At 57.9% G+C, this 112,339-nt stretch carries 107 protein-coding genes and 2 tRNA genes (2 of these 109 cut by a window edge); 56 read left to right on the top strand and 53 right to left on the bottom strand.

The features are described 5' to 3' along the window. The 10 genes from F8B91_RS14995 to F8B91_RS14950 form a co-directional block, all read left to right on the top strand. Positions 1 to 538: the 3' portion of a metalloprotease gene (locus F8B91_RS14995; RefSeq protein WP_196504652.1), read on the top strand. 665 nt of this gene lie to the left of the window's left edge; only the last 538 of its 1,203 coding nucleotides appear in the window; its start codon lies beyond the left edge, outside the window; its stop codon occupies positions 536 to 538. Next, positions 535 to 1,569: a cell division protein ZapE gene (gene zapE / locus F8B91_RS14990; RefSeq protein ID WP_246715277.1), complete on the top strand. Its 1,035-nt coding sequence runs from the start codon at positions 535 to 537 to the stop codon at positions 1,567 to 1,569. Before F8B91_RS14995 ends, zapE begins: the two co-directional genes overlap by 4 nt. A 90-nt stretch (positions 1,570 to 1,659) precedes the next feature. Further along, positions 1,660 to 2,622, top strand: coding sequence for a malate dehydrogenase (gene mdh / locus F8B91_RS14985; RefSeq protein ID WP_196504651.1), 963 nt, complete (start codon positions 1,660 to 1,662; stop codon positions 2,620 to 2,622). A gap of 65 nt (positions 2,623 to 2,687) precedes the next feature. Further along, positions 2,688 to 3,857, top strand: coding sequence for an ADP-forming succinate--CoA ligase subunit beta (gene sucC / locus F8B91_RS14980; RefSeq protein WP_196504650.1), 1,170 nt, complete (start codon positions 2,688 to 2,690; stop codon positions 3,855 to 3,857). Beyond that, a complete protein-coding gene (locus tag F8B91_RS14975; RefSeq protein WP_196504649.1) occupies positions 3,857 to 4,267 on the top strand; it encodes an Ivy family c-type lysozyme inhibitor in 411 nt (136 codons plus the stop codon). Before sucC ends, F8B91_RS14975 begins: the two co-directional genes overlap by 1 nt. A 34-nt stretch (positions 4,268 to 4,301) precedes the next feature. Beyond that, positions 4,302 to 5,183 (top strand): succinate--CoA ligase subunit alpha, encoded by an 882-nt coding sequence (gene sucD, locus F8B91_RS14970; RefSeq protein ID WP_196504648.1) that lies wholly within the window; start codon positions 4,302 to 4,304, stop codon positions 5,181 to 5,183. 175 nt (positions 5,184 to 5,358) lie between these two features. Beyond that, the gene (locus F8B91_RS14965) at positions 5,359 to 8,346 is read left to right on the top strand and encodes a 2-oxoglutarate dehydrogenase E1 component (protein ID WP_196504647.1); all 2,988 of its coding nucleotides are present in this window, start codon (positions 5,359 to 5,361) and stop codon (positions 8,344 to 8,346) included. 30 nt (positions 8,347 to 8,376) lie between these two features. Further along, positions 8,377 to 9,588: a 2-oxoglutarate dehydrogenase complex dihydrolipoyllysine-residue succinyltransferase gene (odhB, locus tag F8B91_RS14960; RefSeq protein WP_196504646.1), complete on the top strand. Its 1,212-nt coding sequence runs from the start codon at positions 8,377 to 8,379 to the stop codon at positions 9,586 to 9,588. Then, on the top strand, positions 9,588 to 10,973 hold the full coding sequence (lpdA, locus tag F8B91_RS14955; RefSeq protein ID WP_196504998.1) for a dihydrolipoyl dehydrogenase: 1,386 nt from the start codon (positions 9,588 to 9,590) through the stop codon (positions 10,971 to 10,973). Before odhB ends, lpdA begins: the two co-directional genes overlap by 1 nt. A 71-nt stretch (positions 10,974 to 11,044) precedes the next feature. Continuing rightward, positions 11,045 to 11,437 (top strand): response regulator, encoded by a 393-nt coding sequence (locus F8B91_RS14950; RefSeq protein WP_196504645.1) that lies wholly within the window; start codon positions 11,045 to 11,047, stop codon positions 11,435 to 11,437. Here the strand turns inward: F8B91_RS14950 and F8B91_RS14945 are convergent. From F8B91_RS14945 to pabB, 6 genes are read right to left on the bottom strand one after another with little or no spacing between them, the layout of a single operon-like run. Then, a complete protein-coding gene (locus tag F8B91_RS14945; RefSeq protein WP_432432043.1) occupies positions 11,413 to 12,765 on the bottom strand; it encodes an NAD(P)/FAD-dependent oxidoreductase in 1,353 nt (450 codons plus the stop codon). The two genes, F8B91_RS14950 and F8B91_RS14945, sit on opposite strands and share 25 nt — an antisense overlap. 18 nt (positions 12,766 to 12,783) lie before the next feature. After that, positions 12,784 to 13,719 carry a tyrosine recombinase XerC gene (locus F8B91_RS14940; RefSeq protein ID WP_196504644.1) on the bottom strand — a complete coding sequence of 312 codons (936 nt, stop codon included), beginning with the start codon at positions 13,717 to 13,719 and terminating at the stop codon, positions 12,784 to 12,786. Positions 13,720 to 13,756: 37 nt separating this feature from the next. After that, on the bottom strand, positions 13,757 to 14,410 hold the full coding sequence (gene fsa / locus F8B91_RS14935; RefSeq protein WP_196504643.1) for a fructose-6-phosphate aldolase: 654 nt from the start codon (positions 14,408 to 14,410) through the stop codon (positions 13,757 to 13,759). Next, positions 14,407 to 15,213 (bottom strand): aminotransferase class IV, encoded by an 807-nt coding sequence (locus F8B91_RS14930; RefSeq protein ID WP_196504642.1) that lies wholly within the window; start codon positions 15,211 to 15,213, stop codon positions 14,407 to 14,409. Before F8B91_RS14930 ends, fsa begins: the two co-directional genes overlap by 4 nt. Beyond that, positions 15,210 to 15,770, bottom strand: a complete 561-nt coding sequence (locus F8B91_RS14925; protein ID WP_196504641.1) for an anthranilate synthase component II — start codon at positions 15,768 to 15,770, stop codon at positions 15,210 to 15,212. Before F8B91_RS14925 ends, F8B91_RS14930 begins: the two co-directional genes overlap by 4 nt. Further along, positions 15,767 to 17,065: an aminodeoxychorismate synthase component I gene (gene pabB / locus F8B91_RS14920; RefSeq protein ID WP_196504640.1), complete on the bottom strand. Its 1,299-nt coding sequence runs from the start codon at positions 17,063 to 17,065 to the stop codon at positions 15,767 to 15,769. The genes F8B91_RS14925 and pabB overlap by 4 nt, the downstream gene beginning before the upstream one ends. Positions 17,066 to 17,117: 52 nt before the next feature. Between pabB and F8B91_RS14915 the strand changes: the two genes are divergently transcribed. Together F8B91_RS14915 and F8B91_RS14910 are read left to right on the top strand one after the other, a co-directional pair. Beyond that, entirely contained in the window at positions 17,118 to 19,286 is a 2,169-nt protein-coding gene (locus F8B91_RS14915) for a primosomal protein N' (RefSeq protein WP_196504639.1), read from the top strand. A gap of 12 nt (positions 19,287 to 19,298) precedes the next feature. Next, entirely contained in the window at positions 19,299 to 19,625 is a 327-nt protein-coding gene (locus F8B91_RS14910; protein ID WP_196504638.1) for a hypothetical protein, read from the top strand. Here F8B91_RS14910 and F8B91_RS14905 read toward each other — a convergent pair. The 5 genes from F8B91_RS14905 to F8B91_RS14885 form a co-directional block, all read right to left on the bottom strand. After that, complete coding sequence (locus tag F8B91_RS14905; protein ID WP_196504637.1) at positions 19,622 to 20,554, bottom strand: aldose epimerase family protein; 933 nt, start codon at positions 20,552 to 20,554, stop codon at positions 19,622 to 19,624. The genes F8B91_RS14910 and F8B91_RS14905 overlap by 4 nt on opposite strands. Before the next feature lie 62 nt (positions 20,555 to 20,616). After that, a complete protein-coding gene (locus F8B91_RS14900) occupies positions 20,617 to 22,431 on the bottom strand; it encodes an IlvD/Edd family dehydratase (RefSeq protein ID WP_196504636.1) in 1,815 nt (604 codons plus the stop codon). A gap of 114 nt (positions 22,432 to 22,545) precedes the next feature. Next, positions 22,546 to 23,475, bottom strand: a complete 930-nt coding sequence (locus tag F8B91_RS14895) for an alpha/beta fold hydrolase (RefSeq protein WP_196504635.1) — start codon at positions 23,473 to 23,475, stop codon at positions 22,546 to 22,548. Between the two features lie 79 nt (positions 23,476 to 23,554). After that, positions 23,555 to 24,265, bottom strand: coding sequence for a hypothetical protein (locus F8B91_RS14890; protein WP_196504634.1), 711 nt, complete (start codon positions 24,263 to 24,265; stop codon positions 23,555 to 23,557). A 98-nt stretch (positions 24,266 to 24,363) separates the two neighbouring features. Next, positions 24,364 to 24,780 (bottom strand): hypothetical protein, encoded by a 417-nt coding sequence (locus F8B91_RS14885; RefSeq protein ID WP_196504633.1) that lies wholly within the window; start codon positions 24,778 to 24,780, stop codon positions 24,364 to 24,366. A gap of 217 nt (positions 24,781 to 24,997) precedes the next feature. On the opposite strand from F8B91_RS14885, the gene F8B91_RS14880 reads away from it, so the two are divergent. Next, positions 24,998 to 25,450, top strand: coding sequence for an Hsp20 family protein (locus tag F8B91_RS14880; RefSeq protein ID WP_196504632.1), 453 nt, complete (start codon positions 24,998 to 25,000; stop codon positions 25,448 to 25,450). Between the two features lie 19 nt (positions 25,451 to 25,469). On the opposite strand, the gene F8B91_RS14875 is transcribed toward F8B91_RS14880, so the two are convergent. From F8B91_RS14875 to F8B91_RS14855, 5 genes are read right to left on the bottom strand one after another with little or no spacing between them, the layout of a single operon-like run. After that, positions 25,470 to 26,642 (bottom strand): MFS transporter, encoded by a 1,173-nt coding sequence (locus F8B91_RS14875; protein WP_196504631.1) that lies wholly within the window; start codon positions 26,640 to 26,642, stop codon positions 25,470 to 25,472. Positions 26,643 to 26,655: 13 nt separating this feature from the next. After that, the gene (locus F8B91_RS14870) at positions 26,656 to 27,399 is read right to left on the bottom strand and encodes an SDR family oxidoreductase (protein WP_246715275.1); all 744 of its coding nucleotides are present in this window, start codon (positions 27,397 to 27,399) and stop codon (positions 26,656 to 26,658) included. A 1-nt stretch (position 27,400) separates the two neighbouring features. Next, positions 27,401 to 28,027 (bottom strand): 2-dehydro-3-deoxy-6-phosphogalactonate aldolase, encoded by a 627-nt coding sequence (locus F8B91_RS14865; RefSeq protein ID WP_196504629.1) that lies wholly within the window; start codon positions 28,025 to 28,027, stop codon positions 27,401 to 27,403. Beyond that, entirely contained in the window at positions 28,027 to 28,917 is an 891-nt protein-coding gene (locus tag F8B91_RS14860; protein ID WP_196504628.1) for a 2-dehydro-3-deoxygalactonokinase, read from the bottom strand. The genes F8B91_RS14865 and F8B91_RS14860 overlap by 1 nt, the downstream gene beginning before the upstream one ends. Then, positions 28,914 to 29,822, bottom strand: a complete 909-nt coding sequence (locus F8B91_RS14855; protein ID WP_196504627.1) for an SMP-30/gluconolactonase/LRE family protein — start codon at positions 29,820 to 29,822, stop codon at positions 28,914 to 28,916. Before F8B91_RS14855 ends, F8B91_RS14860 begins: the two co-directional genes overlap by 4 nt. Positions 29,823 to 29,941: 119 nt before the next feature. Between F8B91_RS14855 and F8B91_RS14850 the strand changes: the two genes are divergently transcribed. Then, positions 29,942 to 30,442 (top strand): TIGR00645 family protein, encoded by a 501-nt coding sequence (locus F8B91_RS14850; protein ID WP_196504626.1) that lies wholly within the window; start codon positions 29,942 to 29,944, stop codon positions 30,440 to 30,442. Here F8B91_RS14850 and F8B91_RS14845 read toward each other — a convergent pair whose 3' ends face one another. Further along, entirely contained in the window at positions 30,443 to 31,381 is a 939-nt protein-coding gene (locus tag F8B91_RS14845; RefSeq protein ID WP_196504625.1) for an MBL fold metallo-hydrolase, read from the bottom strand. Between the two features lie 9 nt (positions 31,382 to 31,390). Beyond that, positions 31,391 to 32,485, bottom strand: a complete 1,095-nt coding sequence (locus tag F8B91_RS14840; protein WP_196504624.1) for a calcium:proton antiporter — start codon at positions 32,483 to 32,485, stop codon at positions 31,391 to 31,393. A 174-nt stretch (positions 32,486 to 32,659) separates the two neighbouring features. Between F8B91_RS14840 and F8B91_RS14835 the strand changes: the two genes are divergently transcribed. After that, positions 32,660 to 33,616, top strand: a complete 957-nt coding sequence (locus F8B91_RS14835) for a hypothetical protein (protein WP_196504623.1) — start codon at positions 32,660 to 32,662, stop codon at positions 33,614 to 33,616. On the opposite strand, the gene F8B91_RS14830 is transcribed toward F8B91_RS14835, so the two are convergent. Both F8B91_RS14830 and F8B91_RS14825 read right to left on the bottom strand, forming a co-directional pair. Then, positions 33,581 to 34,963 (bottom strand): glutamine synthetase family protein, encoded by a 1,383-nt coding sequence (locus tag F8B91_RS14830; protein WP_196504622.1) that lies wholly within the window; start codon positions 34,961 to 34,963, stop codon positions 33,581 to 33,583. The genes F8B91_RS14835 and F8B91_RS14830 overlap by 36 nt on opposite strands. Before the next feature lie 19 nt (positions 34,964 to 34,982). Next, on the bottom strand, positions 34,983 to 36,338 hold the full coding sequence (locus F8B91_RS14825; protein WP_246715274.1) for an aspartate aminotransferase family protein: 1,356 nt from the start codon (positions 36,336 to 36,338) through the stop codon (positions 34,983 to 34,985). A gap of 116 nt (positions 36,339 to 36,454) precedes the next feature. Here F8B91_RS14825 and F8B91_RS14820 point away from each other — a divergent pair, with 116 nt between their 5' ends. Then, entirely contained in the window at positions 36,455 to 37,300 is an 846-nt protein-coding gene (locus F8B91_RS14820) for a D-amino-acid transaminase (protein WP_196504621.1), read from the top strand. Here the strand turns inward: F8B91_RS14820 and F8B91_RS14815 are convergent. Further along, positions 37,297 to 38,031, bottom strand: a complete 735-nt coding sequence (locus F8B91_RS14815) for a lysozyme inhibitor LprI family protein (protein WP_196504620.1) — start codon at positions 38,029 to 38,031, stop codon at positions 37,297 to 37,299. The two genes, F8B91_RS14820 and F8B91_RS14815, sit on opposite strands and share 4 nt — an antisense overlap. A 115-nt stretch (positions 38,032 to 38,146) precedes the next feature. On the opposite strand from F8B91_RS14815, the gene F8B91_RS14810 reads away from it, so the two are divergent. The 3 genes from F8B91_RS14810 to F8B91_RS14800 are packed head-to-tail and all read left to right on the top strand — an operon-like array spanning position 38,147 to position 43,594. Next, positions 38,147 to 38,848, top strand: coding sequence for an ImuA family protein (locus F8B91_RS14810; RefSeq protein WP_196504619.1), 702 nt, complete (start codon positions 38,147 to 38,149; stop codon positions 38,846 to 38,848). After that, a complete protein-coding gene (locus tag F8B91_RS14805) occupies positions 38,769 to 40,292 on the top strand; it encodes a Y-family DNA polymerase (RefSeq protein WP_196504618.1) in 1,524 nt (507 codons plus the stop codon). The genes F8B91_RS14810 and F8B91_RS14805 overlap by 80 nt, the downstream gene beginning before the upstream one ends. Beyond that, the gene (locus F8B91_RS14800) at positions 40,289 to 43,594 is read left to right on the top strand and encodes an error-prone DNA polymerase (RefSeq protein WP_196504617.1); all 3,306 of its coding nucleotides are present in this window, start codon (positions 40,289 to 40,291) and stop codon (positions 43,592 to 43,594) included. Before F8B91_RS14805 ends, F8B91_RS14800 begins: the two co-directional genes overlap by 4 nt. A gap of 2 nt (positions 43,595 to 43,596) precedes the next feature. Here F8B91_RS14800 and F8B91_RS14795 read toward each other — a convergent pair whose 3' ends face one another. The 4 genes from F8B91_RS14795 to F8B91_RS14780 all read right to left on the bottom strand — a co-directional run bounded on the left by F8B91_RS14795 (position 43,597) and on the right by F8B91_RS14780 (position 48,716). Next, complete coding sequence (locus F8B91_RS14795) at positions 43,597 to 44,769, bottom strand: MFS transporter (RefSeq protein WP_196504616.1); 1,173 nt, start codon at positions 44,767 to 44,769, stop codon at positions 43,597 to 43,599. Positions 44,770 to 44,898: 129 nt separating this feature from the next. Next, positions 44,899 to 46,227, bottom strand: a complete 1,329-nt coding sequence (locus F8B91_RS14790) for an HlyD family type I secretion periplasmic adaptor subunit (protein WP_196504615.1) — start codon at positions 46,225 to 46,227, stop codon at positions 44,899 to 44,901. After that, positions 46,224 to 47,993 (bottom strand): type I secretion system permease/ATPase, encoded by a 1,770-nt coding sequence (locus F8B91_RS14785; protein WP_196504614.1) that lies wholly within the window; start codon positions 47,991 to 47,993, stop codon positions 46,224 to 46,226. Before F8B91_RS14785 ends, F8B91_RS14790 begins: the two co-directional genes overlap by 4 nt. A 132-nt stretch (positions 47,994 to 48,125) precedes the next feature. Next, positions 48,126 to 48,716 carry an NAD(P)H-dependent oxidoreductase gene (locus F8B91_RS14780; protein ID WP_196504613.1) on the bottom strand — a complete coding sequence of 197 codons (591 nt, stop codon included), beginning with the start codon at positions 48,714 to 48,716 and terminating at the stop codon, positions 48,126 to 48,128. A 223-nt stretch (positions 48,717 to 48,939) separates the two neighbouring features. Between F8B91_RS14780 and F8B91_RS14775 the strand changes: the two genes are divergently transcribed. The 3 genes from F8B91_RS14775 (at position 48,940) to F8B91_RS14765 (ending at position 51,326) form a co-directional block, all read left to right on the top strand. Further along, positions 48,940 to 50,007 carry a glycosyltransferase family 2 protein gene (locus F8B91_RS14775; protein ID WP_196504612.1) on the top strand — a complete coding sequence of 356 codons (1,068 nt, stop codon included), beginning with the start codon at positions 48,940 to 48,942 and terminating at the stop codon, positions 50,005 to 50,007. Between the two features lie 219 nt (positions 50,008 to 50,226). Beyond that, on the top strand, positions 50,227 to 50,958 hold the full coding sequence (locus F8B91_RS14770) for a class I SAM-dependent methyltransferase (protein WP_196504611.1): 732 nt from the start codon (positions 50,227 to 50,229) through the stop codon (positions 50,956 to 50,958). A gap of 56 nt (positions 50,959 to 51,014) precedes the next feature. Beyond that, positions 51,015 to 51,326 (top strand): EamA family transporter, encoded by a 312-nt coding sequence (locus F8B91_RS14765; RefSeq protein WP_196504610.1) that lies wholly within the window; start codon positions 51,015 to 51,017, stop codon positions 51,324 to 51,326. Between the two features lie 104 nt (positions 51,327 to 51,430). Here the strand turns inward: F8B91_RS14765 and F8B91_RS14760 are convergent, their stop codons facing one another. The 3 genes from F8B91_RS14760 to F8B91_RS14750 all read right to left on the bottom strand — a co-directional run bounded on the left by F8B91_RS14760 (position 51,431) and on the right by F8B91_RS14750 (position 54,744). Further along, positions 51,431 to 53,587, bottom strand: coding sequence for a glycosyltransferase (locus F8B91_RS14760; protein WP_196504609.1), 2,157 nt, complete (start codon positions 53,585 to 53,587; stop codon positions 51,431 to 51,433). A gap of 297 nt (positions 53,588 to 53,884) precedes the next feature. Further along, positions 53,885 to 54,256 carry a hypothetical protein gene (locus F8B91_RS14755; RefSeq protein ID WP_432432046.1) on the bottom strand — a complete coding sequence of 124 codons (372 nt, stop codon included), beginning with the start codon at positions 54,254 to 54,256 and terminating at the stop codon, positions 53,885 to 53,887. 182 nt (positions 54,257 to 54,438) lie between these two features. After that, positions 54,439 to 54,744 carry a hypothetical protein gene (locus F8B91_RS14750; RefSeq protein ID WP_196504607.1) on the bottom strand — a complete coding sequence of 102 codons (306 nt, stop codon included), beginning with the start codon at positions 54,742 to 54,744 and terminating at the stop codon, positions 54,439 to 54,441. A 115-nt stretch (positions 54,745 to 54,859) separates the two neighbouring features. Between F8B91_RS14750 and F8B91_RS14745 the strand changes: the two genes are divergently transcribed. Then, on the top strand, positions 54,860 to 55,564 hold the full coding sequence (locus F8B91_RS14745; RefSeq protein WP_196504606.1) for a hypothetical protein: 705 nt from the start codon (positions 54,860 to 54,862) through the stop codon (positions 55,562 to 55,564). 7 nt (positions 55,565 to 55,571) lie between these two features. Here F8B91_RS14745 and F8B91_RS14740 read toward each other — a convergent pair whose 3' ends face one another. Together F8B91_RS14740 and F8B91_RS14735 are read right to left on the bottom strand one after the other, a co-directional pair. Beyond that, on the bottom strand, positions 55,572 to 57,902 hold the full coding sequence (locus tag F8B91_RS14740) for a putative bifunctional diguanylate cyclase/phosphodiesterase (RefSeq protein ID WP_196504605.1): 2,331 nt from the start codon (positions 57,900 to 57,902) through the stop codon (positions 55,572 to 55,574). After that, positions 57,899 to 58,792: a crotonase/enoyl-CoA hydratase family protein gene (locus tag F8B91_RS14735; RefSeq protein WP_196504604.1), complete on the bottom strand. Its 894-nt coding sequence runs from the start codon at positions 58,790 to 58,792 to the stop codon at positions 57,899 to 57,901. Before F8B91_RS14735 ends, F8B91_RS14740 begins: the two co-directional genes overlap by 4 nt. A gap of 323 nt (positions 58,793 to 59,115) precedes the next feature. Between F8B91_RS14735 and F8B91_RS14730 the strand changes: the two genes are divergently transcribed. Then, positions 59,116 to 59,190: transfer RNA gene (locus tag F8B91_RS14730), tRNA-Gly, on the top strand. Between the two features lie 10 nt (positions 59,191 to 59,200). On the opposite strand, the gene F8B91_RS14725 is transcribed toward F8B91_RS14730, so the two are convergent. Beyond that, positions 59,201 to 60,328: a serine hydrolase domain-containing protein gene (locus tag F8B91_RS14725; RefSeq protein WP_196504603.1), complete on the bottom strand. Its 1,128-nt coding sequence runs from the start codon at positions 60,326 to 60,328 to the stop codon at positions 59,201 to 59,203. A 62-nt stretch (positions 60,329 to 60,390) separates the two neighbouring features. Here F8B91_RS14725 and F8B91_RS14720 point away from each other — a divergent pair, with 62 nt between their 5' ends. The 3 genes from F8B91_RS14720 (at position 60,391) to F8B91_RS14710 (ending at position 63,442) form a co-directional block, all read left to right on the top strand. Then, complete coding sequence (locus F8B91_RS14720) at positions 60,391 to 61,788, top strand: phosphomannomutase (RefSeq protein ID WP_196504602.1); 1,398 nt, start codon at positions 60,391 to 60,393, stop codon at positions 61,786 to 61,788. Positions 61,789 to 61,827: 39 nt separating this feature from the next. Then, positions 61,828 to 63,042 (top strand): NAD(P)/FAD-dependent oxidoreductase, encoded by a 1,215-nt coding sequence (locus F8B91_RS14715; RefSeq protein WP_196504601.1) that lies wholly within the window; start codon positions 61,828 to 61,830, stop codon positions 63,040 to 63,042. Positions 63,043 to 63,365: 323 nt separating this feature from the next. After that, positions 63,366 to 63,442, top strand: a tRNA-Met gene (locus F8B91_RS14710). A gap of 59 nt (positions 63,443 to 63,501) precedes the next feature. On the opposite strand, the gene F8B91_RS14705 is transcribed toward F8B91_RS14710, so the two are convergent. Then, positions 63,502 to 64,170, bottom strand: a complete 669-nt coding sequence (locus F8B91_RS14705) for a DUF6946 family protein (protein ID WP_196504600.1) — start codon at positions 64,168 to 64,170, stop codon at positions 63,502 to 63,504. 139 nt (positions 64,171 to 64,309) lie between these two features. Between F8B91_RS14705 and F8B91_RS14700 the strand changes: the two genes are divergently transcribed. The 7 genes from F8B91_RS14700 to F8B91_RS14670 all read left to right on the top strand — a co-directional run bounded on the left by F8B91_RS14700 (position 64,310) and on the right by F8B91_RS14670 (position 71,361). Next, entirely contained in the window at positions 64,310 to 64,522 is a 213-nt protein-coding gene (locus F8B91_RS14700; RefSeq protein WP_196504599.1) for a CsbD family protein, read from the top strand. Between the two features lie 109 nt (positions 64,523 to 64,631). Beyond that, positions 64,632 to 65,741 carry a 3-isopropylmalate dehydrogenase gene (leuB, locus tag F8B91_RS14695; protein ID WP_196504598.1) on the top strand — a complete coding sequence of 370 codons (1,110 nt, stop codon included), beginning with the start codon at positions 64,632 to 64,634 and terminating at the stop codon, positions 65,739 to 65,741. A gap of 361 nt (positions 65,742 to 66,102) precedes the next feature. Continuing rightward, entirely contained in the window at positions 66,103 to 67,263 is a 1,161-nt protein-coding gene (locus F8B91_RS14690) for an extracellular solute-binding protein (RefSeq protein WP_196504597.1), read from the top strand. Positions 67,264 to 67,383: 120 nt separating this feature from the next. Next, the gene (locus F8B91_RS14685) at positions 67,384 to 68,487 is read left to right on the top strand and encodes an ABC transporter ATP-binding protein (protein ID WP_196504596.1); all 1,104 of its coding nucleotides are present in this window, start codon (positions 67,384 to 67,386) and stop codon (positions 68,485 to 68,487) included. Positions 68,488 to 68,490: 3 nt separating this feature from the next. Then, on the top strand, positions 68,491 to 69,435 hold the full coding sequence (locus tag F8B91_RS14680; RefSeq protein WP_196504595.1) for an ABC transporter permease: 945 nt from the start codon (positions 68,491 to 68,493) through the stop codon (positions 69,433 to 69,435). Positions 69,436 to 69,448: 13 nt separating this feature from the next. Further along, positions 69,449 to 70,261: an ABC transporter permease gene (locus F8B91_RS14675; protein ID WP_196504594.1), complete on the top strand. Its 813-nt coding sequence runs from the start codon at positions 69,449 to 69,451 to the stop codon at positions 70,259 to 70,261. Beyond that, positions 70,258 to 71,361, top strand: coding sequence for a mandelate racemase/muconate lactonizing enzyme family protein (locus F8B91_RS14670; RefSeq protein ID WP_196504593.1), 1,104 nt, complete (start codon positions 70,258 to 70,260; stop codon positions 71,359 to 71,361). The genes F8B91_RS14675 and F8B91_RS14670 overlap by 4 nt, the downstream gene beginning before the upstream one ends. Here F8B91_RS14670 and argE read toward each other — a convergent pair whose 3' ends face one another. The 3 genes from argE to F8B91_RS14655 form a co-directional block, all read right to left on the bottom strand. Beyond that, positions 71,362 to 72,513, bottom strand: coding sequence for an acetylornithine deacetylase (gene argE / locus F8B91_RS14665; protein ID WP_196504592.1), 1,152 nt, complete (start codon positions 72,511 to 72,513; stop codon positions 71,362 to 71,364). Further along, positions 72,513 to 72,905 (bottom strand): Co2+/Mg2+ efflux protein ApaG, encoded by a 393-nt coding sequence (apaG, locus tag F8B91_RS14660; protein WP_196504591.1) that lies wholly within the window; start codon positions 72,903 to 72,905, stop codon positions 72,513 to 72,515. Before apaG ends, argE begins: the two co-directional genes overlap by 1 nt. A gap of 91 nt (positions 72,906 to 72,996) precedes the next feature. Then, positions 72,997 to 74,592: an ABC transporter substrate-binding protein gene (locus F8B91_RS14655; protein ID WP_196504590.1), complete on the bottom strand. Its 1,596-nt coding sequence runs from the start codon at positions 74,590 to 74,592 to the stop codon at positions 72,997 to 72,999. 264 nt (positions 74,593 to 74,856) lie between these two features. Between F8B91_RS14655 and F8B91_RS14650 the strand changes: the two genes are divergently transcribed. Beyond that, a complete protein-coding gene (locus F8B91_RS14650; protein ID WP_196504589.1) occupies positions 74,857 to 76,044 on the top strand; it encodes an SAM-dependent methyltransferase in 1,188 nt (395 codons plus the stop codon). 3 nt (positions 76,045 to 76,047) lie between these two features. Here the strand turns inward: F8B91_RS14650 and betA are convergent, their stop codons facing one another. Continuing rightward, on the bottom strand, positions 76,048 to 77,718 hold the full coding sequence (gene betA, locus F8B91_RS14645; protein ID WP_196504588.1) for a choline dehydrogenase: 1,671 nt from the start codon (positions 77,716 to 77,718) through the stop codon (positions 76,048 to 76,050). Positions 77,719 to 77,864: 146 nt separating this feature from the next. Between betA and F8B91_RS14640 the strand changes: the two genes are divergently transcribed. The 9 genes from F8B91_RS14640 to F8B91_RS14600 all read left to right on the top strand — a co-directional run bounded on the left by F8B91_RS14640 (position 77,865) and on the right by F8B91_RS14600 (position 87,101). After that, on the top strand, positions 77,865 to 78,626 hold the full coding sequence (locus F8B91_RS14640; protein ID WP_196504587.1) for an N-formylglutamate amidohydrolase: 762 nt from the start codon (positions 77,865 to 77,867) through the stop codon (positions 78,624 to 78,626). Continuing rightward, entirely contained in the window at positions 78,623 to 79,999 is a 1,377-nt protein-coding gene (locus tag F8B91_RS14635) for a glutamine synthetase family protein (protein WP_196504586.1), read from the top strand. The genes F8B91_RS14640 and F8B91_RS14635 overlap by 4 nt, the downstream gene beginning before the upstream one ends. Positions 80,000 to 80,001: 2 nt before the next feature. After that, positions 80,002 to 81,393: an aldehyde dehydrogenase family protein gene (locus F8B91_RS14630; RefSeq protein ID WP_196504585.1), complete on the top strand. Its 1,392-nt coding sequence runs from the start codon at positions 80,002 to 80,004 to the stop codon at positions 81,391 to 81,393. A 10-nt stretch (positions 81,394 to 81,403) separates the two neighbouring features. Beyond that, positions 81,404 to 82,564: an iron-containing alcohol dehydrogenase gene (locus F8B91_RS14625; protein ID WP_196504584.1), complete on the top strand. Its 1,161-nt coding sequence runs from the start codon at positions 81,404 to 81,406 to the stop codon at positions 82,562 to 82,564. A 231-nt stretch (positions 82,565 to 82,795) separates the two neighbouring features. Beyond that, complete coding sequence (locus F8B91_RS14620; RefSeq protein WP_196504583.1) at positions 82,796 to 83,560, top strand: formyl transferase; 765 nt, start codon at positions 82,796 to 82,798, stop codon at positions 83,558 to 83,560. Positions 83,561 to 83,612: 52 nt separating this feature from the next. After that, positions 83,613 to 84,362: an LOG family protein gene (locus tag F8B91_RS14615; protein ID WP_196504582.1), complete on the top strand. Its 750-nt coding sequence runs from the start codon at positions 83,613 to 83,615 to the stop codon at positions 84,360 to 84,362. Between the two features lie 10 nt (positions 84,363 to 84,372). Further along, entirely contained in the window at positions 84,373 to 86,037 is a 1,665-nt protein-coding gene (locus F8B91_RS14610; protein ID WP_196504581.1) for an MBL fold metallo-hydrolase, read from the top strand. Continuing rightward, the gene (locus F8B91_RS14605) at positions 86,037 to 86,774 is read left to right on the top strand and encodes a VOC family protein (protein ID WP_196504580.1); all 738 of its coding nucleotides are present in this window, start codon (positions 86,037 to 86,039) and stop codon (positions 86,772 to 86,774) included. The genes F8B91_RS14610 and F8B91_RS14605 overlap by 1 nt, the downstream gene beginning before the upstream one ends. 24 nt (positions 86,775 to 86,798) lie before the next feature. Then, positions 86,799 to 87,101 (top strand): YciI family protein, encoded by a 303-nt coding sequence (locus tag F8B91_RS14600; RefSeq protein WP_196504579.1) that lies wholly within the window; start codon positions 86,799 to 86,801, stop codon positions 87,099 to 87,101. Here F8B91_RS14600 and F8B91_RS14595 read toward each other — a convergent pair. After that, on the bottom strand, positions 87,098 to 87,592 hold the full coding sequence (locus tag F8B91_RS14595; protein WP_196504578.1) for an RNA pyrophosphohydrolase: 495 nt from the start codon (positions 87,590 to 87,592) through the stop codon (positions 87,098 to 87,100). The two genes, F8B91_RS14600 and F8B91_RS14595, sit on opposite strands and share 4 nt — an antisense overlap. Further along, on the bottom strand, positions 87,592 to 88,776 hold the full coding sequence (locus F8B91_RS14590) for a divergent polysaccharide deacetylase family protein (RefSeq protein ID WP_196504577.1): 1,185 nt from the start codon (positions 88,774 to 88,776) through the stop codon (positions 87,592 to 87,594). Before F8B91_RS14590 ends, F8B91_RS14595 begins: the two co-directional genes overlap by 1 nt. Before the next feature lie 132 nt (positions 88,777 to 88,908). Here F8B91_RS14590 and F8B91_RS14585 point away from each other — a divergent pair, with 132 nt between their 5' ends. The 3 genes from F8B91_RS14585 (at position 88,909) to F8B91_RS14575 (ending at position 90,910) form a co-directional block, all read left to right on the top strand. Further along, entirely contained in the window at positions 88,909 to 89,652 is a 744-nt protein-coding gene (locus F8B91_RS14585) for an SDR family oxidoreductase (protein ID WP_196504576.1), read from the top strand. A 114-nt stretch (positions 89,653 to 89,766) separates the two neighbouring features. Next, positions 89,767 to 90,210, top strand: coding sequence for a hypothetical protein (locus F8B91_RS14580; protein ID WP_196504575.1), 444 nt, complete (start codon positions 89,767 to 89,769; stop codon positions 90,208 to 90,210). Positions 90,211 to 90,292: 82 nt separating this feature from the next. After that, complete coding sequence (locus F8B91_RS14575) at positions 90,293 to 90,910, top strand: ParB-like protein (protein WP_196504574.1); 618 nt, start codon at positions 90,293 to 90,295, stop codon at positions 90,908 to 90,910. Here the strand turns inward: F8B91_RS14575 and F8B91_RS14570 are convergent. Next, positions 90,889 to 91,824, bottom strand: coding sequence for a phosphotransferase enzyme family protein (locus F8B91_RS14570; RefSeq protein WP_246715272.1), 936 nt, complete (start codon positions 91,822 to 91,824; stop codon positions 90,889 to 90,891). The two genes, F8B91_RS14575 and F8B91_RS14570, sit on opposite strands and share 22 nt — an antisense overlap. Then, complete coding sequence (locus F8B91_RS14565) at positions 91,814 to 92,653, bottom strand: SAM-dependent methyltransferase (RefSeq protein WP_196504572.1); 840 nt, start codon at positions 92,651 to 92,653, stop codon at positions 91,814 to 91,816. Before F8B91_RS14565 ends, F8B91_RS14570 begins: the two co-directional genes overlap by 11 nt. Here F8B91_RS14565 and F8B91_RS14560 point away from each other — a divergent pair. From F8B91_RS14560 to F8B91_RS14545, 4 genes are read left to right on the top strand one after another with little or no spacing between them, the layout of a single operon-like run. Continuing rightward, positions 92,652 to 93,452 carry a ComF family protein gene (locus tag F8B91_RS14560; protein ID WP_196504571.1) on the top strand — a complete coding sequence of 267 codons (801 nt, stop codon included), beginning with the start codon at positions 92,652 to 92,654 and terminating at the stop codon, positions 93,450 to 93,452. The two genes, F8B91_RS14565 and F8B91_RS14560, sit on opposite strands and share 2 nt — an antisense overlap. Positions 93,453 to 93,464: 12 nt before the next feature. Next, entirely contained in the window at positions 93,465 to 93,725 is a 261-nt protein-coding gene (gene grxC / locus F8B91_RS14555; protein ID WP_196504570.1) for a glutaredoxin 3, read from the top strand. Continuing rightward, the gene (locus tag F8B91_RS14550; protein WP_196504569.1) at positions 93,722 to 94,564 is read left to right on the top strand and encodes a carbon-nitrogen hydrolase family protein; all 843 of its coding nucleotides are present in this window, start codon (positions 93,722 to 93,724) and stop codon (positions 94,562 to 94,564) included. Before grxC ends, F8B91_RS14550 begins: the two co-directional genes overlap by 4 nt. A gap of 5 nt (positions 94,565 to 94,569) precedes the next feature. Next, entirely contained in the window at positions 94,570 to 95,010 is a 441-nt protein-coding gene (locus F8B91_RS14545; RefSeq protein ID WP_196504568.1) for a DUF1178 family protein, read from the top strand. A gap of 32 nt (positions 95,011 to 95,042) precedes the next feature. Here the strand turns inward: F8B91_RS14545 and ubiG are convergent, their stop codons facing one another. Next, a complete protein-coding gene (ubiG, locus tag F8B91_RS14540) occupies positions 95,043 to 95,789 on the bottom strand; it encodes a bifunctional 2-polyprenyl-6-hydroxyphenol methylase/3-demethylubiquinol 3-O-methyltransferase UbiG (RefSeq protein WP_196504567.1) in 747 nt (248 codons plus the stop codon). 134 nt (positions 95,790 to 95,923) lie between these two features. On the opposite strand from ubiG, the gene F8B91_RS14535 reads away from it, so the two are divergent. The 3 genes from F8B91_RS14535 (at position 95,924) to F8B91_RS14525 (ending at position 100,743) form a co-directional block, all read left to right on the top strand. Then, positions 95,924 to 97,177, top strand: coding sequence for an aspartate kinase (locus tag F8B91_RS14535; RefSeq protein WP_196504566.1), 1,254 nt, complete (start codon positions 95,924 to 95,926; stop codon positions 97,175 to 97,177). A gap of 69 nt (positions 97,178 to 97,246) precedes the next feature. Further along, positions 97,247 to 99,511, top strand: a complete 2,265-nt coding sequence (ptsP, locus tag F8B91_RS14530) for a phosphoenolpyruvate--protein phosphotransferase (RefSeq protein ID WP_196504565.1) — start codon at positions 97,247 to 97,249, stop codon at positions 99,509 to 99,511. A gap of 104 nt (positions 99,512 to 99,615) precedes the next feature. Beyond that, on the top strand, positions 99,616 to 100,743 hold the full coding sequence (locus F8B91_RS14525) for a helix-turn-helix domain-containing protein (RefSeq protein WP_196504564.1): 1,128 nt from the start codon (positions 99,616 to 99,618) through the stop codon (positions 100,741 to 100,743). 136 nt (positions 100,744 to 100,879) lie between these two features. On the opposite strand, the gene F8B91_RS14520 is transcribed toward F8B91_RS14525, so the two are convergent. The 8 genes from F8B91_RS14520 to obgE all read right to left on the bottom strand — a co-directional run bounded on the left by F8B91_RS14520 (position 100,880) and on the right by obgE (position 108,808). After that, on the bottom strand, positions 100,880 to 102,223 hold the full coding sequence (locus tag F8B91_RS14520; RefSeq protein WP_196504563.1) for a S41 family peptidase: 1,344 nt from the start codon (positions 102,221 to 102,223) through the stop codon (positions 100,880 to 100,882). Next, positions 102,220 to 103,449, bottom strand: coding sequence for a murein hydrolase activator EnvC family protein (locus F8B91_RS14515; protein ID WP_196504562.1), 1,230 nt, complete (start codon positions 103,447 to 103,449; stop codon positions 102,220 to 102,222). Before F8B91_RS14515 ends, F8B91_RS14520 begins: the two co-directional genes overlap by 4 nt. A gap of 84 nt (positions 103,450 to 103,533) precedes the next feature. Continuing rightward, positions 103,534 to 104,013 carry a 23S rRNA (pseudouridine(1915)-N(3))-methyltransferase RlmH gene (gene rlmH / locus F8B91_RS14510; RefSeq protein ID WP_196504561.1) on the bottom strand — a complete coding sequence of 160 codons (480 nt, stop codon included), beginning with the start codon at positions 104,011 to 104,013 and terminating at the stop codon, positions 103,534 to 103,536. Positions 104,014 to 104,018: 5 nt separating this feature from the next. Beyond that, the gene (gene rsfS / locus F8B91_RS17095) at positions 104,019 to 104,738 is read right to left on the bottom strand and encodes a ribosome silencing factor (RefSeq protein WP_348641803.1); all 720 of its coding nucleotides are present in this window, start codon (positions 104,736 to 104,738) and stop codon (positions 104,019 to 104,021) included. Between the two features lie 47 nt (positions 104,739 to 104,785). Further along, positions 104,786 to 105,403: a nicotinate-nucleotide adenylyltransferase gene (locus F8B91_RS14500; RefSeq protein WP_196504560.1), complete on the bottom strand. Its 618-nt coding sequence runs from the start codon at positions 105,401 to 105,403 to the stop codon at positions 104,786 to 104,788. Next, a complete protein-coding gene (locus tag F8B91_RS17145) occupies positions 105,403 to 106,659 on the bottom strand; it encodes a glutamate-5-semialdehyde dehydrogenase (protein ID WP_196504559.1) in 1,257 nt (418 codons plus the stop codon). The genes F8B91_RS14500 and F8B91_RS17145 overlap by 1 nt, the downstream gene beginning before the upstream one ends. Further along, positions 106,656 to 107,765 carry a glutamate 5-kinase gene (gene proB, locus F8B91_RS17140; protein ID WP_432432042.1) on the bottom strand — a complete coding sequence of 370 codons (1,110 nt, stop codon included), beginning with the start codon at positions 107,763 to 107,765 and terminating at the stop codon, positions 106,656 to 106,658. The genes F8B91_RS17145 and proB overlap by 4 nt, the downstream gene beginning before the upstream one ends. Then, complete coding sequence (gene obgE / locus F8B91_RS14485; protein ID WP_196504557.1) at positions 107,762 to 108,808, bottom strand: GTPase ObgE; 1,047 nt, start codon at positions 108,806 to 108,808, stop codon at positions 107,762 to 107,764. The genes proB and obgE overlap by 4 nt, the downstream gene beginning before the upstream one ends. Positions 108,809 to 109,132: 324 nt before the next feature. Here obgE and F8B91_RS14480 point away from each other — a divergent pair, with 324 nt between their 5' ends. Beyond that, positions 109,133 to 109,627 carry a lytic transglycosylase domain-containing protein gene (locus F8B91_RS14480; RefSeq protein WP_196504556.1) on the top strand — a complete coding sequence of 165 codons (495 nt, stop codon included), beginning with the start codon at positions 109,133 to 109,135 and terminating at the stop codon, positions 109,625 to 109,627. Positions 109,628 to 109,661: 34 nt separating this feature from the next. Here the strand turns inward: F8B91_RS14480 and F8B91_RS14475 are convergent, their stop codons facing one another. The 4 genes from F8B91_RS14475 to F8B91_RS14460 form a co-directional block, all read right to left on the bottom strand. Further along, on the bottom strand, positions 109,662 to 110,210 hold the full coding sequence (locus tag F8B91_RS14475; protein WP_196504555.1) for a GNAT family N-acetyltransferase: 549 nt from the start codon (positions 110,208 to 110,210) through the stop codon (positions 109,662 to 109,664). 99 nt (positions 110,211 to 110,309) lie between these two features. Beyond that, the gene (gene rpmA, locus F8B91_RS14470) at positions 110,310 to 110,576 is read right to left on the bottom strand and encodes a 50S ribosomal protein L27 (protein ID WP_196504554.1); all 267 of its coding nucleotides are present in this window, start codon (positions 110,574 to 110,576) and stop codon (positions 110,310 to 110,312) included. A gap of 5 nt (positions 110,577 to 110,581) precedes the next feature. Next, positions 110,582 to 111,244: a 50S ribosomal protein L21 gene (locus tag F8B91_RS14465; protein WP_196504553.1), complete on the bottom strand. Its 663-nt coding sequence runs from the start codon at positions 111,242 to 111,244 to the stop codon at positions 110,582 to 110,584. 195 nt (positions 111,245 to 111,439) lie between these two features. Then, positions 111,440 to 112,309 carry a YihY/virulence factor BrkB family protein gene (locus F8B91_RS14460; protein WP_196504552.1) on the bottom strand — a complete coding sequence of 290 codons (870 nt, stop codon included), beginning with the start codon at positions 112,307 to 112,309 and terminating at the stop codon, positions 111,440 to 111,442. 15 nt (positions 112,310 to 112,324) lie between these two features. On the opposite strand from F8B91_RS14460, the gene F8B91_RS14455 reads away from it, so the two are divergent. Further along, positions 112,325 to 112,339, top strand: partial view of a DMT family transporter gene (locus tag F8B91_RS14455; RefSeq protein ID WP_196504551.1) — the start only. Its footprint extends 870 nt past the window's final position; only the first 15 of its 885 coding nucleotides appear in the window; the start codon lies at positions 112,325 to 112,327; the stop codon falls past the right edge of the window.

The raw sequence follows: 112,339 nt of genomic DNA, 5'->3' as shown, positions 1-112,339 counted from the left end.
CCAGCCTTGGGGCCGGTTGATCTTCTTGCCCTTCCTGGGCGCCATTGCCGTGCCGCGGCTACCATTTGAAAGCCAGGCGCAGAGCGTGTTTGCCGCTTTGATGGGGCCCGGCCTTTCCTGTCTGCTGGCCATTGGCTGCACCATTCCCACTTTCCTAGGCTGGCCGCATGCCATGGCCTATTCGATCATCGGCGTGGTCACGGCCGGGTTGAACCTGTTCAACATGCTGCCGACCGAACCGCTGGATGGTGGCATTGCCTTGCGCTCGGTGCTGACCAAACTGGTTGGCAAGCATGCCGCGCTTGGCCTGATGACGATCGGTGTGGTGATCGCGGCTATTGGTTTCGCCATGGGGCAAACCGTCATGATCCTGTTTGGCGGCTTTGCGATTGTGGCCAATCTGAAGCCAAGGAAGATTGACTCTGGGCTCACGCCTCTCACATCATTGCAGGTCAGCATTGCCTTTCTGGGCTATGTTTCGATCACGGCAGCGCATTATACGCTGCTCATGAGATTTCTGGAGCAAATGGGTCGTTGAGCAACCGGGTAATGCATCTCGACGCGGCGCAAAGTGGCATAGCCAAAAAACTGGAAGCGTTGAACGAGGCCCTGGCGTTGCCAAGGCCCGGCCTTTTCGCGCGACTGTTCACGCGCGGCGGTGAACCTGTGCACGGCCTCTATATTTGGGGCAATGTCGGGCGTGGTAAGACCATGCTGATGGATGACTTCTTCGCGCAGGCGCCGGAGCTGCCCAAACGTCGCGTACATTTCCATGGCTTCATGCAGGAGGTTCATGCTGCGCGCACGGCCTCGAAATCGGATGATGTGATTGCTGATATTGCTGATGGCATCACCAAGGATGCCAAGCTGCTGTGCTTGGATGAAATGCAGGTGACCGACATTGCCGATGCGATGATCCTGGGCCGTTTGTTCGAGGCGCTGTGGGCGCGGGGCGTGGTGATCGTGACCACGTCCAACCAGCCACCGGATGGGCTCTACAAAGATGGTTTGAATCGTCAGCTGTTCCTGCCTTTTGTGGCGCGGCTGAACGAGATGATGGATGTGGTCGAGCTGGGTGCAGGCAAGGACTACCGGCTGGGCCGCGTGGCCGCTGAGCAGACCTATATTTCGCCGCTGACGCCCAAGGCCGATGAGACTCTGGTTCATCTCTGGCACCGGCTGGCCGACAGCGAGACCGGTCGCCCGCAGGAGATTGAAGTTCTGGGCCGCAAGCTGCTGGTGCCCTATGCCGCGCATGGCTGCTGCTGGTTTGAATTCGATGCCCTGTGCCGCCAGCCTCTGGCAGCGCCCGACTATCTGGCCATCGCCAAGCATTATGGCACGGTGTTTGTGGCACATGTGCCGGTGCTCAAGGTTGCCGAGCGCAATGAGGCCAAGCGCTTCATCCTGCTGATCGACACGCTCTATGATGCGGGCACGCGCCTCGTCGTCACCGCAGCGGCGGCGCCGGAGAAACTGTGCATCACAGGCCCGCACAAGACCGAATTCCTAAGAACGGCGTCACGTTTGCGGGAAATGCAGTCTGTCAGCTGGTGGGCGCGGGACTGATTGGCGTCACTCAACAAATGACTATTGAAGCCAATAGTTAACAGGACTAGGAAGTCCTCAATAAATATTGCAATGCAACAGGGGTCTTGAATGGCACGTAAGAAAATTGCTCTCATCGGCGGCGGCATGATCGGGGGCACTTTGGCCCATCTGGCGGCGCTGCGCGAACTTGGTGACATTGTGGTGTTCGACATCGCCGAGGGCCTGCCGCAGGGCAAGACGCTTGACCTTTCTCAGTCAGGCCCGGTGGAAGGTTTTGATGCCAAGCTCTCGGGTGCGAACTCCTATGAAGCGATTGCTGGAGCCGATGTTTGCATCGTCACTGCCGGTGTGCCGCGTAAACCCGGCATGAGCCGCGATGATCTTGTGGGCATCAATCTCAAGGTGATGAAGTCGGTCGGTGAAGGCCTGAAAGCGCATGCACCGAATGCCTTCGTGATCTGCATCACCAACCCGCTCGACGTGATGGTTTGGGCGCTGCAGAAGTTTTCGGGCCTGCCGACCAACAAGCTGATCGGCATGGCTGGCGTTCTTGACTCGGCGCGCTTCCAGCATTTCCTCGCCGAAGAATTCAATGTGTCGGTGAAGGATGTGAATGCCTTCGTGATGGGCGGCCATGGCGACACGATGGTGCCGCTGGTGCGTTATTCCACCGTGGCCGGCATCCCGGTGCCGGACCTGATCAAGATGGGCTGGAGCACGCAGGAAAAGATCGACAAGATCGTACAGCGCACCCGTGATGGCGGCGCTGAAGTGGTGAATTTGCTGAAGACCGGCTCGGCCTACTACGCACCTGCTTCGTCGGCGATTGCGATGGCGGAAGCCTATCTCAAGGATTATCGCCGCGTGCTCCCGTGCGCTGCCTATCTCGATGGCCAATATGGCGTCAAAGGCACCTATGTTGGCGTGCCGGTGGTGATCGGTGAAAACGGTGTGGAGCGCATCGTCGAGATCGAGCTCAATGCCGAAGACAAGGCCGGCTTTGACAAATCGGTCGCTGCGGTGAACGGTTTGATGGCTGCCGCAAAAACGCTGGCACCGGAACTGGCGTAAGTTTTGAGGCGGGCTTCGAGCCCGCCTTTTTTATCTCTGATGTGACCTAAGCGAACGAGGCCCAGATGAACATCCACGAATATCAAGCCAAAGAAGTTTTGCGCCAATATGGCGTAGCAACCGGCAAGGGCTCGCCCGCTTTCACGGTGGAAGAAGCCGTGAAGGCCGCTGAAGGCCAGCCCGGCCCGGTCTGGGTGGTGAAGGCGCAGATCCATGCCGGTGGCCGCGGCAAGGGCGGCGGCGTGAAGGTGGTGAAATCCATCGCTGACGTGAAGGCGGAAGCCACGCGCATGCTGGGCATGAACCTCGTCACGCATCAGACCGGCCCCGCCGGCAAGCAAGTGCAGCGCCTTTATATCGAAGAAGGTACGGCGATTGCCCGCGAGCTTTATCTTTCCATGCTGGTGGACCGCGCCAATTCGCGCATCGCTTTCATTGTATCCACCGAAGGCGGCATGGACATTGAAGAAGTGGCGCACAAGACGCCGGAAAAGATCGTGACTGTGCATGTTGATCCGGCAGCCGGGTATTCGGGCTATGTGGGCCGCCGCATTGCCTCGGCACTCAAGCTGGAAGGCGATCTGGCCAAGCAGCTGAACAAGATGGTGGGCGGGCTCTACAAGGCTTTCGTTGACAAGGATATGAGCCTGCTCGAAATCAATCCGCTGGTGGTGACCAAGGACAATCAGCTGATCTGCCTCGATGCGAAAGTGAATTTTGATGACAACGCGTTGATGCGCCATCCTGAAATTGTCGCGTTGCGTGATCTGACCGAAGAAGACCCGAAGGAAATCGAAGCTTCGAAATTCGATCTGTCCTATGTGGCGCTCGATGGTTCGATCGGTTGCATGGTGAATGGCGCTGGCCTTGCCATGGCGACGATGGACATCATCAAGCTTTATGGCGCAGAGCCTGCCAACTTCCTCGATGTGGGCGGTGGCGCCACCAAGGAAAAGGTGACGGCAGCGTTCAAGATCATCACGGCTGATCCCAAGGTCAAGGGCATCCTCGTCAACATCTTCGGCGGCATCATGAAATGTGATGTGATCGCGGCTGGCGTTGTGGCGGCGGTGAAGGAAGTGGGTCTGAAAGTGCCGCTCGTCGTGCGCCTGGAAGGCACCAATGTGGAAGAGGGCAAGGCCATCATCCGTGACAGCGGCCTCAATGTGCTGCCCGCCGATGATCTCAATGATGCAGCCAAGAAAATCGTCAAGGCCGTGAAGGACGCGGCGTGATGAAGCGGATTGCGGTTGCGGCGCTGCTGCTTTTGCCGCTGATGGCCAGCGGTGCCTTCGCGGTGGAGAATGACAATCCAAACGCGGCGCAGACGGGCGACCTGCCGAAGAAATATCCTGCCGCCATGAAAGCCCTGCACGGCATCTTGCCGAAAAACATGCAGGGTGAAGACTGGCTGTGGAATTTGAACGGCGTGGGCATGGCGCTGATGGACAAGGATGTGGGCGGCGTTCACTACATTGCCGGCTGGGGCTGCAAGCCGAAATTCTGTGCGCAAAACATTGTCGGCTTTCTGGTCACGGCCGATGGCAAGAAGGCGATTGCCGAAATTTCCATTTCTTCGAAACCGCAATATCTCGGCAAGCCCAGTGCGGCCGAGAAAAAAGCTTTGGACGGGTTGATCAATTGAACCCGCTTTTCCCAAAATTCAGGAGACATAAGTAATGTCCATTCTCGTCAACAAGAACACCAAGGTCATCTGCCAGGGCTTCACGGGTGAGGCCGGCACATTCCACTCGCAGTCGGCGTTGAATTATGGGACCAAGATGGTCGGCGGTGTCACGCCGGGCAAAGGTGGCACCAAGCATCTGAACCTGCCAGTGTTCGACACGGTGGCTGATGCGCGCGAGAAGACTGGCGCTGATGCCTCAGTCATTTACGTGCCGCCACCCTTTGCGGCTGATGCCATTCTGGAAGCCATTGATGCCGAAGTGCCGCTGATCGTGGCGATCACCGAGGGCATTCCAGTTCTCGACATGGTGCGGGTGAAGCGGGCGCTTTCCGGCTCCAAGTCGCGGCTCATCGGGCCGAACTGCCCGGGTGTTCTGACGCCAGGCGAATGCAAGATCGGCATCATGCCGGGCAACATCTTCAAGAAGGGCTCGGTGGGGATCGTCTCGCGTTCCGGCACGCTGACTTATGAAGCGGTGTTCCAGACCACCAATGCGGGCCTCGGCCAGACCACGGCTGTGGGCATTGGCGGCGATCCGGTCAAAGGCACCGAATTCATCGACGTGCTGGAGATGTTCCTCGCTGACCCGAAGACCAAATCAATCATCATGATCGGTGAAATCGGTGGTTCAGCCGAAGAAGAAGCGGCCGAATTCCTGCGCAAAAACAAAGTGAAGAAGCCGATGGCTGGTTTCATCGCCGGGCGCACGGCACCTCCCGGCCGCCGCATGGGCCATGCGGGTGCAATCATTTCAGGCGGTAAGGGCGATGCAGGCTCCAAGGTTGACGCGATGAAGCGCGCCGGGATCGCGGTTTCGGACTCGCCGGCGTTGCTGGGTGAGACACTGCTGAAGAAGCTGAAGCGCGCGAAGTAAGCTTCGCGCCATCAAATCTGGTTACAAACGTGAAACAATCAGAAAAGTTATATTTCCGACAAAATCCAACTCCTATATAGCACATTAGAATACGCATTTGGTTTGCACGGGCGATTGTGCCCGACCGGCAAGCTGGCGATTGTGCCAGAGGCTGGAGCTGAACGATGGTGGTGATATGAACAAGACCGACTTGGCGGCTGCCTTGGAGCAATCGTCTTTCCTCTACGGCGGCAACGCCAAATTCGTCGAAGAACTTTACAGCACATTCAAGAAAGACCCTGCTGCCGTGGATATCCACTGGCGGCAATTTTTTTCTGAGCTGGACAGTGGTGCTTTGGGCGCAGCGCCCGCCGCCCGCCCCTCCTGGGAGCGTGCCGATTGGCCGGCCCCGCCCAATGATGAACTGACTGCGGCTCTTGACGGCAATTGGTCTGCCTATGACAAGGCGCATGCGCCCAAGGTTGATCCCAAGGCCGTCCGCGCGCCAGCACTTGTGGCTGCGCCGGTTGCAGCGCCCGCTGCCGCCGCTCCTAATCCCGATGACGTCAAGAAGGCCACGCTCGATTCCGTACGCGCGTTGATGATGATCCGCGCCTTCCGCATGCGTGGCCATCTGGGTGCCGACCTTGATCCCTTGAAGCTGAAAGAGCCAGAGCCACAGCCCGAGCTAGACCCGGCCACTTATGGTTTCGGTGAGGCCGACCTTGACCGCCCGGTGTTCCTCGACAATGTGCTGGGCTTGGAAAAGGGCACTATCCGCCAGGTGACTGACATTCTGCGCCGCACCTATTGTGGCACGCTGGGCGTGGAATTCATGCACATCTCCGATCCGGTGCAGAAGGCCTGGCTGCAGAAGCGCATCGAAGGCGAGAGCAAGGAAATCAGCTTCACGCCGCAGGGCAAGAAGGCGATCCTCAACAAGCTGATCGAGGCGGAAGGCTTCGAGCAGTTCTGTAACTTGAAATTCACCGGCACCAAGCGCTTCGGCCTGGACGGCGGCGAAAGCATGATCCCGGCGCTGGAGCAGATCGTGAAGCGCGGCGGACAGATTGGCCTGAAGGACATTGTGCTGGGCATGGCGCATCGCGGCCGCCTCAATGTGCTGGCGAATTTCCTGGCCAAGCCTTACTCGGCGATTTTCCATGAATTCCAGGGCGGGTCTTCCACGCCGGATGAAGTGGAAGGGTCAGGCGACGTGAAATACCATCTCGGTTCATCATCAGACCGCGTATTCGATGGCAACACCGTGCATCTGTCGCTCACTGCCAATCCGTCGCATCTCGAAATCGTCGATCCTGTGGTTCTGGGCAAGGCCCGCGCCAAGCAGGATGCGCGCGGCGACCGCGAGCGCACATCGGTTCTGCCACTGCTGATTCATGGTGATGCGGCCTTTGCTGGCCAAGGCGTGATTGCTGAATGTTTCGGGCTTTCGGGCCTGAAAGGCCACCGCTCCGGCGGGTCGATCCATTTCATCGTGAACAACCAGATCGGCTTTACGACGAGCCCTCTATGGTCCCGCTCGTCGCCCTATCCGTCCGACATTGCCAAGATGATCGAAGCGCCGATCTTCCATGCGAATGGCGATGATCCGGAAGCGGTGGTGTTTGCCGCCAAGGTGGCAATGGAATTCCGCCAGGAGTTCAAGAAGCCTGTCGTCATCGACATGTTCTGCTATCGCCGCTTCGGCCATAACGAAACCGACGAGCCGATGTTCACCCAGCCGCTGATGTACAAGCGCATCCAGGGCCATGAAACCGCGGTGAACATCTATGCCAAGCGCCTGATTGCCAATGGCACGGTCACCGAAGCCGAATTCGACGAGATGAAGGCCGAATACCGCAAGCGCCTTGATGACGCGATGGGTGTGGCCTCGGCCTACAAAGCCAATAAAGCTGACTGGCTGGATGGACGCTGGGCAGGCATGAAGACCGCTGAAGCGCAAGACGATGCGCGCCGCGGCACGACCGGCATTGAAGTGGAAGAGCTGAAGGCCATCGGCATCAAGCTGACCAAGGTGCCGAAGACCTTCACGCCGCATCGCACGCTGCAGCGCGTGCTGGATGGCCGCCGCAAGATGATCGAAGATGGCTCGGGCATTGACTGGGCCATGGCTGAATCGCTGGCTTACGGCACGCTGCTGAAGGAAGGCACCAAGATCCGCCTTTCCGGCCAGGACGTGCAACGTGGCACATTCTCGCAACGCCACGCGGTCCTGATCGACCAGGAAACCGAGAAGCGCTACACGCCGCTCAATCATCTGGTCAAAGACCAAGCCACCAAGATCGAGATCATCAATTCGATGCTCTCGGAAGAAGCCGTGCTGGGTTTTGAATATGGCTATTCACTGGCCGAGCCCAATGCGCTCGTGCTGTGGGAAGCGCAATTCGGCGATTTCGCCAATGGCGCACAGGTTCTGTTCGACCAGTTCATTTCATCGGCGGAACGCAAGTGGCTGCGCATGTCGGGCCTCGTGGTGCTGTTGCCGCATGGTTATGAGGGCCAGGGGCCGGAACATTCTTCCGCCCGACTGGAGCGCTTCCTGCAGATGTGTGCGGAAGACAATATGCAGGTGGCGAATTGTTCGACGCCTGCGAATTACTTCCACATCCTGCGCCGCCAGATGAAGCGCGACTTCCGCAAGCCGCTGATCCTGATGACGCCGAAGAGCCTGCTGCGCAACAAGCGTGCGGTGTCTTCGCTGGAAGACATGGGTGCGAATTCCACCTTCCACCGCATCCTGTGGGATGATGCTGAGTTCCTGAAGAGCGAGAAGATCAAGCTCGTAAAGGACGACAAGATCCGCCGCGTGGTGCTGTGCACGGGTAAAGTTTATTTCGATCTTTATGAGGAGCGCGAAAAACGCGGCCTCAATGACATTTACCTGCTGCGCGTTGAACAGCTTTATCCCTGGCCGCACAAGGCGCTGGCGCAGGAACTGGCGCGCTTCTCAAAAGCCGAATTCGTCTGGTGCCAGGAAGAGCCCTACAATATGGGCGCATGGAGTTTCGCGCAGCCCAATCTGGAGCGCGTGCTGGACTTCATCAAGGCGAAGAACAACAAGGTTCGTTATGTGGGCCGCGCGGCCTCTGCCGCCACCGCATCGGGCCTGATGAGCCGGCATCTCAAGGAGCTGAAAGCGTTCCTTGACGAAGCCATGGCTTAAGCAACTTCATTCTGAAAGACGGCGAAAAAAATGAGCAAAGAAATCCGCGTTCCCGCCCTTGGCGAAAGCGTCACGGAAGCCACGATTGCAAAGTGGTTCAAGAAGGAAGGCGATGCGATCAAGATCGATGAGCCGCTGGTCGAGCTTGAAACCGACAAGGTGACGGTGGAAGTGCCGGCACCCGCCTCTGGCAAGCTGGAAAAGATCAATGCCGCGCCGGGTGCGACTATCGCGGTGGGTGCGCTTCTGGGTTCGATCCTTGAAGGTGCTGCGGGTGCCGCACCTTCGTCTCCTGCCGCGAAGCCTTCGGCTGCGCCTGCTCCGGCGGCTGCACCGGCAGTGGTTGAACAGACGCTGTCTCCCGCCGTACGCAAAGCGGTTGTCGAGAACAATCTCAACCCGGCTGATATTCCCGGCACTGGCAAGGATGGCCGCATCACCAAGGGTGATGTGATTGGTGCGATGGAAACCAAGCCAGCGGCAGCGCCTGCTGCTGCGCCTGCACCTGTTGCGGTGTCGGCGCCGGTTCCTGCTGCGCCCGCTGGTGGCGAAGAGCGGGTGAAGATGACGCGCCTGCGCGCCACCATCGCCAAGCGCCTGAAAGATGCGCAGAACACCGCCGCGATGCTGACCACGTTCAACGAGGTGGACATGTCATCGGTGATGGCGATGCGCAATCAGTACAAGGATGTGTTCGAGAAGAAGCACGGCACCAAGCTGGGCTTCATGAGTTTCTTCGTGAAGGCCGTTATCCAGGCGCTGCGGGATGTGCCCGCCGTCAATGCCGAGATCGATGGCGAAGACATTGTGTACAAGAATTACTACAATATCGGCGTGGCGGTGGGCACCGACAAGGGCCTCGTCGTGCCGGTGGTGCGCAATGCCGACATGCTGTCCTTTGCGGGCATTGAAAAGACCATTGCCGGCTATGGCAAGCAGGCGCGTGACGGCAAGCTGCAGATTGCCGACATGCAGGGCGGCACCTTCACTGTCACCAATGGCGGCATCTATGGTTCGCTGATGAGCACGCCGATATTGAATGCACCGCAGAGCGGCATTCTGGGCATGCATGCGATCAAGGACCGGCCGATTGCGGTGAACGGCCAGGTGGTGATCCGCCCGATGATGTATCTCGCACTTTCGTATGATCACCGTATCGTAGACGGCAAGGAAGCGGTGACCTTCCTCGTGCGCATCAAGGACGGCCTGGAAGACCCGCAACGCGCGCTGCTGGATCTCTGATCATGTCTCACGATCTCATCGTTATCGGCACCGGACCCGGCGGCTATGTCTGCGCCATTCGCGCGGCGCAGCTGGGGATGAAAGTGGCTGTCATCGAAAAGCGCGCCACGCATGGCGGCACCTGCCTCAATGTGGGCTGCATTCCATCAAAAGCGCTGTTGCATGCGACCGAGCTTCTGGCCGAGAGCAAGCATGGTTTTGCCCGCATGGGCCTGACCGCCGACACCAAGGTTGATTTCGGCCAGATGCTGAAATTCAAGCAAGAGGTGGTGGAAAGCAATACCAAGGGCATCGACTTCCTGTTCAAGAAGAACAAGATTGATGTGATCCGTGGCAGTGCCACCATCATCGGCGCCGGCAAGGTGAAGGTGGGCGACACGGTTCACGAAGCCAAGAACATTGTGATCGCCACCGGTTCGGAATCCTCCAAGCTCAAGGGCGTTGAGGTTGACGAGAAGACTATCGTTAGTTCCACCGGCGCCCTGGTGCTCGAAAAGATTCCGGCCTCGCTGACGGTGATCGGGGCTGGCGTGATCGGGCTTGAACTGGGTTCGGTCTATCAGCGGCTGGGCTCTAAAGTGACGGTGGTGGAATATCTCGACCGCATCCTGCCCGGCATGGATGCAGAAGTGGCCAAGGCGTTCCAGCGTTTGCTCGAAAAGCAGGGTTTTGTTTTCAAGCTGTCGTCCAAGGTGATGGGCGCTGAGACTTCAGCTGCGGGCGTCACGCTGTCGGTGGAGCCTGCTGCTGGTGGCGCTGCGGAGAAGATTATTTCGGACGTGGTGCTGCTGGCCGTGGGCCGGGCCGCCAATACCGAAGGGCTGGGTGCGAAAGAAGCAGGCATTGTGCTTGATGCGCGCGGCCGTGTGGAAGTGAATGAAGATTTCGCCACGTCCGTTCCGGGCATCTACGCGATTGGTGATGTGATCCGCGGACCCATGCTGGCCCACAAGGCGGAAGATGAGGGCATCGCTGTCGCTGAACTTCTGGCTGGCCAGGCGGGCCATGTGAATTACGGCGTCATTCCCGGCGTGGTCTATACGTCTCCGGAAGTGGCTTCGGTCGGCAAGACCGAAGAAGAATTGAAGCAGGCCGGCATTGAATACAAATCCGGGAAATTTCTTTTCCTTGCCAATGGCCGCGCCAAGGCCAACCAGACGACCGATGGTTTCGTGAAAATCCTCGCTGATGCCAAGACCGACAAGGTGTTGGGCTGCCATATTGTGGGTGCGCAAGCTGGCGAAATGATTCACGAAGTTGCTGTTCTGATGGAATTTGGCGGCTCGGCAGAAGACCTGGCGCGCACCTGTCATGCCCATCCCACGTTGTCGGAAGCTGTGAAGGAAGCGGCCATGGCGGTGGATGGCCGGGCCATCCATTCATAGGTCGTTAACTTTCGGGCTCAATGGGTTCGAAAGGATTGTCGCCTAATTTCGCGGCAAGTGAGGGGTTTGCCTTGGCCAGAAAAGATATCGATATCCTGATCCTTGATGATGACGTTGATCTGCTGACCAGCGTTGCCGAATTGCTGGCCGATTGCGGCTACAAGGTGAAGGGCTTCTCTGATCCTGAAAGTGCCGTTGAATTCGCGGTGGACCAGACTTTTGCGGTCGGCCTGTTTGATTTCCGCCTGGGCAGTTTGAAGAACGGCCTTGACGTCATCGAGACGCTGCAGGCCATGGGTGCTGATGCCACCTATGTGATGGTAACGGCAGACGTTGAACGCACCACGCAGTTGCGCGCCGCTGACCTCAAGATTTTTGAATTCATGCGCAAACCTGTGCAGCCGGAAGAGCTGCTGGACACGATCAACCGCGCGATCAATCACGCCAAGCTGATCGCGGCCTGATCAAACGCCCGTTGTGGGGCGATGTTTTGTGCCATCGCTGAAGCGCGAAAAGCGGAAAGCCGACGTGTCGGCATAGGGCGCTCACCCACAATCAATTGCGCCATCAGTTTCGCCGCACCGGGGCCGATGCCGAAGCCATGGCCGGAATAGCCGGCTGAGAGATAGAGGCCCGGCACTTTGTCGATGGCTGAAATCACCGGGATGGCATCGGGCGTGCCGTCAATCATTCCGGCCCAGCGCTCGGCGACCTGCACAGGTGCAAAGGCCGGGAAGTAGCGTTTCAACTCGCGCATTGCTTCATCGAGAACCCAGCCCACAGGTTTGGGATTGAGGATGCGGTGAGATTCGAAGGGCGATGTCTCATCCAGATTCCAGCGCTTCTTCATGCGTGCCTCTTCGAAAAACCAGCTGGACAGACGCGGGCGCAGACAGGCCCATTCCTGTCGCAGCATCGGCAGAAAATCGAAAAGATACCGGAAAGAGGCGGGCACCATTTCCGGCATGGACAGGAAATTGGGGGCGATGGTGAAACCTCCATCCAGCCTTTTGCGGGCAGCGAATTTGCCGCCGGCAAAAGTTGTCACATGGCCATTCTCCAGCGGGGTGGTGCGCAGAACGGAAGAGAGAACCCCCACCTGTGGGAATGCGATGCTGAGATTGGCCAGAAAATGCCGCGACCAATATCCACCGGCGATGACCGCCGCGCTGCAGGCAACGGCACCGCGTTCAGTCACGATGGATGAGATGCGGCCGGCAGAAGTCTCGATGCCGCGCACGGCGCATTGGGTGAAAATCAATCCGCCCTTGGCCTGCACGGCCCGCGCCATGGCTGTTACCGCGATAAACGGCTCGGCCTTGCCATCACCCGGCGTGTAAAGGGCGCCATGGAAATGGCTGCTGCTGCCGGGGACAATCTTTTCGAGATCAGCGCCTCTCACCATGTGGCTGACGATGCCTGCAGGGGCGGCGACATCGCTCAGCCATGCCTCGCGCGGAGCGAGAGAGGCTTCATCTTTTTCCAGATAGGCGATGCCGCAGGTACGGAATCCGGTTTCCGCGCCCAAACGCTGGTTCATCCCGGACCAGAGTTTCAGGCTTTCGAGGATCAAGGGAATTTCCCTTACGTCACGCCCCATCTGACGGCACCAACCCCAATTGCGGCTGGATTGCTCGGCGGCGATTTCACCCTTTTCGAAGACGGCGACTTTCAGCCCTCGTTCGGCAAGGTCCAAAGCGAGGCCAATGCCAGCAATGCCGCCACCGATAATGGCGACATCTACGCTTTTCGGGAGGTCTTCATTGGGACGAACGCGATCAATCTGGGGCATGGCCCAGACTAGCACGGCTCACGCTTTGGGGAACGCCTTGCGGTACTGCTCAAGCAGATGCTTGCGGTTGACCTCGGTGTAGATCTGCGTGGATGACAGCGAGGCATGGCCGAGCAAATCCTGGATCACGCGCAGGTCAGCGCCATTTCCCAAAAGATGCGACGCAAAGCTGTGACGCAAAGCATGCGGCGTGGCGGAATCCGGCAGGTTCATCGCACCGCGCAGCCGTTCCATCAGCAGCTGGATGATGCGCGGGCTGAGGGCGCCACCCTTGGCGCCGCGGAACAACGGCATGGATGGCAGCAGTGGCATCGGCGCCAGCTTCCGGTAAGCCGTAATGGCTTCGACGGCGGCGGGCACCATGGGCACCAGACGTTCTTTGCCGCCCTTGCCGATGATGACCAGAGGGTTCTGCTCGGATTGTTTCACGGTGAGGCCCAAAGCCTCGGAGATGCGCAGGCCGCAACCATAGAGCAAAGTGAGGACGGCCATGTCGCGGGCTTGAATCCAGGCTTCATCCTGTTCCAACACCACGTCTGTGACCAGCTTGTGCGACTGGTCCTCAGTCAGCGGCCTTGGCACCGAATGCGGGATTTTCGGTGTGCGCACGGCGGCGAGGGCTGCGCATTTGAAATGCCCATTACGCTCGGCATGGCGGAAGAAGGAGCGGATGGCGGAGAGCTGTCTTGCGAGTGAGCGGCTTTCGATCCCGTCATTGCGGCGGCGGGCCAGGAAGCTGCGGAAATCGGATGCGTCCAGTCCGGCGAGTAGAGAGATGGATGCGGCTTCGCCCAGATGCTCCTGCAGGAAGCCACCGAATTGCGTGAGGTCGCTGATATAGGCTTCGAGCGTTTTGGCGGCGAGGCGGCGCTCGGATTTCAGCGTGGCCAGCCATGCCCGGGCGATGGGCGTGACATCAGCAGCAAAATGAAAAAGGGCCATATCCTCGGACATGGCCCCAATTTCACCCTCAAAAGTGAAGGCGCGGTTACTAGATGATCGACTGGCCGGTCTTCTTCCAGTCGGCGACGAAGCCTTCGATGCCCTTGTCGGTCAGCGGGTGCTTGACCAGTGATTTCAGCACCGATGCAGGGGCCGTTGCGTAGTCAGCACCGATCAAGGCGGCTTCCTTGATGTGATTGGCAGTGCGCACTGAGGCGACCAGGATGTTGGTGTCGTAATCATAATTGTCATAGATCTGGCGGATCTCGGAGATGAGCTCCATGCCGTCCAGATGGATGTCATCGAGGCGGCCCACGAAGGGCGAGATGAAATGCGCACCGGCCTTGGCGGCCAGCAGCGCCTGGTTCGGCGAGAAGCAGAGCGTGACATTGACCATCGTGCCATCGCCGGAAAGCGCCTTGCAGGCCCTGAGGCCATCGACCGTGAGTGGCACCTTGACCGTCACATTCTTGGCGATCTTGCGCAGCACGTCGGCCTCTTTCATCATCGTTTCGTAATCAAGCGCGGCCACTTCAGCAGAAACCGGGCCATCGGTGATGCCGCAGATTTCCTTGATTACATCCTTGAACTGGCGGCCGGATTTGGCGATCAACGAGGGATTGGTGGTGACACCATCCAGCAGGCCCATGGACTGGATTTCGCGGATTTCCGCGACGTCGCCCGTATCAGCAAAGAATTTCATGAGAAGTCCCTTTCCAAGAATGCGTTGATGTCATCTATAGCACGCATGCCACACGCCTTGCCATCAATGGATGACACCGGCGTGGCAAGGCGCAAAGAATTGGTCACGAAAACCGCATCGGCAGTGGCCAGCTCGGCGGACTGGACTGGGCGGAGCTCCAGGCTGAGGCCCAGTTCCGCCACGCCGGCCATGATCACGGCGCGGGCAATGCCGGGCAGGATGCCCTGGCCATCGCTGGGGGTGATCAGCGTGGCGTCTTTCAGCAGAAACACATTGGCTATGGTGGTGCAGGCGACATGGCCTTCGGTGTTGAGCAGCAGCGCGTCATCGGCGCGGCCGGCCACTTCGCGGGCGGCGGCGATGCCGTCGATGTAGGAAATCGTCTTGAAATGCGAAGAGGGGGCGGAAGGGTTGCGGCGGATGGTGGAGGTGGCCAGCCGCACGGAAGCGGGAAGCTTGCTCAGATCAAACGGGTTGAGCGAGATCATCAGCGTCGGCTTGTCGCCGTTAATGGCAAAGCCCCGGCCCGTGGGGCCGCGGGTGAGAGTGATGCGCAGGACTTCCGACGGCGCGGCGGATTTGATCAGCACTGAAAACAAGGCGCCGCGCAGCTTGTGCTCATCGAAGGCCAGACCCAGAGCATCGGCAGTGCGTGCCATGCGGGCGAGGTGGGCGTCGAGCCAGATGGCGCGGCCTTCGCGCACGGCGATGGTTTCAAAAATGCCATCCCCCAGCATCAGTCCACGCTCGGCGAGATCGAGCGTCAAGTGATCAACAAACGCACCATTGCACCAGACGCTCATGCAGCAACTTTCAGAAAATTCTTGAGCAGGCCGTAGCCATGCTCCGTGAGGATGGATTCGGGGTGGAATTGCACACCGAAGGTTGGATGCGATTCATGTTGCAGGCCCATGACTTCGCCATTGGCGCTGCGCGCGGTGACCTTCAAGGGTGTGCCCTCCACTTGGTCAACAATGAGTGAGTGATAGCGGCCCGCGGCGAAATTTTGCGGAATATGCGCAAACATGCCTTCACCATCATGCTCGATGTCGGAGGCTTCGCCATGCAATGGCCGCTTTGCGCGGGTGACGCGCGCACCGAAGACTTCACCGATCACCTGATGGCCAAGGCAGATGCCGAGAATGGGGAGCTTGCCGGAATATTGGCGCACGATATCCAGAGACTGGCCGGCCTCCTTGGGCGCGCAGGGGCCGGGTGAGATGACGATGGCCTTGGCCGCTTTGATATCGTCATCAGTGACGGCGTCATTGCGGATGACGCGGGTTTTCTCGCCCAGTTCCTCAAAGTAACGCGCCACGTTGAAGACGAAGCTGTCGTAATTATCGATGATCAGGATCATGGCTTGAACGCCTCCATGATGCGGCTGATCTTGGTGAGGCTCTCTTCATATTCGGCGGCTGGCTCGGAACGCGCGGTGATGCCGCCGCCGCCCTGCACATAGGCCTTGCCGCCGGAGAACAAAGCCGTGCGGATGGTGATGTTGAAATCGGCGTTGCCGTTGAAGCCCAGCCAGCCGATGCCGCCACAATAGAGCCCGCGCGCCTGTTGCTCCAACTCTGCAATCACTTCCATGGCGCGGATCTTGGGTGCGCCGGTGATCGAGCCGCCGGGGAAAATCGCCTTGATGAGATCGACCGCATCCAGTCCGTCACGGGCTTCTGCTTCCACCACTGACACGAGGTGATGCACATTGGCGTAGGATTCCAGCCCGCACAGGATAGGCACTTTCACCGTGCCGGGCTTGCTGATGCGGCTGAGATCATTGCGCAGCAGGTCGACGATCATCACATTCTCGGCGCGGTCTTTCCGGCTGGATTGCAGCTCGGCGATCAGTGCGGCATCACGCGCCGGATCGCCATCGCGTTTGCGCGTGCCCTTGATGGGACGCGCTTCGAGATGCCCGGCTTCCATCTTCACCAGGCGCTCGGGCGAGGAGGAAGCCACTTTCAGATCGCCATAGTCGAGGAAGGCGGCGAAGGTGGCGGGATTTTTGGTGCGCAGGGTTTGATAGAACGCAAACGCGTCAAAGTCTTGCGGAATTTCAGCTGAGAAGCACTGCGTGATGTTCGCCTGGAAAATATCTCCGGCCAGAATGTATTCAACCGTGCGGGCAATGGCGGCTTCATAATCCGGCCGGGTGAAATTGCTTTGCCAGACTTTGATCACATGCGGGCCCTTGGGCGGTGCTTTGCGCTTCAGCAGTTTTTCGAGCTTGGCCGCATCGGGCCCGATGATGAAGGCGCGTTCCTGCAAGTGGTCGAAACCCAACACGGTATCGTAGCGGTGGAAAATCATGTCCGGGCAGAGCGGCTTGAAGGCGGGCGGATGTTTGGCACCTTGGAAGGCCCAGCCCGCATCATAGGAGATGAAGCCGGCCCAACCGCCCTGAAATGGCGGCAGGCCGGGCAGGGTTTCGACTCGATTCTTTGTCAGGTCGCGTTGCACATCATCCAGCGCTCTGGCCGTCGCCGATGGATTGCAGGCGAGGAATGACCAGCGGCCCAGATGTTCCTGCCGCATCACGGTTTCCAGCAATGTGAGATTTGGCTGGTCACGCAGGCGGGCGGCGTAAAGTGCCGGTTCGAGATAGGCGATCTCGGTCACTTGCGGGGTGCTGTGCGGGCGCGTGAGCATGAATCAGATATAGTGCTGGAAACCGAAGTGATCAAAGTCTAAAGCCGAACAAATGGAGAACTCGATCAGAATCGCAGAGGTACTTTTGCCGCTAGCATTGGCACAGGCTTATTCCTACGCGATCCCTGATGGGATGGTTTTGGCGCCTGGCGATTTTGTTGAAGTGCCGATGGGGCCGCGCAGCTATCTGGGCTGTGTGTGGGAAGTGAACCAGAGTTTCGGCACCAATATGAAGCTGCGCGCGGTGACGCGGCGCTGCGATGCGCCGCCACTTTCCGAGACGCACCGCAAATTCATCGAATGGCTTTCGGCCTATTATCTGGAACCCAAGGGCAATGTGCTGCGCATGGTGATGCGCGTGCCTGCGGCGCTGGATGAACCAGTGCTGCAGAAGGCTTTGGTGCTGGGTGAGGTCACGCCTGCCAAGCTGACGCCGCAGCGGGCGAGGGTTCTGGAAGTTGCGGCACAGGGCTTTGCGATGCGGCCTTCCGAACTGGCGCAGGCCGCAGGTGTGGGTGCATCGGTGGTGAAGGCGCTGGCGGCTCAAGGTGCGCTAAAGGAAGTGGGTTTGCCGCCACATGCGAAGTTCCAGGAACCGGATTTGAATGCTGGGGCCTTTACGCTGAACAAGGATCAGGTGATCGCTGCTGAGGCACTACGGCAGATGGTGGCGCAGCGTGGCGGCAAGGTTGCGCTGCTGGATGGTGTGACGGGGTCTGGCAAGACGGAAGTCTATTTCGAAGCGATGGCTGCGGCACTGGCTGCGGGAAAGCAGGTGTTGCTGCTGTTGCCGGAAATTGCGCTCACGGCACCTTTTCTTGCGCGCGTAGAGCGGCGCTTTGGCTGTGCGCCGGCGCAATGGCATTCGGATTTGCGCCCGCGCGAGCGTGAGCGGGTGTGGCGCGGGATTGCGACCGGTGATGCGCGCATCGTGGTGGGTGCCCGGTCGTCGCTGTTCCTGCCATGGATCAATCTCGGCCTTATCGTGGTCGATGAAGAACATGAGAATGCCTACAAGCAGGATGAAGGCGTGCCTTATCACGCGCGCGACATGGCCGTGCTTTATGGCAATCTCGGAAAATTTCCGGTGGTGCTGTCATCGGCCACACCTTCGCTGGAAAGCCTGATGAATGTCGATCGCGGTCGCTACCTTCTGGTGAAGCTGAAGGACCGGCATGGGCGGCCGGAGCTGCCAGAAACGCGGCTGATCAATATGGTGGTGGAGAAGCTGGAGCCCGGCCAGTGGCTCTCGCCTGAATTGGTTGCGGCCACAGCGCATACTTTGGCATCAGGCGATCAGGCCTTGTTGTTTCTCAACCGGCGCGGCTTTGCGCCGCTGACTTTGTGCCGCGCCTGCGGGCACCGGTTGAATTGCCCGGATTGTACGGCCTCGATGGTTGAACACAGGTTCCGCAAGATCCTGCAATGCCATCATTGCGGGCATCAGGAAGGCGTGCCGCAGGCCTGCCCGTCCTGTGGTGAGGCGGGCAAGCTCACACCTGTCGGCCCCGGCATTGAACGGCTGGCCGAAGAGGCGATGCGGCTGTTTCCAGATGCGCGGATGGCCATTCTTTCGAGTGATCTTTCGCGCGGTGAAAATCTGCGCGATACTTTGCGCGGGATTGAAGATGGCGATTTCAACTTGATCCTGGGCACGCAATTGGTGGCCAAGGGTCATCACTTTCCACAGCTGACGCTGGTGGGTGTAGTGGATGCGGACCTTGCGCTGGAATCTTCTGATCCTCGGGCAGGCGAGCGCACCTGGGCGTTGCTGGCGCAAGTGGCGGGGCGTTCGGGGCGCGGGGAGAAACCGGGGCGTGCTCTGGTGCAGACCTATCTGGCCGATCATCCCTTGATGAAGGCGCTCGCGCGCGGTGACCGCGATGCCTATCTCGATGGTGAAAAGCGCATTCGTGAAATGGCGGGCCTGCCGCCGGCCGGGCGGCTGGCTGGCATTGTGATTTCGGGCAAGGACAGCGGCGAGACGTTGCGCTTTGCGCGCGATGTGGCGCATGCGGCACCACCAGCTGAAGGCATCAAGGTGCTGGGCCCGGCGCCTGCGCCTTTGGCGATGATCCGTGGGCGGCACAGGATACGCCTCCTGGTGAAGGCGGGGCGTGAGGTCAATCTGCAGGCGTTTCTTTCGGCGTGGCTGAAGGACATCAAGCCGAAGGGCTCGCTGGCCTTGCAGCTGGATGTTGATCCTTACAACTTCCTGTGAGAGTGTGGCGCCATGCTTGCCCGCAACCTGAAAGACATTGCATCCTACCGCCAGCCGATGATCACTTCGCTTGGGATCATCATGGGCTTCCTGCTGAACTTTCTCGCGGGCTGGGCCACCAAGGAAGACCAGGTTTCCGAGATTCATAGCATCGCCGATATCATCGTGGCGGTGACGCTACTGCCGGCGTTGGTGCTGATGCTGCTGGTGCTCTACCGGATGCTCGACATGCGCCACAAGGTGGAGGATGTGGAGACGATCTATATGCGCACGCTGCGGCTCTATATGACGGCGATCATAATGGCGTTTTGCGGCGTGGCTGCAGCGCTGTTCTTTTAGCTAAACCGCCACTCAATCCGGTTGCGGTAGGTTCTGCCAGGGCGCAGCACGCTTTGCGGGAAGTTCGGATTGTTCGGTGCGTCCGGCACGTTTTGCGGTTCAATCGCGATGGCCTGATGCTGCTGCAGCGTCTGCCCCTTGCCGGGGATTTTATCGCTCCAGTGCAGGGCCGTATAAAACTGGATGGCGCTTTCGGTGTTCCACACTTCCATGCGGCGGTTTGATTTCGGATCGCGCATGGTGAGCACTTGTTTCAGTTCGCCGCGCTTGCCGTCCATCACGAAGCAATCATCATAGGGCTGGCCCACGGCGCGGAGTTTGCGGAAATCATATTTGGTGCCGGTGACGTCAGCAATGTCGCCCAGTGGCAGCAGGTTCTTGTCCACCGGCAGATAGTGGCTGGCATGCATCTGGATTTCCTGGGTGAAGGCGTCGTCCTTGCCGGCACTCGGCCCCATCAAATTCCAGTAAGCGTGGTTGGTGAGGTTGATCACGGTGGGCTTCGTCGTCGTGGCGGTGAGTTCGGCCCAGAGCGTGTTGCCGGTGAGGCCATAAACCGCGCTGGCTTTCAACTCGCCGGGAAAGCCCTGATCGCCATCCGGGCTGGTGAGCGTGTAATGCAGCTCGCTGCCTTTTTTGGTCACGGCCCAATCGCAGCTGCCGAAGCCCTTGGGCCCGCCATGCAGCTGGAAACCATCCTTGTTGTTGACCAGGTTGACGCGTTCGCCATCCAGATCATAGCCGCCTTTGGAAATGCGGCCCGCGTGGCGCCCGCAGGTGACGCCGGCGGAATTATCCCATTTGGAAAAGTCAGGATCGAGCGGCGTTCCGAAGACCACATCGCGGCCATCAATTTCCAGCGCCACAAGGCGCGCGCCGTGATCGGCGAAAGTTGCTTTCAGGCCGGGGGATTTGATTGATTTGAACATGGCCACATCCTCTTGAAAGACTGGGTCGGCGGACCTGAGCCCGCCGATGGAGAGTTTGCAGTTTAGTGATTGTCGCGCGGGATGCCCATGGTCTTGGCGACGCGCTGGAACTTGGTGGCTCCCTTGATCACCATGCCCTGGGCAAGTTGATCAGTAGTGTTGCGGAAGATTTCCTGCCACGGCGTTTGCGACGGTGCAACGGGGTAGCCACCGCTGGCTGCAAGCTCGGCCTGGCGCTTGGCGATCTCTTCCTTGGGGACCAGCATGTTGCAATCGCCGGTATTGAGATCGACGCGCACCATGTCACCATTCTTAATGACTGCGAGCCCACTGCCGGCTGCCGCTTCGGGCGAGGCATTGAGGATCGAAGGCGAACCCGACGTGCCAGACTGGCGGCCATCGCCTACGCAAGGAAGGGCGCGGATGCCTTTTTCCAGCAAGTAATTCGGTGCACGCATATTCACCACTTCTGCGGCACCCGGATAGCCCAGGGGGCCCACGCCACGGATGAAGAGAATGGTGTTTTCATCAACGCCCAATTTCGGATCATCGATATTGGCATGATAATCTTCCGGACCATCAAACACGACGGCCTTGGCTTCGAAGGCATTCGGGTCTTTCGGGTTGGACAGATAGCGCTGGCGGAATTCATCGGAGATCACGGAGGTCTTCATGATGGCTGAGTCAAACAGATTGCCATGCAACATCTTGAAGCCGGCGGTCTTCTTGAGCGGGTCGTTGAACTCGCGGATCACCTTGCGGTTCCATGAGAACTTGCCCTTGTTGTTTTCGCCGATGGTCTTGCCATTGGCGGTGATGCAGTCCTCGTGGATCTTGCCGGCCTGGATCAGCTCGGCCATCACGGCGGGCACGCCACCGGCACGGTGATAGTCTTCGCCGAGATATTCACCGGCGGGCTGCAGGTTGACCAGCAGCGGCAATTCATAACCGTGCTTTTCCCAATCCTTCACCTCAAGCTCGATGCCGAGATGCGCGGCGATGCCGTTCAGATGGTTGGGCGCATTGGTGGAACCACCGATTGCGGTGTTGACGACGATGGCATTTTCAAACGCCTTGCGCGTCATGATCTTGGAGGGAGTGAGATCTTCATGCACCATTTCCACGATGCGCTTGCCGGTTTCATAGGCCATCTGGCCACGCTCACGGTAGGGTGCGGGGATTGCGGCATTGTAGGGCAGCGTCATGCCCAAGGCTTCGGCCAGCGAGTTCATCGTGTTGGCGGTGCCCATGGTGTTGCAGAAGCCGGTTGAGGGCGCCGACGAGGCCACGAGATCAACAAAGCCCTTATAGTCGAGTTCGCCGGTGGCCAGCTTTTCGCGGGCCAGCCAGACGATGGTGCCTGAACCCGTACGCTGGCCTTTGTAGTCGCCGTTTAGCATCGGGCCGGACGACAGAGCGATGGCCGGAATATCGACGGTGGCGGCGCCCATGAGGCAGGCCGGGGTTGTCTTATCGCAGCCCACGGTGAGCACCACGCCATCGAGCGGATAACCGTAGAGCACTTCGACGAGTGAGAGATAGGCAAGGTTACGGTCCAGCGATGCTGTCGGGCGCTTGCCGGTTTCCTGGATCGGATGGATGGGGAATTCAAAAGGCACGCCGCCGGCGGCGATGATGCCATCGCGCACGCGCTTCACCAGTTCCACGTGAACACGGTTGCACGGCGAGAGGTCAGAGCCCGTCTGCGCGATGCCGATGATCGGCTTGCCGCCCTGCAATTCGCCCTGGGTGAGGCCGTAATTGAGATAACGCTCAAGATAAAGCGCAGTCATGTCGGCATTGGCTGGATTATCAAACCAGTTCTGCGAGCGCAGTTTCAGCTTGTTTTCAATCTTGCTATTGGGCGCCTTGGTCATCGTTTCCGTCTCGGTTTCTTGAAATTTTATTTGTCGTACAATTACATTAGTGGCGGGAATGGCTTTCGTCCAGCCGTTAGAGTGTTGCAGCGCAACCTTGACGGACAGGAATGATCAGCCGGTGACGAAGGCGTTGAAGGCCGCGAGAAAGCGCTGCCGGATGGCATTCTTCTCATTGAGGATTTCGTGCTGGCTGTCGGCAATGGTGAGCGACGAGAAGCCGGGCGCGCGGGCGAGGAACATCTTGGTGGCATCATTATTCACCACCCGGTCCAGTCCTGCCATGACGATCAAAGTGGGGCAGGAGGGGCCTTGCGCCTCTGGCCAGGCCTGCAATTCATCCATGGAATTCAGGGCCGCACGGAACCAGCCGAAGGTGGGCCCGCCAATGGCGAGCTGCGGGGCGTGTTCCAGCGAGGTAATATCACGGTCCCAGCGGCGGCGATCCGAGGTGAGCGGATTGTTCGGGAAGTCCTCGCGCTTGTAAGGAAGATTGGCGTAGCCGGGTAGGATGCCAGTTTTCATGCCGAAAGTGGTGGCGCCAATCGCCATGCCGCGCGCCACCCAGCGCGGCCAAGAGCCATAGTGAAAGCCCATCAGAGGTGCAGACAGCACTACGCGGTCCAGCCATTTGCGGCCGCGCAAGGCGCGCAGCATCAGGTGGCTGCCGGTAGAATGACCAAGGCCGTAAAAAGGCTTAGGGCATTGTGCCACGAGCAGGCGCGAATAGACCGCATCAATGTCGAGATCATAATCAGCAAAGCTCCTGACATAGCCACGCTTGGGATCGGCAATCAGGCGCTGCGAGCCGCCCTGGCCGCGCCAGTCAAAAGTGGCCACGGCAAAGCCCTGTTTCATCAGGTCATTCATCGTTTCGAAATAGCGCTCGATGAATTCGCTGCGGCCATTGGCCAACAGAACTGTGCCCTTGGGGTTTTTCGGCACGGCAAAAGCAGCGCGCAGCTTCACCTTGTCGGCGGCGAAAAGCTCCACCACGCGAATGCCGGGCGGTGCCTTGTTTTCTGGCGTTGGGAAAAGCTGCATGCCCCCGTGTCTAGTCTGACACCAGAGTGGAGGCAAGCCGTCCCATAAAACCAGTGGTTTAGGGGCAGGTTTTGAAAGCCTAGAGTTTCTTGACTGCGGTCAATTCACCGCTCTTGGGATTGACTTCGATCTCGAAGGGCTTGCCGCCACGCTCGGCTGAATAAACCAGCGAGGTTGCCGCACAGGATTTGCTGGCCACTTTTTCAAAACCGAAACTGGAGACGATGCTGGCACCCTTGTCACAGGTCACAGCGCCACCCTTTTTGGGCGCAGCTTGCGTGGTGGACGCTGTGGTAGCGGCGGGTGCCGTTGTTGAGGTTGTGGCTGGCGCGGTGCTGGCGACCGTGGTTGTGGTACTGGCCGATGTCGACGATGAAGTAGAAGCCGTCGTCGTCGTGGGCTTGGCCGGGGCCTTCTTCTTCACGACGGGCTTGTTGGCCTGGACAATGACTTTGCCTTGTGGCTGCACCGGATAGACGGGCGCTGCGTAGGGCTGGTTATAGCCATATTCCTGCTGCTGGTCGTATTGCTGATAGCGCTGTTCGCGATGATAGCGGCGTGCCATTTCGCGGCGATACATGCGGTATTGCTGCTCGTCAAAATCCTGAGCGCGCGAAGCGTAGGGGTCTGGCCCATAAATGGCTTCGGCGTCATCCTGGCCATAGTCCTGCTGGACCTGATGGTAGGGGCTATCCTGATTGCCCTGCCACCAATAGGGCTGCTGGGCTGCGGCTGGCTGGACCAGGCTCAAAAATGGCAAAATGGCCAGCGGCAAAATTTTCTTCAGCATGTCTCTCTCCATGACACGGATGTCATGCCCGGCAATCTCCACCGAAAGAGGGCATGATTAGGGCAGAAAAGCGGGAGGCCTCGGCCTCCCGCCGGATTTCAATAGACCGGATCGACGCTGACGATGCGGCCGGCGACCGAAACATCCACGCTGAACAGGCGGCCACGCTTCCAGGCTTCATATTCGTAAACCGGACGGCTGCAATCGGTGGCATGGACGCCGCGGAAGCCTGAATTGCGCAGCAAGCCAGCGCCTTCATTGCAGCTCATGCCATAACGCACGGGCGGGGGCGAATAGTCGCCATCAAAATCACCACCGAAACCGCCGCCCCAATAATGCGGGCGCGGATGCGGGTGACGCCAGCGCCAATCGCCGCCACCAGGATAACCACCGCCCCAGCCGCCGTCGCCAAGGGTAATGCCAAAACCGATACTATCGGCCTTAGCGGCGGGTGCTACCGCGAGCATTGCAGTTGAAGCAATGGCGGCAGCGGCAAAAATCATCTTGGATATCATGGCAGTCACTCCTGGTACGCGGCGATGGTGCACCCCACCATCTTCAGGCGTCCATATTAGGGCAGAGGAACTGAATGAAGCCCAAAGGGGCTGTTCATCTGCCGTTCATGTTCGGCCGCGACCGGGGGGTTGAAATCGGGTTTTGGCATCCCATCTCACGCCTTGTGGATGCCTTCGGGGTCCACTGAATTGTCAAATTGCTTAAGGAGAATATGACATGTTTGACTTTACCCCCCTCTATCGCAGCTCGGTTGGTTTTGACCGCCTGTTCCAGCTTCTTGATGAAGCCGCTGCCACCGAAAACCAGACTTATCCGCCCTATAATATTGAGCGCGTCGGCGACAATGAATACCGCATCACCATGGCGGTTGCCGGCTTTGGCCCGGCCGATGTTTCGATCGAAGCCAAGGGCAACACGCTGACTGTGACCGGCAAAAAGGCCGAAAAGGGCACCGCAGGCGAAATGCTCCACCAGGGCATTGCCGCACGTGGTTTTGAGCGCCGCTTCCAGATGGCTGACCATGTTGAGGTCAAAGGTGCCGACATGGACAATGGCCTTCTGCATATCAGCCTGAAGCGCGAATTGCCGGAAGCCTTGAAGCCGCGGCAGATTGCGATCAACGGTGTTGCGCCGAAGCTGAAAGCGATTGACGGCGAAAAGGCCGCCTAACGAGAAGTGAGTAGCAGTGCTACGTTGCGAGGCGCGGGGAAACCTGCGCCTCTTTTCTTTTGTCGATTTCGCGGGCGATCCACATGCTGAAGCCGATGGCGGTGGCAATGCCAATAGCCGAGGCCAGATAGATGCTGGCGATGCCGAAGCTTTGGGCCAGAATCCCCAGAAGGAGCGGCAGCAGAATGCGTGGCGGGCCAGAGACCAGAGATATCAGACCAAAGGCGCTGGCGCGGTTGGCGGGGGCCAATCTGGCGGCTTGCGAAAACAGGCAAGGGAAAATCAGGCCTTGCCCGATGCCGACCACGGCAAAGGCAATGACTGAAATCAGAAAGCCCGGATCAAGTGCGAGTGTGACAAAGCCAACGAGGCCCACACACAGTGAAACGGCCACCAGCTTGAGATCGTCAAAGCGCTGGCGCAGCCTGTCGCCCACCACGCGGATGCCACCGCTAAACAGGCCGTAGAACGCAATTCCGAGGCCGGAATAGGCGGCCAGCTTGGGCTGCAGCGCCGCCAGCAATTGGCCGGACCATTGCACGCAGGTGAATTCGGCAGCGACTTCGAGACCCACCACCACGCCCATCAGGATCAGGATTTTGCGCGGAAATTCACCCTGCGATGCGCTTTCATGGGAGGCCGTGACAGGTCGGTGCGGAATAGCTTTGTTCACGGCGTAAATGGCGGCAATCGTAAAGGGCAAGGGCGGGATGAGCGACCAGACCGCACCATAATTCACCGCGATGAAGCTGCTGATCAGGCCGAACAACCCCATGGCCAGAAGCACGGCACCATGAAAACCGCCAAACAGCGGCTTGCCCGCGTCATGTTCCACCACGGCGGCTTCAGCATTCATGAATAGATCGAGCGCGCCAATCGACGTCATCAGCAAAATAAATGAAAGTCCGAAGGCGAACACCGATTGCACCATGAGGCTGTAGACCAGCGCGGCAAAGATCACCGGCATGATGAACAGCATGACGCTGCGGTTGTCGAAGCGCTTGGCGATCTGCCCGCCGAGTGACATGGCCACAATATTGGCGGCAGTGCCCACACTGGTAAGCACGCCGAACCAGAACGAGTCGGTTCCCGATTGAGCCTTCAAAACGGGAATGGCACCGAGCTGTGCCCCCATCATCGCGCCAAAGGCAATAAAGGTGAGCGTGACGGCGACGCGAGGCGTAATCTTCATAGAAGTCTTTCGTTCAGCCGCGGCCAACCAGCGGCATTTTGGTGGCCATCACTGTCATCGTAAGGACGTTTGAATCGAGCGGCAGCGAGGCCATGAACACCAATGAGCGCGCCACATCTTCCACATCCATGCGCGGCTCTGGTTTCATGGTGCCATCGGCTTGCGGCACGCCGCTGGTCATGTTGGCGGTCATGTCTGACGCTGCATTGCCGATATCGATCTGTCCGCAGGCAATGTCATATTTGCGGCCATCAAGAGAGGTTGATTTGGTGAGGCCGGTGATGGCGTGTTTGGTGGAGGTATAGGGCGCTGAATTCGGGCGCGGGGCCTGCGCCGAGATCGAGCCGTTGTTGATGATGCGGCCGCCACGCGGGCTCTGGTCCTTCATGATCTTGAAGGCTTCCTGGGTGCACAGGAATGGCCCGGTCAAGTTCACATTCACCACATTCTGCCATTGCTCAAAGGTCAAATCTTCCAGCATCACCGTGCCGGGAGCACCCGTGCCGGCATTGTTGAAAAGCACATCAAGGCGGCCGAATTTCTTCTTGGTTTCGGCAAAGAGCTGCGCGACTGATTTTGCATCAGCCACATCGGTGGCGACGCAGAGGGTTTCACCCTCCATCTGCTTGGCCGTGTCCTGCAGCGCGTCGAGCCTGCGGCCCGCCAATACGACAGCGTAGCCCGCCTTGCCCAATGCCTTGGCGCAGGCTCTGCCGATGCCGGAGCCAGCGCCGGTAACGAGTGCAACTTTCTTCATATCAGACCTTTGCTTTCTGCCAGGCAGCGACGAGTTCGCCTGCCGATTTTGCAACATGTTCGAGCGTGGCACGGGGTTTGTAGAGGGACGAGCCGATGCCGAAGCCGGATGCGCCGGCCTTGATCCAATCCGCCATGTTGGCGGGGGTGACGCCGCCCACAGCATGGACCTTCACATGCTTGGGTAGCACGGCCTTCCATGCCTTGATGGTTTGCGGTGATGCGACTTCGGCGGGGAACAGTTTCAACTGGCTTGCGCCGGCGCGGATGGCAGCGAAAGCTTCGGTGGGCGTGAACACACCGGGCAGGGGATTGAGGCCCAGTGCCACGGCGCGCGCTATGGTGGCTGGGTTGCAATCGGGAGAGACGGAAATGGTGCCGCCAGAGGCTTTCAGTTTTTCAACATCGCTTTCGGTGAGCACCGTGCCTGCGCCCACCACCATTTTGCCGGCGAAAGCCTTTGCCAGTTTTTCGATGGAGACGAAGGGTTCGGGTGAGTTCAGCGGCACTTCGACGATGCGGATTCCGGCTTCATAAAGCGTGGTGCCGACATCCAGCACTTCAGCCGGGGTGACGCCGCGCAGGATGGCGATGATGCCGCAGGCGTCCAGTGCATCGTTCAGTTTCATCAGATCAATCCTGCTTCATGGGCTATGAGGCGCTGGCCATCGATGGCGCAGAGGGGATCACCCAGTTTGACGTCGAGACCGGCCAATTTCAGCGCGGTGATATAGGCTGCCCCCAAAGCGGGCGAGGCGAGAACGAGATAGGCCGCGCTTTGGTCGTGGCCGATGGTGGCATGCGCCACTTCCTGGCCGACAAGCAGGCCCGACAGATAGGAGGCCAGGCTTTCAGGCGGCAGATCATTGAACAGACCCAAAGTGCGCACCGAGAACAGCTGGTGCAGCAGGGCTGCTGGATCGGAGAAGGCTTTCTCGATGCCGCGCGCGAAGGCCTTGTCGTCCTGCGGGCCATCCTGCATCAAGCGGCCGAGGATGGAATTGTTCTTGTAGAGCGCGAAGCTTTCGCCGGTCATGTAAGTGGCGAAGCCGATGACTTGCGCGTTCTCCACGTCGATCCATTTGGAATGGGTACCGGGGGTGATGAAATGCTTTGCACCGGTGGCCAGTGCGCCAAAGACCTGGGTTTCTTCGCCACGGATCACGTCATGGCCGATGGAGGGGCTTTCGTAATGCAGCCCGGTGATGAAATGAATGTTGCGGGCTGACGTGGTTGTTTTGGTCGTTATGGATTTGGCCAAGGCGGAGGCATCCGCAGGGCATTCGGCATAGGCGCATTCAACCCAGCCTTGGCGCGAGGTGATCATGCCGGAAGCGATGACGGGAAGGGATTTATCCCAGCTGCCGATATGAGTTTCGAGTGTCTCCTCGAATTTCTGGTCCTTGACGGCAAGAATGCCTTCGGGAGCGGAGGTCTGATTGACCACCTTGCCTTCGGCATTGACCTCATAGGCACGGAACGAGCTGGTGCCCCAGTCCAGCGAGATGAAAGGTTTCATGCCGCACCGAATTTGTGCTTGGGCAGGCCTTTGACGCCGGGATTGAAGCAGAACAGGCCACCTTCCAGCGGGCGCTTCTTGAACATTTCGGGCGGCATGTTGGCGCAGGCCGAGGTGACATAAATCGTATCCAGCTCCGGCCCGCCGAAGACCACGCAGGTGGGGCGTGTGACTGGCATTTCGACCACCCGGTCAATGCGGCCCTTGGGGTCGATGCGCACGATGCAGGAGCCATCCCATCGCGCCGACCAGAGGAAGCCATCAGCATCCACGGTGGCGCCATCGGGATAACCGTGGAGCTTGCTGTCATTGAAGATGCGCTGGTTGGACAGGTTGCCGCTGTCGAGATCAAAATCGAAGGCGTAGATATTCTGGTTCTTGGTATCGCTGAAATAGAAGGTCTTGTTATCGGGTGACCAGTTGGGGCCGTTGGACACGCCGACATTATCGAACATCAGTTTCGATACACCATCGGCGCCCACGCGATAGAGCGCGCCGGAATCGCGGGTGATGTCCATGTCGCTGCCATCGGCCGCGATATTCTGCTGCATGGTGCCGAACCAGAAGCGGCCCCTGGCATCGGCGGCACCATCATTGCCGCGGTTTCCGGGGCGGTCAATTTCGGGCCGCGCAAAATCGGTGAGTGCTCCCGTGGCGGGATCAAAGAAGAACAGGCCCGGCTCTCCGCCGATCAGCAGGCGGTTGCGGTTTGCCAGTGCAAAGCAGGTAAGCACGATTGGAAAAGTCCAGTGCCTTGTGGCACCAGTGGCGGGATCGAGGATGTGCAATTTGCTGGTGGGCGCGATATCCAGCCACCAGAGGCATTGGCCATCTTCGTCCCACAGGCAGCCCTCGCCCAGCTTGTTCTTGGCATCGAGAAGGCAGGTAATGGGCGGCTGGGACATGGGACTGCGTTCTAGCGAAACCGGCTGGCTTCGCCAATGGGTTCAGGCGAATAGATTTTAGACTGGAAATGCATGGATCGTTTCCCATATTGCTGGGAAAATCGCCCCAAGGAGAAAAGATGAAGAAGCTGGAAGCCGTTGTTGAATATATTGTGTTGGGTTCGCGCTGGCTTCTGGTGGTGTTTTATTTGGGCCTGGCGCTGGCGCTGGCCATGTATGGCTTCACCTTCCTGATCAAGCTGAAGAAGCTGTTCCTTGAAATGGGCACGATGGAGGAGACCGACGGGATCCTGCGCATCTTAAGTCTGATCGATGCCAGTCTGGTGGCCAGCCTTGTCGTGATGGTGATCATTTCCGGTTACGAAAATTTTGTGAGCAAGCTGGATGGCGGCAAGCAGGTGGAGCTGAACTGGCTGGGCAAGATCGATGTCAGCTCGCTCAAGGTGAAGGTGGCTTCCACCATCGTGGCGATTTCGTCGATCCATCTTCTGCAGGTGTTTCTGAACTCAGACACCTATACCGGTGAGAAGATGATGTGGCTGACCATCATGCATATGGCATTTGTGGTTTCGGCTTTGATGCTGGCTTTCATTGACCGGGTGATGCCCAGCCACGATTGATCAGAACAGCAGAGTTTCGCCGATATCCGCCACGGTGAAATCCTTGGCAGTGAGCTTGCGCGCGGCTAGCGCCACATCGAGTGCGGCGACAGGCGCATCAATCGCCTCATCAGTGAGCTGCACCGTGCCGTGATGGATGGCGAGGCTTTGCTTTGAGCCGAGCAGGATATGAGCTTCGACCGCCTCTTCGGGATTCATATGCTGGGGCGCCATGAACCAGCGCGGCTCGTAAGCGCCAATCGGCAGCAGCGAGAGGCTGGGCGCGCCGAAAAGCTCACGGGCTTCGCGGAATGTCTCGCCGGTGCCAAAGCCGGTATCGGCGCCGAAATAGATCAGGCCTAGCGGCGTTTCCAGCATGAAGGCGGCCCAGAGGCTTTTGTTGGTGTCGCCCAAGGTGCGCTTGGACCAGTGCAAGGCCGGCAAGGCCGTGACTTTCGCCTCGCCATGCGTATGGCTCTGATGCCAATCCAGCTCCACGGTTTCAAAGCCCGGCGCGTGGCGCCTGTTGTTCAGAGGGGTGATCAATTTGGCCTTGGTGTTGCGCGCCAGCCATTTCAGCGTGGGCTTGTCCATGTGGTCGTAATGGCTGTGGCTGAGCAGGATGAGATCCAGCGGTGGCAGGTCTTTCAGCGCAATGCCCGGTGCGCGCACGCGGGATGGGCCGATCAGCTGCGAAGGGCTCGCACGTTTCGAGAAGAATGGATCTGTCAAAACATTGAGACCTGCCACTTGCAGCAGGACGGTGGAGTGTCCGATCCACGTGGCAGCGATTTCCTTGCCGTCCACCCGCTGTGGCGGCGGCGGATAAGTCTTGTTGTCGATATGCTTCGGCCATTTCTGGCGCGAACCGCTGGTTTGCCATTTCAGGATTTCGCTGAAACTGGCCTGGCCGCGCTGCGTGGGCAGGGTGAAACGGCCGTCGATGATCTCATATTTCATGATCGGGTTTTAGGGCCATGCTGTCAGGAACAGGAAGGCGCCAAAGATCACCAGATGCACAGCGCCCTGCAGGATGGTGGTGCGGCCGGTGGCCAGCGTGACGGAGCTGATGAACAAAGTGAGCACAAGAAGTGCGGTGGATTGCGGGCTGATCCCCAAGCTCAATTTGTCGCCATGCCAGAGCGAATAGGCCGCAAGCGTGGGAATGGTAAGCCCGATCGTGGCAATGGCGGAACCGAGCGCAAGATTAAGACTCGTCTGCAGATCATTGACACGGGCGGCGCGCAGTGACGCAATGCTTTCAGGCAGCAGAACGATAAACGCGATCACCACGCCGAGCACCGCAGTGGGCAGGCCCGCAGCGGCAATGGCGGCATCAATCGGCCCCGACAACGCCTTGGCCATCAACACCACCGCAACAAGCGACAGTGGCAGAAAGATGAGCGCAAGTGTCACCGCGCGGCGGTGAAGCGGAATATTGACGGCGTTTTTTTCACCAGTGACGAAATAGTCGTGGTGGCGCACGGTCTGGACGAAAACGAAGATCGCATAAAGCACCAGGCTGATCGTGCCCACGAAGGCCAGCTGTGGTGACGAATAGACCGGGCCCGGCGCGGTGGTGGTGAAGTTCGGCAGGATCAATGAGAGTGCGGCCAGTGTAGCAAGCACGCTGAGGGCGGCGGCCGCGCCATCGAGTTTGAAACGCTGCACATGAAAGCGTGCTCCACCCATAAGCAGGGCCAAGCCCACAATGCCGTTGAGCACGATCATCACTGTGGCAAAAACCGCATCGCGTCCGATGACTTCCACACCGGGTTTGCCGGTGGACATTTGCGAGATGATAAGAGCCGCCTCGATCACGGTCACGGCGAGTGCCAGGATGATGGAGCCGTAGGGCTCGCCCACTTTCAGAGCCAGGATTTCAGCGTGGTGCACGGCGCCGAAGACGGCAAATCCAAGCAGCAGGACTTCCAAAATGACGATGGGTATGGACGAACCGAAATCAACGCCGGCCTGTTTTAAACCAAGAAAGAGCAATGCCACCAGAGTAGAGATGATAAACGCCCAAGGCGTTTTATTGATCGAAGTCGAAGGGTTGGCCATTTGGGCAATCTAGGCAATTGCCAGCGATTTTGGAACCGGGAACTAAAGCCGTGTTGAAGCATTGGAGCGAAACTCCCTCTGCTGACAAAAATCTGCATGAGGGGCGTCTAAATTCTCACATCCTGATCATCAGATTGTGATTTCCGTGTGTGCGTGACGGTTTGTTAGAGGAAAATGATGCCGATCCTAGAGCGTGACCCCTGGCGTTTGCAGTATTTCGAAGGTGTGGATTGCCCCGAGGATGTGGTGGTGCCGACCGATGATCCGGATTGTTGGCATCTCTATCCGAAGCACCGCTGGGTTTATAACAAGCTCTATATTGCCGAGAGCCAAGGTGTGGCCTGTGGCCCGCATGGCGTGACGCCGCAGCGCTTTCCGGTTTTTTCCAAGCCGATCTTCAATTTGAAAGGCATGGGCGTGGGCAGTGAGGCTGTCTGCAATGCGGAGCAATTGGCCAGCGGCTACCAGCCCGGCCATTTCTGGATGGAGCTTTTTCGCGGAGACCACGTGTCGACCGATTGCGCCGTGGTGCGCGGCGAAGTCAAATGGCTGCGCCATACATCAGGTGTGCCGGGTGATGGCGGCACGTTCAAGTATTGGACGGTGGAAGCCACACCGCGCTCGGCCCTTACGGCAAAGATCACCAGCTGGGTGAAGGAACATATGGCTGGCTATACCGGCATGATGAATTTCGAAAGCATCGGTGGCGGCTTAATCGAGGCGCATCTGCGCTTTGCCGACCAGTGGTGCGATCTCTATGGCGCGGGCTGGGTGGAAGCGCTGGTGCGGCTCTATGCACGAGGCGAATGGGAGTTCAAGGAGCAGCACCGTAATGCCGGCTATTCCATCCCGTTGTTTGCGGAACATGGCGAAGCATTTTCGCATCCTGCTGCCGAAGTGCAAGCGCGCATCCGCGCCATGCCGGGCATTGCCAGCTTGCAGATCACGTTCCACGATGCCAGCGAAGGCGCTTACCATGCGATGCCGCCGGGCGGGTTTCGCCTTGGTGTGATCAATGCCATAAATTTGAATGCAGGGCTCAAGGCGCGGGATGTTTTGGCCCGCGCCTTTCCGGGTGTCGAAATGCTTGATGCCTCACACCGTGCGGAGATACCACTCGAAGTCGCGTAGCGTTGGCTCGGCAAAGAATCTGTCTGCTTCAACTTCCTTCAGCGTACAGAAGGTTTCGATGAAATCCTTGCCGAAATATTCTTTCAGGATCGAGGCGCGCCAGAAGGCATCGATCGCTTCAAACCAATTGCCCGGAATGTGTTTGGAGCGGCGGCTGTAACCATTGCCCTCGATCGGTGCACCCGGATCAATCTTTTCGGTGATGCCATAATGCATGCCGGCCAGGATGGACGCCATCACCAAATAGGGGTTGGCGTCAGCACCGGAAGGGCGGTGTTCGATATGGCAGGAATTGGCATTGCCGGCTGGCACGCGCAAAGCCACAGTGCGGTTATTGATGCCCCAAGTTGCAGCCACCGGCGCATAGGAATGGCGGCGGAAGCGGCGATAGGAGTTGGCATTGGGGGCAAAAATCAACATGGATTCTGCCATCGTCGCTTTCAGGCCGCCAATGGCATTGAGCAGCAGGGGATGTTTTTCCGGCTCGTCGGTGGCGAAGAGGTTTTTGCCCGCTTCATCACCGAGGCTGACATGGACATGCATGCCGCTGCCGGTCCATTCCGAATAGGGCTTGGCCATGAAGGTGGCGCAGAGGCCGTGCTTCTCGGCGGTGGCCTTGATCAGGCGCTTCAGCATGATCGCTTCATCGCAGGCGTCCAAGATATCAGTGCGGTGGCGCAACACGATTTCCATTTGCCCTGGCGCATATTCGGCAATCAGGGTCTTGGCGGGAAGGTCCTGGATTTCGCAGTATTTATAGAGATCGGCGAAGAAGGGTGCGAAGTCGTCGGTGTCCTGCAGGTGATAGGCCTGATAGTGCTTGGGCCGCCATTCATTGTTGAGAGACTTGGGTGGAACCGGCTTGCCGTCTTCGTAGGCGCTCTTGCGGTCCATCAGGAAGAACTCAAGCTCGACTGCGCCCACCGGGTTCATGCCCAGCTCGTTCTTGAAGCGGCGCACGATGCCTTCCAGCACATTGCGCGGGTCGGCATAATGCGGCTTGCCGTCGAGATCGCAGAGGCGCGCAGTATATTGCGCGGTGGGTTCTTCCAGCCAGGGTACGCGCACAAATGTGCCGGGGATCGGCCACATCAGAAGATCGCGGTCACCTTCATCGAAGACCAGCCCGGTTTCCGGCACGTCCTGGCCGGTGATGTCGAGCACGAGGGCCGAGATCGGCAGGAAGCGGCCATCATTCCAGGCGGGCACGACTTCATCGCGACGCAGCACCTTGCCGCGGATCACGCCGCACATATCAGTCCAGATCACCTGTACACTTTGCACATCCGGATTGGCGCGCAGGAACGTTTCAGCTTCAGCGCCAAGGCGCGGGGTTACGAGAGCCATTTTGTGTACTCCCTTTCTTTCAGTTCAGAAGCTCACTCACGCAGGCTTCAAAGGTTTCAATCAGCTTGGTCACATCTTCACCCGTCGTCGAGGGGCAGACCAGCATCATATTGTGGAAGGGCGTGATGACCACGCCCCGGTTCAGGAGATAGCGATGCACCGCCTCATCAATGGGCTTGTGGATCACTTGCGACGCCTCGTATCCATTTTTGGGAGGCGTTGGCACGCACATGAATTCCACGCGTGCGCCCACGCGGGTGACGTGCCACGGCAATGAATGTTTGATGATCACATCGGCAACCCCGCGTTCCAGACGCCGGGCGAGCGTGATCAAAGCTTCGAAGACCGGATCGGTCATGAATTCTTCCAGCACCGTGCGGATCAAGGCCACTTGGATGCGTGAGCCTGATAGCGTGGTGCCGATGCCGGAGCGGCCTTCGCCGCGCTGGCCCATATAGGTGTGCACGCGCGCTGCAGTTTCGGCGGAGAAGCCATAAAGGCCAGCGGGGATGCCGCCGGCGATGGGTTTGCCAAAGACGAGTGCATCAGGCTTCAGGCCGATGCTGCGCGAATAGCCGCCCACACTCGAAGTGAGCGTGTGGGTTTCATCCATCACCAGGATGGTGCCGGTCTCTTTCGTCAGTGTACGGAGGGTTTCGAGGAAGCCTGGGGCGGGAAGCACCATGCCGACATTGGTCATCACCGGTTCGGCCAGTACACAAGCCACATCGCCAACGCGCAAAGCTTTTTCCAGTGCCGGTACATCGTTGAATTCGACGACCTTGGTGAAGGCCGAAAGATCACGCGGTTCGCCCACCAGGCTGGGATCCATGATCACCTTGCCACCATCGGCGGTGACGAAGGTTTCATCCACACAGCCATGGTAGCAATGATTGAAGACCAGGATTTTCTGGCGGCCAGTAATGGCGCGCGACCAGCGGATAACGGCGCGGTTGGCATCGGATGCGGTGGCTGTCACTTGCCAGAAGGGCAGCCCGAAGCGATCGGCCAGCAATGCGCCAACTTTGGTGGCATCGGGCGATGGCAACATGGTGGTGAGGCCGTGTGCACCTTCGCGGGCGAGGCAATCAGCTACGGGCTTGGGTGAATGGCCGAACATGGCGCCGGTGTCGCCCAAGCAGAAATCCAGATAAGAATGCCCATCGGCGTCTTTCAGATTGATGCCTTTTGCCTCATCCACGAAAAGCGGAAAGGGCAAGCCCCAATCCACCATCCATTGCATGGGAACGCCGCGCAGCCAATGCGCAGAAGCCTCGGCCGACAGTGCCTGTGATTTCGGGTTGCGTTGGACATAGAGCTTAGCCTCGCGCTCCAACATGGCCTTTACGGCGCTGTCCGCTATTGATGGCTTCAAGATATACCTATGGGTTGTTTCCGGTCCCTTGCTTCTAGGGGGTGGGCAGGGCTAAACCAACCCCTCAGCTTCGCAGGTGCGGAATCGCCCTGATTTCATGGTTAAAAGGACACAAGATGAGCCGCATTTGCTATGTGAATGGTCAGTATCAGCCGGAGGGTGAAGCCAAGGTTTCGATCTTTGACCGCGGCTTCCTGTTTGGTGACGGGGTTTATGAAGTCACCCCGATCGTGAACAGCAATCTGGTGGATTATGACGCGCATATGGAACGCCTGGGCCGTTCGCTGGGCGAGCTCAAGATGGCCTGGCCCTGCACGAAGGACGAGATGCGGGCTATGCATCTGGAACTGGTGAAGCGCAATTCCCTCGTCGAAGGCATGATCTATATGCAGGTGACGCGCGGCGTGGCCGACAGGCAGTTCAATTTCCCCAAGGATATTCCTTCAACGCTGATCGCCTTCACCCAAGTGGCCAAGCTGGTGGATAATCCTTATGCGCGCACTGGCATCAAAGTGATCACCACGCCGGATATCCGCTGGGGCCGGCGCGACATCAAGACGGTGATGCTTCTCGCTTCGGTGCTGGGCAAGCAGGCGGCTGTTGATCAGGGCGTGACCGATGCCTGGATGGTGCAGGATGGCAAGATCACCGAGGGCACGTCGAACAATGCCTTCATCGTGAAAGACGGCAAGGTGATCACGCGGCCTTTGTCGAATGAAATTCTGGCCGGCTGCACACGGCGCGCACTGTTCCGCCTGGCAAAAGAGCAGGGCGTGGAGATTGTCGAACGGCAGTTTACGCCGGAGGAAGCCTATGCGGCGGATGAGGCTTTCATCACATCAGCTTCGCAATTCGTGATGCCGGTGACTGAGATTGACGGCAAGCGCATCGGCGGCGGCCAGCCCGGCCCGGTGTCGCGCAAGATGCGCGATTTGTTTCTTGAGGAAGCACAGAAAGCTTAAGCGCCACCGCACTGGTGTTCGGAATCGGGAAGCTCCCAGCTTTTCCCGGTTCGGAGATTTTTCCATTTCCACATATAGCCGCGGTCATCGCCCTTTGGACAATGCTTGGGCTTGCTGGTGAGGCATATCTGCACGGGATCGCCCAGCCTGGAGGCTTCGAGATTCTTGTCGCGCTCATAGCCTACGCCGTAAACATGATCCTTGGCGGTGACGGTGTTGCCGCTCTCATCAAAGGGCAGATTTTCCGGACAATCACCGCTGGCATCCGGCGTGCAGAGGCGTGGGCCCAATTCGATAATTTCAGATTTCACGCAATCACCGATCCTGGTTTCCGCTTTCACGATGTCGTAGGAAACGGCATCCAGCGTCTGTTGCTGGTCCTTGGTGGGGAAGCTGTCGTCGATGGCATGGATCGCGGGAATTTCGGCCAAACCATTGGCGCCAATGCAGGAGACTCTGGCGCCACAGCCCTTGCGCGCCTGGAAGAAGTTGCTGTTGACCGCGTTAGCCTGATCTTTGCCTACCTTGTCGACCATCCTCTTGTAGCCATCGGCGATGATCACATCGAGTTCGGACAAGGTTTCATCGGCACAGATCGCGCGCTCATCCGGTGAAGAAGCCTTCTTGCAGTTGAAGCTTGGGCCATCCGCATACGCCGTGGCGAAGCCGATTCCGGACAGAAATAAAACAACAAGAAACGGCAGAGTTTGAGATCGAAGCCGTGTGAGCATCAGTGGAGGTTAGCTCAGCGCATTTTTCAAAACAATGCGGGGAGGATCGCTGCGGGAGGATAGAATCAGATTCTTAGACATTGACAATGTTCCTGTTTTGTTCTTGTGTAGGTTCATGCGGGATCAGTTCCAGAAACAAGCCATTTTGCCTCTCGGATACGCACCAGCCGATGCCGAGCTGAAAGGTGGCGTGCGGCGCGGGGCGCTGCATGAAGTCTTTGCTGTGCCGGGGCATGAGGTTACTGCGGCGGCCTTTACCGCGGGTCTGGCCTTGCGCTTGGCGGAAAGAAAGCACCTGCTATGGATCGGGCAAAGCTTTGCCGCGCAGGAACATGGCGGCCTGTGTCCCACTGGATTGTTCGAGTTCGGGCTTGATCCTGCGAAGCTGATTTTGCTCTCGGTGGGCCATGCCGAAGATGCATTGCGCGCATCGGGCGATGCGCTGACTTGCCGTGCTCTCGGCGCTGTCATCATTGAAGTGATCGGCAGTCCTAAAATTCTTGATCTTACGGCGAGCCGACGTCTGGTTCTGGCCTGCGAGAAGCAGGGCGTGCCGGCCGTGCTGTTGCGCTTTGGCGCGGCGCCTCAGGCCAGTGCGGCGGAAACGCGCTGGCTGGTGAAGGCGGCACCTTCTGCCTTTGCGGGTGAGAATTGGGGCCAGCCGGTTTTTGATGCGAGCCTGATCCGCAACCGCAATGGCCGGACGGGGCAGTGGGTTTTTGAGTGGAGTTGTGACAATGGGCGCTTTGCAGAAAGACAGACGGCTTCTGGCACTGTGGTTCCCGCGCCTGCCCACCGACAGGCTGAAGCGGCATAGAACAAAGACACTGAACGCTCCGCCGCTGGTGGTGGCCGAGAAAGTGAAGGGCGCCTTGCGGCTTTGCGCGGTGGACGAGGCGGCTTCCCAGCTGCGGCTGCATGTGGGCCAGCCGCTGGCCAATGCGCGCGCCATGGTGCCCGCACTGGAAGTGGTGCCAGCATCGCCGCATGCTGATGCGGTTCTCCTTTCCCAGATGGCAGAGTGGTGCGACCGTTTCACCCCGGTCGTGGCGCTTGATGCGCCGGATGGGCTCATTCTCGATATTGCCGGTGCCGCACATCTTTTCGGAGACGAGCGGGCGCTGCTGGATAAAATCCGCAAGGCGCTCAAGGCCAGGGGCCTCAATGTGCAGGCGGCCATCGCTGGTTCGGCCCTGGCCGCGCATGCACTGGCGCGCTACCGCGATGGCATGATCGTGGCGGAGCGGGCCGAGAGAGACGCCGTCTCACCCTTGCCCATCGAGGCCTTGCAGCTTGATCCCGTGACCACGCATGCCTTCCGCCGTGCGGGCCTGAAAACCATCGGCCAGGTGGCCAGCCGCAAGCGCAGTGAGATCGTCTCGCGCTTTGGTGCCGCCACGCATGCCCGCATCGACGAGGCTTTGGGGCAGCGCGAAATGCCGATCAGCCCGCGCCTGCCGGAGCCGGATTACTGGACGGCGAAAAGCTTTGCCGAACCCGTTGCCACGCAGGAGGTGATTCAAAATGCCTTACGCGAAATCGGCGCCGAACTCTGTGCCTTGATGGTTCAGGAAGGCTCCGGCGCACGGCGGCTGGAAGCGAGCTTCTTCCGCGCCGATGGGGCGCTGCGCCGGATCGTTGTCGAGGCGGGCGCGCCGGTACGTGATGCCGCCATGATCGAACGGTTGTTCCGCGAGCGGCTGGCCTCGCTGGCCGATCCGCTTGATCCCGGTTTTGGTTTTGATCTGATCCGGCTGGCGGCCCTGCGCGTCGAGCGCATGCAGGTTGAAGCCGTCCCGCTGGATCAAGCAGTGCGGGCTGCAGCTGAAATCGATTTCCTGACCGATCGTCTTGCGGCGCGCTTCGGGCGCGAGCGTGTATTGCGAATCTATCCGCATGAAACGCATGTGCCGGAAGAGGCCTGGGTCCTGTTGCCGGCGCAACAGGTGTATGAGACGAAAACGCAATGGCGGAATATCCGTGCGAAAGTGGAAGCACCGCGTCGTCCTTTGCGTCTGCTGGCGCGGCCTGAGTCTGTCGCGATTGAGCATGAACCTCTACGCCTGCAATGGCGCAAGGCATGGCGCGGTCTCACCCTGTGGGAGGGGCCGGAGCGTATCGCCATGGAATGGTGGCGGCTCGAAGGTAGCAAAATTCCGCGCGATTATTACCGCGCCGAAGACGAGGCGGGCCACCGCTATTGGTTGTATTGTGAGCTGGCCCAGCCGGCGCAATGGTTCATGCATGGGGTGTTTGCATGAGCTTTTTTGCCGAGCTTGCTGTGACAACGAATTACTCCTTCCTGCGCGGCGCTTCGCATCCGAAGGAACTGGTCGAGCAGGCGGCAAAGCTCGGCCACGGTGCCATCGGCATTGCCGACCGCAATTCGCTGGCCGGAGTGGTGCGCGCCTATGCGGCCTTGAAGGATTTGAAAGCGCCCAAGCCTCGCCTGCTGGTTGGCGCACGCCTGGTGTTTCGCGATGGAGCGCCGGATGTTCTGGCCTATCCAACGGATCGTGCCGCTTATGGGAGGCTTTGCCGCCTGCTGAGCGCGGGCAAAATGCGCGCACCCAAGGGCGAGTGCTATCTCACCTTTGAAGACCTGCTGAGGTGGCAGGAGGGCCTGCTGCTCATCGTGCGGCCGCCGCATCCGTTGCGCTATGCGGTAGAAGAGGAGCAATCCACCAAGGCCTGGAATGAAAAGCATTCGGATTGGCAGAAGGTACCGGATGTGCGCGTGGCCAGGGATGAAGACGTGGCTGCGGCTTTGAATATCTTGCGTCATGCAGCACCGGACCGCGCCTGGCTTGGCGTCTCCATGCCTTATCTCGGTGATGATCTACGCCGCTTGCGGCACTGGAAGGCTGTCGCGGAAGACATAGGCGTGCCGCTGATTGCCACTAATGATGTACATTACCATGAGCCGGAGCGACGAATGCTACAGGATGTGGTGACCTGCATACGCAATCATGTGACGCTGGATGCTGCGGGCCTGCTCCTCAATCTCAATGCCGAGCGGCATTTGAAATCAGAAAGCGAGATGCGTGCGCTATTTGCTGCAGCACCCGAAGCAGTAAAGGAGACGCAATCTTTCGCAACTCGCATCACCTTCACGCTCGACCAGCTCAAATACAATTACCCGGATGAGTCAGTGCCCAAGGGGAAGACGCCGCAACAGCATCTTGAAGACCTGGCATGGGCTGGTGCCGTCAAGCACTATGGCATGGCCGTTCCCGAAAAAATCAGGATCGCACTGGAAAAAGAGCTCGTTCTGATCGGCAGAATGGAAATCGCCCAGTATTTTCTCACCGTCAATGACGTGGTGCAATTTGCCCGCAGCGAAAGCATCCTGTGCCAAGGCCGTGGCTCTGCTGCAAACTCCGCAGTATGTTTTGTGCTCGACATCACGCCTGTCGATCCGAACCATTTCGAGCTGCTGTTTGAGCGTTTTATCAGCGAAGAACGCAAGGAACCCCCTGATATAGACGTCGACTTTGAACATGAGCGGCGCGAGGAAGTCATCCAATTCATCTATAAGCGTTATGGCCGCGATCGTGCGGCACTTGCTGCGACGGTAATTTCCTATCGTTCGCGCAGTGCGATTGGCGAGGTGGGCAAAGTGTTCGGCCTGATGGAAGATGTGACGGCACGCATAGCCAGCAGTGTTTGGGGAAGCTGGGGCACCGAACTCAAGGACGGCAATGTGAGACAGGGCAAGCTTGATCCGCATAATTCCGTCCTTGAACAGGCCATTTATTTTGCCAATGAACTTACCGGTTTTCCGCGTCATCTATCGCAGCATGTGGGGGGCTTTGTTCTGACGCAGGACAGGCTGGATGAAACGGTACCCGTTGGCCCCGCCACAATGAAAGATCGTTTTTTTGTCGAATGGGACAAGGATGATCTGGATGCATTGCGCATGTTGAAAGTTGATGTGCTGGCGCTGGGCATGCTGACCTGTATACGCAAGTCCTTCGACCTGATGCGGCTTCACGAAGGTATAAACTTTGATCTGAAGAAGGTGCCGCGTGAGCGGCCGGAAGTTTACGAGATGATGCAAAAGGCCGATACAATCGGCGTGTTCCAGATTGAAAGCCGGGCACAGATGAGCATGTTGCCGCGCCTCAAGCCGAAGGAATTTTATGATCTGGTCATCGAGGTTGCCATTGTAAGGCCTGGACCCATTCAGGGCGACATGGTTCATCCTTACCTGCGCCGCCGCAGTGGCAAGGAACCGGTTGAATACCCTTCACCGGCGGAGGGCATGGGCGATAAAGACGAGTTGGTTGGGCTTCTCGGTAAAACCTTTGGTGTTCCGCTGTTTCAGGAACAAGCGATGAAGCTGGCAATTATTGCCGCAGAATTCACGCCCCAAGAAGCCAATGGCCTGCGGCGTGCCATGGCCACGTTCCGCAATCTGGGGACTATTGATCAGTACAAAGACAAGTTCATCAATGGCATGGTGCGTCGCGGTTATGAGCCGGATTTCGCTGCGCGCTGTTATCGGCAGATCGAGGGCTTCGGCTCTTACGGTTTTCCGGAAAGCCATGCAGCTGCTTTCGCGCATCTGGTTTACATCTCGGCTTATCTCAAGAAGCACCATCCGGCCGCCTTCGCTGCGTCATTGCTCAATTCGCAACCTATGGGGTTCTATGCGCCGGCCGAGATTGTGCGGGATGCACAGGAACGTGGAGGTGTTAAAGTCCGTCATGTTGATGTGAATGACAGCAACTGGGACAACACGCTCGAAGCTAGCGTCGATGGCCTCGCTCTCCGCCTTGGCTTCCGGCAGGTGGATAGCTTCCGGGAAGATTGGGCCAAGGCTTTGGTTTCGGCGCGGGGCAACCGGTATGGTACGGTGGCTGAGGTGGCCAAGAAGGCCAAGCTGCCGAAACGCGCGTTGATCATTCTGGCTGAGGCTGATTCCTTCCAATCCATCGACAAGGACCGGCGCGAGATTCTCTGGGCGGTGCGGCGCCTGCCTGATGATGATGAGCTGCCGCTGTTTGCTGCGGCCTATGCACAGGAGCAGCCGGAAGAAGTGATTGCCCCCTTGCCGCTGATGCCGATGAGCGAACAGGTGGTGGCCGACTATCAGATGCTGCGGCTTTCACTGAAAGCCCACCTGATGTTCTTCCTGCGGGATTTTTTCCGGTCGGAGGGTGTTTCAAGCTCGGGTGAGATCAATGCGATGAAAGACGGCACGCGCGCGTCTTGTGCCGGCATCGTGCTGGTGCGGCAAATGCCGGGGGATTCCGGGGTGGTCTTCGCCACGATCAGCGATGAAGAAAGCGTGGTCAATGTAGTGGTGTGGCCGCGGCTGGTCGAAGTGTTCCGCCGCGAGATCATGGGGGCGCGGCTGATGCTGGTGAAGGGCAAGGTGCAGCGCAGTGAAGACAATGTGGTGCATCTGGTCGCTGAACAGATTTTCGACCGTTCCGAGGACTTGCACCGGCTTTCAGAAGATGATCAGAATGTGCCGTCGTGGCGGGCCCAGGCATCCAGCATGCACAAGCACCCGCGCAATGTGCGCAGCGTGCTCAAGTCACGCGATTTTCACTGATGTCAGGCGGGGCTGACCTGCGCGATCAAGCTCCTGCGTTCGGCATAAACCGAGATCAGGAAAATGCCAAAACCCATGACGCCCAGAGCGGAACCCACAAGGCCGGTTGAACTCCAGCCGAAGCCCGCATCAATGGCGGCCCCGCCGGCCCAGGCGCCCAGCGCATTGGCGATGTTGAAGGCCGAGTGATTGAGGGCGGCAGATAATGTCTGGGCTTCCTGGCCCACATCCATCAGCCGCGTTTGCAAGGCCGGCACGGTCACGAAATTGGTGCCGACCAGGAAGATGAAGAGCAGTGCGCTGATCTGGTGGCGGGCACCAAAGTAAAACAGGGTGAGCACGCCAATGTTCCACAGCAAGGACCAGAAGATGGTAGGCAATAGCGCCTTGTCGGCGAATTTGGGCCCGATGATATTTCCGGTAATCATGCCCGCACCAAACAGGCACAGCGCAAAGGGTACCGAAGCGGGCGGCAGCTGCGCGTCGTTGATCAAAGTGGGTGTAATGTAGCTGAACACCGAGAACAGGCCGCCAAAGCCGATGGCGGCGATGCCCAGCGTGAGCCAGACTTGCGGCTTGCGCAGCGCACCCAGCTCGCGCAGCGGGCTGGCATCTTCATGCGGTGGGTCATGGGCCACACAGGCAAACACCAGCGCCACGCTGAGCGCACCGAGAAGGCCCACGGCGCCAAAGGCCATGCGCCATCCCAGAACTTGCCCGGCCCAAGTGGCCGCAGGTGTACCCACCAGAGTTGCAATGGTGATGCCCAGCATCACCCGCCCGATGGCGCGGGCGCGGCCACCCGGACCCGCCATGTCGGCGGCCACCAAAGAGGCCACGCCGAAATAGGCACCATGCGGTAGGCCGCTGAGAAAGCGGAAGCCGAGCAGGGCACCGAAGCTGGGGGCCAGTGCGCTGGCCAGATTGGCCAAAGCAAACATGGCCATCAAAATAAGAAGCAGGCTGCGCCGCGGCAGGCGCGCACCCAACACGGCAATCAGCGGTGCGCCCACCACTACGCCCAAAGCATAGGCACTGATGATGTGCCCAGCCTGCGGCACGCTCACCTGCCAGCCATCCGCCACGCTGGGCAGAAAGCCCATGGCGGCGAATTCACCGGTGCCGATGGCAAAGCTGCCGATCGCCAAGGCAAATTCGGCGACGCGTTGGGTCATTAGAGAGATTGGGGGAGATTGAGTGCTCAAGGGGTGCAATGCTTCAAAAAGATTATTGCATTGCAGCATAGCGGCGGCGTGCGCCGGGAGGCATGAATTATACCGTGGTGGCCTATGCCGGTTTGGGCTTCAATGCTCACGCATGGCGTGGTTCCATTGCTGCAGGAGCGGCTTGAGCAGATAAGACATGGGGGAGCGCGCCTCGGTCTGGATGAAGGCTTCCGCCATCATGCCGGGCTTCAACTGATTGGTGCCCAGCTTCAGCCGCTCACTGGCGGAAATGACCAGGCGCACAGCATAAAAAGGCTGCGCCTGAGCATCGCCACGCGACACATCGGGTCGGGTTGTGTCGGCGGCTACATTGGTCACTTCAGCTTCGATGCGGGGGGTAGCGCGCGAGTCAAAGGCTGGGAAGACCAGCTCGGCCTGCTGGCCCAGATGAATATGGCTGATGTCATTGGGAGACACGGCAGCCTGCAGCACCAGCGCATCATCCTTGGGCAGGATCATCATCAGCGTTTCACCCGGCGTGATCACCCCGCCATCAGTGTGAACGGTGAGCTGGAACACCGTGCCGGCAATCGGGGCCCTGATGGTGGTATGATCGAGTTCCGACTGCGACGCCGCCAACTGGCCCTGCGCATCGGAGAGCTTGCTTTCGGTGTCGCGCAATTCATTCAGGGCCTGGTTGCGCAATTCCTCGCCGATCTGCAGGCTTTGGGTTTTGATCTCGCTGATCTTTTCAAGAGATGACGCCTTGCTGGCCTGAAGCTGGCCGATCTCGCCGGCGATGCGGGCGGATTCACGCTCCAGTGCCAAAACGCGCGTGGCAGGGATCAGCCCCTTTTCCTGCAGCGGCTTCAAGCTGTCACTCTCGCTGGTGATCAAGGAGAGCTGGGTCTGGTCAGCGGCCATCTGGGCTTCATGGCCTTTGATCTGCTCGTTGATCTGGTCGGTCTGGGCATTCAATTGGGCTTGCCGGTCTCGGGCGGAATCCAATGTCGATTGCAGTAATCTTTGCTGACCGCTGATGATGGCCGCCAAGGCAGGTTCATGCGCGCGCGCCTGATAGGCTGGCGGCAGGGTGAGTGAAGCCAAGCCGTCGCGCTGGGCTTCCAGGGCTGAGCGCTTGACGGTCAGCTCATCCAGCCTTGCGGAAAAAATGCCGACTTGCGACTGGATCGCCGCCGGGTCCAGCAAGACCAGTTCCTGGCCAGCGGTGACGCTGTCGCCGTCCTTGACCAAAATCTTGAGCACGTTGCCGCCTTCACGGTGCTGGATGCGTTTGGAATAGGTTTCGGCCTGGATGGTGGCCTGGGCCACCACGGCGCCGTTCAAATCGGAAAACCAGGTCCAGGCCAGGAACAGGCCCAGCATGCTGGCAATGCCGGCAAAGCCCAACAGCGTCAGACGGCGCAGATCCGCATCCGTGTCTTTTGACATTTCAATCTGGCTCATGAAGAGCCTCGCGCCGGTCCGGCCAGTTTTCCGCCCATGGTGGCGAAGGTGGGGGCATTGGTATTCACAGCTGCTGCAGGCGGGCGCATGGGCTGCATGCCCAGCTTGATCAGAACGTCATCGCGCGGCCCCGACATCTGCACCTGGCCATTGGCCAAAACGAGAAGGTGGGTCACCGCATTCAGCGCACTTGGCCGGTGAGCAATCATCACTGCGCTGGCGCCGCGCGCCAAGGTGGCCTTTATCGCCTTATCAAGTGCGGCTTCGCCATCGGCATCGAGATTGGAATTGGGTTCATCCAGAATGAGCAGCACCGGATCGCCATAAACTGCGCGGGCCAATGCCACGCGCTGCCTTTGGCCGGCAGACAGGCGCGAGCCGCCTTCCTGCAGTCTGGTCTCATAGCCTTGTGGCAGGCGCAGGATGAATTCATGGATGTCGGCCAGCTGGGCGGCGGCGACTACCTTGGCGTCATCACCGGCTGCGGAAAAACGCGAAATATTTTCGGCCACGGTGCCATCCAGGATCTGCACGTCCTGCGGAAGATAACCGATCAGGCGGCCATAGAGATCTTCGCCGAACTGGTCTGGCGTGGCACCGTCAAGCCGCACATTGCCGCGCGCCAATGGTAACACACCGGTCAACGCACGAGCCAAGGTGGATTTACCGGCGCCGGTTGGCCCGATCACACCCAGCGCCGTACCGGGTGCGACCGTGAAGGACACGTTTTGCAACAGGGGCTTGTCGATGCCAGGCACGGTGACGCTAATGGCTTCTGCCGCCAGATGGCCTTTGGGCCGCGGCAGCGTGATGCGATCTTGTTCCGCCGGCACCTGTTTGAAAAACTGCGTCAGACGTTCATAGGCTTTGCGCGCGTTCAGCAATTGCTGCCAGCCGGCCACGGCCTGTTCCACCGGTGCTAAAGCGCGGCCCAGAATGATCGAACTGGCGATGATCGAGCCTGAGGAAATTTCATGGCGGACGGCCAGAAAAGCGCCCACGCCCAGCATGGCCGATTGCACGATCAACCTGAATACCCGCGAGAAGGCCGAGAAAGTCGCACCCGCATCATTGGCATGGGTTTGCAGGGCCAGTGATTCCTGGTGGATTCTGGCCCAGCGCGCGCGCACCGGGCCTTTCATGCCCAAAGCAAAAAGCGCTTCGGCATTGCGGCGGGCCTCTTCCGTCATTGTGGTTAGCCGGTGTTGGGCCTGCTGTGCGGCGTTGGAATGCTTGCGGGTGGCCCGTTCGGCCAGCAGCGCCAGAATGAAAATGATCGCGGCGGAAACCATTGCCGTTACGCCCAGCAGCCAATGCAGCGAGAAGGCGGCCAGCATATAGAGCGGCACATAGGGCATATCAAAATAAGCCAATGGCCCCTGGCCGCTGATGAACTGGCGGATGGCGGCCAGATCCTGCACCGGCAAGGTGCCGGCGGTGTTGGTCTTGGACAGGGCCGCCTTGGACATCACGTCAAAGGCCCGCAGGCGTAGCGATTCCTCCAGCCGCTTTCCCACCCGCACAAAGATGCGCGAGCGCACATAATCCAGCAGGCCGAAATAGCAATAAAGCAGCAGCACGATCCCCGCCAAAGCCACCAGCGTGGGAATGCTGCCGGAGGGGATCACGCGGTCATAGACCTGCAACATGAACAGCGAACCGGACAGGGCCAGAATATTGATCACGAAACTGAAGATGAAGGTGACGATAATCAGTTTGCGGTTGCGGCCAAAGACCTGCGCGCGGATCTCATTGTCACCTGTCATAGACCGCGTCCCATCAGCCGGTGCCCCACCGCACAGAATCAGTCTGAATCTTCGCATAGGTGGGCATATGTTGCAAATACGGGTGGCGGAATTTACGCTTGGTTTCGCGGTTTTGTCGTCTTCTCGCTCAGATCAGAACCGTGCGAATTGTTGTTCTACAAAGTCCGCAAATTGCTCTCGCTTCCTGGAGGAGATGGATTCTACAGAATGCCGGGTCAGATAGATATGTTCTGTCCGCGGTCCACACATGGACTTCAGGCCGCGCAGAAGCACTTTTCTGGCCGGGTTTTGCATGTAGACTTCGTTGTACCACCATGGCGATGCGCAGGTGGTGACCACGCCCATCCGGCGGATATTCCGGAGTGCAGGCTTGAGCGCTCCACCATGGGCCGGTATTTCAAAAGCCACACCCGGCCGCCACACCCTGTCAAAGTATCCCTTCAAAATTGCGGGAAGCCCCGACCACCAGGTGGGAAAGCAGAACACGCAAGCGTCAGCCCATTGCAGTGCTTCGATATATGGCCTCAATTCATCCGGTGGCTGCGCAGAATTGGAATGGCCACGCCACTCACTGGCTTTCATCACCGGATCAAATTCCATGGCATAGAGGTCATGATCAATCACTTCATCGCCCCGCGCTGCAAGCGCGCGCACAATCCGGTGGTGCAAAACGGCTTGGTAGCTGTCCGTCACGGGATGGGCGTAGATCACGTTTACCTTCATGAGATGCCTCTGCGCAGCAGCCGGGGAACGACCGCCCAGAACCGGTCTCATGTTTCACATAGGCGGGATTATGTTGCAAATACAGGTGGTGGCTTTTGCTGCAATTTTTGCGGTTTTGCCCCGTATGACGTGGTGCGTTCTTGCCAGCTTCCCCAAAGACCGATACAAAATGCGTGGTTAAACACCCGTTGTGACTTGGTAATCGGCCATTTTGGAGAACCCGATGAACTCTTCCCATTTCATCTCTCCATTGCCCATCAGGGGCGAATTTCAACCGACTGCAACCACGAAGAAACCAAGGATCGCTGTGGCAATTCCGTGCTATCGCGTGAAAGGGCATGTCCTTTCAGTGATTGAAAAGATCGGTCCAGAAGTTCACTGCATCTATGTCGTCGATGACTGCTGCCCCGAAAACTCCGGGCGATATGTCGAAGAGAATTGCCGCGATACCCGGGTTCAAATTATTTACAACGCCGTCAATCAAGGTGTGGGCGGCGCAACGCTGGTTGGCATGCAGGCCGCCGCCGCGCAGGATGCCGACGTTATTGTGAAGATTGATGGCGATGGTCAGATGGATCCCGCCCATATTCTAAGCTTTACCGATGTCATTCTCGCAGGGGAAGCAGACTATGCGAAAGGCAATCGCTTCTTCGAGCCGGAAGGCGTTGCCACAATGCCGACGCTGCGATTGTTGGGCAATGCCAGCCTCTCCTTTTTCACCAAGCTCTCAACCGGATATTGGCAAACATTCGATCCCACGAATGGCTATATCGCAATCCATGCGAGTTTGATTGACGAGCTGCCCTTGCAAAAGATTGCCAAACGCTATTTTTTTGAATCTGATCTCTTGTTTCGATTGGCGCTGATTGGTGCCCGCGTGGTCGATGTCCCGATGCGAGGGCATTACGGCGACGAGACGAGCGGATTGAAGCCACTCAATGAAATACCGCGGTTTGCAATTTCCCATCTGCGCAATACTTATAAGCGCATCGTCTATAACTATTTTCTTCGCAACTTCAGCGTCGCGTCGGTCGAATTGGTGCTGGGGCTCATCGCCCTGGTTTTCGGGGTGGTTTTCGGTCTTTTCAATTGGAATCATTACCGGGTGGCAACGGCGGGCACGGTCATGCTTGCGGCACTCCCCATTATTTTGGGCGTGCAATTCTTGTTGGCATTTCTCAACTACGATATCCAATCGACACCTGCTCAGGCGTTGCACCCCCGCCTGAGGAAATCCAGGCGCAACATTTCTCCGGTGCACAATCAGAATGACGCGACGGGAAAACCGTAATGGCGAATGTCGATGTTTTCCGCATGGGCAAATAGATGCAAAATCAATTGAATTGGAAAGTCCATAGGCATGCTTTGCCCGGTATGTAATTCCGCAATGCGACGGCAGCGCCATGATTGGCTTTTCCAATGCGAGGCATGCAATTTACTCGGTTCAACTCTTGAGCCTCACATAGAAAACCAGAACAATGGCCCTACTGCCATTGATGAAGAACTGAGAATGAAAGCGCTCGATTCTCTTCGGGCGACAAACAATCAGCGCATACTGGATCACCTGGGGCTTTTGTTCAGGGGTAAGCGCCTTGAAATTTTGGACGTCGGATGTGGGCATGGCCAATTCTTGGCCGAGGCGGGCATCAAAGGTCATTCAGTGATCGGAATTGAACCCGACCAGGACGTTGCGGAAATGACCCGGCGCCGTATGGATGTGAAAGTTTTGTCCGGATATTTTCCCGAAGGCATCGCACCAAAAAGTACTTTTGACGTCATCCTTTTCAATGATGTGTTTGAGCATCTGCCTGATCCCAATTTCATGCTCAATGCTTGCAGGCTGCATCTTAAGACTGGTGGCATCGTGGTGATAAATTCTCCTGATCGGAGGGGAATATTTTATTTCATTGCTACGATTTTGGATAAGCTTGGCATTTCCGGCCCATTTTATCGCATGTGGCAAGTGGGTCTTCCATCGCCGCATTTGTGGTATTACAACCCGAGAAATATTGAATTACTGAGCTCGAAACACGGATTTCAAGTTGTTAGCGCGCACCCACTATTACCCATTGCGCGAAAAAACTTGTGGGAGCGAATTCGGTTCGCCAAAGATCAATCGCTGTTACTCAGCGTGCTGGTCTTTGTATCCGTCTGGCCAATCATTTCCCTACTTCGGCTCCTGCCAAAGGACTCGTTTGTGGCCTATATCGGACGTACGGAAGATGTTTTAGAAACCCATTGAACCCGCAGGATTCGAGATCTGTGCCCTACATTTTATCGATCATAGTGATAGTTCTGATGACGGCTGGTCAATTGCTCTTCAAGCGGGCTGGCGGTATTTTGAAAGACCAGCCATTAGCCCTTGAATCATTCATCAAATTTGATTTCGCCTTTACGCTGGGTAGTGCCTTACTTCTGTATTTTCTGGCGACATGTTTGTGGGTTTTGGTGTTGAGAGACCTGGCCCTGAGCAAGGCTTATCCCATGATGGCGACCAGTTTCCTTCTGGTTCCAGCATTGGCTTATTTCCAATTGGGAGAGTCGCTCGGCGCCAAGCAGCTGGTTGGGCTGCTGATGATTGTGGGCGGCATCGTGTTGTCGAGCTTTTAGATTTCAACTGGGTTACAATAGTAGTTCCTTGCCATCTGCACATTGTTCGCCAGCACACCGCATCAGGTGAAGCAGTATCAATCAAGGGCTGAAGCTTGCTGCCGCTATGAGTTTATGCGGGATTTTCTTGCCTTGCGAGAAGCCGCTTCAGCGCCATCCATTTGATCGCCAGGCAATGCCGGGCAGCCAAGATCCTTCAGCAACACCCGCAAATCAGCACGCAGGCTTGCATAAGAGAACATTTTTTCCACATAGGCGCTCTGCTTTTTGGATAGAGCCAGCGCCGCGCGGGGGTTGTCTAACAGCCGCAATATCTCTTTGGCGAATTGCTGCGGCTGATCCTTGACCGCAGCAAAATCCATAAAACCGGGCAGGCCTTGAGCGCCAACCGACGTCGTGACCAGTGGCACTCCCATTTGCATGGCTTCAACCACTTTGAGCTTTACACCCGCCCCAATGCGCAGGGGCACTACAGCGAGTTTTGCAATTGCATAGCGCCTTACCAGTTCCTCAGCACTCAGGGTTCCCGTGACTTCTATGTCAGGGGCGGCAAGCGCTTTCACGCTGTCTCTTGGATTGGAACCAGCGATCACCAGGCGAATACCAGGCCGCAGTTTCTTCACATGTGGGAAGATTTCAGAAACAAACCAGATCGCAGCATCGATGTTAGGAGGGTGGCCAAAGCCCGCCACAAAAAGCAAGGTTGATCCGTCAGGCTGCTTGGTGCGGTGTATGAAATCACTGAAGGCATAGAGCTGTAGGCGGCGCACGTCGGTCCGTGGCGACAGCTCTTTCACAGTGTTTACCTCCTCGTCAGAAGGATAAAGTACGACATCGGAAGCCGACCAGGCATGCCTTTCCATTTTTTCCCACTTTGCGGCTTCACCCAAAATTTCCGGTGCGTTCATCGCTTTTGCTTCCCGCTGTAAGCGCAAGAAATGCAAATCGTGACCATAGTAAGCAATCTTGGCCCTGGCGTGCTTTTGAAGGGCCGGCAAAAGTTCGGCGGCAATATGGGGACGCGACAAGAAAACGGCATTGATATCGGCACCGCTTTTCTTGAGCCAAAGTCCAAGAGCGCCGGCCGATCCTATATTGCCAAGAGTTGCGAGCTGGCTGGCCAGCGTGTCAACCTGCAACACCTCGACACCGATGCTTTCCAGGATGTCGTGATAGCCGGGCGTGTAATACCCGTTCTGCGGCCAGAATTTGACGATGCAACCAAGGTCCACCAATGACTGGACTAAAGCGAGTATTGCGCGAGACCCCGCATCACGGTCTGGCTCGGGTAAATAGTGGTCGATAATCAAAACAATCGGCTTGTGCATCGCGTGATCGCACGCACGCAGCAGATGTTCAGCAACTGGAAAGTGATTCTTTTGCAAATCCTCGGCCCAACGACTGAGAAACTTTTTATGATTGTCGACCTGATAGGACTTAACGCCTTGCGAAAGTTTTTTGCCGTTGGACACTCCTTCGTGATGCATGACAACAGAACGCGGCTGATACAGGACGCGCATGCCATGTTGTCTCACCCGAAAGGCAAAGTCGGTGTCTTCATAATAAGCGGGAGAATAATATTCGTCGAAGCCCTTTAGCGCTTTCCAGACTTTACGAGGCACAAGGATTGAAGCGCCCGAAATATAGTCGACTTCGCGGACATAATTGAACCGCGGCAAATTGGGATTTTCTCCACGCCCATAATTCCAGGCGGAAGCGTCACGCCAAACTATGCCACCTGCTTCTTGCAGCTTCCCATCGGGAAAGATGAATTTTGAACCGACAAGACCAACATCCGGATGCGCAGCTGCGAGTTCAACCAGCCGATCTATCGTTCCTGGAAAAACCTCAGTGTCGTTATTCAGAAAATGGAAATACTTCCCGCGCGCCTTGCTTGCGGCTTTATTGCAAGATCGGAGAAATCCCAGATTGCTTGTGTTTTCGATCAGCCGGATGCCGTTTACCTGGCGCAGAATTGCGAGATCGCCTGCATCGGACGCGTCATCGATTACAATCACTTCATATGAGCTGTTCGGCCTGGATTCGCCGATGGACTTTAAACATTTCAGCGTGAAGGAAATTTGGCCATGCACGGGTATGATGATTGAAACATCAGGCAGAGCTGGAGCAACAGGCAGCTGAATCGAAGACGGTGAAATGTTTGCAGAAGAACTCGACCCTTCCCGTCGAAAATACTTCGCAACTGTCCTGCGCCCGAAATTAGCGATTGAGAATACCAATGGACTGCCCCTGTCGGTCAACAGGCACCTTCTGTAAAGGGCACCTCATTGCATCTCATCGCTTAGTTTAGTGGATTGATCAAGCTCTAGATTTCGGTGCCGCAACGAACCGCCGCTCCGGAAATGCAGCATGTAAAGCTTGGCTGCCCCACTCCTTCCGTTTCGTCTGCATTTCACAGTGTGTTTGTCCCTGCAGGCCTATCCATAGTGAAGCGGATAACGCTGTGACTTTGTTTTATGAAGTCAATGACGATCGGTCTGCCTATCGAAATTGTAATCATAGCCTTCTTGAGCGCCACTTTTGCCCACACCAACCCTTTAGCCTCGATTACTTTTGGCAGCCCGCCGGTCCGCCATATATGCTTTCAGCAGCAGCCTGGAATGCACTGAGAAAGGGCACACTTTCAGGATCGGCAATAGCCGAGGTTTTTTCATCCGTGGCAAGATCTTTTCCTTGTAGACGACTAAGCCGGATTGCGTGTCGCTGACGAAATCGCAATCAATTCCGAGCGACGATGAAAAATCTTGCCATTTGAAAGGCAGATCGACAAAGCCGTTGTCCCAGAATGCAAAGGGTACGTTGTATGCTGCAGCAACAACCGCGCCGTGAAGTGATGCTGTCAGCATAAATCTTGCGGATGCGATATCATCAAGGATGCGCCGGAAACGGCGTTGGCGAAGTGTTTGGATGCGAGGTTGAGAACAGCGCCTTAATTTCTGATGCGCTCGCAGATGGCTCGATCAGCTTTCGTCATGCGCCAAGCCCATTTGAAAAGTCATCGAAAACCACTGAAAGTGTTTTCGGTAGACGGGCATCTGCATTTTATATTTACCAACGCCTCATGCTTGAGGCTCCTTTGCGTGATTCTTGCCTAGCTTGCAGGCCTGCGGCCCCAATCCCACAAATTGAACTGGATATTGAAACGCTCATCGCCCTTTAAGCTGGCTTCGGTCAACGGTTCAACACCATGGAAGCTGTCGTCAAGGCGGGCGAACACAAGAGCTGAATTCGGACGGAAAGGCGTATTTCCAACAAAGCGGAAACCGTCGAAGCTGAGATGTTTTGTTCCGTCGGAAACATAACCCTTTTCTTTCGCAACATAGAGTGCTGAACCTACGGGATCATGGTTCGTCTGATCTGCACACAGCCCATTGCAGCGCCATGATCGCCATTCCAAGTTAACTATACATCGAAGATGACGCCATTTTGCCCACATCGGTTACAATTAGCTTAAATTTTGTGTTAATAGAAAATTAACGTCAGGTTCCGGCGGGTATCCAGGAGGCGGCAAGGTGAAAGCGTTCAATGAGGCGTTAAACGAGGTCAATGGCATTGAGGGCTATGGTGGCGCAGTTCTCAGCCCGCTCAACCAAAACCCCAATATCCGCAAGCTCGATCATCTGTCGACGGTCATCGTGAGGAAGTATACCAGCGGGTTTGAGGTGGAAAATATTCGTGAATTCGCTGATGCACTTGAAGAGGCGTTGGACGAGCATTCCAAATTCCTGGTTTTCGATTTTGCTCATCACTCTGATTTGTCCAATGCGCGACAGGGATCCAGTGGCTTTTCGGAGCTGATTCACACCTGCGCGAATTTGATTATCAATTCTCCCACAATTACCGTGGCCTGGGCTAGGGGCCCCATTGCGGGTGCCGACCTCGAATTTGCCTTATCGTGTTCCATGATTGCAGCGGAGGCGCCGGCTGTTTTCCTTCCCACGCCGCATGGTACCGCCTATGCATTTCTTGCGCGGAAAATTGGCCTCTCGCGGGCTGAAAGCATGATGCTTGAAGGTGCGGAGCTGAGTGCCGCTACCATGAAAGACATGCTTCTCATCAGGCATATTGAAGAGTCACGGGACGAGGGCGATGCTGGTCTGGAGAACTACATCCGGTCCAACATGCGCCGCCATAACGCGCTTGTTCATATGTACAAGGCACAGAGATTGGTTATGCCTGTGCCGTTCGAACTGGTAAAAGCTGCGCAGGCCTCCTAGGCTCCAATCAGGCGACGCTCTGATTCAGAAGAGCGAGGGCGCTCGCCTCTTCATCAGGCTTGATGTAACCGCTTGCCAAAACTGTCTTGAGCGCGGCGTATGGCCTTGGCTCGCTGAACAGGAAGCCTTGAATGTCGCAAGCGCCGCCGGCTGACAGGATGGTGAGCTGGTTCTTCGTTTCGACTCCTTCAACCACGAGCGAAAGGCCCAGAATATCAGAAAGATGACGGACAGCGGAAATAACCGCCGCCGACTTCGGGTCGTTGAGTTCGCGCACAAATGAGCGATCAATCTTGATTTTGTGGAACGGGAAACGGTTGAGATAACTCAAACTGGAATAGCCCGAGCCAAAGTCATCCAACGCGAGTCTTACGCCCAGTTGCGCCAACTCTTCGAATGTGATGGTCGTCGCATCGGCGTTCTGAATGACAGTCGTTTCGGTGACTTCAACTTCCAATCTGTTCGCGGCAAGTCCTGAATTCTGTAAAGCGGATTTTACGATTTCAACCACCCTGCCGTGATGGAACTGAACTGCCGAGAAATTAACGGCGACTCGAATGTCTTCAGGCCATGCTGCCGCGTCCTGGCAGGCGCGATTAAGAACCCAATTGCCAATTTCAACAATCTGGCCGGTTTCTTCTGCAATCGGAATGAAAACACTGGGCTGGGTAAAGGTGCCATCGGCGCGGTGCCAGCGCAGCAGAGCTTCGCAGGCCTTGATCTTCCCGGTGCGGCTGTTCACGATTGGCTGATAAAATACTTCCAGTTCGTTGTTGCGGATCGCGTCGCGCAATTCGTTTTCGATCTGGCGTTTTTCGCGCGCCCTCTCGTCCATGGAAATCGTGAAATGCGAGTAGCAGCCACGGCCGCTGGCCTTGGCGTGGTAAAGTGCCATGTCGGCTTTCTTGATGATATCGTCGGCGCTGCGGCCGTCATGCGGGGCGGTTGCTGTTCCTATGCTGGCGCCAATAATGATCATGTGCTCATCCACACGGTAAGGGGCGCTCAATGTGTCGATCACTCGTTTGCAGAGGACCTCAAGCCCCGACATGAACAGCACTTCATCGATCAGGACGACAAATTCGTCGCCGCCAAACCGGGCCACGACATTGGCACGCTTCAAGGCGTTTCTCAGCCGTTGTGCAACCATGACAAGAAGCTTGTCGCCGATGGGATGACCGAGTGTGTCATTGACCTCCTTAAAGCGATCAAGATCGATGTAGAGTACGGAAAAGCCGCCGCTTTCAACGATCCTGTCGGACGCTTCCTGCATTTGATTTCTGAATTGAAACCGGTTGGGAAGGCCCGTGAGAGAATCGAACATGGCCATATGCTCGATTTTTCGCGCGGCAATGCGCATCTCGGTGACGTCCTCGGCAACAATGAGCAGCCCCCCGTCGGTCATGCGTTCGCACTTGAAATCGTAAATGTGATCTTTCATTGCCACGGTGAACACACCCGGATTGGGATGCGCGATGAAGCGCTCAAAGCCGGCAACAAAAGTGAGCCCTTCGAATTCCTCGGCTTGCAGTGACGAGACAATTTTTTGTGCCAGTTCCGATGTTTCAGAACCAACAAGATCCTGCTGTATATCAAAGAGTTCAGTGAAGCGCCGGTTGACAACGGAAAGCGAGCCTGTGCCATTTGACATGCAAAGGCCCTGCGCCATGTTATTCAGTGCGGTGTCAAACCGCTCTTTTTGAATTTTTTCTTCTCGGCTGCTCAGGATGGCCTTGAGCAAATGACGGTTCAGGAATTTGGTGGTTGAAATCACGGACACCATGATCAGGATCATCAACGCCGACAATCCAATGTTCCAGCCACCCCCTTCACGCCAGAAGGCCACACATAGCGGCAAGGTCAAGGCCACGACTTGCCCGACCACAATGGAAGGCCGGGCGGCATTGCGGCCTGCTATCGCACCGATGCATCCAAGCAGAATGATCAACCCAAAAAACTGGGCTATCCGATCTGCATGGATCCAGATGAGTGCTGCGCCATTGATGCCGATCAGCAGCATGAACGAGATGGCGCCTAGAGCATAGAGCAACTCCCATTGCGCGATGTTTCTCTCATGACGTTCGCCACGGGCCTTGTATGCGACCATGATATAAACGCGAAAAGCCGTCGCCAGACAGAGGGCAGCTGCCAGATATGCGAAGAAGAAATGCCCGGTGCGAATGTAGGCCACGGTTGGCCCGATCAGCCCGGCCAACATGGCAGAAATGAACGACCCCATCGTACCGAACAAAGAACCGACCAGATTGGCATAGGTATCGGCCGGAAGGGCCTTGGCCGACCGCCTTTGCCGCAATCTGGTTTTGATCCTGCTGATCATTGCGCCCTGCCGGCCGTGCCGGTTTTGCGTTTTTGTGCCGCAACCAGCCGTTCCATGTGCCGGACATCCGTCGGCTCAACCATGTAGCAGCATTCGCCCCATTCATCATTGACTGCAATCAGCTCCTCGTAGCTGATCGGCATTGTGTTGCGCCGGTTTTGGGCCACCGCCCGCAAGTCAGAGAAGCGCTTTTCACCGCCCTCAATCCATTTCAGCAGGCGGGCGCGGCCTTCGCCATTCTCCGCCAAAACATCAATCAGGCCTTGAGCATGAAGGTCGCCCGCAGAAAAAATCTTGCCTGAGGTCATGACTTCTTCTGCCCAGGCTGCGCCCATCCGGCGGGTCATCGTACTGGCGGCACCCATGCCTGGAAAAGTGTTGAATGCGACTTCGGGCACACCCATCTTTGCGCGGCGTTCAGCGACCAGAAAGTCTTCGGCAAGGGCGGCTTCGAGGCCGCCGCCCAAGGCGTCGCCTTGAATCAAAGCCAATGTGACGATCGGCAGGTCAAATCCCTGCAAGAGGCCATAGAGGCCGTCGATGGCCGCGTGACCATAACGGCGGAAGGCGGAGCGATCATTCTTGCGGAGCGATTCTGCGAAGGTGGCGAGATCCCCACCCAGGTTGAAAATGCCGTCGCGCTTGGACGCCATAACAAAATAGCGCACAGGAAACCTTTTTGGCCCCAGATCGCGAAACAGAGCGCGAAGCGACTCGCGCACATCGACGATGTCGTTGATCGTCTGCAGCGTGTAGCACGGCGGCGTGTCGGCCTTGTAATACATCCAAAAACTTTTCGATTCAGCATCGAACTCAATGTCGAGTGTTGGAAAATCCCAATTGGGAAATTCCGCTGAATCTCTGGGCCGGATCGACAATTTGGTATTCACGACTTGAACCCTCTTGAATAGTCAGTTTGCCACCGGACCAAAGAGACCTGCCTGATCCGACGATTGCAACGAGACAGACCGCCCCCCACCCAAATGGAATGTTTTGAAACTTCTTACTGGCGCCAGCTAACCACCATTTGGCTGTCTTTTTCGTTATCGCCGCTCGAGTGGAACCGCCCTAAGCTGAAAATCGGTCGCTGAATTGAGTGATATCGTAAATGTTCGGTTACGCTACGCGCCCATTACTCATTCATGCGGGGAAATGGCCAAATAGGGAGCGGTTTTGACACGCCGCAGAAAACCGCTAGAACGTCTCTCAATCAGCGGGCGTAGTTCAGTGGTAGAACATCTGCTTCCCAAGCAGAATGTCGTGGGTTCGATTCCCACCGCCCGCTCCAGTTTTGTTGCTCAGGATTTCAGGCTGGCGGCGATCGCCTCAAACAAAGTGAGATTCAGCAATTCGAGGCGCGTGTCTTCGGGGGTTTGCTGGGATGAATGTTTGGCGATAACCAGTTCGGCGTTCGGGTCGATATAAATCCACTGGCCATGGATGCCGATGGCACAAAGGGCTGTTCGCTTTTCATCCGAGACATACCATTGCGAGCGGTAGCGGCCTTGGGGGAACAGGCCCGTCATGTCGCCTTTCTGCCAGGCGACGGGATCGCCCTTGTGCCAGATGTCGGCAATCCAGCTTTCCGGCACGATCTGCTGGCCTTGAGCCTTGCCGTTCAGACGGATCAGTTCACCGAAGCGGGCCATGTCAGCCAAGGTCATGCACATGCCGCCAGCGGTGCGCGATGCGCCCTGGGCATCAACGGTGATATAGGCATCGTGGGCGGCGCCCATGGGTTTCCATAGCAGCGCGGAGAGCAACTGCGCGATGGGTGCTGCGCCGGCGCGTTCGACAATCCAGCCGAGAAGATCGCAGTTCGGTGAAACGTAGTGGAAGGCTTCGCCATGCGGGCTTCCATTGGGTGGCAACGTGGCGAGAAAGGCGTGCAGGCCTTGGCCGCCGAAATCCGGATTGGGTGGATTCCACAGCATGGCATCGCGGTAGTGGGCGAAGGCGCCCTTGGTGTCGAAATAGTCTTCGCCAAATGAAACGCCGACGGTCATGTCCAACACATGGCGCACTGTGGCTGTGCCATAGGCTGAGTTTTTGACTTCGGGCACATAGCGCGTGACAAGGGCTTCAGGGTCGAGCTTGCCTTGCCCGACGAGGATGCCGGCGAGGATTCCGGTGACTGGCTTGCTGACTGAAAACAGGATGTGGCGTGTCTTCGCATCGCCGTGACGGTAGGATTCATGGATGATTTTGCCGCCTTGCAACACCATGAAGCCATCGGTTTCAGTTTCTGCGAGTATTTCGTCGAAAGACGCAATCGCGGCGGTGTTCAAGCTTGCGCCAAGTGGAAGTTCTGCAGGCTGCGCTGCGGCGATGGTGGCCACGGGAATAAGTTCATCCACATGGCCAAAGGCCCATTGACTGAACGGCGCCGTGCGCCAATTGGCGAGCGTTGCTTTTGGACTTGTCATCCCGTCCAAGATGCTTTGGCAGGCTTGCTATTGCAATGGGCTTTCCGGTAACCCCTCGCGGCATGACAGCCAAATTCGGAACCAGTGGTCTGCGCGGCCTGGCGGAAGATTTGATCGGCGCGCCGAGCGTGGACCATGTGCGTGCCTTCGTCCGACATTTGAAGACGAAGCGGCTGATGAAGGCGGGCGATGCTGTGGGTGTGGCCCATGATTTCCGCGCGTCGAGTGCGGCACTGCATGAGAATGTTTCGCAGGCTTTGGCCGCCGAAGGCATGGCAGAAATTTTCTATGGCGCGGTGCCGACGCCGGCGCTGGCCTTTGAAGCGATGCGCAAGAAACGCGCTTCGATCATGATCACCGGATCGCATATTCCGGCTGATCGTAACGGCATCAAATTCTACCGGCCTGATGGCGAGATCAGCAAGGCGGATGAGCAGGCGATTGTTGCCGGGGTGGCCAAGCTGAAGCCTGCGAAGGCTGGAAAGATTTCGAAGAAGGAGGGCACGCCGGAAAAGTTTGTCGCGCGTTATGTTTCGGCCTTCGCGAACAAGCCGCTGAAAGGCATGCGGGTTGGTGTGTATCAACATTCCACCGTGGCGCGCGACATGCTGGTGAGCCTGCTGGAAAAAGCGGGCGCTGAAGCTGTTGCGCTGGCCCGGTCTGATGTGTTCATTCCGGTTGATACGGAAGCGGTCTCAAATGAGACACTAGCGCTCATCAAGGGCTGGTGTGCGGGCGGAAGATTTGATGCCATCGTTTCCGCCGATGGTGACGGGGATCGGCCATTGGTGGCTGATGAAAAAGGTCAGGTGCTGCGTGGCGATCTGGTCGGGCTGATTACAGCGCGCTTCCTGAAGGCGCAGACAGTGGTGACGCCGATCACATCCAATTCGGGATTGGATGCGCATATGAAGAAGCCTGCGATCCGCAGCAAAGTCGGGTCGCCTTTCGTAATTGATGAAATGCTCAAAGCCAAGAAGCGCGCGGCGAAAGCCATTGTGGGGTTTGAGGCTAATGGTGGGTTCTTCACACTCTCCAATTTCAAACTTGGCAATGGCACGTTCACGGCCTTGCCCACGCGCGATTGTTTCCTGCCGATCCTGGCCATTCTGGCTGCAGCGCGAAAAGCGAAACGCCCGGTTTCGGGATTTGCTGCAGGCTTTGCGTTGCCTGTTGCGCTGGCTGACAGGCTGGAGAATTTCCCACTCACGTCATCGCAAAGCTTAATGTCGCGCTTGCAGGATAATGCAGCACTCGCTGATTTCTTCGGCCCGTTCGGCACGATGGCAAAAGTTGATCGGCTTGATGGTTTGCGCGTCATGCTGAATGATAGTTCTATCATTCATCTGCGCCCGTCGGGCAACGCGCCGGAATTCCGCGTCTATGTGGAAGCAAAGACGCAGAATGAGGCGGAAAAACTGCTCAAGGCGGCGCTGGCCCGCATTGCCAGTGCGCGGTAGATTTGCCATGTTTTCATCCCTTCGACCGAGAAAGTTCACATGACTGGAATGGTAATTATTGGCGCTGGCATGGCCGGCGCGCGGGCCTGCATCAATCTGCGGGCGGGCGACTATGAGGGTGCGATCACCCTGATCGGTGAAGAGCTGCATCTTCCCTATGACCGGCCGCCCTTGTCCAAAGCCTCGATCATGGAGGAAGCGGAGCCTTCACCTGTCTGGCTGTTGGAGCCCGATATCGTGGCCTCGTTGAAGGTAGATACAAAGCTCGGCACCCATGCGCAGAAGATCGATGCAGCGGCCAAGCAAGTGATCTTGGGCGATGGCAGCAAGCTGCCCTATGAAAAGCTGCTGCTCGCCACCGGTGCCAAGCCGCGCCGCCTGCCGATGGCGGGTGGTGAACATGCGCTCACTTTAAGAGATCACCGCGACACGCTGGAACTGCGCAGCCGCTTCACCGCGGGCAAGCGCATCGTCGTCATCGGTGGTGGCTTCATCGGACTGGAGCTGGCCTCATCGGCGATCAAGCGCGGCTGCATCGTGACGCTCATTGAAGCCCAGCCCCGCATCCTGATGCGCGGCGTGCCGGAACCCATCGCCAAGATCGTGCATGATGCGCATGTGAAGGCGGGTGTGGATATGGTTACGGGCGTCGGCATTGCCGGCATGTCGGCCACAAGTGTGACGCTGAATGATGGCCGCGAGATTGCGGCAGACACGATCATTGCCGGCATCGGCGCATCGCCCGAAATCAAGCTGGGGCAGGATGCCGGTCTCGCCATTGAGAATGGCATTGCCTGCGATGCCGGTATGCGGACGTCTGATCCCGATATTTATGCGGCAGGCGATTGCGCCTCTTTCCCACATGGCCTGTTCGGCGGGCGGCGTATCAGGCTGGAAGCCTGGCGCTCGGCGCAGGAACAGGCGGCCACCGCCATCACCAATATGCTGGGCGGCGCCAAAGCCCATGTTTCCGTGCCGTGGTTCTGGTCGGATCAATATGATCTGTCACTGCAGATTGCCGGCATGGCCGATATGGGCCCGAAGACCATCACGCGGCAAAGCTCGGCCGATGTGCTGGTGCTGTTTCATCTGGCCGAAGATGGCACCTTGATGGGGGCCAGCGGCATTGGCCTCGGCAATTCGGTGGGGCGCGACATTAAGATGGCGGAAATGCTGATTGCCAAACAGGCCAAGCCTGCGGCGGAGCAACTGGCCGATCCGGCCTTCCAGCTCAAGTCGCTGTTGCGGCCCTGAAAATGCAAAGGGGAGCGCCCAACCCGGCCGCTCCCCTTCTCACAAACTGGTATCCGAGTACGCAGTACAAAATCCCGGAAGGCCCCTGACACTAGGCTGTGTTGCCCCAACGCGTGTCGTGAGAATGACCTTACGCGGGACTGGTTTCGAAACCCTTTCGGAAACAAAGAATTGAATTAACAGAGGCTTACTGAGCTGTCTTGCAATGGCAAAAATGCTGCCCAAATAGGGTGGTAACGGGGTTTTGCGGCGAATAAAAAAGATTTGTGACGGGGGTTTCCTTTCTGAGGAGCTGCTGTTACAAGCCGCCCAACATCCTTTGACGCGGGATGGAGCAGCCCGGTAGCTCGTCAGGCTCATAACCTGAAGGTCGTCAGTTCAAATCTGGCTCCCGCAACCAAATCAAAGCCCGTTATCGCTTCGCGCGATGGCGGGCTTTTTTGTTGGCAATATTGTTCATCATGCCTGTAGGTGGCGCGGATCACCGCAAGCCCAGCCCAGGACAAGTTGAAGTCCCGCCGGGGTCGTCAATAGAGTTGGAACACCGGAAACCGCAGTTCCTCCCAGCAAGGCGACGAAGCGTTCAAACGCTTCAAACCATCGCTTCTCCGGGGAAAAGGAATGCACAATCATCGCTGCGTATTTGGTTGCAAATCTATCCGCTTCGACCAGTGCCGAGACGGTGCGATGAAGAAGTTGATAATGCACATCCTGCGGGCATTCATCGAGGCCCAGCGCTTTACATAGATAATCGAGACGGGCCACCTTGCCTGGCGAGGCGTCTTTCATCTGTTCGGCAATCGTCGGGCCAAACGGCTCGTTGACTTTGCCTTCAATCGTGCAGGCAATAATGCCCTGCTGGTGACGGCCGATGACGAAGACGTCAGATTGGCTTTCTCTCTGGCCGCCCGGAAGGGGTGTCTTGTGTTCAGGGATAGCTAACAAGAGTTCAGTTGGGCCGAGAGCACTTTCGAGGATTTTTGACACTTCCGGAGGCCATCCTTTCTGCGCCTCCCATGCGTGAGCGATGGTACGGGCACTGTAGCCGGTGACCCATTGAAGATCTGGTTTTGCAAGAAACTGCTGCCAAGCCGAAGGGCCACCGGAAGGAATGAGAATACGGGACATGTTCTCGTATTATCCGAGATTCCAGTTTGGTGCCATGCCCCGTGAGGCTGATGCAATTGACGGAACTCTCCCTGTGTTGGGACGTTTCCAATGCAGTGCCGCGCAATCGAGCGGCGCATTCATTACAGGAGTTTCCATCATGGGTTCAGCAACTGATAAAGCCGCCGGCTACGCCAATGAAGCTGCGGGCAATGTGAAACAGGGCATTGGCAAGGCTGTCGGCAATGACCGCCTGCGCGCCGAGGGCGAAGCCCAGGAATTGAAGGGCAAGGCGCAGAAGGCCGTCGGAAACGCCAAGGATGCCGTCAAGAATGCGGCAGACAATTTTAAGAAGGGCGTGGACTCACTCTAAGGTCTTCGTCTTCGCTTACGCGCGCCCGGTGCCTCCCGCCGGGCGCGTTTTGCTTGCATAAGCCATGGCCAGCCGCTAGTTCATCCCCGAATTTGGATGAGAGAGTGCCATGGCTTCCTATAATCTGTTCCTGCTTCCTGGCGACGGCATTGGCCCTGAAGTGATGGCCGAAGTTGAAAAGATCCTGGCCTGGTTCAAGGCCAAAGGCATCGCGTCATTCAACACCGATCGAGGTCTGGTCGGCGGTTGCGCCTATGATGCGCATGGTGCGGCAATTTCCGAAGCCGATATGGAAAAGGCCATGGCAGCCGATGCCGTGTTGTTCGGTGCCGTGGGTGGACCCAAATGGGACAAGGTGCCTTATGATGTGCGTCCAGAAGCAGGTCTCTTGCGTCTGCGTAAGGATCTCGGCCTGTTTGCCAATCTGCGCCCCGCCATTTGCTATCCGGCACTGGCCGATGCGTCTTCTCTCAAGAAGGATGTGGTCGAAGGTCTCGATATTTTGATCGTGCGCGAACTCACAGGCGGTGTGTATTTCGGCGAGCCGAAGACTATTACCGATTTGGGCAATGGCCAGAAGCGCGGCATCGATACGCAAGTCTATGACACATTCGAAATCGAGCGCATCTCGCGCGTGGCCTTTGAACTGGCCAAGACGCGCAAGGGCAAAGTGTCTTCAGCGGAAAAGCGCAATGTGATGAAGACCGGTGTGCTGTGGAACGAGATCGTCACCCGCGTGCATAAGGAAGAGTATTCCTCGATCCAGCTGGAGCATGTGCTGGCTGATAATTGCGCCATGCAGCTGGTGCGCTGGCCGAAGCAATATGATGTGATCGTCACTGATAACCTGTTCGGCGATGTGCTGTCTGACGTAGCCGCCATGCTGACCGGTTCGCTGGGCATGCTGCCTTCCGCCTCGCTGGGCGCGCCCGATGCCAAGACCAAGCGCCGCAAGGCGCTCTATGAGCCGGTGCATGGTTCAGCGCCTGATATTGCCGGCACGGGTGCGGCCAATCCGATCGCCATGATCGCGTCTTTCGGCATGGCTTTGCGCTACTCCTTCGGCCTAGGCGAATGGGCCGACAAGCTGGATCAGGCGATCTCTGCGGTGCTGGCCAAGGGCCTGCGCACCAAGGATATCGCCGGTGACAAGCCGGCCAACGCCACCACTTCACAAATGGGTGAAGCGATCCTTCAGGAAATCCAAGCTCTGGCTTAAGCAGAGTTAAATCCTCGTCAGGAAAAACCCCGGAATACAGCTCTGGGTGGCTGCCCAGTCGCGTTCTGGTGGCCTTGGATAACCGTTTCAGGTTTCTACATATGTGGATTTCAGGTGGAAAAATTCCACCTCTGATCAATTCCACGGCGATTGCTGGCGCGGTTTTAGGCGGCTTGCCGTTTTCCTTGCCCTCGGGTTGAAATCCATGCGGCCAGCCTGGCAATGCTGTTGGTGCCACGCCATGCGTGAGGGTCTTACCCCCATTGCAACAGTGTCACAAAAGAGTCATGCTCGAAGCTAATATCGCCCCATCCGGCATGAGCTGGACAAGATTGACGGTATTATCGAGGAGAGTTCAAACATGACAAAACTGACCCCTACGCAGGAACTGGTTCGCGCCGCTACCGTGTCGCGCCGCCGCCTGCTCAAGTCTGCAGTTGCCATTGGCGCTGTTGGCTTTGTTGCTCCGCTCACGGTTGAGAACGCGTTCTCTTCCTCAGGCGAACTGAACTTTGAAGGCTGGGCTGGCTATGACAGCCTGAAGACCAACTCCATGGCCAAGTTTGAGAAGGCCACTGGCATCAAGGTGAACTTCAAGGAAGCTGCTGACCAAGACGTGATGCTGGCTGATTCCAAGACCGCCATTCAGGCCGGTGCCGTCGACGTGATGGAACCGACTGTGAATGCGCTGCCGTCGTGGAATGCTGAAGGCGTCGTTCAGGCCTGGGATCTTTCCAAGCTGGCTCCCGGCAACTACCTGGACGGCGTTCCCGGCTCGAAGGCTGGCGATGCTTCCGAAATCGGTGGCAAGCGTCTTTGGGTTCCGTCGGTTTGGGGCACCGAAGCCCTGACCTTCAACACCAAGACCGTTGATGGCACCTATGGCAAGATCGGCCTCGCTGACCTGTTCGACGACAAGTATGTCGGCAAGGTTACCCTGCGCGGCCACTCTTCGCTGTCCGCCATGGGCCGCGTTCTCGATGCTGCCGGCAAGCTGCCGCAGCCCTGGACCGATGGCTACAAGGACGAAGCCACCATGCGCAAGCTGTGGGACATCGCCCTTGCTGAAGCCATCAAGCACAAGAAGAACGTTGCCCAGTTCTGGGCTTCGGAAAATGAAGCACAGGGCGCGTTCCTCACCAATGGTGCTGAGCTTGGCCTGACCTGGGATTCGACCGGTGCAAACCTGGCCGACAAGGGCTACGGCTTCATCGCGCCGAAGGAAGGCGCATTCGGCTGGAGCCAAGGCTTCGTGCTGATGACCAATGCCAAGAACGTGGACCAGGCGCATGAATTCGCCAAGTTCATCTCCACCGCTGAAGGCGCTTCTGCCTGGGCTTCGGACTTCAAGGCAAATCCGGTCGGCAAGGGCGGCATTGAGCTGATGGACCCTGCTGTGTCCAAGTTCTACGCAGCCGCCTATCCGGGCGATGCCCTCACCAAGCTCTGGTGGTGGCCGGCTCAGCCAGCCTGGTGGACGAAGACCCGCGGCGAATATGCCGACAAGTGGAAGTCTGCATAATATTTGCGCAAGTGAACATGGACGGGGCGGCAGGTTGCCGCCCCGTCTTTATTAAGACGGCTTGATGAGCCGGATCAAAACAGCAATAGTCATGGGGCATTCTATTTTGGGGCGAGGGATATGACGGCAAGTGTTGAACTGAACGACGTGACGATGGATTTCGCCAATTACCGCGCGGTCGACAACGTATCTGTCAAAGTGAATCCCGGCGAATTCTTTTCCTTTCTCGGACCATCGGGCTGCGGCAAGACCACCATCTTGCGCATGGTCTCGGGCTTCATCGAGCCGACGCAGGGCAAGGTGCTGATCGGCGACAAGGACATGAAGGGCATCGGGCCTAACAAGCGCCCGACGGCCATGATCTTTCAAAATCTCGCACTGTTTCCGTTGATGACGGTATGGGAGAATATTTCATTCGGCCTTGAAGTGCGCGGCGTGAGCAAGGCCAAGCGCCGTGAAAAGGCCGAAGAGCTGCTCAACCTGGTTGAGCTGCCCGGCGTGGGCGACCGTTTTGCCTCGCAGCTTTCCGGCGGCCAGCGCCAGCGCGTGGCGATTGCCCGCGCACTTGCCGTGGAACCGGAAGTGATGCTGCTCGACGAGCCGCTTTCCGCACTGGACTTGAAGCTGCGCCAGCATATGCGCGCTGAGCTGCGCGCCATCCAGAAGCGCACCAATGTGACTTTCATCTACATCACCCACGATCAGGGCGAAGCCTTGGCGATGTCTGACCGCGTGGCGGTCATGAGCCGCGGCAAGATCCAGCAAGTAGATGTGCCGCAGAAAATCTACAACAATCCAGCCAATGGCTTTGTGGCGTCCTTCGTCGGCGAGAACAACAAGTTCACCGGTCAGGTTAGCAGTAGTTCCAAAGGCGAAGGCAAATTCAAGACCGAAGTGGGTGAATTTGCTGTGACGCTGGGCGAAGGCGTGGACAAGAATTCCAAATGCCGGCTCTATGTTCGCCCTGAACATATGGGTTTTGCCGCCAAGCCCAGGGCTGGCAGCAATTCGCTTCCCGTCACGGTGGAAGGCGTGTCCTTCGAGGGCAATTTTGCCACCGTGTTCATGCGCGACAAGAAGGGCCACAAGCTTTCTGCTGAAGTGCGCAACGACGTCTCCAACCCGCCACCTCCGGCCGGCACATCCACCAACATCACCTTTGAGCAGAATAAGGCCCTCGCCTTGCTTGATTCAGAGGCTGTTGCCTATGAGGAAAAGGAGTAAGGCATGAGCGAGCTTTTCCGGCGTTACGGCAGCGGCATTACTTATACCGCCATTGGCCTCACGGCCTTCTGGTTGCTCGTTCTGGTGATCCTTCCCTATGCAGGCCTGTTTGAACAATCGTTCCGGCCCTATCTGCCGGTGACCGAGATTAACGGACCCAACGACCATTATTTCCTGAACAATTATCTGGTGCTGTTCAGCAATGCGCAGGACATGACATTTGGCATTGGCGGCGCTGAAGTCACAATTCCGCTGCCCATTCACTTGTGGGTGTTCTTCATCACCATTGTCTACAGCTGCCTTGCCACATTGCTCGTGCTGCTGATCTGCTACCCCATCGCCTATTGTCTGGCGAAGGTGATGCCCCAATCGCTCCTGCCCACCTATTTGCTTTTGCTGGTCATTCCGCTGTGGGTGTCCGAGTTGATGCGGTCTTTCTCGTGGTACATCATACTGTCGCTGAAAGGTCCGCTTACCATCGTGTTGCAGAGCCTTGGTATCATCACGGATCCCATTCACTGGACGTGGGGGATGAATGGTTATTCCGGTATCATGATAGGTCTCGTTTATACCTATATCCTGTTCATGCTTTTCCCGATGTACAACGCGATGACTTCGCTGGATTCGAACCAGATTGAAGCCGCCGAGGATTTGGGGGCCGGGATTTTCCGCAAGCATTGGCGGGTGATCATGCCGCATTGCAAGCCCGGTATCGCGTCTGGTTGCGTGACAGTGTTCATGCTGTCGGCCAGCTCGCTTCTCGTGCCTTCGCTTCTGGCATCGCCCAAGTCGCGGTGGTTCACCGAGGTAATCCAGCAATGGATGTTTGAAACCCATGACTGGAATGCCGGTGCGGCCTATGCCTTCATCCTGCTGTTCACCTGCACGGCGTTTGTGACGATTATGATGCGTGTGTTCAAGGTCGGCTTTGCCGACATCGCGAAGTGAGAGTAGGGCGCTGATGGCAACGAAACCAACACATGCGGTCTTGCAGGCCTATTCCTACGTCTTCCTGATCTATCTTCTGCTGCCGCTCATTGTGATGTGCGGGGCGGCCTTCAACGATTCACGCTTCCCTACTGTCTTGCCGTGGAATGGTTTTACCTGGCGGTGGTTTGCCGAATTATATAATGACGCCACCATCTGGCAGGCCACCGCCAATACCGGCATGGTTGCCCTTGCGGTGGTTGCCCTCTCGGTTCCCATCGGCACGGCGGGTGCCATTCTGGTCAACAGCCTGAAGGGCAGAAGCCGGACATTGCTCTATGCAACTATGATTGCGCCTATCCTGACGCCGGGTGCCGTCATCGGCATTTCAACATTGCTCTTTTGGTACAAGTTCAACGCGCCGGCCGGCCTGCAAATCTCGGTGCTGGCACAGACGAGCTTCATTGCCGCGTATGTAATGCTGATGGTTCTGGCACGGTTGCAGAGTTTTGATGGGGCGCTGGAAGAAGCAGCTCTCGATCTGGGTGCATCGCATGCGCAGATGTTGCGCCGCATTTTGCTGCCCCATCTCTATCCGGCGATTGCGGCCGGCGCTGTGCTGGCATTTTTCCAGTCAGTGGAAAATTTCAATGCCACACAGTTCACTCGTGGTGCCTCGACGACGTTGACCGTTTATGTCGGGTCAAAAGTACGGACCGGCATCACGCCATCGATCTGCGCTTTGGCAGCCATCATGATTGGCATCACCATTGTGGGTGCAATCATTTATGAAATCATCCGCCGTACTAATCTTGCCAAGGCCCAAGCGCTTCAAGCCGCGCAATGAAGATCAAGAGTCTCGAGACCTTCACCAACCGCTTTGTTGGTTTCACACGGCTGACGGCTGAAGATGGGTCGCAGGGCTGGGGCCAGGTTTCGACTTACAATTCCGATCTGACCTGCGAAATTCTGCACCGACAAGTCGCACCTTACGCGCTAGGCCGCAATACGGATGACCTCGATGATATTCTGGCCACCAGCGGCGAGAAGGAACACAAATTTCCGGGCTCGTATCTGCGCCGTGCGATGACGGGGCTTGATACCGCAGTGTGGGACTGGCGCGGCAAGCAGGCGGGAAAGCCGGTGGTTTCACTGCTCGGCGGCACACCCGGCAAGTTGCGCGCCTATGCCTCTTCGATGAAGCGCGACATCACGCCGGAAGATGAGGCCAAGCGTTTTCTCAAGCTGCGCGATGAAAAGGGTTTTGATGCCTTCAAATGGCGCGTGGGTGCGGAGACGGGCCGCGACAAGGATGAATGGGAAGGGCGCACCGAGAAAGTGGTGCCCTATGTGGCCAAGGCCTTGGGCGACGGGATCGACAAGCTGGTCGATGCCAATTCCTGTTATTCGCCGAACAAGGCGATTGAAGTGGGCCGCATGCTGGAGGCCAATGGCATCGGGCATTATGAAGAGCCGTGCCCCTATTGGGAATTCGAGCAGACCAAGCAAGTCGCTGATGCGCTCGATATTGATGTGACGGGTGGCGAGCAGGATTGCGAATTCAGCGCCTGGAAAACCATGATCGGCATGCGCGCGGTGGACATTGTACAGCCAGACATCATGTATCTGGGTGGCATCTCGCGCACGCTGCATGTGTGCAAGATGGCGGAAGCTGCGGGAATGAAAGTCACGCCACATGCGGCCAATATGGGCCTCGTCACGATGTGCACCATGCATCTGCTGAAGGCCATTCGCAATGCCGGGAAGTATCTCGAATTCTCGATTGAGGGTCTGGATTATTATCCGTGGCAGGACGGCTTGTTCCTCGGTGATCCCTACAGGATCGAAAATGGCCATGCGGTGATTACCGATGCACCGGGCTGGGGTGTTGAGATCAATCCGGCCTGGCTGGACAAAGCTGAATACAAGATCAGCGAAGTGGCCTAACTAAAGGCAGCTTTCCGCCAGTTTCAGCAGATAGGTCTCGCACAAAGCGAGCTGGCTTTCCTCGACATATTCATCCGGCTTGTGGGCTTGCTCAATATTGCCGGGGCCGCAGATCACCGATGGAATGCCGATGGATTGGAACAGGCCGGCTTCGGTGCAGTAAGACACGGCATGGGTGGCATTGGCGCCGGCAGCGTGAAGTGCGAGATGTTCAGCCTCTGAATCCGGTTCCGGCATCAGGCCCGGCACTTCGTTGATGGATTTCGTTGAAATGCCCACATCCTGCGCCACGGCTTTCATGCCGGGTTCAAGCTTGAGGCGCAGCGCTTCCAACCGTGCCGGAACCAGATTGCGATCGGCATTGGGAAGCAGGCGCGTCTCCCACTGGAATTCGCAATGGCGCGGAATGATGTTCTTGGCTGTGCCGCCCTTGATGAGGCCCACATGGATGGTGGAATAGGGCGGATCATAGCGGCCCGATGGATCACCGATGGCGATCAATTCCTGGCGCAGGCTGTTGATCTCGGTCAGCACCTCGCCTGCCACCATGATGGCGTTGACGCCTTGGTCGGTCAGGCTGGAATGGGCCTCGTGGCCTTTGATTTCTGTGTTGAAAGTGACGGCACTCTTGTGGCCATTGACCACTTTCATCAACGTGGGTTCACCGATAAAGGCGGCGCGCGGCTGTTTCAGATGATCGCGCAGATGGGCGAGCAGGGGGCGGACACCGCGGCAACCCACTTCCTCGTCGCAAGACAAAGCGAGGTGAATGGGTGTTTTTAATTTCATTTTGATGAAGCGCGGCACCAAGGCCAGGGCAACGGCGATGAAGCCTTTCATGTCGGCCGTGCCGCGGCCATAGAGTTTGCCGCCCCGTTCAGTGAGCGTGAAAGGATCGCTCTGCCAATCCTGCCCATCGACAGGCACCACATCGGTATGGCCGGAGAGCACGATGCCGCCCGCCACATCGGGGCCAATCGTGGCATAGAGATTGGTCTTGCGGCCATCTTCGTAATCTACGCGGATGTAAGGCACGCCGAATTGATCGAGATAGTTTTCGACAAAATCGATGAGCGGCAGGTTGGACAAGCGCGAGGTTGTGTCAAAGCGCACCAGTTCTGCCAGCATGTCACGCGCCGAAAAGACTTTCATCAATTCACGCTGTGCCGGTCAAAGCGGCTGTCCAGCGAGAAGGCGGGAATGGCAGCGTCGAAATGCTGGCCCGCTTCATCCACCATGCCATAGGTTCCGACCATCACGCCGGATGGCGTGGCCAGTGGGCAGCCCGATGAATAGGTGTAGCTGTCATTGGGGCTGATGCGCGGTTGTTCGCCGATGACGCCGGGGCCTTTCACTTCCTGCCTGCTGCCATTACCGTCGGTGATGATCCAGTGGCGGGTCAGCAATTGCACCGGCTCATCGCCCAGATTGGCAATGGTGATCGTATAGGCCCAAACGAATCTGTCATTCTCCGGGCGTGATTGATCCTCGAGGAACTGTGGCTTGGCGGTGATTTCGATATTGCGGGTGACGGCGCGGTACATGAAGCCATTTTAGCTGGTCGAGGGCCCACACTCAAAGAAAAACCCCGGCATTGCCGCCGGGGTTTCCTTAACTCTTATCGGTATGGAAGGCTTACGCCATCCACCAACGTTCCCAGCAATAACCGCCGTCATCGTCGAAGTCCGAGTTGAATTCGTTGTGGCCAATCTTGGTAGACATGGCGCCAACGAAGTTGTTGTACATGAGAACAACCTGGCCGCCGTCATCATGCACCAGCTGTTGGGCTTCGGCATATTGAGCAGCACGCTTCTTCTCATCCGTTTCAGCGCGAGCGGCAATGAGCAGCTCGTTGAAGCGCGGGTTCTTCCAGTTCGTGTCGTTCCAGGCAGCGTCAGCAGCCAGGGAAACCGAGAGGAACATGTCGGCCACGGGGCGGCCGCCCCAATAGCAGAGGCACCACGGCTTCTTGAGCCAAACGTTGTCCCAATAGCTGTCGTTCGGCTCACGGACCACGTTGATCTCGATGCCAGCCTTCTTGGCCTGTTCAGCCATCAGAAGGGCGCTATCAACACCGCCAGCGAAGGCAGCATCCGAAGCAGAAAGGTCAACCTTCAGGTTTTCCAAACCGGCCTTCTTGAGCAGCGACTTGGCCTTGTCCGGATCATAGGTATAGACCGGCTCTGGGTTAATCGCGTATTTCATCGAAGTCGAGATCGGGTTGTCATTGCCCGGGGTGCCGTAACCATAGAGGACCTTGTCCACCAGTTCCTGGCGGTCGATGGCATATTTGATCGCCTGGCGCACTTCGAGCTTGTCGAAGGGTGCAGAATCCACATGCATCGGTGCCGTGTAGTGGGCGAAACCAGCCTGGTTATAGAGCTCGGTATCCGGAGCGCTCTTCAGCTGATCAATGGTCTTGAGGTCGGCGCGGTTGATGTAGTGCACTTCGCCCGAGAGATAGGCGTTGGTGCGGGCCGCGACGTCCACGATCGACAACATTTCGACAGTGTCGAAATAGGTGTCCTTGAAGTAGTTCTTGTTACGCTCGCCCAAGATGCGAACGCCGGGTTCAAAGTTCTTGATCGAATAGGGGCCAGCGCCGATGCCCTTTTCCCAATCGATCTTGCCGTCCTTCGATGGATAGATGCCCAGGTGATAATCAGTGAGCAGGAAAGGGAAGTCGGCATTGCCGCCCTTCAGTTGAAAGATCACCGTGTCGGGACCATCGGTCTTGACGCTGGTGACAGACGAGAGAACCGACTTGGCGGGCGACTTCGAGTCGGCGCTAATGTGGTAGTTGATGGTGTTCACCACGTCTTCGGCGGTCAGCGTGCGGCCGTCATGATAGGTGATGCCCTTGCGGATCTTGAACACCCACTTCTGGGCGCCATCAGAAGGCTCGAAGCTTTCAGCAACGTGCGGAACGGCGTTGTTCTTGTTATCCACCTGGGTCAGCGGAGCAGCAAAGAGCGACTTGCCGAAATGGAAGGTGAAGCCGTTCGACCAGGTGGCCGGATCGAGCGAGTCAGTGGTCTGGCCGTGGCCGCAACCAAACTTGAAGTCGCCGCCCTTCTTCGGTGCGGCGCGTGCAGCGGTGCTGAACAGAGCCTGCGAAGCGGATACCGTGAGGCCTGCCGCCATGGCAACCTGCATGAAATCACGCCTGGAAAGCTTGCCCTGGCCGACGGCGCGGCTCATGGCAGCAAGTTTATGATCGAATTCAGTCATTAAATGTTCTCCTCATTAGTGAAGCAACTGAGGTCTCGTAGCTCATCCAAAGGCAGCGAACCCTGTGCTGCCCCAAGCCAAAGAACTTGACTCTCCCCTTGATAAAATCCGGCTATGCGCCCGATTTCTGGCAGCTATGCTTGCATGGGTTTGGGCCATGGTCAATGCAAAATCAGGTGATGAATTTGTGACTGTCTTACGGGCTTGCAAGATTTTCACTTTCGCCCCTATTGTCCTCAAACGGTGAGCAATTTGGAGGCCGTCATGCGGCAAACTCTGGTTGAAAAGGCGATTGTTTCAGTAGCGGCGCGGCTTTTGCCGAAAGGCTTCAAGGGCAGCCTGGACGTGACGCTACCGTCCGGTCGCGTCTTCACGCTCGGCGGGGTTGAGCCGGGCGAGAAGGCCGATCTCACCCTACGCAACTTCAAGGTGATCTGGGCCTCGGTCCGCCGCGCCCAGCTCGGGTTTTTCGAGCGTTACCTGGCGGGCGACATCGAGAGCAAGGACCCGACCGCCTTTTTCCGCTTCTACCTGCAGAACCGGGCCGGGCTGGACAATGCGTCGGGCATGTTCCGCGCCAGCGTTTTTGACAAGATCTGGCACCGGCTGCGCGACAATACTGCTGCGGGCTCGAAGGAAAACATCTCGGCGCATTACGACCTCGGCAATGAATTCTACAAGCTCTGGCTGGACGACACGATGAGCTATTCCTCCGCCATTTTTGACAGCAAGGCCAACAGTCTTGAGGCCGCGCAAAAGCTGAAATACCAAAGGGTGCTGGAAGCGGCGGAAGTCAAAAAAGGCTCCAAGGTCCTGGAAATCGGTTGTGGCTGGGGCGGGTTTGCCGAAATGGCAGCCAAGGCTGGCGCGTCTTTGCGTGGCATCACGCTGTCCAAGGAACAGTTGGCATTCGCCAAAGAACGCATGGACAAGCAAGGTCTGTCGAAGAACACCGAGCTGGTGTTTGAAGACTACCGCGACACGACCGGCGTCTATGACGCCATTGCCTCGATTGAAATGATTGAAGCAGTAGGTGAGCCACATTGGCCCGCCTATTTCAAGACGCTGTTCAACCGGCTGAAGCCTGGCGGTGCGGCGGCCATCCAGGGCATCACCATTCTGGAAGAGAATTTCCCGGCCTACAAATCGGGCGTCGATTTCATCCAGCGTTATGTATTTCCGGGCGGCATGCTGCTGACCAAGGACATCATGCGCGAACAGACGCAGAAGGCTGGGCTGTTGCTGGAAAAGATTGAGACCTTTGGCCAGAGCTATGCTGAAACCCTGTTGCAGTGGCGCCAGCGCTTCGATGCCGCCTGGCCGCAGATCAAGCCGCTGGGCTTTGATGAGCGTTTCCGGAAATTGTGGACGCTGTATCTCTGTTATTGCGAGGCCGGTTTCGCCGAAGGCGTGATCGACGTTGGCATCTACAAGATCAGGAAGCCGGCGTAATTCCTAACGCTGGCTCTTCTTCCATTTCGGATTGATCCAGGGCTCCAGATTGGACGGCGCGAGCGGCTGCTTGCCCAGAATGTGATCGGCGGCCTTTTCGCCAATCATCAGCGTGGGTGCGTTGAGATTGCCATTGGTCACTTGCGGCATGATGGAGGAATCCACCACGCGCAGGTTTTCCATACCGATGACACGGCATTGCGGATCAACCACCGCCATCTTGTCCTTCACCGATCCCATCCGGCAGGTGCCACACGGATGGTAGGCGCTTTCGGCATGTTCCTTGATGAAGGCGTCAAGTTGGGCATCGCTCACAACTCCAGAGCCGGGCTGAATTTCGTCGCCGGCAAAAGGCTTCATCGCCTCCTGTTGAAACAGTTCGCGGGTCAGGCGCATGCAGGCGCGGAATTCTTTCCAGTCATCAGGATGCGACATATAGTTGAAGAAGATTTCCGGGTTCTGCCTGGGGTCCGGCGATTTGATGTGGATATGGCCGCGCGATTTTGAACGCATCGGCCCCACATGGACCTGGAAGCCGTGGCCATCCACGGCGGCGGTGCCGTCATAGCGCATGGCGGCGGGCAGGAAATGATATTGGATATTGGGATATTCAATTCCTGCGGCTGAGCGGATGAAGCCGCAGCTTTCGAAATGGTTGGTGGCGCCGAGGCCGGTACCGAACAACAGCCATTCCAGACCGATCATGCCCTTGGAAATCAGGCCGAGCTTGCTGTTGAGGGTGACGGGCTGCAGGCTGCGCAGCTGAAAATAGACTTCCAGATGGTCCTGCAGATTGGCGCCCACACCGGGAAGCGCGTGGACGACATCGACGCCGGCTTTTTTCAACACCGCAGGTGCGCCGATGCCGGAGCGTTCCAGCAGAGCGGGTGAATTGATTGTGGAGGCCGAGACAATGACATCGCGGCGCGCAAAGGCACGCTTGATCTCGCCGCCTTGTTCATATTCAACGCCGACGGCCTTTTTGCCTTCCAGCAGAATGCGCCGGGCGAAGGCGCGGCCTTCCAGACCGATCCGGCCTTTTTTGAAGGCGGGCCAGAGATAGGCATTGGCAGCTGACCAGCGCACACCCTTGTGCACCGTCATTTCCATGTCGGCGAAGCCTTCCTGCTGCTGGCCATTATAGTCGGGCGTGACCGGATAACCGGCTTGCCGGCCTGCCTCGATAAAAGCTTTGTAGAGCGGATTGCGGCGGTTGCCGCGTTTCACATAAAGCGGGCCATCCTTGCCGCGCCAGGCGGGGTCGCCCTCCGCAACATTTTCCTGCCGTTTGAAATAGGGCAGCACATCGGCATAGGCCCATCCGGTGGCGCCCATATCGGACCAAGTGTCAAAATCGCGCGCATGGCCGCGCACATAGACCATGCCATTGATCGAGGATGAGCCGCCGAACACCTTGCCGCGCGGGGTGACCAGCTTGCGGTTGTTGAGATTGGGTTCCACTTCCGTTTCGAAGCCCCAATTATAGAGGCCCATATTCATTGGGTAAGATAGGGCTGATGGCATCTGGATGAGTGGGCCGATATCGCTGCCGCCATATTCCAGCACCAGCACCGTATGCTTCGCGTCAGCCGACAGCCGCGACGCCAGCACCGAGCCTGCGGAGCCCGAACCGATGATGATGAAATCTGTTGTATTGCCGTCTTGCCGCGCCATGGACCAATCCCTCAAGCCGTTCTCGCGCAGGGCGTGGCGATGGAGAGCGTTGCTTGCGACATTTGATGACGCACTTGCGGCAGCGCACACCGGGATGCTTGCGGCATAGGGTGGTTTTGCGACATTGTTTGCGCAGAGGGATTTGCATGGAAATTATACCGGCGGGCGAGACTGTCTTTGAATGGGTGAATGAAGAGGGCAGCTCGCCGTTCGTGCTGGTCTGTGAACACGCTTCAAACCTTGTGCCCGCGGGATTGAACCGGCTGGGCCTAAGTGAGGCCGATCTCAACCGACACATCGCCTATGACATTGGTGCGGCCGGAACCGCTCGGTTGTTGTCGCGGCTGCTGGATGCGCCACTTATTCTGCAGCGGTTCTCACGGCTGATCTATGATTGCAACCGCCCGCCGGAAGCGCCCGGTGCCATGCCGGAGGTGAGCGAGGTCTTCGACATTCCTGGCAACAAGAATCTCAGCGCAGAAGCCAGACTGGCCCGCACGCAGCAGGTTTACCGGCCCTTCAACCATGCTTTGGAAGTGCATCTTGATGACCGTGCGGCGCGGGCCCAACCCACTGCAGTGATCTCGATCCATTCCTTCACCCGCATCTACAAGGACAAGCGCCGTGAGGTTGATCTGGGCCTGTTGTTTGACCGGGATGCCTGGCTGGCCCAGCAGCTGGTGAAATCCTACCCTGATGTGGCGACCAAGCTGAATGAGCCTTACGGCCCGAAAGACGGCGTGATGCATCTGTTGAATTTACATGCAGCTCCGCGCGGGCTGCATCACTTGATGATTGAAATCTGCAATGATCTCCTTGAGACTGAACGTAATCAACAACAATGGGCGCAACGGCTGTCCGTGCCTTTGATCCAGGCAGCCATAAAATTGGGAGGGGAAAAAATATGAGCAACGGAATGCTGACTTTGGAACAGCTGAAGGCCGAGGTGAAGGCCGGAACCATCGACACGGTTGTGTGCGCTTTGGTGGATATGCAGGGCCGCCTGATCGGCAAGCGCTTCCATGCCGCATACTTTGCGGACGGTGGTTATGAAGAGACCCATGGCTGCAACTATCTGCTCGGTGTTGATATCGAAATGGAGCCGGTGCCGGGTTACAAGGCCACGTCCTGGGAAAAGGGTTATGGCGATTTCATCCTGAAGCCAGATCTCTCAACCATGCGCAAGACGCCGTGGCTGCCGGGCACTGCGCTGGTAATCTGCGATGTGCTGGACCATCACACCCACGAAGATACGCCGCATTCGCCCCGCGCAATGCTGAAGAAGCAGCTGAAGCGCCTCGAGGCGATGAAGATGAAGGCCTACATGGCCTCGGAACTGGAATTCTTCCTGTTCGACGACACCTATGAACAGGCCTTCCACAAAGGCTACCGCAACCTCAAGACTGCTGGCTATTACATCGAGGATTACAACATCCTGCAGACCTCGAAGGAAGAGGTTTACATGCGTGCGCTGCGCAACGGCTTGGCCGGTGCGGGCATCATTGTGGAAAATTCGAAGGGCGAATGGGGCCCAGGCCAGGAAGAAATCAACGTCAAGTATGATGAAGCGCTGCGCATGGCCGATACCCATGCGATCATCAAGAACAGCGCCAAGGAAATTGCTTACGGCGTAGGCAAGGCTGTGTCCTTCATGGCCAAGTGGGATTACGGCATGGCCGGCAATTCCTCGCACATCCATCAGTCGCTGTGGTCGATCGATGGCAAGACCTCGCATTTCCAGGACAAGGCCGGCGAACACGGCATGTCGCCGATGATGAAGCAATATCTGGCTGGACAGCTCGCGCATTCCGCCGAGATCACCTATTTCCTCGCGCCCTACATGAACTCCTACAAGCGTTTCATGGCCGGTACATTCGCGCCGACCCGCGCGGTGTGGAGCTTTGATAACCGTACCGCAGGTTTCCGCATCTGCGGCGCCGACACCAAGGCGATCCGTGTCGAGTGCCGCGTGGGCGGTGCCGATCTCAATCCCTATCTGGCCTTTGCAGCTCTCATCGCTGCCGGCCTTGATGGCATCGAGAAGAAGATGGAGCTGGAGCCGGTGGCCTCAGGCGATGTCTATGACACGTCGCGCAAGCTGCGTGAAATCCCCAAGACGCTGCGTGAAGCGACGACGCTGCTGGACGAATCCAAATTCCTGCGCTCGGTGATGGGCGATGATGTGGTCGATCATTATGTTCACACGGCGAAGTGGGAGCAGTTTGAGTTTGACCGCCGCATCACCGATCTTGAACTCAAGCGCGGCTTCGAGCGGTACTGATCATGGCGGCAGGCATTACGGCGTTATCGCCAGTTGACGGCTCGGTCGTCGCCAAGCGGAAGTTTGCTTCCAAAAAGGAAGTGAATGCAGCATTCCTTGCAGCGCGCGATGCGCAGAAGGATTGGCGCAATCTTTCCATTGCTGAACGTGCAAAATATTGCACGGCGGCGGTGGATGCCATGCTGGCGATGAAGGATGAGATCATTCCCGAACTCGCCTGGCAAATGGGCCGCCCGGTGCGCTATGGCGCGGGTGAATTGCGCGGCTTTGAAGAACGCGCCAGGCACATGATTTCCATTGCTGCGTCTTCGCTGGAAAATGTGGTGCCTGATCCCAAGGCCGGGTTTACGCGGTTCATCAAGCGCGAGCCTCTGGGCGTGGTGTTCACCATTGCGCCGTGGAACTATCCCTATCTCACCGCCGTCAATTCGATTATTCCTGCTCTCATGGCGGGCAATGCGGTGGTGCTGAAACATGCGTCGCATACGCTGCTGGTGGGCGAGCGTTTCGCCAAGGCCTTTGCCAAGGCGGGCTTGCCCAAGGGCCTGTTCCACAATCTGGTGATGAGCCATGAGCAGGCTTCCGAAGTGATCTCGTCGAAGCTGGCCAATATGGTGTGTTTCACCGGCTCTGTGCCGGGCGGCAAGGCGATTGAGCGTGCTGCTGCAGGCCATTTCCTGTCGGTGGGCCTTGAGCTCGGCGGCAAGGACCCGGCCTATGTGCGCTCCGATGCCAATCTGTCCCATGCGGTTGAGAATCTGGTCGATGGCGCCTTCTTCAATTCGGGGCAGAGCTGCTGCGGCATTGAACGCATCTATGTGCACAAGTCATTGTACAAGGATTTCGTCGATGGCGCTGTGGCGCTGACCAAGGGTTATGTGCTGGGGTCGCCACTGGAAGAAGCCACGACCTTGGGCCCGATGATCAAGGCCGATGCCGCTTCCTTTGTGCGCAAGCAGATTGCCTCTGCCGTGCGCGCTGGCGCAAAGGCTCACATTGATGAGAAGGCTTTTGCCGCCAGCAAAAAGGGTACGCCCTACCTCGCGCCGCAAATCCTCACCGATGTGAACCATCAGATGAGTGTGATGCGCGATGAGAGCTTTGGGCCGGTTGTCGGCATCATGAAGGTTTCTTCCGATGAAGAGGCCGTGCAGCTGATGAATGATTCCGAATTCGGCCTCACCGCCGCGATCTGGACGTCTGATGCCGGTGCCGCACAGGCTATCGGCGAGAAGGTCGAAACCGGTACGGTGTTCATGAACCGCTGCGACTATCTAGATCCGGCGTTGACCTGGACGGGGGTCAAGAATACGGGCCGGGGAGCCACTTTGTCCGCGCTCGGCTATGAGGCGTTGACCCGGCCGAAGAGTTTCCACTTGAGAACAAAAATCTGAGGATGATGCGATGACCATTCCGAACCGCAATTTTAACTATCCGACCGCCATCAAATTCGGCGCAGGCCGCGTCAAGGAACTGGCTGATCTGTGCAAGGCCAATGGCATCAAGCGCCCGCTGTTCGTGACTGATCCTGGCCTTGCGGCCTCGCCGATGGTGGCAGATATCCTGGCCGATCTGAAGGCTGCCGGCCTACCCGTTCAGCTGTTCTCCGATGTGCGGCCCAATCCGGTGGAGGCCAATATCATTGCGGGCGTGAAGGCCTACAAGATGGGCATGCATGATGGCGTGATTGCCTTTGGTGGCGGTTCGGGCCTCGACATCGGCAAGATGATTGCCCTCATGCATGGCCAGTCGATCTCGGTGTTCGATCTGGAGGACATTGGGGATTGGTGGACGCGCGCTGATGCATCCCGGATCTCGCCGATCATTGCTGTCCCCACCACGGCAGGTACGGGTTCCGAAGTAGGCCGCGCAGGTGTGGTGACGCATCCCGACACGCATGAGAAGAAGGTCATCTTCCATCCGGCGATCATGCCGAAAGTGGCACTGCTTGATCCGGAACTCACTGTCGGTTTGCCAGCCAAGCTCACGGCGGCCACGGGCTTTGACGCGCTGGCGCATTGCATCGAAGCTTACTCTGCACCGTTTTATCATCCGCTGTCCAAAGGCATCGCGCTGGAAGGCATGCTTTTGATCAAGGACAACCTGGCCACCGCTGTGAAGAAGCCCAAGGATCTGGATGCACGCGGCAACATGCTCATGGCCTCCACCATGGGCGCCACGGCGTTCCAGCGCGGCCTTGGCGCCGTCCACGCACTATCTCATCCGATTGGCGGGCTTTATGATGCGCATCACGGGTTGCTCAACGGCATTGTGCTGCCTTATGTGCTCGTCGCCAACCGCAAGAAGATCGAGAAGGATTTTGCGCGTGCGGCTGCCTATCTTGAGATCAAGGGCGGCTTTGATGGTTTCCTGAAATGGGTTCTGGCTTTGCGCAAGGACCTCGGCATTCCACATACGCTGGCAGACATTGGCATCGATACCAAACGTCTCGGCGAGGTGGCAGCGATGGCGATCAAGGATCCGTCCGCCGGCGGCAACCCGATCCAGTTCACCGAAAAGCAGTACAAGGCTCTCGCCAAGAAATGCGTTGAGGGTGAACTCTAGGCCTGATATTTCGTCGACTCAGAATAGGCCCTCACAAAATCTATTGCGCCATAGAGAACTTCGTCGCTGACGTGGAATAGAGCACATTTTTAGAAAATGTGACGCCAGATTTCCGTTGGGGCGAATGCTTCGCGCTAATCTTCACCATATGCGTGAAGAAGAGCTGCGGAAATACACTGAACCTTGAGATTTCCTGATCTATTTTGAGTTGCGCTACGTTCTGAGACGATGATGAACAACTCACTCCTTATGCTTGGCACCGACAAAAGCACGACATGGATCGTGTATAATGATCTTGTTTCCCGCTTTGGTCCCTTTCCCATCCTCATTGAGGATGGAGTTTCAAAGCGCAATCTGATTAAACTCCGTATGAAGAGAATTGGTGTTATGCCTGTGGTCAGCCAACTGGCTTTTGTTGCTTTGATCAGGCCTGTGTTGCGGCTTATGAGTGCAAAGCGTTTAAACTATCTCAGCCGCCTTCACGGTCTGGAGTCGACGCCTCCGGTCAGTGACTTCATCCACCGTGTCAGCAGTGTGAATGGTGATGAATGTCGTGTGCTGCTGCAGAAATACAGGCCTGAAGTGGTGGTGGTGAACGGCACACGTATCATCGGCAAAAAGACGTTGGGCAGTGTGAAAACTACATTCATCAATACCCATCAGGGTATCACGCCGCGCTATCGTGGTGCGCATGGTGCATATTGGGCGTTGGCCGAAAACCGCCGCACTGAATGTGGTGTGACAGTGCATCTGGTGGATGCAGGCATTGATACCGGCAATATCATCACCCAGGTACCGATTGAACCGGGGCCGGAAGATAATTTCATTACCTATCCCCTCTTGCAGACCGCAGCAGCGCTTGAGCACGTTGCCAATGCCGTGAAGGCGGTATGGAAAAAGCAGGTTAAGTCGCACCCTATCACAGATGATGGCCTCGTTTGGTATCATCCCGGCTTCTTCCAATATATCCGAGGTGCATTACGCGGCGTTTGGTGAGTTTCGAATAATTCATTCAAAACGGGCGTGATCTGGTATAGCTCTAGGACATATGAGCGACCGGCCTTCAAACAAATTGCAGATGGAAAATCCGGCTTACCGCCTGCCTGCGGTGGACCGGGATTTTGTACTGGGCGATTCCACCCGTGGCATCCGCTTCCAGCTCGAATACCTAAAGGCCGAAGAAAATCTTCGCGCTCGCAATGTGGAATCAACCGTCGTCGTCTTCGGCTCGGCCCGGGTGCGCGAGCAAGATTCATCAGGCTGGTATGAGGCGGCACAGGAATTTGCCCGCATCTGTTCTGAAAAGGGCGGTGCGAAAGACACCAGCGGTGCGGCAAAGCAAAATGTGATCGCTACCGGTGGCGGGCCGGGCATCATGGAAGCGGCCAATCGCGGCGCCTATGACGCCGGAGCCCCTTCGATCGGCTACAACATCACATTGCCGCGCGAGCAGGAACCCAATCCCTATTCGACGCCCGATCTCACTTTTCGCTTTCACTATTTCGCCATGCGCAAAATGCATTTTGCCATGCGCGCTGCGGGGCTGGTGGTTTTCCCTGGCGGCTTTGGCACGATGGATGAGCTGTTCGAATTATTGACGCTGCGGCAAACCGGCAAGATGACCAAACCTTTGCCGGTGGTACTGTATGATTCAAAGTTCTGGAACACGGCCATTAATTTTGAGCATTTTGCGACAGCCGGTCTGATCAACCGCAAAGACCTTGAGCTGTTCACCTTTGCCGATACACCCGAAGGGGCCTGGGATGCGCTGCTGGCGCTTGGCCTCAAAATTCCATGAGTGAAACATCATGAGCGTCAAACTGCATTTCCACGGTGCCGCGCGCACCGTCACCGGGTCCTGCTACCTGATCGAAACCGAGCAGGCCAAGGTGCTGGTCGATTGCGGCATGTTCCAGGGCTCGCGCAGCATGAACCAGCTCAACTACCGGCCGTTTCCTTTCGATGTGGGCACGGTGCATGCGCTGGTACTGACCCATGCGCATATTGATCACACCGGCGTGGTGCCCAAGCTCACGCGGCACGGGTTCAAGAACAAGATTCACTGCACCAATGGTACGGCAGATCTCTGCGCGATCATGTTGCCGGATTCGGGCCATATCCAGGAAATGGAAGTGAAACAGCTGAATGTTCGTTCGGCGCGCAAGGGCAAGCCGGAGGTGGAGCCGATGTATACGCTGCTCGATGCCATGGCGGCGCTGGAGCAGTTTGAGCCACACCCTTACAAGGAATGGTTCTCGCCCGCCGCCGGCATCCGCATGCGGTTCTGGAATGCCGGCCATCTGCTGGGTTCATCGTCGATTGAAACCGAGATTGAACAAGAGGGTGGCAAGCCGATCCGCCTGCTGTTCTCCGGTGATATCGGTCCGGACAACATGATGCTGGAGCCCGACCCGGAAGGCCCGACCGATTGGGACTATGTGGTCTGCGAGTCGACCTATGGGGGCTATGACCGGTTTGAGCGCAGTCAGGACAAGCGCCGCGAGTTGCTGGCAGCCGAACTCACTGAAGCGGCCAAGCGCAATGGTGTACTGCTTATTCCCTCCTTCGCGGTGGAGCGCACGCAGGAAGTGGTCACAGACATTGTGATGCTGATGGAGCAGGGCCGGGTGCCGCAAGCGCCGCTGTTTATTGACTCGCCTCTCGCTGGCAAAGCCACGCAGATTTTCCGCAAGCATTCGACAGAGCTGGAAAACGGCTCGGACCTGGCGCGGGCGTTCAATTCGCCTTTGGTGAAGACCACGGAGTCGGTGGAGGATTCAAAGGCGCTGAATCGCTTTACCGGATTCTTCATCGTGGTCTCGGCTTCGGGCATGGCGGAGGCGGGGCGCATCCGGCACCATTTGCGCAACAATTTGTGGAAGACGTCTACCACCGTGCTGTTTGTGGGCTATCAGGCGGTGGGCACATTGGGGGCGGAATTGAAGTCAGGCGTGTCATCCGTTCGCATCATGGGTGAGGATGTGAAAGTGGCCGCCACCATCCGTTCCGTCGAGGATTATTCCGGCCATGCTGATGGGCCGGAACTGGTGCAATGGCTGCAGGAGCGCAAGCCCATCGCGCGCAATGTGTTCATCACGCACGGCGAAGAAGAGCGGCAGATCAATTTGGCACGGGATGCCAAGGACAAAATCATTGCTGAAGACCGCATCATCCGGCCCGCGTTGGACGAGGCGTATGAAATTTCTGGCCCCATAGCACGGCTGGTGGAACAGGCCTCGCAAGACATGCCGCGGCTTGAACATGCTCTCGTGGCGAAGCCGGATTGGGACAATGATTATCAGGGCCTGCTGCGCGAAGTGCAGGAGACGCTGGATCAGGCCGCTGGTGACAAGCAGCGTGGCGTGATCCTCAGGCGCTTGCGCCGCGCATTGAGTGAAGATGGCACGCCTCCGTTGCCGCCGCCCAATATCCAGCGGCGCAGGCCGGGCCGGCGCGGATTTGACGAGGGCTGATGCCAGTCTCGGCGCGCCGCATTGATCATCTTGTGCTTGCCGTCAACGATCTGGATGCGGCGGGTGCGTTTTATCAGAGCCTCGGCTTTCAGGTGGGTGCGCGCAACATGCATCCCTGGGGCACACATAACCGCATCGTGCAGTTTGGCAGTTCGTTTCTTGAATTGATCACGGTGGGCGATGCTGCATCCATTCCGGAGCATCGGCCAGAGCATTTCAGTTTCGGCGCTTTCGTGCGGGACTATCTGGCGCAGCGCGAAGGCTTGGCCATGTTCGTACTCGATAGTGTCGACGCAAAAGGTGATGCGGCTGCTTTCCGGAGTGCAGGCATTGGCCCCTATGAGCCGTTCTTCTTCGAGCGCAAGGCCAAGCGGCCAGATGGCAGCGAGACACAAGTGGCTTTCACCTTGGCCTTCACTACGCAGCCGGATTTTCCGAATGCCGCATTCTTTCGCTGCCAACAGCATTTTCCAGAGAATTTCTGGAATCCAAAATTCCAGCAACACCCGAATGGCGCGACAGGCATCAGACGCGTCACGCTGCAAGACAATGGCGAACATTCGCACTTTCTAACGGCCTTCACGGACGTGGCACCAGAAGGTGATGTGTACCAATTCGAAAAGAATGGTGAGCTGAAAGTGGATCGTGGTGCTGCGGGCTTTTCGGGCTTTACCATTTCAGGCGTCAAAGCCGCAGCGGTTGATGCGTTCGGCACCAGGATTTCGTTCGAGGCCTAGGCCACAAGATGAGGAGACAGCTCCATGGCATGGATGATCACGGCGCGGGATTCGGCTGATGGCGTGAGGCTGCGTCAGGACCGCGTTCTGATGGATGCACACTGGGCTTACGAACAGTCGATCAAGGACAAGATCCTGTGCGCCGGAAGCCTGCGGACCGATGATGGCAAGACGCCGATTGGGAGTCTTCTGGTTCTCGATGTCAGCACACGCGAAGAGGCTATGGTTCTGTATGAAGCTGATCCCGCCACGCGTGCCGGTCTGCGTCAGGACGTAAATGTTGTCCGGTGGAACAAGGCGATCTTCGCCTATGAAGTGTGTGACTAGGCGCCGAGTGCGCGGAAGTCCTGCACCAACTCTTCATAGAGCTTGCGCTTGAAGGGGATGATCAGCTCGATCAGCTCATCGATCTTGGCCCAGCGCCATTCGTCGAATTCCTGCTTGTGGCCGGGCACGACGAGATTGATGTCTTCATCCTTGCCTTCAAAGCGGAAGGCGAACCATTTCTGCTTTTGGCCGCGATATTTGCCCTTCCAAGACTGGCCGATCAGATGGTCCGGCAGATCATAAGTGTACCAGCGCTCGGATTCTTTCATCAGCGAAACGGCAGTGACACTTGTTTCCTCGTAAAGCTCGCGGCGCGCGGCGGCTTCGATGTCTTCGCCTTCGTCAATGCCGCCTTGCGGCATCTGCCACCATTTGCCGATACCATCGTCATTCTGCTTTTCAAAGCGGCGGCCAATCCAGACGAGGCCCGCCTTGTTGAACAGCATGATGCCCACGCAAGGGCGGTAAGCGGTAATATCAGGCCGGATCATTATCCGCGTGAGCCCACAAAGGCGGCACTGGCGGGGATGATCACAACGCCGCGGGTTTGCGCTTCGCCAATCCATTCCTTGACAGTGCTGATCGTCACATCAAGGCCAGAGCCGGTGCCGATGGCGATCTCCCCGCCCTGCGCCTGTTGCTCAAGTGCGTCGAGTGCGGCAGTGATAGCGCTTGGATCAGGGTTCTGGTCGATCACGCTGGTGCCGTGGCGGATGGGCATGTTGAGCGGGCCAGCGACCTGATCGGTTGAGGTCATCGGCCCGGAGCCATCTTCCACGAAATTCAGGCCGCGTGACTTGATCTCGCTGAGCAGCGATTTGGTGGCGTTAGGTGTCGAGAGGAAACGCCCGCCCATATAATTGATCACACCGGCATAGCCGGCAAAGCGGCTGAGCAGCCAATTGAGATTCTCACGCGTGGTGGCGGCGTCACCATCGGCAAGCAAGGTGCGCGGGCCCGGATTGTTGGCGGGGTAGCCCACCGGCTCCAGCGGCAATTGCAGGAAAATTTCATGGCCTTCGTCGCGGGCCTTGTCCACCTGGGCCTGCACATTGTTGCCATAAGGTGCGAAAGCAAAAGTCACTTCCGAAGGCAATTGAGTGATGGCGGTGCGGGTGAGTTTTTCGTTGAGGCCCATGCCGCCGAGGATCAGTACGATCTTGGGCGCATCGGAATGAAGATCGTTCAGCGAAGCCTTCTTGGCGTAAACATCCGCAGGCCGTGCACCATTGCTGGCGATCTTGGGCAGAGGGCCTTGATCGCTTGTTTCAGTGACGGCTTCGACCGGAGCCTTCACCAGGCTTGGCCTACTGTTGGTGATGATGGTGACGTGACTGTCCATCTTGGTGATCTTCTGGCGCGTCGATGACGGTGCAATGTCAGTGGACGCGGTCGTCACATCGACAGCGTCTTCCTCTTCCGTAGCCAGCTTGTCTTGCTTGACCACCGATTGCGCCATGTCGAGATTCTCGGTGACTTCAATTGGCGCCATGGCGACGGTGACTACGGGTTCGCCGGCGAAGGGCGCATGTTGGCGTGTGAGCCAGACGCCACTGCCAGCATAGACGCAGAGCATGATCGCATAGGCCGAGACAAGCGCCGACGGCCTCTGTTGCCAGAGCCTTGCGGCCGTATTTCGCTTATGCAGCGGCTGTTTCAGTTCATCGCGGCGCATGGTGCTTTATTCGATTCCTGAGGCAATTTGCGTGGGCAATCGTTAATGCGGCGTTAACCATAGCGAGATGACTGGGCCTTGGTGGACAAAGGGCGGGCGCGGCCCCTATGGTGCGCCCAACAGGAGATTGAAATGACGGGACGTTTGAACGGAAAGACAGCTTTGGTGACATCGGCAGCCCAGGGCATCGGCAAGGCCAGCGCTTTGGCTTTAGCCCAAGAAGGTGCCAAAGTTTGGGCCACAGACATCCGTGAAGACCTGCTCAAGGAGCTTTCCAAGGAGCATGCCAGCATCTCCACTCTGGTGCTCGATGTGCTGAAACCTGAATCCATCGCCGCCGCTGCCACCAAGACCGGCAACATTGATGTGCTGTTCAATTGCTCGGGCTATGTCCATGCCGGCACCATCCTCGATGCCGAGGACAAGGACTGGGACTTTTCGTTTGACCTCAATGTCAAATCGCATTTCCACATGATCAAGGCCTATCTGCCGGGCATGCTGGCCAAGGGTGGCGCTTCGATCATCAACATGGCTTCGGTGTGCTCTTCGGTGCGGGGCCTGCCCAACCGTATGGCTTACGGCGCATCGAAAGCCGCCGTGATCGGCCTCACCAAATCGGTGGCGGCGGATTTTGTGACCAAGGGTGTGCGCTGCAATTGCATATGCCCCGGCACGGTGGATACACCGAGCCTGCATGACCGCATGCGTGCCCAGGGTGATTATGAAAAGGCACGGGCTGCTTTCGTGGCCCGCCAGCCGATGGGCCGCTTGGCGCAGGCGGATGAGATTGCAGCGCTGGTCACTTATTTGGCCAGCGATGAAAGTGCCTTTGTCACCGGCCAGGCCATGGTGATTGACGGCGGACTTTCAATCTAAAATCCGAAATATTTCCATTGCGCATGAGGCGACGGAATGGCCGCAAGCCTTCGTCCCTTATGCAACGAACTGGTTCTCCCGAACGTGGACCGGTTGTAACAATGGAGTATCAAGATGTTGAAGAAATTGCTTTTGGGCGTTGCCGTGCTTTCGGTTCTGGGCAGCGTGGCCTATGCCGAGAATTCCGCCGCCAATCCGCCGGCGCCTGACCAGCAGAACACCCAAACCGCTGACAACAATGACGATGGTCAACCGCCGCCACCGCCGCGTGGTGATGATGACCGTGGCGGCTGGTGGGGATGGGGCCATCGTGGCCATCACGGCGACCACCGCATGGGTGACCAGGGTGGCGGGCCTGGCATGGGCGGCCCGGGTGGTGGGCCTGGCATGATGATGATGGGCAAGGGGCAGGGCTTCCGCCTGCAGCTCGGCAAGGGTGTTTCCATTGGCGTGATGTGCGGCAAGGACACCAGCATCAAGGATTGCGTGGCTGCGGCCCAGCCTTTGATTGACGCGGCCAAGGCTGTCGCCTCGTCACAGGCCGGCACCAAGCTTTAACAAACACGGCACCTGCAGGCCGGCGGGGTTTATGCCTCGCCGGTCATTTTGCTTTTGGTGTGATCCGCACTAGGCTTTGGCGATGAGCCACCAAAGCGTTTCCGTCAAAGCCCTGCGCCCCACGCAAATTGCGGTGGGAATGAAACTGGTGAAAGCCAAGCGCCGGGGCCTGCATGCGCGGTTGCGTGAACCGCAAGAGCTTGTCGATTTCATTCTCGATAACCCCATGCGCGTGGTGGCGGGGCCAAAGACCAAGCTTTATGTGATTGATCATCATCACCTGGCCTTTGCGCTGCTGGAGGAAGGTTTTAAAACCGCACCTGTGGTGCTGGTGGCAGATCTTTCCACGCTGCCAGTGGCGGATTTCTGGGCACAGATGGAGGCCAAGGGTTGGCTTTATCCCTTCGATGGGGATGGGCGGAAGCAAACAGCAGCAGCCATTCCGCGCGATATTGAAGATATGCAGGATGACCCTTACCGCAGCCTCGCAGGTTTTGTGCGGCAGGAAGGCGGCTTCCTCAAATCACCAGCACCCTATGCCGAATTTGCCTGGGCTGATTATTACCGGCCGCTGATCGCGCGAAAACTTCTGAAGCGCGATTTTGACAAGGCGGTGCGAATGGCGCGGAAACTTGCGGGCAAGCCGGAAGCCGCGCATCTGCCAGGCTTCATCGCCGATCAGCCGAAGCGGGCGAGATAGGCTTCGCAGAGGGCCGTCGTCTGTTCCGCATAAGTGGGCTTCAACTCATGGGCGAGATCAATTTCGCTATGCGTGCCCAGCCAGGCCACGAGCAGCAAGCGCCGGAACATGATGAACGTGGAAATTTCATTCTCATCATCCTTCGCCAGCGGACGCCGGGTGCGGTAGCCTTCCACCCAGGCGGCGATCAGTTCCGGCGCATGCGCTTCATGTTCATGGAAGGACACCATGGTGGCCGCATCATACATCAGCCAGCCGAAGCCTGAATCGTCGAAATCGATAACTTTGATCGCACCCTTGTCGTCGAGCAGATTGGCGAGGCGCAGATCGCCGTGGATGAGATTGAACCGCGCAGGCGCTTCGCCGTAAGCCTTGAGGCGGCGTTCGATTAGATCGCTGGTGCGCTGGAAAAGCGGCTTCAACTCTGCCGTGACGCCGAGGCCTTTGCGCCAATCGCCCCAGCGGCTTTCTTCGCCCAGCGCCGCCGAGAAATCCCAGCGGGGGCGGGTGAAAAATGCAGGTCGCTGCCAGCGTTCCACATGGCCGTGCAGAGTGGCGGCGATGCGGCCCAGTTCATGCGCGAAGCCCATTAGGTTGTCAGTGATCAGTGGCTCACGGCCCTCTTCCCAATCGAACAGAATGGCCTCGCGCGCGCCCAGGCTTTGCAAATAGGTGCCATTGCGGCCCTTCACTGGATTGGCGGCGGCGATGACTTTTTCAGCATGCAATGCCTCAAGCCATGCCATTTCGGAAGCGAGCTCGGCATGGGTGTGATAGCCGGGCCGGTTGAGGCGCAGCGCGAAGGCGCGGCCGTCATCGGTCTCCACCTTGTAGGTTTCGTTCTCGGATACATTCACCAGATTGAAGGTGAAGTCGCGGCCCAGATCGAAGGCGCGGGCAAGTTCAGTTTTCATAATCACCCGGTTTGAGAAAATCGACCATCCGCGCCGTGGCGCTGCCTGGCTTTTTCGGTTGCGGCTGGCTTTCATGCGGCTTCCAAGCCATGGCCCAGAGCAGATCCAGCGAAGCACGCACGCGGCCATCGGGATCGGCGTTGCTGGATTGATAATCTGCCAGCGCAGCAGCTAGCACTGCTTGCGAGGTAAAAGTTTTGCGCCGGTCATGCAGCGGGTTGGCAAAGCCAAAGGCTTTCACCTCGCGCAGCAAAGCCAGCGCATCCTTATAGCGCAGCGTGAGGCGGTCGCTGTCGGTGACGGGCAGAGCAAGACCGGCGCGTTGAAGCAGGCCACCCATTTCGCGCACGCCGATCATCGGTGCTACGCGCGGCGACACGCCTTCGCGCGTTTCACTTTCCGCCACCAGCCAGGATTGACGCAGCTCCGCCAGAGTTTCATCGGCAAAGCAGCTGGAGAAAAACAGACCATCTGGTTTCAGGCTGCGGGCACATTGGGCGAGATAGCCCGGCACGTCATTCACGCAATGCATATCCAGCAAAGTGAACACGGCATTGTAGGTGAGCGGCGGCAGGCCCAGATCATCGTCAGCCGCTGGAACACGCGCTTCAATGCTTCCGCATTTGCCGGTCATCTGCAGCGTCTGCACAAACGGGCCGGGCTGCGAAGCGATAACCAGCACATTCTCAAACTGGTGGTTGATCACTGAAAGCCGCTCGGCCAGATCATCTGCCACATGAGCCAGAAGCGGGCTTTGGGCCGCGCTGGCCTTCTTTTGACGCGCCAGATACAGTGCCCGGTCAAAGATATTGGGAATGGCAGGATCCATGAGCGAGGACCTAGCTGAAAAGCCGGGGCAGTTCCAGTTCGGCGCCGTCAAGGCCGTGCTCAAAGCGGCAGGTCGGGGCTTCCTCGATGCATTGCTGCCGCCGCATTGCCTTGGTTGCGGCGAGAGGGTCTCGCATGCGGCCAGCCTGTGCAGCGCCTGCTGGCAGAATTTGCGGCTGCTGGACGATCCGGTGTGTGACCGGCTGGGCATTCCGTTCCCCTATGATCCGGGTGCTGGCATTGTGAGCGTCGAGGCGCTGACCAACCCGCCGGAATGGAACCGGGCACGGGCCGCCGTGCTGTTTGATGATGTGGCTAAGGAAATCGTCCATGCTTTCAAATATGGCGACCGCAGCGAGGCCGGGCTGTTCATGGCGCGGCAGATGGCGCGGGCCGGGGCGAGCTTGATTACGGAGTGTGACTTCATCGCCCCCGTGCCTTTGCATTGGGCTAGGCTGTGGCAGCGGCGCTTCAACCAGGCGGGCTTTCTGGCGCAATATCTGGCTAAGGCCGCGGGCAAGCCTTATGCGCCGCAACTTCTCAGCCGTGTGAAGCACACATCTTCGCAAGTGGGTTTGGATGCGGAGGCTCGCGGCAGGAACATGCGCCGGGCCTTCAAGGCGGCCAAGTCCGTCACCGGAAAATCCATCCTGCTGATTGATGATGTGCGTACCACCGGGGCCACGCTTTCGGCCTGCACGGTGGCGCTTAAATCTGCAGGAGCAACCCGCGTGGATGTGTTGACCTTTGCCCTTGTGAAGCAGCCTTTCAAGCCGCATATTGAAGAGCACACTGAATAGCTGACGATCCTGATGCCTGATATCACCATTTATACGACCGAGTTCTGCCCCTATTGCATGCGCGCCAAGGTGCTGCTGCATGAAAAGGGCGCTGAGTATAACGAGATCGATGTGTCCTATGATCCGGCTGAGCGGCAGCGCATGATGGCGCGCTCCGGCGGGCGGCGCACCGTGCCGCAGATTTTCATCGGCGATCAGCATATTGGCGGCTGCGATGATCTCTATGCGCTCGACGAAAAAGGCGGGCTTGATCCGCTGCTGGCTGCCGCATGACATTCAAGGCCGGCCTGGTTCAGATGCGCACGGGCGTCGACGAGGCGCGCAATCTGGCGGATGCGTCTGCACTGATCCGCGAGGCTGCCGACAAAGGCGCTGATTTCATTATCACACCAGAGATCACCAATCTGTTCGAGCCGGACCGGCCGAAGATGAAAGAGAAGATCACGCCTCAGGCCGAGAACATTTCGGTCAAGGGCTTTTCGGACCTAGCCAAGGAACTAAAGCGCTGGCTGCATATCGGCTCGCTGGCGCTGAAGCATGAGAATGGCATGGCGGTGAACCGCGCGCTGCTGTTCGCACCTGATGGGAAGATCGCTGCCACTTACGACAAGGTGCATCTCTATGATGTGGACTTGCCGAATGGCGACACTTACCGCGAGAGTGCGGTCTATCAGGGCGGCAAGGATGCGGTGGTGGTCGATCTGCCCTTCTGCAAGCTGGGCGTGACGATCTGTTATGATGTGCGCTTCCCGCTGCTTTATCATGCGCTGGCGCAAGCAGGTGCCAATGTGCTGGTTACCCCAGCCGCCTTCACGGTGCCCACAGGGCAGGCGCATTGGCATGTGCTGCAGCGAGCCCGCGCCATTGAGACGGGCAGCTTCGTGATCACCGCCGCCCAGGGCGGCAAGCATGAGGGCGGGCGCGAGACCTATGGCCATTCGCTGGTGGTCAATCCTTGGGGCGAGATCATCGCTGAAATCAAGGGTGACGAGCCCGGCGTGCTGCTGGCCGAGATTGACGTGGCGCAATCGATTGATGCCCGCGCGCGCATTCCGACGTTGGCCAATGCCCGCAAGTTCAGCTTGAAACACGAAACCGCTGTTACTAACTGACGCTCATGATCCATTACGACCTTCAATGCGCCAAGGGCCACGAATTTGATGGCTGGTTTGCCTCGATCGCTGCTTTCGACAAGCAATTGAAGCGCGGGCTGGTGACGTGCAGCCATTGCGGCTCCACCGAGGTTGAAAAGCAGCTGATGGCGCCGGGCATTCCGGCCAAATCCAATACCAAGCCTGATCTGCCGGTGCGCATGGCCGGCGGCGCTGATCCGCGTGCGGCTGAAATGATGCGTCTGATGCGTGAATACCGCAAGCATGTGGACGCGCATTCAGAAGATGTGGGCACGAAGTTTGCCGAGGAAGCCCGCAAGATTCACTACAAGGAATCCGAGGAACGCGGCATTCGCGGCCAGGCCACACGGGATGAAGCCATCGAGCTGATGGAAGAGGGCATCGCGGTGCATCCGCTGCCGATGCTGCCGGAGGATGGGAACTAACCTTACGTCTCTACCGCGTGCGAGAGAACGAGTTAATCCTTCTGTCCCACCACCATGTAATTCACGCCCATGTCCTTGGAGCGACGCCATTCGTTGGCTAACGGGTGGAAGGTGACGCCGCTTTCGGCTTTGACCTGAGTCTGGTTACCTTCGAGCCAGGTGCGCAGCTCATCGGGGGTGATGAATTTCTCCCATTCGTGGGTGCCCTTGGGCAGCCAGCCAAGGACATATTCGGCGCCGATGATGGCGAGGCCGAAGCTTTTCATGGTGCGGTTCAGCGTGGCCACGAACATCAGGCCGCCGGGTTTCAGCATCTGGCAGCAATTCTGCAAAAAGAACTGCGGCATGCCGACATGCTCGATCACTTCCATGTTCAGGATCACATCAAACTTCTCGCCAGCCTCGGCCAGGTCTTCGGCCTTGCCGACGCGGTAGTCGATGTCGAGTTCGGTTTCGGCGGCGTGAACCTGTGCCGTTTTGATGTTCTTCTCGGACGGATCGACACCCACCACCGAAGCACCCAAGCGCGCCATCGGCTCGCAGAGAAGCCCGCCGCCGCAGCCGATATCGAGAAAGCGCAGGCCCTCGAAGGGTTCGCGCACCAGCGGGTCCAGCCCCAGCCGCGCACAAACCTGTTCCTTGATCCAGGCCAGGCGCACTGGATTGAACTTGTGCAGCACGCCCATTTTGCCCCTCGGGTTCCACCATTCAGCAGCGAGTTTGGAGAATTTCTCCACTTCGGCGGGGTCAAGCGTGGATAGAGGGGCAGATGTATTCATTGTCACAATTCTATTTAAGCCAATATTTCCGCCTCCTTATTGCATAACTTGCCCCTCTCGCCTAAGAGACAATCGCACTGCAGCAGCGATTTTGGATTAGCCCTCAAGGCTCTGAAATATAAGGAATTTGGCCTATGGGCCGTTTGGTCATGAAATTCGGGGGTACCTCGGTTGGGGATGTTGAACGCATCCGCAACGTGGCGCGCCATGTAGAACGTGAAGTCAAGGCCGGCAATCATGTGGCCGTGGTGGTCTCGGCCATGTCGGGCACTACCAATCAATTGGTGGAATGGTGCCGCCAGGTGGCGCCAGTGCATGATGCCCGCGAATATGATGCTGTGGTGGCCACCGGTGAGCAGATCACAGCAGGCTTGCTGGCCATCGCGCTGCAGGAAATTGGCATTCCAGCGCGGTCCTGGGCCGGCTGGCAGATCCCGATTGAAACCGATGGCGTGCATGGCTCGGCCCGCATGACCAATATCAATGGCGGCGAAATCGTAAAGCGCATGGAGCAGGGCCAGGTGGCGGTGATCACCGGCTTCCAAGGCCTAGGCCCCGACAAGCGCATCACCACTTTGGGTCGCGGTGGTTCGGATACATCGGCGGTGGCTGTGGCTGCCGCACTTTCGGCGGCCTGCGATATCTATACGGACGTGGACGGTGTTTATACATCAGACCCGCGCATCGTCACCGCCGCCCACAAGCTGGACCGTATCTCTTACGAAGAGATGCTGGAACAGGCTTCGCTGGGTGCAAAAGTTTTGCAGACGCGCTCGGTCGAGCTCGCCATGGTCTATAAAGTGCCCTTGCAGGTGCGCTCTTCCTTTGAGCCGCCAGACAGCCCCAACCAGAACAAGCCGGACGGCACCGGCCCCGGCACCATCGTTTGCCAAGAGGATTCGAGCATGGAACAGCATGTTGTCAGCGGTGTCGCCTATTCGCGCGACGAGGCCAAGATTTCGCTTCGTAAAGTGAAGGACAAGCCCGGCGTTTCAGCCGCCATTTTCGGGCCGCTGGCCGAAGCCGATATCAGCGTCGACATGATCGTGCAGAATGTGTCCGCTGATGGTGCTTCAACCGATCTCACCTTCACCCTGCCGCGCAAGGATTTGCGCAAGGCGATTGAAGTGCTGGGCAAGGTGAAGGAGCAAATCGGCTTCAATGACAGCACCCATTCGGCTGATGTGGCCAAGGTGTCGATCGTCGGCATCGGCATGCGCAGCCATTCGGGCGTTGCGGCCCTGATGTTCAAGACGCTGGCTGAAAAGGGCATCAATATCCAGGCCATCACCACGTCTGAAATCAAGATCAGCGTGCTGATTGATGAGGCCTATACCGAGCTTGCGGTGCGCGCGCTGCACACGGCTTATGGATTGGACAAGGCCTGAGGCATGGGGCATCTTCGAAAGATGAAACGTTTCTGGCATGAGGGCCTCCGGCCCTAAGGACACAGGTTGATGCTGAAAACCGCACTTGGCCCGCGTGTCCTTCTCAGAAGGCTTCGCGAGGTGATGGCGGAGCCGGGAACGGCACAAGTACGCCTCGACCGTATCGTCAAGATGATCGCCAGTAACATGGTGGCGGAAGTCTGCTCGGTCTATGTGCTGCGGCCCGACAAGGTGCTGGAACTCTACGCCACCGAAGGTCTGAAATCCGAGGCCGTCCATAAATCGCAACTGAAAGTGGGCGAAGGCCTTGTCGGTTTGATCGGCGAGCAGGCCATCGGCCTCAACCTTACCGAAGCGGTCGACCACCCGTCGTTTAAATACCTGCCGGAAACCGGCGAAGAACTGTTCCACTCATTCCTGGGCGTGCCGATCATGCGCGGCGGCTCGGTGATTGGCGTGCTTGTTGTGCAGAACAAGACCAGACGGCATTACACCGAAGAGGAAGAAGAGGCGCTGCAAACCACGGCCATGGTGCTGGCCGAAGTTCTGGCTGGCATCGGCATTCTCGGCGCTGCCCCTGATCTGGTCAGTGAAGGCCCGGAAAAGGGCACGGCGGTTCTGAAGTCCGACAGCTTGGCCGAAGGCGTGGCACTGGGCCATGCGGTGCTGCACGAACCACGTGTGCGCATCCAGAACATGATTGCCGAGAGCATCCCGCTGGAACTGGCGCGCATCGACGAGGCCATCGCCTCGCTGCGTTCGGAAGTGGACAAACTGCTGGCCGGCCATGAGGCGCTGGATGCCGGCGATTCCAATGATATTCTCGAAACCGTGCGGATGTTCGCGCATGACAAGGGCTGGCTGGGGCGACTGAAGGAAACGGTGCGTACGGGGTTGACCGCCGAAGCCGCTGTCGAGCGCGTGCAGAATGATAACCGGGCGCGCATGTCGCGCACGCCGGATCCCTATCTGCGCGAGCGGATGCATGATCTGGATGACCTGTCGAACCGCCTGCTGCGGGGCTTGACCGGCACGGTGGCCACGGCTTCGCGCACCGATTTGCCGGCCAATACCATTATCGTGGCGCGCAATATGGGCCCAGCGGAATTGCTGGATTATGACCGCAGCAAGATCCGCGGTGTGATCCTCGAGGAGGGCGGCAAGACCAGCCATGTGGCTATCGTGGCGCGCGCGCTAGGCATTCCCGCCGTGGGCCAGGCCGAAGGTGTGGTCAATCTTGTCGATGAAGGCAATGCCATCATCGTCGATGGCGGCACGGGCGAAATCTTCATCCGGCCGTCGTCGGAGCTGGAAAAATCCTACGCTGAGAAAGTACGCTTTCAGGCCAGCAAGCAGGCGCGTTTCAAGGCGCTGCGCGAAATGCCGTCCATAACCAAAGACGGCCAGCAGGTCACGCTCAATATCAATGCGGGCCTGGTGGTGGATATGCCGCATCTGCACGAGTCGGGTGCAGCAGGCGTGGGGCTTTACCGCACTGAACTGCATTTCATGATGGCCAACCGCTTCCCGCGCCTGTCATCGCAGATCAAGCATTACAAAAGTATTCTGGATCAGGCAGGCGGCAAGCCCGTGGTGTTCCGCACGCTGGATATCGGGGCTGACAAGACGCTGCATTACCTGCGCCAACCGCGCGAGGAGAACCCGGCTCTGGGCTGGCGTTCGATCCGCATGGCACTGGAACGGCCGGCTCTGTTCAATCTGCAGGTGCGCGCCATGATGCTGGCGGCGGCGGGCGATGATCTGAAGATCATGTTCCCGATGATTGCCGATGTGCAAGAATATGAAGTTGCGCGCGACCTGGTGTTCAAGGAGCGTAACTGGCTGAAGGCGCGTGGGCACCCGCTTCCCAAAAGCCTGAAGCTGGGGGCGATGATCGAAATCCCTTCGCTGCTGTGGCAGCTCGATAATCTGTTGCCGATGGTTGATTTTGCTTCTGTTGGTTCCAATGATCTTGTGCAGTTCCTGTTTGCGGCAGACCGCGGTAATCCGAAACTCGCGGGCCGCTACGATCCGCTTTCGCCTGCAGCGCTGGGTGCGATGCGGATGATTGTCGAGAAAGGCAAGAAGCACGGCAAGACGGTGACGCTCTGCGGCGAGCTGGGTGGCCGCCCACTCGAAGCCATGGGTCTGATCGGTGTGGGCCTCACGTCGATGAGCATGGTGCCTTCCGGCATTGGCCCGGTGAAGGCGATGATCCGCTCCGTGGATCAGGCCAAGCTGTGGGACTTCATGCAGCCGCTGCTCGAAAGCGGCAAGCATTCCATCCGTGCCGATCTCGCGAACTTTGCCAAAGATAATGGCGTTGAAATTTAAGCGTTGATTTGATTCAAGTTTAATCTGGCATTCACCATTTTTGTTCATTCTCAGCTGATGCGCGGCCCGTTGGCTTCGCGTTAACGTTTGTAGAGTTGAGCAAAATGACCATCGAAGTGCCCGAGTTTACTGCCACGCGCCGCCAGCCCCAGATGTTTTCTGAGCCGCGCCGCAAGCCCGATGGCGATGCAGCCCCTGCCGCTGAAGTTGGATTTTTTCTCGCCCGTGAGCGTGAACGCCGCGCGATGAGTTTGGAAGCGGTGGCCGAAGCCACCGGCATTCATCCCTATCATATCGATGCCATCGAACTGGGCGATCTCACCCGCATGCCGCCGCGCATGGAAGCGATGGAGATGATTGCAGCCTATGCGCATTATCTTGGCTTTGAGACCGAGCCACTGATCCAGCATCTGCTGTCATTCCTGCCGCCGCCGCCGGTGGTGCGTCAGTCCTATCATCCGGCGCGTCCGCCGGTTCTGTCCAGCGCCAAGGTGCTGGCCTTCGGCAGGCTTCCGAAAATCCCTTCGCTCAATATTCGCCTGGCCAATTATCCGGGTGGTTCAGGTGGCGTGATTGCTTCAGTTGCCGCAGCCTTCCTGATGTTTGCCGGCATTCATTGGATGTCTTCCGGTTCGGTGGGTGAAACTGCTCCAGCGGATCAGGTTGCCATTTCAGAACCCGTTATCAAGAAGCCCGCTGCTCCGCAGGTGAAGGCGCCTACAGCTCCTGTGCAGCAGGTTGCGGACGCTTCAACTCCTGATGTGGATGGTGATGCACTCAATGCCTTGATCAATGGCGATGTGGCTGATGCCAAGCTGGCAGCGAAGCCGGTACAGCAGGTTGCCGCCGCCGCTCCGGTAAAGTCCAAGAAGATTCAAGACCGGATCAAGGTGGCCGATCAGATCACAGTCGCCTCGACCAACCCAATCCCGCAGCCATCGGATGGCCGCGTCTATGGCTCTGAAAACAAGGATGCCCATGTGGTGCTGAAGGCCACGGCTCCCGTTTGGCTGCGCATCGAAGACCAGCAGGGCATCGCCGTGATGACCCAGATGCTGAATACCGGTGATACCTACAATGTGCCGAACCGCGATGGCCTGGTGGCCCTGACGCGCGATGGTGGCCGCCTCGCTTACATGATCGACGGCCAGGAAAAAGGCACACTCGGGCCGCCCGGCAAAATTCTCGTCAACGAGAAGCTGGACGTGCAGGCACTTTCCACCAAGCACTGAGTTTCAACAAACACCCCTGCAACGGGAACCGGCGGGCCAAGGGGCTCGCCGGTATTTTTTGTCGCAGCTCTTTCAGTACGCTCCAAACAAAAACCCTCCCCGGTGAGGGGAGGGTTTGAATTGTGCTACCGAAAGCTCAGTTCGACTGCTTGGCCTTGTCGTCCACTTTCGCCGGGTCAGCTGGCTTCACATTTGTGACAACCTTTTCGCCGTGAATGAAAGCGATAGCCGCCTTCAGCTGTTCGTCCTTGCCCTTGTCCTCTGGAACATAGGCAGATGAGCCGCCGCCTTCTTCACCGCCATTTGGATTGGCCAGATGGCCATTGAGGCCGGCTTCACCTTCGGTCGAAACATTCTTGCCCTGAAGTTCGGGCGGCAGCGGTTCTTCGATCAGGATATCCGGATCAATGCCCTTGGCCTGGATGGAGCGGCCTGACGGGGTGTAGTAGCGCTGCGTGGTCAAACGGATCGCTCCTTCATTGCCCAGCGGAATGATGGTCTGCACCGAGCCCTTGCCGAAGGACCTTGTGCCGATGGTGGTGGAGCGCTTCTGGTCCTGCAGAGCGCCGGCCACGATTTCCGAAGCCGAGGCCGAGCCGCCATTGATCAGCACGACAAGTGGCTTGCCATTGATCAGGTCGCCCTTGGTGGCGGTGTAGCGTTCCACCTGGTCGGGCAGGCGGCCACGGGTGGAGACCACTTCGCCCTTGTCCATGAACACGTCCGACACGCCAATGGCCTGGTTGAGCAAGCCACCCGGATCGTTGCGCAGGTCGAGGATATAACCCTTCACCTTGCCATCCATCTGCTTGTCGAGATCGGCAATGGCTTTCTGCAAGCCGCTTTCGGCCTGCTCATTAAAGGTCGAGATGCGGATGTAACCGATGTCATCGCCTTCCTTGTTGTATTTGACCGATTCAATCTTGATCGTGTCGCGGTTCATCTTGACGTCGAAGGGTTCCTTCTTGTCGCGCACGATGGTGAGGGTGACAGGCGAGCCCACGGGGCCGCGCATCTTGTCCACTGAATCATTCAGCGTGTTGCCCTGCACTTCCTTGCCGTCGATCTTCACGATGAGGTCATTGGCCATGATGCCGGCCTTCTTGGCGGGCGTATCGTCATAGGGAGCCACCACCTTGATGACGCCGTTTTCCATGGTGACTTCGATGCCAAGGCCGCCGAATTCGCCGCGGGTCTTGACGTTCATGTCAGCGGATTCTTTGGCGTTCATGTAGCTTGAATGCGGATCGAGCGACATCAGCATGCCGTTGATGGCGGCTTCCATCATCTTCTGTTCGTCGGGCTTCTCGACATAGTCAGAGCGCACGCGGTCATAGACCTCGCCGAAGAGATTGAGCAATTTGTAGGTGTCGGCATTGGTGGAGGCCGTGGCGATATTGATGGCCTGAACGCCAGCCAGGGCTGCAGCAGCCCCCAATGCAACAAGTCCGGCATTCTTCAAACGGTTATTCAATTTCATTTCATAGCCTCTCTTCGGCCAGCATCCCACCAGGTGGTGGAATCAACAGGCGCATTGTCTTTGCGGAACTCAACATAAAACACGGGGTGGGTGTGGTCGGCCGTCTCGCCCAGAAGGGCCAGAGTTGATGGACCATCGCCCATGAGACCTACCGGTTCGCCCACTCTTACCGTTTGGCCCATCTCCGCTGATATCTGCTTCATGCCAGCAAGCAGCACCAGATAGCCTTCTCCGGCATTCAAGATCAAGAGTTGTCCATAGGAACGGAAAGTTCCTGCGAATTCAACGGTTCCATCAGCTGGAGAAATTACACGGCTGTTAGATTCTGCGGCGATCGCCAGGCCATCGAGCTTGGTTCCCAATTCAGTGTCTTCACCGAATCTTTTGATAATGGCGCCGGCGACAGGATAGGGCAGCTTGCCCTTCAGGGTGGAGAGCAGTTTCAACGGTCCTTGCAGGGCGGCCAGCCGCTCGGCTTCCGCCTTGGCGGCGGCCTTGGCTTCCTCGGATTTCTTGCGCTCGGCTTCTTCGCGCGCCTGTTGCAGGTCAACCAAGAGCTGCTGCAGATTCTTGGCCTGATCGGCCAAGGCGGCGGCGCGGGTTTTCTCGTCCGCCAGATCTTTGCGCGCGGCGATGGCGAAGGCGCGTTTCTGGTCCTGCAGGGTTTTCAATTCAGTCTCGGATGAAGCCAGAGCGTCGAGCGCCGCCTTCTGCTTCTGGCGCGCGGCATCGGTTTCGTCGCGCACGGCGTGCAGCTCATCGAGATTGTCACGCAGGGCCTTGGCCTTGTCGCGCAGGCCCGGCACCACGGCGCCGAACATCATGGCACCGCGCAAGGCATCGAGTGCGTTTTCGGGCGCCACGACGAGGGCAGGCGGAGGATTTTGCTGCAGACGCATGAGGCCGGCGAGGAGTCCGGACATTTCATCCTGTCTGGCGGCCAGATCGCTGGCCAGGGTGACGGACTGAGCTTCGAGATCTTTCAGGTGCTGGTCCTGCTCTGTCAGGGCGACCTGTTGGTCTTCCATAGAAGCCTCGAGATCTACGAGCCGTTTTGAAATTTCGCCCTGCGCCTTGTTGGCAGCGGCGATGGCGGCGCTGATTTCGGAAACCTTAGCGGTGGATTGCGACAGCGTGTCCTGCACGGCCTGCAATTGCGCCTGCGTCTCCTCCGGTGTGGCAGCCCAAAGCGGTGCGGCAATCACAGTGAAGGCAGCCAGGATCAAAGGAAATTTTATTCTCGCCGAAGGCATCGCAGAGGCTTTGGCTGGTCCCAATGTCAAAAATGGGGCCGCCGAATGACTTAATATTCAGGCCCGGTGATAGGGATGATTGAGCATAATGGTTACCGAGCGGTAAATCTGCTCCAGCAGCATGATGCGGGCCAGCCGGTGCGGCCAGGTCATCTGGCCTAATGCCAGCAATTCATTGGCTTTTTCTCGGGTGCCGGGGCTGTGGCCGTCTGGTCCACCGATCAAAAACACCACGTCATTGCCGCGCTCGATCACTTTTCTGAGATGGGCGGCGAACGCTTCCGAGGTGTGGGATTTGCCGCGTTCATCAAGGGCGATCACATAGGCGCCGGTGGGTATAGATGACCAGAGCTGTGTTTCTTCCTCACCCATGCGGCTGGGTGCATCGGGTTTCTGGCTTTCGGCCCAGTCGCTGATCTTGAGCGCCGTGACGCCGGCCTTCTTGCCCATCGCAGTGATGCGGGTGGCATAGTCTTCCGCCATCAGCTTTTCGGGCCCGGATTTGAGCTTGCCGATGGCGAGAAGATGCAGCTTCATTTTATTTACTGGGGCGCGTCAGCCGACCAGAGTTTTTCCAGATTGTAGAAGGCGCGCACTTCCGGGCGGAAGATGTGGACGATGATGTCGCCGGTATCAACCAGAACCCAATCGCCGGCATCCTTGCCTTCAACACGGATATTGTGCTTGCCGGCATTGCGCAGCTTGCCCAGCAATTGCTCGGCAATGGCGTTAACGTGACGGTCGACGCGGCCGGTGGTGACCACCATGCCATCGGCCATGGCCGAGCGGCCTTCAAGGTTGATGGCCACGGTGTTCTCGGCCTTTGCATCATCGAGCGCCGACAGGATCAATTGCATGAGCGGAGCGGCCGGACCTTCGAATACGATCGGCGCCTGGACGTTGATCGGGGTGACAACGAGCTTGGGTGCTGCCACCTTTTTGGGCGCAGCAACTTTCTTCGGTGCGACTTTCTTGGCCGCAGCTTTTTTAGGTGCGGGCTTTTTGGCCGCGATCTTTTTTGGCGCGGCTTTCTTCGGTGCCAGCTTCTTGGCGGCAGCTTTCTTGGGCGCGGCCTTTTTAGGAGCAAGTTTCTTCGCAGCTGCTTTTTTAGCTGGGGCTTTTTTCGCTGGAGACTTTTTGACGAGCTTCTTCACGGCGGCCTTGGCCACCTTCTTCACAGCCTTTTTGGCCGCCTTTTTCGGAGCAGCCTTCTTCTTGGCTACTGGCTTGGTTTTCTTGGCGGCGGCCTTCTTGGCCTTCACGGGTTTCTTGCTCAGGGGGTCAATTCCTTTTCTGATATCGACTCATACTACCAAAATTTGGAAGCAGCATGAAACGGTTTTGCGACGGCCCGCAGCGCCGTGGAGCTTTCCTTGCGCAGCGGCATGGAGATGAAAACCCAACGCGGCGGGGCCTTAGAACCCAGCGCCTGGGGACGGTCTCCGGGGATGCGCTTGTGCTGATAGCGGATAGCGGCTTTGGAGCTCAAGGCCCGGATGGAATAGCCAGGCCTCGCCAGAACGGCGATCTGCATATCGCCCATGATCTCGGTCCATTGATACCAGCGGCTCAGGCTGCCCAGGCTGTCAGCGCCCATGATCCAAATGAACTCGGCGTCTGAATGCTGTTTCAACACGCGCAGGGTTTCCGCCGTGTAGCGGCTGCCGATCTGCTTTTCGATATCGGTGACCACGAAGCGCGGATGGTTGGCCATGAATTTGGTGAGTGCCATGCGTTCGGCATAGTCGCTGGTTTCAGCGCTGCTCTTCAGCGGGTTTTGCGGCGAGACTAGCCACCAGACCCAATCCAGCTGCAGCCGCTTCATGGCATAGAGGGCAACCTGTCTATGTCCCTCATGGGCCGGATTGAAGGAGCCGCCAAAAAGGCCGATGCGCTGTTGGGGGCCGTGGGGCGGCAGCTTCAGCATCAGGGCCTCGTCTGCCCGGTGCCGCGGATCTGATATTTGAAGGTGGTGAGCTGATCGACGCCTACGGGACCGCGCGCATGCATTTTGCCGGTGGCAATGCCGATTTCCGCCCCGAAGCCGAACTCGCCGCCATCGGCAAATTGCGTCGAGGCATTGTGCAGCACGATGGCGCTATCCACTTCGCGCAGGAACTTCTCGGCAGTGGCGCTGTCGGCGGTGATGATCGAGTCCGTGTGTCGTGAGCCGTATTTGGCAATGTGTGCGATGGCTGAGTCCACGCCGTCCACCACTTTCACCGAGACGATGGCATCGAGATATTCGGTAGACCAGTCTTCTTCCGAGGCGGGTTTCACAGCCTTGTCGGCGGCTTGCGTTTCGGCGTCGCCGCGCACTTCGCAGCCGGCATCAATCAAGGTGCGCAGGATCAGCTTCAAATCCTGGGCCGCAGCGGCGCGGTCAATCAGGATGGTTTCGGCCGAACCACACACGCCGGTGCGGCGCATCTTGGCATTGAGCACGATGGCTTTGGCCATTTCGAGATCGGCCGCCTTGTCGACATAGACATGGCAGATGCCTTCGAGGTGGCTGAACACGGGGACGCGGGCTTCGGCCTGCACGCGGGCGACGAGGCTTTTGCCGCCGCGCGGCACGATCAGATCGATTGTGCCGCCGAGGCCGGTCAACATTTCACCCACGGCGGCGCGGTCGGTGGTTTCGACCATCTGGATCGCGTCTTCGTTCAAGCCTACTTCCTTCAGCCCAGCGCGCAAGGCGGTGATGATGGCCTTGGATGATTCAAATCCATCGGAGCCGCCGCGCAGGATGGCGGCGTTGCCGGATTTGAGGCACAGGCCTCCGGCATCAGCGGTCACATTGGGGCGGCTTTCATAGATGATGCCGATCACGCCGATGGGCACAGCGACGCGACTGATCTCCATGCCATTGGGGCGGGTCCATTTGTCCTGTACGCGGCCGACAGGGTCTTTGAGTGCCGCGATTTCCTCTAGGCCGGTGGCCATGGCTTCGATGCGGGCGTCAGTCAAAGTGAGGCGATCGACGAAGGACGATTTCAAATCCTTGGATTTGGCGGCATTCAGGTCTTTGGCATTGGCAGCCAGAATGGTTTTTGCGTCTGCGCGAATGTGCTGCGCCATGGCGCGCAGGGCTGTATTCTTCTGCTCGGTTGAGGCCAGCGACAAATCCTTGGCGGCTCTCCGTGCTTTTGTTCCAAGATTAGAGATATCTTGAACTGTCATAGCATCACCAGATCGTCGCGGTGGACGATTTCATGGGTGGCTTCCGCGCCTAAAAGCTTTTCTACTTCAGATGATTTGAGGCCGACGATCTTTCGCGCATCCTCGGCATCATAGGCGACGAGGCCGCGCGCGAATTCCTCGCCACCGGTCACGATGCTGACCGTGTCGCCGCGTTCGAAATTGCCGGTCACATCCTTCACGCCGGCAGGCAGCAGGCTCTTGCCCTTGTCGAGCGCACCTTTGGCGCCTTCGTCAACGACCAGTCGGCCTACGGGTTGAAGCGTTCCTGCGATCCATTGTTTTCGCGCCTGTCTGGCATTGGCCTGCGCCACGAACCAGCTGCAGCGTTCGCCCTCGGTGATGCGTTTCAGGGGATGAAGTTCATGGCCGGAAGCGATGACCATGTGGCAACCGGCGGACAGTGCGATCTTGCCGGCCTCGATCTTGGTGATCATGCCGCCGGAGCCCACGCCGGAGACGGGCTTGCCGGCCATGGCTTCCACAGCGGGGGTGATCTCGGTCAATTCGGGGATGAAGGTGGCGCCCTTCTGGTTGGGCGGGGCGGAATAGAGCCCGTCAATGTCAGACAGCAGCACCAGCACATCGGCTGACATCATAGAGGCGACGCGTGCCGCCAAACGGTCATTGTCGCCATAGCGGATTTCAGAGGTTGCCACCGTGTCGTTTTCGTTGATCACGGGCACGGCACCCTGCGTCAGCAAGGTGGAGAGCGTGGCGCGGGCATTGAGATAGCGGCGGCGTTCTTCGGTATCAGTGAGGGTGACCAGCACTTGGGCGGCCACAATGTTGCGGGCACGCAGCGCCTCGGACCAGGCTTGAGCCAGCGCGATCTGGCCCACTGCGGCAGCGGCCTGGCTCTGTTCGAGTTTCAGCTTGCCCTTGGGGAGGCCCAAAGTGCGGCGGCCCAGAGCGATGGCCCCGGAAGAGACGAGGATGACATCGGCGCCTGCGACCTTGAGGTCGGCCAGATCATCGACCAGCGAATTCAGCCAGGAGGCCTTGATGGCCCCGGTCTTCTGATCCACCAGAAGCGCCGAGCCCACTTTCACCACGACCCTTTTGGCCTTGGAGAGGCGGGATGTCACGGCTTCCACTCCTCGGTGGTTACTCCGGCGGGGTCGGGCAGCTTTTCAGCGACGCGGGTTTTGCTGATGATGCCATAGAGCGCGTAATTCACCGCCTCGATATTCTTCTGGGCGGCGGCGGAGATCAGCAGCGGGGTTTTCTTCGTCTTGGTGGTGAAGGCCTTGAGCTTTTTCTCAAGTTCCTTCTCGGTCAGCGCATCGATCTTGTTGAAGGCGATGATTTCCGGCTTCTTGGCGAGGAAAGGCGAATAGGCCTTCAATTCGGTGCGGATGGTCTTGTAGGCACCTACCGGATCATCACCGGTCACGTCAATCAGATGCAGCAGCACGGCGCAGCGTTCCACATGGCCCAAAAAGCGCGTGCCCAGGCCAGCCCCTTCGGAAGCGCCTTCGATGAGGCCCGGAATATCGGCGATCACGAAGGAATTGGCACCGGCTTTGACCACGCCCAACTGCGGAATAAGGGTGGTGAAGGGGTAATCAGCAATCTTGGGCTTGGCGGCGGAGACCACCGACAGGAAGGTGGATTTGCCGGCATTGGGCAGGCCAACGATGCCTGCGTCTGCGATCAGCTTCATGCGCAGCCAGACCCAGCGCTCCTCGCCTTCGATTGCGGGGTTGGCGTGATAGGGCGAGCGGTTGGTGGCGGATTTGAAATAGTGGTTGCCGAAGCCGCCATTGCCGCCGCGGGCAATGCAGACGCGGTCTCCCGCCTTGGCGAGGTCAGCGATCAGGGTTTCATGGTCTTCCTCCAGCACCTCGGTGCCGACCGGGACTTTCAAGATCAAGTCCGGCGTATTGGCGCCGGCGCGCAGGCGGCCCATGCCGTGGCCAGCGGTGCGCACCTTGTAGTGCTGCTGGTAGCGGTAATCGATCAGGGTGTTCAGGCCGTCGGCGGCTTCCAGCCAGACATCGCCGCCCTTGCCGCCATCGCCGCCATCCGGGCCGCCATATTCGATGAATTTCTCACGGCGGAACGAGACAGCGCCTGCGCCGCCGTCGCCACTCCGCACATAGATTTTGCATTCGTCGAGAAATTTCATGCTGTGGCTCTTAGTTGGTTTTGCCTGAGGCGGGTATCGTTTTTCAGCAATGCGTTAGCAGCAGGGATGAGATTCCATTGCAATGCTTTTAAGCAATAGAGATAGCTTTTTATTCCTTTGTCTAGGATAGTCGATTTGCGGATGCGGCTGCCGCAGAATGGTAAAGAAATGGTTAAAGGCCATTTTGGAACCAACTTATTATGGACACATTTGCCCCGTTTACGGGCCTTCCTCCCGGACATCGGCGGTCTTGTGGGAACGCAACTGGGCACGAGGTCCAGCTGTGCCGCTAGAACTGTCTGAAACCACGAAAGGAATTTATACATGAAAACTACTCTCACGATTTCGCTGGCCGTTGCGGCTCTGTCTTTCGGCATGTTGGCCACCGGCGCTCAAGCCGCCGCCAAACATTCGCAACACAAGAAGCATCACGCCCACGCCGCCCGCATGCCGCAGGTGAGCCAGGCTACGCGCAATTCGGTGGTCAGCATGATCAAGTCGCAGGCCCCGCGTTATGGCGTTCCGACCTGGTTTGCGCTGCGCATTGCCAAGGTTGAATCGAACTACAACCCCCGTGTGACCGGCGGTGCCGGCGAAATCGGTGTGTTCCAGCTGAAGTGCCAGACGGCGCGCGGCATCGGCTATTCGGGCTCGTGTTCGGGCCTCTACAACCCGGCCACCAACGTTCAGTACGGCTTGCGTTACCTGTCGATGGCAGTGAAGTCGTCGCATGGCAATCTGCGCATGGCCGCTTCGAAGCATAATGGTGGCCTCGGCCGCAAGAGTATCGTTCCGCGTTACGTGGCCATGGTATTCTAAGCTTACAGCCATTTCCACGTCTCCGGCCGCGCAGTCATGCTGCGCGGCCTTCTTTTTGGGTGAACCAGCTGGCGGCGGTGAGCCTCAACCGCATCGCCGGCACATGCTTGTTCTGGGCCAGGCCGAAGGCGGCGTAGCTGCCGATTTCCTCAAAGCCCAGGCCGCGCAGCACGCGGCCTGAGCGCAGGTTGTCGGCGTGATAGCCGGCATGCAGCGCCTCAACGCCACCAGCGGTGAAGGCGTGATGCACCAGGGCAAAGGCCGCCTCGCTCATCAGGCCCATATGCCAGCAGCATTCGCGCAGCCAGTAGCCGAATTCCACGCGGGCATCTGCCCCATACACGTACGAGACCACGCCAATCAGCTCATCAGGAGCCGCCTTGAAGGCGATAGCGCAGACTTCTGAGCGCGGATCAAAGCTGCGCTGGGCTTTGATGAAGCCTTCGGCATCGGCCAAAGTATAGGGAAACGGCACCTTGGCCAGGTTGCGCGAGACGTTGATGTTGTTCAGCGCCTGCACCATCGCCAGTGCATCGTCATCTCTCAGGGGGCGAAGCAGCAATCGTCTTGTTTCGAGTTCCATGATGGCATTCCAAATGAAAAAACGGAGAGGTGGTTTCCCATCTCTCCGTTCAATCTGAACTGCCGGACCCGATGGGCGGCAGCTATGTCACTGCCATATTTATTCAGCGGCCTTTGCCGGTACAACCGATACGAGTTGGCGGCCATTTTTCGTGCCACGGAACTCAACGGTGCCTGCAACTTTGGCGAACAAAGTGTGATCCTTGCCCATGCCAACGCCAGCGCCCGCGTGCACTTTCGTGCCGCGCTGGCGGATAATAATGTTGCCGGCGATCACAGATTCGCCGCCAAAAGTTTTGACGCCCAAGCGGCGGCCTGCAGAGTCGCGGCCGTTACGGGACGAGCCACCAGCTTTTTTATGTGCCATGGGTCTTACTCCTTGTCCTTGGCGCGGGCTTTGTCGGTTTTGGCGCGCGGTGGCTTGCCGGCCATCAATTCCTTGGCCTGTTCAATCCATTCTTCGCGGCCAACACGGCCAGCCTGCTTGATTTCGGTTTCGATGCGCGTGACGTCTTCCGGCGTCCAGGCAGCGATCTGAGCATAAGTCGTGATGCCCATGGCCGCCAGTTCCTTGCGGATCTTCGGGCCAATGCCGCCGATCAGCGAAATGTCGTCGCCACCTTCAGCAGCTTCAGCCTTTTTCGGCTTGGCGGCGGCCTTGGGGGCAGCGCCTTCAGCAGCAACTGGCTTGGCAGACTTGGCTTTCGCAGCGGGTTTGGCACCACCGGTGAGGATTTCAGTGATCGTCACCGAAGTCAGGTCCTGGCGGTGGCCGTTGCGGCGGCGATAATGCTTGCGGCGGCGCTTCTTGAAGATGATCAAATGCGGGCCATGGCCCTGCTTTTCGATCTCGGCCACAACAGTGGCACCAGCAACCAGCGGCGCGCCAATGGCAACATCCGCACCGTTGCCGACCATCAGCACTTCGGTGAATTCAACCTGATCGCCAGCTGCGCCTTCGAGCTTCTCGATCAAAATCTTGTCGTTTGCGGCAACTTTATACTGCTTGCCGCCAGTCTTGATAACTGCGTACATAATCTTACGTCCTGTTTCCCGCGCCCTGTGGAGCCTCTTCCAAGCCCATGAAAGAAGAGGTCTTTTTCAAATCAGCCAAAGCTGTTTGGGTTGCCCTCGGGCAGCGCATTGACCCTCCAGACAGGGTTTCCCGTCAGAAGGCTGGGTTCCTCTGAGCGATTAAGGGCAAAAAGTCAAGCGTTTCAGGCCCGAAAACTAGTCCGTTTCGTGCGCGGTTTCTTCCGCCTTGCGCTGTTCGCGGTAGATCATCAGCACGCGGTTCACCTCGCCGCCGAAGATCAACGCCAGGCCGGCCTGGTAGATCAGGAACATCGTGGCAAACAGGCCGGACAGCGAGGCATAGGTTGAGGCGAAACTGTTGAAGTGCTGCAAGTACCAGCCGAAGCCCGCGGTGATTGCGACCCAGACCACGACAGTGGTCAGGATGCCGGGGAGCACATCGCGGCGCACCAGGATGCGGTTGGGCAGGAAGCGATGCGCGACCAATAGGCCGAACAGCAGGATGAGCACAGCCAGAGGCACGCGGATGGGTTCCAGGGTGTTGAAATGGATCTGCCATTGCGGGGCGTAGGTGTTGATGAATTGGTCCAGCGCCGGGATCACCACCAGAAGGCCGGAGAAAGCCAGCATCCAGACTGCACCGCCGATCACGAAAATCACATCGATCAGCAGGATCAGCCAAACGGGGCGGGTTTCGGTGACGCCGTAAGCGCGGTTGAGGCCGATGCGCACCGAATCCACGCCGCCCATGGCGCTCCAGATGGTGAGCAAGGCCGCGAGACTTAGAAGCCCGGTGCGGGGCACGGTGAGGATCGAGCGGATTTCGCCCGCGAAGGGTTTGACCAAATCCTCCGGCGCCACGCCCAGAAGAAAATTCACGATGGTGCTGACAAGATCCTCGCTGCCGAAAAAGCCCGCAAGACTGGTGGCGAAGATCAAAAAAGGAAACAGCGAGAAGATCATGCGGAAGGTGAAGTTGCCCGCCAGAGGAATGGCCTCATCCGCAAACAGCCGCTTGAGCGCCTCGCCAAAGAGTGTCAAGAGCGACGGCTTCACCTGATCCATAGGCTCTATTTGCCCATGACTTCCGCATCT

The sequence above is a fragment of the Aestuariivirga litoralis genome (genome assembly GCF_015714715.1).
Lineage (GTDB): Bacteria > Pseudomonadota > Alphaproteobacteria > Rhizobiales > Aestuariivirgaceae > Aestuariivirga > Aestuariivirga litoralis_A.
This window is presented reverse-complemented; position numbering and strand designations above follow the sequence as displayed.

What these genes read in the sequence shown, in the direction of transcription:
- mdh (WP_196504651.1), top strand. Translation starts at nt 1,660, where the DNA reads ATGGCACGTAAGAAAATTGCTCTCATCGGCGGCGGCATGATCGGGGGC.
- sucC (WP_196504650.1), top strand. Translation starts at nt 2,688, where the DNA reads ATGAACATCCACGAATATCAAGCCAAAGAAGTTTTGCGCCAATATGGC.
- F8B91_RS14975 (WP_196504649.1), top strand. Translation starts at nt 3,857, where the DNA reads ATGAAGCGGATTGCGGTTGCGGCGCTGCTGCTTTTGCCGCTGATGGCC.
- sucD (WP_196504648.1), top strand. Translation starts at nt 4,302, where the DNA reads ATGTCCATTCTCGTCAACAAGAACACCAAGGTCATCTGCCAGGGCTTC.
- F8B91_RS14965 (WP_196504647.1), top strand. Translation starts at nt 5,359, where the DNA reads ATGAACAAGACCGACTTGGCGGCTGCCTTGGAGCAATCGTCTTTCCTC.
- odhB (WP_196504646.1), top strand. Translation starts at nt 8,377, where the DNA reads ATGAGCAAAGAAATCCGCGTTCCCGCCCTTGGCGAAAGCGTCACGGAA.
- F8B91_RS14945 (WP_432432043.1), bottom strand. Translation starts at nt 12,765, where the DNA reads ATGCCCCAGATTGATCGCGTTCGTCCCAATGAAGACCTCCCGAAAAGC.
- F8B91_RS14940 (WP_196504644.1), bottom strand. Translation starts at nt 13,719, where the DNA reads ATGTCCGAGGATATGGCCCTTTTTCATTTTGCTGCTGATGTCACGCCC.
- fsa (WP_196504643.1), bottom strand. Translation starts at nt 14,410, where the DNA reads ATGAAATTCTTTGCTGATACGGGCGACGTCGCGGAAATCCGCGAAATC.
- F8B91_RS14930 (WP_196504642.1), bottom strand. Translation starts at nt 15,213, where the DNA reads ATGAGCGTCTGGTGCAATGGTGCGTTTGTTGATCACTTGACGCTCGAT.
- F8B91_RS14925 (WP_196504641.1), bottom strand. Translation starts at nt 15,770, where the DNA reads ATGATCCTGATCATCGATAATTACGACAGCTTCGTCTTCAACGTGGCG.
- pabB (WP_196504640.1), bottom strand. Translation starts at nt 17,065, where the DNA reads ATGCTCACGCGCCCGCACAGCACCCCGCAAGTGACCGAGATCGCCTAT.
- F8B91_RS14915 (WP_196504639.1), top strand. Translation starts at nt 17,118, where the DNA reads ATGGAGAACTCGATCAGAATCGCAGAGGTACTTTTGCCGCTAGCATTG.
- F8B91_RS14910 (WP_196504638.1), top strand. Translation starts at nt 19,299, where the DNA reads ATGCTTGCCCGCAACCTGAAAGACATTGCATCCTACCGCCAGCCGATG.
- F8B91_RS14905 (WP_196504637.1), bottom strand. Translation starts at nt 20,554, where the DNA reads ATGTTCAAATCAATCAAATCCCCCGGCCTGAAAGCAACTTTCGCCGAT.
- F8B91_RS14900 (WP_196504636.1), bottom strand. Translation starts at nt 22,431, where the DNA reads ATGACCAAGGCGCCCAATAGCAAGATTGAAAACAAGCTGAAACTGCGC.
- F8B91_RS14895 (WP_196504635.1), bottom strand. Translation starts at nt 23,475, where the DNA reads ATGCAGCTTTTCCCAACGCCAGAAAACAAGGCACCGCCCGGCATTCGC.
- F8B91_RS14890 (WP_196504634.1), bottom strand. Translation starts at nt 24,265, where the DNA reads ATGCTGAAGAAAATTTTGCCGCTGGCCATTTTGCCATTTTTGAGCCTG.
- F8B91_RS14885 (WP_196504633.1), bottom strand. Translation starts at nt 24,780, where the DNA reads ATGATATCCAAGATGATTTTTGCCGCTGCCGCCATTGCTTCAACTGCA.
- F8B91_RS14880 (WP_196504632.1), top strand. Translation starts at nt 24,998, where the DNA reads ATGTTTGACTTTACCCCCCTCTATCGCAGCTCGGTTGGTTTTGACCGC.
- F8B91_RS14875 (WP_196504631.1), bottom strand. Translation starts at nt 26,642, where the DNA reads ATGAAGATTACGCCTCGCGTCGCCGTCACGCTCACCTTTATTGCCTTT.
- F8B91_RS14870 (WP_246715275.1), bottom strand. Translation starts at nt 27,399, where the DNA reads ATGAAGAAAGTTGCACTCGTTACCGGCGCTGGCTCCGGCATCGGCAGA.
- F8B91_RS14865 (WP_196504629.1), bottom strand. Translation starts at nt 28,027, where the DNA reads ATGAAACTGAACGATGCACTGGACGCCTGCGGCATCATCGCCATCCTG.
- F8B91_RS14860 (WP_196504628.1), bottom strand. Translation starts at nt 28,917, where the DNA reads ATGAAACCTTTCATCTCGCTGGACTGGGGCACCAGCTCGTTCCGTGCC.
- F8B91_RS14855 (WP_196504627.1), bottom strand. Translation starts at nt 29,822, where the DNA reads ATGTCCCAGCCGCCCATTACCTGCCTTCTCGATGCCAAGAACAAGCTG.
- F8B91_RS14850 (WP_196504626.1), top strand. Translation starts at nt 29,942, where the DNA reads ATGAAGAAGCTGGAAGCCGTTGTTGAATATATTGTGTTGGGTTCGCGC.
- F8B91_RS14845 (WP_196504625.1), bottom strand. Translation starts at nt 31,381, where the DNA reads ATGAAATATGAGATCATCGACGGCCGTTTCACCCTGCCCACGCAGCGC.
- F8B91_RS14840 (WP_196504624.1), bottom strand. Translation starts at nt 32,485, where the DNA reads ATGGCCAACCCTTCGACTTCGATCAATAAAACGCCTTGGGCGTTTATC.
- F8B91_RS14835 (WP_196504623.1), top strand. Translation starts at nt 32,660, where the DNA reads ATGATGCCGATCCTAGAGCGTGACCCCTGGCGTTTGCAGTATTTCGAA.
- F8B91_RS14830 (WP_196504622.1), bottom strand. Translation starts at nt 34,963, where the DNA reads ATGGCTCTCGTAACCCCGCGCCTTGGCGCTGAAGCTGAAACGTTCCTG.
- F8B91_RS14820 (WP_196504621.1), top strand. Translation starts at nt 36,455, where the DNA reads ATGAGCCGCATTTGCTATGTGAATGGTCAGTATCAGCCGGAGGGTGAA.
- F8B91_RS14815 (WP_196504620.1), bottom strand. Translation starts at nt 38,031, where the DNA reads ATGCTCACACGGCTTCGATCTCAAACTCTGCCGTTTCTTGTTGTTTTA.
- F8B91_RS14810 (WP_196504619.1), top strand. Translation starts at nt 38,147, where the DNA reads ATGCGGGATCAGTTCCAGAAACAAGCCATTTTGCCTCTCGGATACGCA.
- F8B91_RS14805 (WP_196504618.1), top strand. Translation starts at nt 38,769, where the DNA reads ATGGGCGCTTTGCAGAAAGACAGACGGCTTCTGGCACTGTGGTTCCCG.
- F8B91_RS14800 (WP_196504617.1), top strand. Translation starts at nt 40,289, where the DNA reads ATGAGCTTTTTTGCCGAGCTTGCTGTGACAACGAATTACTCCTTCCTG.
- F8B91_RS14795 (WP_196504616.1), bottom strand. Translation starts at nt 44,769, where the DNA reads ATGACCCAACGCGTCGCCGAATTTGCCTTGGCGATCGGCAGCTTTGCC.
- F8B91_RS14790 (WP_196504615.1), bottom strand. Translation starts at nt 46,227, where the DNA reads ATGAGCCAGATTGAAATGTCAAAAGACACGGATGCGGATCTGCGCCGT.
- F8B91_RS14785 (WP_196504614.1), bottom strand. Translation starts at nt 47,993, where the DNA reads ATGACAGGTGACAATGAGATCCGCGCGCAGGTCTTTGGCCGCAACCGC.
- F8B91_RS14780 (WP_196504613.1), bottom strand. Translation starts at nt 48,716, where the DNA reads ATGAAGGTAAACGTGATCTACGCCCATCCCGTGACGGACAGCTACCAA.
- F8B91_RS14775 (WP_196504612.1), top strand. Translation starts at nt 48,940, where the DNA reads ATGAACTCTTCCCATTTCATCTCTCCATTGCCCATCAGGGGCGAATTT.
- F8B91_RS14770 (WP_196504611.1), top strand. Translation starts at nt 50,227, where the DNA reads ATGAAAGCGCTCGATTCTCTTCGGGCGACAAACAATCAGCGCATACTG.
- F8B91_RS14765 (WP_196504610.1), top strand. Translation starts at nt 51,015, where the DNA reads ATGACGGCTGGTCAATTGCTCTTCAAGCGGGCTGGCGGTATTTTGAAA.
- F8B91_RS14740 (WP_196504605.1), bottom strand. Translation starts at nt 57,902, where the DNA reads ATGATCAGCAGGATCAAAACCAGATTGCGGCAAAGGCGGTCGGCCAAG.
- F8B91_RS14725 (WP_196504603.1), bottom strand. Translation starts at nt 60,328, where the DNA reads ATGACAAGTCCAAAAGCAACGCTCGCCAATTGGCGCACGGCGCCGTTC.
- F8B91_RS14720 (WP_196504602.1), top strand. Translation starts at nt 60,391, where the DNA reads ATGACAGCCAAATTCGGAACCAGTGGTCTGCGCGGCCTGGCGGAAGAT.
- F8B91_RS14715 (WP_196504601.1), top strand. Translation starts at nt 61,828, where the DNA reads ATGACTGGAATGGTAATTATTGGCGCTGGCATGGCCGGCGCGCGGGCC.
- F8B91_RS14705 (WP_196504600.1), bottom strand. Translation starts at nt 64,170, where the DNA reads ATGTCCCGTATTCTCATTCCTTCCGGTGGCCCTTCGGCTTGGCAGCAG.
- F8B91_RS14700 (WP_196504599.1), top strand. Translation starts at nt 64,310, where the DNA reads ATGGGTTCAGCAACTGATAAAGCCGCCGGCTACGCCAATGAAGCTGCG.
- leuB (WP_196504598.1), top strand. Translation starts at nt 64,632, where the DNA reads ATGGCTTCCTATAATCTGTTCCTGCTTCCTGGCGACGGCATTGGCCCT.
- F8B91_RS14690 (WP_196504597.1), top strand. Translation starts at nt 66,103, where the DNA reads ATGACAAAACTGACCCCTACGCAGGAACTGGTTCGCGCCGCTACCGTG.
- F8B91_RS14685 (WP_196504596.1), top strand. Translation starts at nt 67,384, where the DNA reads ATGACGGCAAGTGTTGAACTGAACGACGTGACGATGGATTTCGCCAAT.
- F8B91_RS14680 (WP_196504595.1), top strand. Translation starts at nt 68,491, where the DNA reads ATGAGCGAGCTTTTCCGGCGTTACGGCAGCGGCATTACTTATACCGCC.
- F8B91_RS14675 (WP_196504594.1), top strand. Translation starts at nt 69,449, where the DNA reads ATGGCAACGAAACCAACACATGCGGTCTTGCAGGCCTATTCCTACGTC.
- F8B91_RS14670 (WP_196504593.1), top strand. Translation starts at nt 70,258, where the DNA reads ATGAAGATCAAGAGTCTCGAGACCTTCACCAACCGCTTTGTTGGTTTC.
- argE (WP_196504592.1), bottom strand. Translation starts at nt 72,513, where the DNA reads ATGAAAGTCTTTTCGGCGCGTGACATGCTGGCAGAACTGGTGCGCTTT.
- apaG (WP_196504591.1), bottom strand. Translation starts at nt 72,905, where the DNA reads ATGTACCGCGCCGTCACCCGCAATATCGAAATCACCGCCAAGCCACAG.
- F8B91_RS14655 (WP_196504590.1), bottom strand. Translation starts at nt 74,592, where the DNA reads ATGACTGAATTCGATCATAAACTTGCTGCCATGAGCCGCGCCGTCGGC.
- F8B91_RS14650 (WP_196504589.1), top strand. Translation starts at nt 74,857, where the DNA reads ATGCGGCAAACTCTGGTTGAAAAGGCGATTGTTTCAGTAGCGGCGCGG.
- betA (WP_196504588.1), bottom strand. Translation starts at nt 77,718, where the DNA reads ATGGCGCGGCAAGACGGCAATACAACAGATTTCATCATCATCGGTTCG.
- F8B91_RS14640 (WP_196504587.1), top strand. Translation starts at nt 77,865, where the DNA reads ATGGAAATTATACCGGCGGGCGAGACTGTCTTTGAATGGGTGAATGAA.
- F8B91_RS14635 (WP_196504586.1), top strand. Translation starts at nt 78,623, where the DNA reads ATGAGCAACGGAATGCTGACTTTGGAACAGCTGAAGGCCGAGGTGAAG.
- F8B91_RS14630 (WP_196504585.1), top strand. Translation starts at nt 80,002, where the DNA reads ATGGCGGCAGGCATTACGGCGTTATCGCCAGTTGACGGCTCGGTCGTC.
- F8B91_RS14625 (WP_196504584.1), top strand. Translation starts at nt 81,404, where the DNA reads ATGACCATTCCGAACCGCAATTTTAACTATCCGACCGCCATCAAATTC.
- F8B91_RS14620 (WP_196504583.1), top strand. Translation starts at nt 82,796, where the DNA reads ATGAACAACTCACTCCTTATGCTTGGCACCGACAAAAGCACGACATGG.
- F8B91_RS14615 (WP_196504582.1), top strand. Translation starts at nt 83,613, where the DNA reads ATGAGCGACCGGCCTTCAAACAAATTGCAGATGGAAAATCCGGCTTAC.
- F8B91_RS14610 (WP_196504581.1), top strand. Translation starts at nt 84,373, where the DNA reads ATGAGCGTCAAACTGCATTTCCACGGTGCCGCGCGCACCGTCACCGGG.
- F8B91_RS14605 (WP_196504580.1), top strand. Translation starts at nt 86,037, where the DNA reads ATGCCAGTCTCGGCGCGCCGCATTGATCATCTTGTGCTTGCCGTCAAC.
- F8B91_RS14600 (WP_196504579.1), top strand. Translation starts at nt 86,799, where the DNA reads ATGGCATGGATGATCACGGCGCGGGATTCGGCTGATGGCGTGAGGCTG.
- F8B91_RS14595 (WP_196504578.1), bottom strand. Translation starts at nt 87,592, where the DNA reads ATGATCCGGCCTGATATTACCGCTTACCGCCCTTGCGTGGGCATCATG.
- F8B91_RS14590 (WP_196504577.1), bottom strand. Translation starts at nt 88,776, where the DNA reads ATGCGCCGCGATGAACTGAAACAGCCGCTGCATAAGCGAAATACGGCC.
- F8B91_RS14585 (WP_196504576.1), top strand. Translation starts at nt 88,909, where the DNA reads ATGACGGGACGTTTGAACGGAAAGACAGCTTTGGTGACATCGGCAGCC.
- F8B91_RS14580 (WP_196504575.1), top strand. Translation starts at nt 89,767, where the DNA reads ATGTTGAAGAAATTGCTTTTGGGCGTTGCCGTGCTTTCGGTTCTGGGC.
- F8B91_RS14575 (WP_196504574.1), top strand. Translation starts at nt 90,293, where the DNA reads ATGAGCCACCAAAGCGTTTCCGTCAAAGCCCTGCGCCCCACGCAAATT.
- F8B91_RS14570 (WP_246715272.1), bottom strand. Translation starts at nt 91,824, where the DNA reads ATGAAAACTGAACTTGCCCGCGCCTTCGATCTGGGCCGCGACTTCACC.
- F8B91_RS14560 (WP_196504571.1), top strand. Translation starts at nt 92,652, where the DNA reads ATGAGCGAGGACCTAGCTGAAAAGCCGGGGCAGTTCCAGTTCGGCGCC.
- F8B91_RS14565 (WP_196504572.1), bottom strand. Translation starts at nt 92,653, where the DNA reads ATGGATCCTGCCATTCCCAATATCTTTGACCGGGCACTGTATCTGGCG.
- grxC (WP_196504570.1), top strand. Translation starts at nt 93,465, where the DNA reads ATGCCTGATATCACCATTTATACGACCGAGTTCTGCCCCTATTGCATG.
- F8B91_RS14550 (WP_196504569.1), top strand. Translation starts at nt 93,722, where the DNA reads ATGACATTCAAGGCCGGCCTGGTTCAGATGCGCACGGGCGTCGACGAG.
- F8B91_RS14545 (WP_196504568.1), top strand. Translation starts at nt 94,570, where the DNA reads ATGATCCATTACGACCTTCAATGCGCCAAGGGCCACGAATTTGATGGC.
- ubiG (WP_196504567.1), bottom strand. Translation starts at nt 95,789, where the DNA reads ATGAATACATCTGCCCCTCTATCCACGCTTGACCCCGCCGAAGTGGAG.
- F8B91_RS14535 (WP_196504566.1), top strand. Translation starts at nt 95,924, where the DNA reads ATGGGCCGTTTGGTCATGAAATTCGGGGGTACCTCGGTTGGGGATGTT.
- ptsP (WP_196504565.1), top strand. Translation starts at nt 97,247, where the DNA reads ATGCTGAAAACCGCACTTGGCCCGCGTGTCCTTCTCAGAAGGCTTCGC.
- F8B91_RS14525 (WP_196504564.1), top strand. Translation starts at nt 99,616, where the DNA reads ATGACCATCGAAGTGCCCGAGTTTACTGCCACGCGCCGCCAGCCCCAG.
- F8B91_RS14520 (WP_196504563.1), bottom strand. Translation starts at nt 102,223, where the DNA reads ATGAAATTGAATAACCGTTTGAAGAATGCCGGACTTGTTGCATTGGGG.
- rlmH (WP_196504561.1), bottom strand. Translation starts at nt 104,013, where the DNA reads ATGAAGCTGCATCTTCTCGCCATCGGCAAGCTCAAATCCGGGCCCGAA.
- F8B91_RS14500 (WP_196504560.1), bottom strand. Translation starts at nt 105,403, where the DNA reads ATGCTGAAGCTGCCGCCCCACGGCCCCCAACAGCGCATCGGCCTTTTT.
- F8B91_RS17145 (WP_196504559.1), bottom strand. Translation starts at nt 106,659, where the DNA reads ATGACAGTTCAAGATATCTCTAATCTTGGAACAAAAGCACGGAGAGCC.
- obgE (WP_196504557.1), bottom strand. Translation starts at nt 108,808, where the DNA reads ATGAAATTTCTCGACGAATGCAAAATCTATGTGCGGAGTGGCGACGGC.
- F8B91_RS14480 (WP_196504556.1), top strand. Translation starts at nt 109,133, where the DNA reads ATGAAAACTACTCTCACGATTTCGCTGGCCGTTGCGGCTCTGTCTTTC.
- F8B91_RS14475 (WP_196504555.1), bottom strand. Translation starts at nt 110,210, where the DNA reads ATGGAACTCGAAACAAGACGATTGCTGCTTCGCCCCCTGAGAGATGAC.
- rpmA (WP_196504554.1), bottom strand. Translation starts at nt 110,576, where the DNA reads ATGGCACATAAAAAAGCTGGTGGCTCGTCCCGTAACGGCCGCGACTCT.
- F8B91_RS14465 (WP_196504553.1), bottom strand. Translation starts at nt 111,244, where the DNA reads ATGTACGCAGTTATCAAGACTGGCGGCAAGCAGTATAAAGTTGCCGCA.
- F8B91_RS14460 (WP_196504552.1), bottom strand. Translation starts at nt 112,309, where the DNA reads ATGGATCAGGTGAAGCCGTCGCTCTTGACACTCTTTGGCGAGGCGCTC.